98 protein-coding genes and 2 pseudogenes (2 of these 100 only partly in view) are annotated in these 114,046 nt (G+C 60.7%); 32 read left to right on the top strand and 68 right to left on the bottom strand.

Annotated elements, in window-relative coordinates; translation table 11 throughout:
- The 3 genes in view from R1A29_RS23075 to gmtY are tightly spaced (at most 52 nt apart) and all read right to left on the bottom strand, a layout consistent with a single transcriptional unit that may run on beyond the window.
- Positions 1 to 32 carry the 5' end (the start) of a hypothetical protein gene (locus R1A29_RS23075; RefSeq protein ID WP_438299687.1) on the bottom strand. 760 nt of this gene lie to the left of the window's left edge, so only the first 32 of its 792 coding nucleotides appear in the window; its start codon is at positions 30 to 32; the stop codon falls past the left edge of the window.
- A 52-nt stretch (positions 33 to 84) separates the two neighbouring features.
- Complete coding sequence (gene gmtZ / locus R1A29_RS23070; RefSeq protein WP_438299686.1) at positions 85 to 1,836, bottom strand: gamma-mobile-trio integrase GmtZ; 1,752 nt, start codon at positions 1,834 to 1,836, stop codon at positions 85 to 87.
- Between the two features lie 9 nt (positions 1,837 to 1,845).
- Positions 1,846 to 3,246 (bottom strand): gamma-mobile-trio recombinase GmtY, encoded by a 1,401-nt coding sequence (gene gmtY / locus R1A29_RS23065; RefSeq protein WP_438299685.1) that lies wholly within the window; start codon positions 3,244 to 3,246, stop codon positions 1,846 to 1,848.
- Between the two features lie 694 nt (positions 3,247 to 3,940).
- Between gmtY and R1A29_RS23060 the strand changes: the two genes are divergently transcribed.
- Positions 3,941 to 5,446 (top strand): glucosyltransferase domain-containing protein, encoded by a 1,506-nt coding sequence (locus R1A29_RS23060; RefSeq protein ID WP_438299684.1) that lies wholly within the window; start codon positions 3,941 to 3,943, stop codon positions 5,444 to 5,446.
- 9 nt (positions 5,447 to 5,455) lie between these two features.
- On the opposite strand, the gene R1A29_RS23055 is transcribed toward R1A29_RS23060, so the two are convergent.
- Positions 5,456 to 7,075, bottom strand: coding sequence for an FMN-binding glutamate synthase family protein (locus tag R1A29_RS23055; RefSeq protein ID WP_438299683.1), 1,620 nt, complete (start codon positions 7,073 to 7,075; stop codon positions 5,456 to 5,458).
- Positions 7,076 to 7,112: 37 nt separating this feature from the next.
- Positions 7,113 to 7,913 carry a response regulator transcription factor gene (locus R1A29_RS23050; protein WP_438299682.1) on the bottom strand — a complete coding sequence of 267 codons (801 nt, stop codon included), beginning with the start codon at positions 7,911 to 7,913 and terminating at the stop codon, positions 7,113 to 7,115.
- Positions 7,914 to 8,038: 125 nt separating this feature from the next.
- On the opposite strand from R1A29_RS23050, the gene R1A29_RS23045 reads away from it, so the two are divergent.
- Together R1A29_RS23045 and R1A29_RS23040 are read left to right on the top strand one after the other, a co-directional pair.
- Positions 8,039 to 8,860, top strand: a complete 822-nt coding sequence (locus R1A29_RS23045; protein ID WP_438299681.1) for a carbon-nitrogen hydrolase family protein — start codon at positions 8,039 to 8,041, stop codon at positions 8,858 to 8,860.
- A 281-nt stretch (positions 8,861 to 9,141) separates the two neighbouring features.
- The gene (locus tag R1A29_RS23040) at positions 9,142 to 10,467 is read left to right on the top strand and encodes an APC family permease (RefSeq protein WP_438299680.1); all 1,326 of its coding nucleotides are present in this window, start codon (positions 9,142 to 9,144) and stop codon (positions 10,465 to 10,467) included.
- 2 nt (positions 10,468 to 10,469) lie between these two features.
- On the opposite strand, the gene R1A29_RS23035 is transcribed toward R1A29_RS23040, so the two are convergent.
- The 5 genes from R1A29_RS23035 to R1A29_RS23015 are packed head-to-tail and all read right to left on the bottom strand — an operon-like array spanning position 10,470 to position 18,394.
- Positions 10,470 to 11,873 carry an ATP-binding protein gene (locus R1A29_RS23035; protein WP_438299679.1) on the bottom strand — a complete coding sequence of 468 codons (1,404 nt, stop codon included), beginning with the start codon at positions 11,871 to 11,873 and terminating at the stop codon, positions 10,470 to 10,472.
- Positions 11,870 to 13,684 (bottom strand): DAHL domain-containing protein, encoded by a 1,815-nt coding sequence (locus R1A29_RS23030; RefSeq protein WP_438302084.1) that lies wholly within the window; start codon positions 13,682 to 13,684, stop codon positions 11,870 to 11,872. Before R1A29_RS23030 ends, R1A29_RS23035 begins: the two co-directional genes overlap by 4 nt.
- On the bottom strand, positions 13,684 to 14,607 hold the full coding sequence (locus tag R1A29_RS23025; RefSeq protein ID WP_438302083.1) for a cytochrome-c peroxidase: 924 nt from the start codon (positions 14,605 to 14,607) through the stop codon (positions 13,684 to 13,686). Before R1A29_RS23025 ends, R1A29_RS23030 begins: the two co-directional genes overlap by 1 nt.
- 41 nt (positions 14,608 to 14,648) lie before the next feature.
- A complete protein-coding gene (locus R1A29_RS23020) occupies positions 14,649 to 16,523 on the bottom strand; it encodes a putative bifunctional diguanylate cyclase/phosphodiesterase (RefSeq protein ID WP_438299678.1) in 1,875 nt (624 codons plus the stop codon).
- Positions 16,520 to 18,394: a putative bifunctional diguanylate cyclase/phosphodiesterase gene (locus R1A29_RS23015; RefSeq protein WP_438299677.1), complete on the bottom strand. Its 1,875-nt coding sequence runs from the start codon at positions 18,392 to 18,394 to the stop codon at positions 16,520 to 16,522. The genes R1A29_RS23020 and R1A29_RS23015 overlap by 4 nt, the downstream gene beginning before the upstream one ends.
- 248 nt (positions 18,395 to 18,642) lie before the next feature.
- Between R1A29_RS23015 and R1A29_RS23010 the strand changes: the two genes are divergently transcribed.
- From R1A29_RS23010 to R1A29_RS22995, 4 genes are read left to right on the top strand one after another with little or no spacing between them, the layout of a single operon-like run.
- Complete coding sequence (locus R1A29_RS23010; RefSeq protein ID WP_438299676.1) at positions 18,643 to 19,998, top strand: HD domain-containing phosphohydrolase; 1,356 nt, start codon at positions 18,643 to 18,645, stop codon at positions 19,996 to 19,998.
- Between the two features lie 11 nt (positions 19,999 to 20,009).
- Complete coding sequence (locus R1A29_RS23005) at positions 20,010 to 20,504, top strand: NUDIX hydrolase (protein ID WP_438299675.1); 495 nt, start codon at positions 20,010 to 20,012, stop codon at positions 20,502 to 20,504.
- Positions 20,505 to 20,527: 23 nt separating this feature from the next.
- Positions 20,528 to 21,166 carry a LysE family translocator gene (locus R1A29_RS23000; protein ID WP_085709454.1) on the top strand — a complete coding sequence of 213 codons (639 nt, stop codon included), beginning with the start codon at positions 20,528 to 20,530 and terminating at the stop codon, positions 21,164 to 21,166.
- Between the two features lie 2 nt (positions 21,167 to 21,168).
- The gene (locus tag R1A29_RS22995) at positions 21,169 to 21,699 is read left to right on the top strand and encodes an N-acetyltransferase family protein (protein ID WP_438299674.1); all 531 of its coding nucleotides are present in this window, start codon (positions 21,169 to 21,171) and stop codon (positions 21,697 to 21,699) included.
- Here the strand turns inward: R1A29_RS22995 and metR are convergent.
- Complete coding sequence (metR, locus tag R1A29_RS22990; protein ID WP_085709456.1) at positions 21,683 to 22,600, bottom strand: transcriptional regulator MetR; 918 nt, start codon at positions 22,598 to 22,600, stop codon at positions 21,683 to 21,685. The genes R1A29_RS22995 and metR overlap by 17 nt on opposite strands.
- 111 nt (positions 22,601 to 22,711) lie before the next feature.
- Between metR and metE the strand changes: the two genes are divergently transcribed.
- On the top strand, positions 22,712 to 25,024 hold the full coding sequence (gene metE, locus R1A29_RS22985; RefSeq protein ID WP_438299673.1) for a 5-methyltetrahydropteroyltriglutamate--homocysteine S-methyltransferase: 2,313 nt from the start codon (positions 22,712 to 22,714) through the stop codon (positions 25,022 to 25,024).
- Between the two features lie 43 nt (positions 25,025 to 25,067).
- Here the strand turns inward: metE and R1A29_RS22980 are convergent, their stop codons facing one another.
- Together R1A29_RS22980 and R1A29_RS22975 are read right to left on the bottom strand one after the other, a co-directional pair.
- Positions 25,068 to 26,564 (bottom strand): hypothetical protein, encoded by a 1,497-nt coding sequence (locus tag R1A29_RS22980; RefSeq protein ID WP_438299672.1) that lies wholly within the window; start codon positions 26,562 to 26,564, stop codon positions 25,068 to 25,070.
- Entirely contained in the window at positions 26,519 to 30,610 is a 4,092-nt protein-coding gene (locus R1A29_RS22975; RefSeq protein WP_438299671.1) for a dermonecrotic toxin domain-containing protein, read from the bottom strand. Before R1A29_RS22975 ends, R1A29_RS22980 begins: the two co-directional genes overlap by 46 nt.
- A gap of 210 nt (positions 30,611 to 30,820) precedes the next feature.
- Here R1A29_RS22975 and R1A29_RS22970 point away from each other — a divergent pair, with 210 nt between their 5' ends.
- A complete protein-coding gene (locus tag R1A29_RS22970) occupies positions 30,821 to 31,855 on the top strand; it encodes an alpha/beta fold hydrolase (RefSeq protein WP_085709459.1) in 1,035 nt (344 codons plus the stop codon).
- A 50-nt stretch (positions 31,856 to 31,905) separates the two neighbouring features.
- The gene (locus R1A29_RS22965) at positions 31,906 to 32,571 is read left to right on the top strand and encodes a DsbA family oxidoreductase (RefSeq protein WP_438299670.1); all 666 of its coding nucleotides are present in this window, start codon (positions 31,906 to 31,908) and stop codon (positions 32,569 to 32,571) included.
- 37 nt (positions 32,572 to 32,608) lie between these two features.
- On the opposite strand, the gene R1A29_RS22960 is transcribed toward R1A29_RS22965, so the two are convergent.
- The 6 genes from R1A29_RS22960 to R1A29_RS22935 are packed head-to-tail and all read right to left on the bottom strand — an operon-like array spanning position 32,609 to position 39,917.
- Positions 32,609 to 33,997, bottom strand: coding sequence for a sigma-54-dependent transcriptional regulator (locus tag R1A29_RS22960; protein WP_119427767.1), 1,389 nt, complete (start codon positions 33,995 to 33,997; stop codon positions 32,609 to 32,611).
- Entirely contained in the window at positions 33,987 to 35,762 is a 1,776-nt protein-coding gene (locus R1A29_RS22955; protein WP_438299669.1) for an ATP-binding protein, read from the bottom strand. Before R1A29_RS22955 ends, R1A29_RS22960 begins: the two co-directional genes overlap by 11 nt.
- Positions 35,763 to 35,768: 6 nt before the next feature.
- The gene (locus tag R1A29_RS22950; protein ID WP_438299668.1) at positions 35,769 to 36,896 is read right to left on the bottom strand and encodes a GNAT family N-acetyltransferase; all 1,128 of its coding nucleotides are present in this window, start codon (positions 36,894 to 36,896) and stop codon (positions 35,769 to 35,771) included.
- A gap of 42 nt (positions 36,897 to 36,938) precedes the next feature.
- Complete coding sequence (locus R1A29_RS22945; protein WP_085709464.1) at positions 36,939 to 37,820, bottom strand: alpha/beta hydrolase; 882 nt, start codon at positions 37,818 to 37,820, stop codon at positions 36,939 to 36,941.
- On the bottom strand, positions 37,817 to 39,211 hold the full coding sequence (locus R1A29_RS22940) for an aspartate aminotransferase family protein (RefSeq protein ID WP_085709465.1): 1,395 nt from the start codon (positions 39,209 to 39,211) through the stop codon (positions 37,817 to 37,819). The genes R1A29_RS22945 and R1A29_RS22940 overlap by 4 nt, the downstream gene beginning before the upstream one ends.
- Positions 39,204 to 39,917 carry an HAD-IB family phosphatase gene (locus R1A29_RS22935; RefSeq protein WP_085709466.1) on the bottom strand — a complete coding sequence of 238 codons (714 nt, stop codon included), beginning with the start codon at positions 39,915 to 39,917 and terminating at the stop codon, positions 39,204 to 39,206. The genes R1A29_RS22940 and R1A29_RS22935 overlap by 8 nt, the downstream gene beginning before the upstream one ends.
- A 218-nt stretch (positions 39,918 to 40,135) precedes the next feature.
- Between R1A29_RS22935 and R1A29_RS22930 the strand changes: the two genes are divergently transcribed.
- Positions 40,136 to 40,897, top strand: a complete 762-nt coding sequence (locus R1A29_RS22930; RefSeq protein WP_119427771.1) for a MipA/OmpV family protein — start codon at positions 40,136 to 40,138, stop codon at positions 40,895 to 40,897.
- A gap of 67 nt (positions 40,898 to 40,964) precedes the next feature.
- On the top strand, positions 40,965 to 41,831 hold the full coding sequence (locus R1A29_RS22925; RefSeq protein WP_305833510.1) for a fatty acid desaturase: 867 nt from the start codon (positions 40,965 to 40,967) through the stop codon (positions 41,829 to 41,831).
- Positions 41,832 to 41,876: 45 nt separating this feature from the next.
- Here R1A29_RS22925 and R1A29_RS22920 read toward each other — a convergent pair whose 3' ends face one another.
- The 18 genes from R1A29_RS22920 to R1A29_RS22835 form a co-directional block, all read right to left on the bottom strand.
- The gene (locus R1A29_RS22920) at positions 41,877 to 42,260 is read right to left on the bottom strand and encodes an EamA family transporter (RefSeq protein ID WP_413038507.1); all 384 of its coding nucleotides are present in this window, start codon (positions 42,258 to 42,260) and stop codon (positions 41,877 to 41,879) included.
- A 31-nt stretch (positions 42,261 to 42,291) separates the two neighbouring features.
- Positions 42,292 to 42,666, bottom strand: a complete 375-nt coding sequence (locus R1A29_RS22915) for an EamA family transporter (protein ID WP_085709470.1) — start codon at positions 42,664 to 42,666, stop codon at positions 42,292 to 42,294.
- Positions 42,663 to 43,583 (bottom strand): arginase, encoded by a 921-nt coding sequence (locus tag R1A29_RS22910; RefSeq protein WP_438299667.1) that lies wholly within the window; start codon positions 43,581 to 43,583, stop codon positions 42,663 to 42,665. Before R1A29_RS22910 ends, R1A29_RS22915 begins: the two co-directional genes overlap by 4 nt.
- A gap of 121 nt (positions 43,584 to 43,704) precedes the next feature.
- Positions 43,705 to 44,034 carry a GlpM family protein gene (locus R1A29_RS22905; protein ID WP_167443801.1) on the bottom strand — a complete coding sequence of 110 codons (330 nt, stop codon included), beginning with the start codon at positions 44,032 to 44,034 and terminating at the stop codon, positions 43,705 to 43,707.
- Between the two features lie 20 nt (positions 44,035 to 44,054).
- A complete protein-coding gene (locus R1A29_RS22900; RefSeq protein WP_085709473.1) occupies positions 44,055 to 45,383 on the bottom strand; it encodes a sigma-54-dependent transcriptional regulator in 1,329 nt (442 codons plus the stop codon).
- Positions 45,380 to 47,293, bottom strand: a complete 1,914-nt coding sequence (locus R1A29_RS22895) for a sensor histidine kinase (RefSeq protein ID WP_085709474.1) — start codon at positions 47,291 to 47,293, stop codon at positions 45,380 to 45,382. Before R1A29_RS22895 ends, R1A29_RS22900 begins: the two co-directional genes overlap by 4 nt.
- Positions 47,294 to 47,358: 65 nt before the next feature.
- Complete coding sequence (locus tag R1A29_RS22890) at positions 47,359 to 48,093, bottom strand: amino acid ABC transporter ATP-binding protein (protein WP_085709475.1); 735 nt, start codon at positions 48,091 to 48,093, stop codon at positions 47,359 to 47,361.
- Positions 48,090 to 48,761, bottom strand: a complete 672-nt coding sequence (locus R1A29_RS22885) for an amino acid ABC transporter permease (RefSeq protein WP_114885245.1) — start codon at positions 48,759 to 48,761, stop codon at positions 48,090 to 48,092. Before R1A29_RS22885 ends, R1A29_RS22890 begins: the two co-directional genes overlap by 4 nt.
- Positions 48,761 to 49,507 (bottom strand): amino acid ABC transporter permease, encoded by a 747-nt coding sequence (locus R1A29_RS22880; RefSeq protein WP_085709477.1) that lies wholly within the window; start codon positions 49,505 to 49,507, stop codon positions 48,761 to 48,763. The genes R1A29_RS22885 and R1A29_RS22880 overlap by 1 nt, the downstream gene beginning before the upstream one ends.
- A 192-nt stretch (positions 49,508 to 49,699) precedes the next feature.
- Positions 49,700 to 50,626, bottom strand: a complete 927-nt coding sequence (locus tag R1A29_RS22875; protein WP_085709739.1) for a glutamate/aspartate ABC transporter substrate-binding protein — start codon at positions 50,624 to 50,626, stop codon at positions 49,700 to 49,702.
- Between the two features lie 264 nt (positions 50,627 to 50,890).
- A complete protein-coding gene (mtr, locus tag R1A29_RS22870; RefSeq protein ID WP_438299666.1) occupies positions 50,891 to 52,159 on the bottom strand; it encodes a tryptophan permease in 1,269 nt (422 codons plus the stop codon).
- A 69-nt stretch (positions 52,160 to 52,228) separates the two neighbouring features.
- Positions 52,229 to 53,566, bottom strand: coding sequence for an amidase family protein (locus R1A29_RS22865; protein ID WP_438299665.1), 1,338 nt, complete (start codon positions 53,564 to 53,566; stop codon positions 52,229 to 52,231).
- A gap of 31 nt (positions 53,567 to 53,597) precedes the next feature.
- Complete coding sequence (locus R1A29_RS22860; RefSeq protein ID WP_438299664.1) at positions 53,598 to 55,298, bottom strand: NAD(P)/FAD-dependent oxidoreductase; 1,701 nt, start codon at positions 55,296 to 55,298, stop codon at positions 53,598 to 53,600.
- 28 nt (positions 55,299 to 55,326) lie between these two features.
- Complete coding sequence (locus R1A29_RS22855; RefSeq protein WP_438299663.1) at positions 55,327 to 55,809, bottom strand: aromatic-ring-hydroxylating dioxygenase subunit beta; 483 nt, start codon at positions 55,807 to 55,809, stop codon at positions 55,327 to 55,329.
- On the bottom strand, positions 55,790 to 57,091 hold the full coding sequence (locus R1A29_RS22850; protein ID WP_438299662.1) for a Rieske 2Fe-2S domain-containing protein: 1,302 nt from the start codon (positions 57,089 to 57,091) through the stop codon (positions 55,790 to 55,792). The genes R1A29_RS22855 and R1A29_RS22850 overlap by 20 nt, the downstream gene beginning before the upstream one ends.
- 13 nt (positions 57,092 to 57,104) lie before the next feature.
- Positions 57,105 to 58,037, bottom strand: a complete 933-nt coding sequence (locus tag R1A29_RS22845) for a PDR/VanB family oxidoreductase (RefSeq protein WP_438299661.1) — start codon at positions 58,035 to 58,037, stop codon at positions 57,105 to 57,107.
- On the bottom strand, positions 58,034 to 58,450 hold the full coding sequence (locus R1A29_RS22840) for a DUF4440 domain-containing protein (RefSeq protein WP_114885232.1): 417 nt from the start codon (positions 58,448 to 58,450) through the stop codon (positions 58,034 to 58,036). Before R1A29_RS22840 ends, R1A29_RS22845 begins: the two co-directional genes overlap by 4 nt.
- Positions 58,431 to 59,798: an MFS transporter gene (locus tag R1A29_RS22835; RefSeq protein ID WP_438299660.1), complete on the bottom strand. Its 1,368-nt coding sequence runs from the start codon at positions 59,796 to 59,798 to the stop codon at positions 58,431 to 58,433. The genes R1A29_RS22840 and R1A29_RS22835 overlap by 20 nt, the downstream gene beginning before the upstream one ends.
- A 106-nt stretch (positions 59,799 to 59,904) precedes the next feature.
- Here R1A29_RS22835 and R1A29_RS22830 point away from each other — a divergent pair, with 106 nt between their 5' ends.
- A complete protein-coding gene (locus tag R1A29_RS22830; protein ID WP_438302082.1) occupies positions 59,905 to 60,792 on the top strand; it encodes a LysR family transcriptional regulator in 888 nt (295 codons plus the stop codon).
- Between the two features lie 56 nt (positions 60,793 to 60,848).
- Here the strand turns inward: R1A29_RS22830 and glpD are convergent, their stop codons facing one another.
- The 4 genes from glpD to R1A29_RS22810 form a co-directional block, all read right to left on the bottom strand.
- Positions 60,849 to 62,387, bottom strand: a complete 1,539-nt coding sequence (gene glpD / locus R1A29_RS22825; RefSeq protein ID WP_438299659.1) for a glycerol-3-phosphate dehydrogenase — start codon at positions 62,385 to 62,387, stop codon at positions 60,849 to 60,851.
- A 244-nt stretch (positions 62,388 to 62,631) separates the two neighbouring features.
- Positions 62,632 to 63,387 carry a DeoR family transcriptional regulator gene (locus R1A29_RS22820; RefSeq protein ID WP_085709487.1) on the bottom strand — a complete coding sequence of 252 codons (756 nt, stop codon included), beginning with the start codon at positions 63,385 to 63,387 and terminating at the stop codon, positions 62,632 to 62,634.
- 95 nt (positions 63,388 to 63,482) lie between these two features.
- The gene (glpK, locus tag R1A29_RS22815; RefSeq protein WP_438299658.1) at positions 63,483 to 64,985 is read right to left on the bottom strand and encodes a glycerol kinase GlpK; all 1,503 of its coding nucleotides are present in this window, start codon (positions 64,983 to 64,985) and stop codon (positions 63,483 to 63,485) included.
- 78 nt (positions 64,986 to 65,063) lie between these two features.
- Positions 65,064 to 65,915, bottom strand: coding sequence for an MIP/aquaporin family protein (locus R1A29_RS22810; protein WP_119427778.1), 852 nt, complete (start codon positions 65,913 to 65,915; stop codon positions 65,064 to 65,066).
- A gap of 361 nt (positions 65,916 to 66,276) precedes the next feature.
- Here R1A29_RS22810 and ybaK point away from each other — a divergent pair.
- Positions 66,277 to 66,746, top strand: a pseudogene (gene ybaK, locus R1A29_RS22805) (Cys-tRNA(Pro) deacylase).
- 89 nt (positions 66,747 to 66,835) lie between these two features.
- Entirely contained in the window at positions 66,836 to 67,618 is a 783-nt protein-coding gene (locus tag R1A29_RS22800; RefSeq protein WP_438299657.1) for a PhzF family phenazine biosynthesis protein, read from the top strand.
- 48 nt (positions 67,619 to 67,666) lie between these two features.
- Here the strand turns inward: R1A29_RS22800 and R1A29_RS22795 are convergent, their stop codons facing one another.
- Together R1A29_RS22795 and argF are read right to left on the bottom strand one after the other, a co-directional pair.
- A complete protein-coding gene (locus R1A29_RS22795; RefSeq protein ID WP_432217608.1) occupies positions 67,667 to 68,776 on the bottom strand; it encodes an ABC transporter ATP-binding protein in 1,110 nt (369 codons plus the stop codon).
- Positions 68,773 to 69,693: an ornithine carbamoyltransferase gene (gene argF / locus R1A29_RS22790; protein ID WP_134827958.1), complete on the bottom strand. Its 921-nt coding sequence runs from the start codon at positions 69,691 to 69,693 to the stop codon at positions 68,773 to 68,775. The genes R1A29_RS22795 and argF overlap by 4 nt, the downstream gene beginning before the upstream one ends.
- A 392-nt stretch (positions 69,694 to 70,085) precedes the next feature.
- On the opposite strand from argF, the gene R1A29_RS22785 reads away from it, so the two are divergent.
- From R1A29_RS22785 to grxD, 3 genes are all read left to right on the top strand, one after another.
- On the top strand, positions 70,086 to 70,376 hold the full coding sequence (locus tag R1A29_RS22785) for a hypothetical protein (RefSeq protein WP_065258633.1): 291 nt from the start codon (positions 70,086 to 70,088) through the stop codon (positions 70,374 to 70,376).
- 137 nt (positions 70,377 to 70,513) lie between these two features.
- Positions 70,514 to 72,619: a molybdopterin oxidoreductase family protein gene (locus tag R1A29_RS22780; RefSeq protein ID WP_438299656.1), complete on the top strand. Its 2,106-nt coding sequence runs from the start codon at positions 70,514 to 70,516 to the stop codon at positions 72,617 to 72,619.
- Between the two features lie 97 nt (positions 72,620 to 72,716).
- The gene (grxD, locus tag R1A29_RS22775) at positions 72,717 to 73,058 is read left to right on the top strand and encodes a Grx4 family monothiol glutaredoxin (protein ID WP_039765841.1); all 342 of its coding nucleotides are present in this window, start codon (positions 72,717 to 72,719) and stop codon (positions 73,056 to 73,058) included.
- 107 nt (positions 73,059 to 73,165) lie between these two features.
- Here the strand turns inward: grxD and bfr are convergent, their stop codons facing one another.
- Entirely contained in the window at positions 73,166 to 73,642 is a 477-nt protein-coding gene (gene bfr / locus R1A29_RS22770) for a bacterioferritin (protein ID WP_114885214.1), read from the bottom strand.
- A gap of 200 nt (positions 73,643 to 73,842) precedes the next feature.
- Positions 73,843 to 74,061 carry a bacterioferritin-associated ferredoxin gene (locus R1A29_RS22765; protein ID WP_003227725.1) on the bottom strand — a complete coding sequence of 73 codons (219 nt, stop codon included), beginning with the start codon at positions 74,059 to 74,061 and terminating at the stop codon, positions 73,843 to 73,845.
- A 291-nt stretch (positions 74,062 to 74,352) separates the two neighbouring features.
- Here R1A29_RS22765 and R1A29_RS22760 point away from each other — a divergent pair, with 291 nt between their 5' ends.
- On the top strand, positions 74,353 to 74,955 hold the full coding sequence (locus R1A29_RS22760; RefSeq protein ID WP_007963972.1) for a peroxiredoxin: 603 nt from the start codon (positions 74,353 to 74,355) through the stop codon (positions 74,953 to 74,955).
- 74 nt (positions 74,956 to 75,029) lie between these two features.
- Here R1A29_RS22760 and rnt read toward each other — a convergent pair whose 3' ends face one another.
- Positions 75,030 to 75,704, bottom strand: coding sequence for a ribonuclease T (gene rnt / locus R1A29_RS22755; protein WP_085709496.1), 675 nt, complete (start codon positions 75,702 to 75,704; stop codon positions 75,030 to 75,032).
- Positions 75,701 to 76,747, bottom strand: a complete 1,047-nt coding sequence (gene pyrC / locus R1A29_RS22750) for a dihydroorotase (RefSeq protein WP_438299655.1) — start codon at positions 76,745 to 76,747, stop codon at positions 75,701 to 75,703. Before pyrC ends, rnt begins: the two co-directional genes overlap by 4 nt.
- A 160-nt stretch (positions 76,748 to 76,907) precedes the next feature.
- Here pyrC and R1A29_RS22745 point away from each other — a divergent pair, with 160 nt between their 5' ends.
- Positions 76,908 to 77,816 carry a flagellar protein MotY gene (locus R1A29_RS22745; RefSeq protein WP_438299654.1) on the top strand — a complete coding sequence of 303 codons (909 nt, stop codon included), beginning with the start codon at positions 76,908 to 76,910 and terminating at the stop codon, positions 77,814 to 77,816.
- A gap of 129 nt (positions 77,817 to 77,945) precedes the next feature.
- On the top strand, positions 77,946 to 79,163 hold the full coding sequence (locus R1A29_RS22740) for an argininosuccinate synthase (protein ID WP_007963976.1): 1,218 nt from the start codon (positions 77,946 to 77,948) through the stop codon (positions 79,161 to 79,163).
- 412 nt (positions 79,164 to 79,575) lie between these two features.
- Here R1A29_RS22740 and R1A29_RS22735 read toward each other — a convergent pair whose 3' ends face one another.
- Positions 79,576 to 79,908, bottom strand: a complete 333-nt coding sequence (locus R1A29_RS22735) for a hypothetical protein (protein ID WP_438299653.1) — start codon at positions 79,906 to 79,908, stop codon at positions 79,576 to 79,578.
- A gap of 397 nt (positions 79,909 to 80,305) precedes the next feature.
- On the opposite strand from R1A29_RS22735, the gene R1A29_RS22730 reads away from it, so the two are divergent.
- A complete protein-coding gene (locus R1A29_RS22730) occupies positions 80,306 to 80,932 on the top strand; it encodes a response regulator (protein WP_438299652.1) in 627 nt (208 codons plus the stop codon).
- An 88-nt stretch (positions 80,933 to 81,020) separates the two neighbouring features.
- Here R1A29_RS22730 and R1A29_RS22725 read toward each other — a convergent pair whose 3' ends face one another.
- From R1A29_RS22725 to metG, 8 genes are all read right to left on the bottom strand, one after another.
- Positions 81,021 to 81,200: a PA3496 family putative envelope integrity protein gene (locus tag R1A29_RS22725; RefSeq protein ID WP_065258622.1), complete on the bottom strand. Its 180-nt coding sequence runs from the start codon at positions 81,198 to 81,200 to the stop codon at positions 81,021 to 81,023.
- A 107-nt stretch (positions 81,201 to 81,307) separates the two neighbouring features.
- Positions 81,308 to 81,946, bottom strand: coding sequence for an endonuclease III (gene nth / locus R1A29_RS22720; RefSeq protein WP_438299651.1), 639 nt, complete (start codon positions 81,944 to 81,946; stop codon positions 81,308 to 81,310).
- Positions 81,943 to 82,521 carry an Rnf-Nqr domain containing protein gene (locus tag R1A29_RS22715; protein WP_438299650.1) on the bottom strand — a complete coding sequence of 193 codons (579 nt, stop codon included), beginning with the start codon at positions 82,519 to 82,521 and terminating at the stop codon, positions 81,943 to 81,945. Before R1A29_RS22715 ends, nth begins: the two co-directional genes overlap by 4 nt.
- Positions 82,518 to 83,123, bottom strand: coding sequence for an RnfABCDGE type electron transport complex subunit G (locus tag R1A29_RS22710; protein ID WP_438299649.1), 606 nt, complete (start codon positions 83,121 to 83,123; stop codon positions 82,518 to 82,520). The genes R1A29_RS22715 and R1A29_RS22710 overlap by 4 nt, the downstream gene beginning before the upstream one ends.
- Positions 83,120 to 84,103 (bottom strand): RnfABCDGE type electron transport complex subunit D, encoded by a 984-nt coding sequence (locus tag R1A29_RS22705; protein WP_438299648.1) that lies wholly within the window; start codon positions 84,101 to 84,103, stop codon positions 83,120 to 83,122. Before R1A29_RS22705 ends, R1A29_RS22710 begins: the two co-directional genes overlap by 4 nt.
- Complete coding sequence (gene rsxB, locus R1A29_RS22700; protein WP_438299647.1) at positions 84,090 to 85,304, bottom strand: electron transport complex subunit RsxB; 1,215 nt, start codon at positions 85,302 to 85,304, stop codon at positions 84,090 to 84,092. The genes R1A29_RS22705 and rsxB overlap by 14 nt, the downstream gene beginning before the upstream one ends.
- Complete coding sequence (locus R1A29_RS22695; protein ID WP_438299646.1) at positions 85,301 to 85,870, bottom strand: electron transport complex protein RnfA; 570 nt, start codon at positions 85,868 to 85,870, stop codon at positions 85,301 to 85,303. The genes rsxB and R1A29_RS22695 overlap by 4 nt, the downstream gene beginning before the upstream one ends.
- A 131-nt stretch (positions 85,871 to 86,001) precedes the next feature.
- On the bottom strand, positions 86,002 to 88,053 hold the full coding sequence (gene metG / locus R1A29_RS22690) for a methionine--tRNA ligase (protein ID WP_438299645.1): 2,052 nt from the start codon (positions 88,051 to 88,053) through the stop codon (positions 86,002 to 86,004).
- Between the two features lie 155 nt (positions 88,054 to 88,208).
- Here metG and apbC point away from each other — a divergent pair, with 155 nt between their 5' ends.
- Complete coding sequence (apbC, locus tag R1A29_RS22685; RefSeq protein WP_438299644.1) at positions 88,209 to 89,303, top strand: iron-sulfur cluster carrier protein ApbC; 1,095 nt, start codon at positions 88,209 to 88,211, stop codon at positions 89,301 to 89,303.
- A 68-nt stretch (positions 89,304 to 89,371) separates the two neighbouring features.
- On the opposite strand, the gene R1A29_RS22680 is transcribed toward apbC, so the two are convergent.
- On the bottom strand, positions 89,372 to 90,130 hold the full coding sequence (locus tag R1A29_RS22680; protein ID WP_134827947.1) for an SDR family oxidoreductase: 759 nt from the start codon (positions 90,128 to 90,130) through the stop codon (positions 89,372 to 89,374).
- Between the two features lie 163 nt (positions 90,131 to 90,293).
- On the opposite strand from R1A29_RS22680, the gene R1A29_RS22675 reads away from it, so the two are divergent.
- The 4 genes and pseudogenes from R1A29_RS22675 to groL all read left to right on the top strand — a co-directional run bounded on the left by R1A29_RS22675 (position 90,294) and on the right by groL (position 93,819).
- Positions 90,294 to 91,025: a HugZ family protein gene (locus R1A29_RS22675; RefSeq protein WP_085709541.1), complete on the top strand. Its 732-nt coding sequence runs from the start codon at positions 90,294 to 90,296 to the stop codon at positions 91,023 to 91,025.
- A 65-nt stretch (positions 91,026 to 91,090) separates the two neighbouring features.
- Positions 91,091 to 91,567 carry an FxsA family protein gene (locus tag R1A29_RS22670; protein ID WP_085709542.1) on the top strand — a complete coding sequence of 159 codons (477 nt, stop codon included), beginning with the start codon at positions 91,091 to 91,093 and terminating at the stop codon, positions 91,565 to 91,567.
- A gap of 259 nt (positions 91,568 to 91,826) precedes the next feature.
- Positions 91,827 to 92,121: pseudogene (locus R1A29_RS22665) on the top strand (co-chaperone GroES).
- Positions 92,122 to 92,172: 51 nt separating this feature from the next.
- Positions 92,173 to 93,819, top strand: a complete 1,647-nt coding sequence (gene groL / locus R1A29_RS22660) for a chaperonin GroEL (RefSeq protein WP_085709543.1) — start codon at positions 92,173 to 92,175, stop codon at positions 93,817 to 93,819.
- Positions 93,820 to 93,895: 76 nt separating this feature from the next.
- Here groL and R1A29_RS22655 read toward each other — a convergent pair whose 3' ends face one another.
- Together R1A29_RS22655 and R1A29_RS22650 are read right to left on the bottom strand one after the other, a co-directional pair.
- Positions 93,896 to 94,639 (bottom strand): phosphatase PAP2 family protein, encoded by a 744-nt coding sequence (locus tag R1A29_RS22655; RefSeq protein ID WP_265813380.1) that lies wholly within the window; start codon positions 94,637 to 94,639, stop codon positions 93,896 to 93,898.
- Positions 94,640 to 94,691: 52 nt separating this feature from the next.
- Positions 94,692 to 96,641, bottom strand: a complete 1,950-nt coding sequence (locus R1A29_RS22650; RefSeq protein ID WP_438299643.1) for an LTA synthase family protein — start codon at positions 96,639 to 96,641, stop codon at positions 94,692 to 94,694.
- A 203-nt stretch (positions 96,642 to 96,844) separates the two neighbouring features.
- Here R1A29_RS22650 and colR point away from each other — a divergent pair, with 203 nt between their 5' ends.
- The 5 genes from colR to R1A29_RS22625 all read left to right on the top strand — a co-directional run bounded on the left by colR (position 96,845) and on the right by R1A29_RS22625 (position 100,569).
- On the top strand, positions 96,845 to 97,528 hold the full coding sequence (gene colR / locus R1A29_RS22645) for a two-component system response regulator ColR (RefSeq protein ID WP_085709546.1): 684 nt from the start codon (positions 96,845 to 96,847) through the stop codon (positions 97,526 to 97,528).
- A complete protein-coding gene (locus R1A29_RS22640; RefSeq protein WP_432217597.1) occupies positions 97,518 to 98,828 on the top strand; it encodes a sensor histidine kinase in 1,311 nt (436 codons plus the stop codon). The genes colR and R1A29_RS22640 overlap by 11 nt, the downstream gene beginning before the upstream one ends.
- A gap of 124 nt (positions 98,829 to 98,952) precedes the next feature.
- Positions 98,953 to 99,621 carry a class I SAM-dependent methyltransferase gene (locus R1A29_RS22635; RefSeq protein WP_085709742.1) on the top strand — a complete coding sequence of 223 codons (669 nt, stop codon included), beginning with the start codon at positions 98,953 to 98,955 and terminating at the stop codon, positions 99,619 to 99,621.
- A gap of 4 nt (positions 99,622 to 99,625) precedes the next feature.
- Positions 99,626 to 100,339 (top strand): lipopolysaccharide kinase InaA family protein, encoded by a 714-nt coding sequence (locus R1A29_RS22630; RefSeq protein ID WP_408985999.1) that lies wholly within the window; start codon positions 99,626 to 99,628, stop codon positions 100,337 to 100,339.
- A 2-nt stretch (positions 100,340 to 100,341) separates the two neighbouring features.
- A complete protein-coding gene (locus R1A29_RS22625; RefSeq protein WP_114885184.1) occupies positions 100,342 to 100,569 on the top strand; it encodes a hypothetical protein in 228 nt (75 codons plus the stop codon).
- A gap of 67 nt (positions 100,570 to 100,636) precedes the next feature.
- Here R1A29_RS22625 and R1A29_RS22620 read toward each other — a convergent pair whose 3' ends face one another.
- The 9 genes from R1A29_RS22620 to R1A29_RS22580 all read right to left on the bottom strand — a co-directional run.
- On the bottom strand, positions 100,637 to 103,672 hold the full coding sequence (locus tag R1A29_RS22620; protein WP_438299642.1) for a multidrug efflux RND transporter permease subunit: 3,036 nt from the start codon (positions 103,670 to 103,672) through the stop codon (positions 100,637 to 100,639).
- A gap of 13 nt (positions 103,673 to 103,685) precedes the next feature.
- Positions 103,686 to 104,834, bottom strand: coding sequence for an efflux RND transporter periplasmic adaptor subunit (locus tag R1A29_RS22615; protein ID WP_085730202.1), 1,149 nt, complete (start codon positions 104,832 to 104,834; stop codon positions 103,686 to 103,688).
- 145 nt (positions 104,835 to 104,979) lie between these two features.
- Positions 104,980 to 106,080 (bottom strand): DUF1513 domain-containing protein, encoded by a 1,101-nt coding sequence (locus tag R1A29_RS22610; RefSeq protein ID WP_085709552.1) that lies wholly within the window; start codon positions 106,078 to 106,080, stop codon positions 104,980 to 104,982.
- Between the two features lie 14 nt (positions 106,081 to 106,094).
- Positions 106,095 to 107,159: an imelysin family protein gene (locus R1A29_RS22605; protein ID WP_134827940.1), complete on the bottom strand. Its 1,065-nt coding sequence runs from the start codon at positions 107,157 to 107,159 to the stop codon at positions 106,095 to 106,097.
- 26 nt (positions 107,160 to 107,185) lie between these two features.
- The gene (locus R1A29_RS22600; RefSeq protein ID WP_438299641.1) at positions 107,186 to 108,613 is read right to left on the bottom strand and encodes a di-heme oxidoredictase family protein; all 1,428 of its coding nucleotides are present in this window, start codon (positions 108,611 to 108,613) and stop codon (positions 107,186 to 107,188) included.
- 154 nt (positions 108,614 to 108,767) lie between these two features.
- Positions 108,768 to 110,111: an imelysin family protein gene (locus tag R1A29_RS22595; protein ID WP_114885174.1), complete on the bottom strand. Its 1,344-nt coding sequence runs from the start codon at positions 110,109 to 110,111 to the stop codon at positions 108,768 to 108,770.
- A 192-nt stretch (positions 110,112 to 110,303) separates the two neighbouring features.
- The gene (locus R1A29_RS22590; protein WP_085709556.1) at positions 110,304 to 112,355 is read right to left on the bottom strand and encodes a putative bifunctional diguanylate cyclase/phosphodiesterase; all 2,052 of its coding nucleotides are present in this window, start codon (positions 112,353 to 112,355) and stop codon (positions 110,304 to 110,306) included.
- 354 nt (positions 112,356 to 112,709) lie between these two features.
- Positions 112,710 to 113,306, bottom strand: a complete 597-nt coding sequence (locus R1A29_RS22585) for a superoxide dismutase (RefSeq protein ID WP_016773431.1) — start codon at positions 113,304 to 113,306, stop codon at positions 112,710 to 112,712.
- Positions 113,307 to 113,482: 176 nt separating this feature from the next.
- Positions 113,483 to 114,046: the 3' portion of a LysE/ArgO family amino acid transporter gene (locus R1A29_RS22580; protein WP_085709557.1), read on the bottom strand. 39 nt of this gene lie beyond the right edge of the window; 564 of the gene's 603 nt are visible here — the last part of the coding sequence; the start codon falls outside the window, past its right edge; it ends in the stop codon at positions 113,483 to 113,485.

The raw sequence follows: 114,046 nt of genomic DNA, 5'->3' as shown, positions 1-114,046 counted from the left end.
CTACCGCCCGGCACGGGGCCATGTTTGTTCAAACAAGGTGATCCGATTTGAGGACCACCGTTGTAGCATCCGCCCACCGAGTTATTATCTTCGATTTCGCTGGTGTTGCCGCCTACTAAACACCCCGTGATGCATTGGCATCCAACCGACTGCGTTCCGTGAAGCCGGATGCTGGGGAATAGCTGCGGCAATACTGGACACGCTGTTGCAGATAGCCTTTTCTAAAAGTTCGCCATATTCGGTGTCCAGAAGAAAGTTTTGAATGCTCGCTTCTTTGTTCGCTTCCAATCGTCCTAATGCCTTAAGCAATACATCATTGATATACGTCGCACCAGGCTTGGTGTAGTACAACGTCATCAACAAACGACTGTGGCCCACAAGCTTTTGAAGGATGGGGAACGGCACTTGCCCCTCAAGAGCGAGCGCGGTTATAAGTGAGACCCGTAGGCTATGCAAAGGAAAAAGAGTTTTCTTCGAGGATATCTTCCGCTCTTCTAGAGGCGGGAGAAATCGTATTGGTTGTCCATTGCAATGTGTTTCACCTCGACTCTTCAGTCGAAACTCGAGTGCCTCAAGCAGGTTTAACCAAGGTTTATCTAATGAATCCTGGGTCAACGGAAGATGACGTTCGCTCGCCCGTGCCTCCGACAGACGGAATAGAAAGCAAGTATCAGAATAACCCGCCAATTGCAGGTTACTCTTTGCCTTGATATGACGGCCATCTAACTGAGTCCAAGATGTACGTTTTGAGATTGGGTTGTATTTTTCTTGCCAGTTGCGCAGTTTTTCAAGCCAATAGAACACGTCCTGATGTACTGGGCCGCCGAGGGACCATGGAAGCAAATAGCCTTTTTCAAGACCGTGTTTGGCGATATCGGCGGTCTTGTTGGTGTTGATATACAGCACGACAGGAACTCCTTCGCCATCAGCAAGAGGCCTGTCTCGTCGAAATACACCTTGTTGAAGTGGCCTGAGCTCACTGCCCCGGGCGAGCCGGCTGTCGTTCAGCCTCCAACTCTTCGACGCGTAGCGCCAAGTATCAGATTCGCCCGAGTCAAGCATGCGGATCTGTACGGTACGGAGCGGCAAGATTAGTTTGACCAACAGCGCCACCCAGCGAACCGGACTCCAAATTTCCAAACGCCTCTTGTTGTTTACCGAGCGCTCACGCCATACGCAATCCGGGTCGCTTCGATCAATTTGGCTCTCGGTCACTTCGAACCAGGCAGGCCCGCCGGGCCCGCACAAGCCGGCTACTTCGCCAAGTCCATTCTGGGCCCACTTCCAGTCACGGAAATTCGGCCCAGCGGCAAGTATTTGTCGCAGTTCCTCGATGTAACCGTATGGCAACGGTGAATGCACGCTTTCGTCGCGCTTAGGCAGGCCCGCGATCGTGAGACGGGGTACTGGATTGCGGAAAGCGCGTGAGACCACCGGCTGATCGTTGTTTCCTAGCTCACTGAAATCTCGGAGGAGAACGAAGTTCAGAAACGTGTGAATAATGTTGTTGTACTTAACACCTCTTACAGAGTCGGGGCACGCCACACGGTAAAAGTCAGGCAAAACCGAATCTCTCGATAGAATTATCGCTGGATCGAGTGGAAGATTCTGTTGGATAAGAAAACGCTCTAAGAAAACAGCCAATCCGTTCAGTTTGTCGCTGACGGCCGTTATCTCGCCCTTTAGCCAGTCCATAGCCAAGCTGCGCCAGACTATCAATTGCGGATAATCACGTTCAACCCAGCCAAGCGTGGCGTCCGTTTCGCGTGTAAGTCCTACTATTTTTGAGGTTGAAAAGGTGGCGGGACTGGGGACGGTTTCTTTCTTGTTAGTCATGGGAGTCCCTCAGTCGTTGAGTTCAATATCAGGCGACAACAAGTCAGATGCAGAGAATGTACCGGTGTGTTTGGCCCGCAGCAGCTGGGCTGCTGCTTCCAGTGCTGCAAGGGCCTCACGGGCGTTCGCCTGTGTGTACACATCCTGGCTTTCCAGGGAGGCGTGATGCATGAATCGTCGGATGAGCGATTTGTCTATACCGGCGTTACTCAATCGGCGTCCATAGGCGTGACGATGCCCGTGCGGCGTCGTGCCCAAAGCCTTGCCAACTGACAGGCCAATGCGCTCGCAGGCGGCGGCATGCGCCTTGTTGTATTGGGCGAGTGTGTACATTGCACCGACGGGCTCGCGCCCAAGGTTAATGAAGGCGAAGGGGTGGTCGCGTTCGACGCGCACCACTTGTTCTAGGTAGCAATGCCAAAGATTCAGGAACCACTCGCCATACTCAGGCAGGAACCAATATGCCTGCTTGTAGTAGGGACCATCGTGCGTGCCGCCTTTCCAGCCGGCGTGACGATGGTTCATTAGATCAGTGCGGGGAACGAGACTGAATTGGTGGGCAAGGTACTCCGCTCGATTACCTTTACGCGGCCGTCCCCGCTCATCGCGCCAATCTCCAGGTGCTGAACCATACGTTGGATGGTGGATGAGAACCTTCGCTTTGCTCCTATTGGCAGGCTCAGAGATCACGTCAGGAATATAGAGGTGGAAAGGCTCCGACTCACGAAAGCCGGCGCCATGCAGTAATAACGTTATAAGCATGCCGCGATAGTCATAGCGTCCGCCAACGCAGAATCCCTTGTCCAGTAGTTCCTCAAAGCGCTCATCCGGAAAAGCTGGCGGTTCAGATTTTTCCACTTTGAGCAGGCGTCTACCTCGCACGCGGTGCCCGGTCTCGACTGGGGATGCGTTTGCTGCCCAAGTGTGGCCAAGGAAAGCCTTACTGCGCCGGTACTGGTAAGCGGCCTCTTCAGTTTGTTGGTCGAACGTGCCCCCCGCATATCGAGGGTTTACTTTCGCAGCATCGGGGCGCATATCGCCGAGCCAGTCGAAGAGGTCGGTCAGGTGGGTGATAATGTGCGAAGCATCTTGAGGAGATCGCGGAGCCCAGCATAGTTCGCTTGGGTCGAGACCTGTCTCTCGGTCGAATGTCCCTGTGTATAGGCGCTGAGCGAAATTCTGAAAGAGCCTATAGCTGTCGCGTTCCTCGGGATTCGTTTGTAGGTATTCGAGGAACATTCGAACTGAGCGAGCCACCTTCGTCATCCAGGTCAGACTGCGATCATGACTGCGGTAAAGGTAATAATCGAGTAACGGCTCCAACACGCCGCTGGGCGTAAGCAGCGCAGGAAGCTCTGTGTAGACGCCGGTGGCGTCAGTGTAAACGCGAGATTTAACCGTCAAAAACATGAGGTCTGCTCTACCTTAGCAATCTCCAGATCAAAGCCCCCATTCTTGTCTCTCCCCGATGATCTGATGCGTCTCGCTGATCACAACGAGCGACTTTCCGCGATGAGCCAGGCAGAAGCTGGATTCGAGATCTGCGTCGAGAGCGGATATTGTCTCGGCCAGCGTGCCCGCTCAAACATAACGGTGGGTTTCGAGGCACGCCAAGTAGTAACCGGTAGGCATAACATTGCTCCAATCGATGGGTCGTGAGGCGCGAAACAATTTAATGCAAGCACTCGCAGCGTATGACACGGTCGGCAGGCCGAACAATACGAGCAACAAGGTTGATTCAAAGCTCGGCTAAAAACCTGCGCGTCGCGCTGACTAGACTCTGGTAGTCATCCACGTCCCCAACGGTTCGCATGCCTCCGCCGGATTGAACGTCGTCTACATACCATGCTAGATCACGGTATGGCTTTCACGTTCGCAGAGCAAAAAAATACCCCTCGGAGAGGGGTATTGATTTAGAAAAGCTGAAAATCCCCTAATTATGTATTTTGAGACGGGGGGAATAACGATTGGCCGGGGCTTTTTTATGGGCGGGAGATTGAGGCCGCTTGTCTGAAACCATCGTAAAAAACGACCTCTGGCTTCGTGCCATGTTCCAAGCTTTATAGACGCAGTTTCCCGCACTGCAGTGAACAGAGGCGCCGGTATGAGGATGAGCGATTTTCTCGTACGAGAACTCGGCCGCCGTCAGGTCGTGCTGTTCTTTCTGCTCGCCGCGATGCTGTACATCCTGCCGCTGCTCCTCGCCGACTTCCCCTACATCGACGACAACTGGCGCACCCTGGCCGCCGGCAATGTCTGGGCCGGGCAGGGGCGCCTGTTCATGGACTGGCTGTATAAAGCGCTGACGTTCACGGGCGCTGCGCCGAACATCTTTCCCTTGCCGCTGTTGCTCGCCACGCTGGCGATGTCATTGGCCCTGACCCGACTGACCTTTCACTATTTCCCCGAACCGACCCTGGCCTGTTGTCTGGTGCCTTTGCCGCTCTGGTACAACCCGTTCCTGTTGCAGAACCTGTCCTATCAATACGACGGGGCCGGCATGGCCCTGAGTCTGGTCGCGGTGATTTACGCGATCACGTTTGGCGGCACTTCCCGGATACAGCGATGGCTGATGCCTTCGGTGTTGCTGGCGCTGGCGATCGGGCTGTATCAGATCAGCCTCAATGTGTTTCTTGGACTGTGTTGTGTGGAGTTGCTCCGGCATGTTAACGCGCGAGTGCCATGGGATGAGCTCTGGCGCCAATCAGGCTGGCGGCTGGCGCAATTGGTGCTGGGCGTGTCGATCTACGCGGTCACGGCCTATCCGTTCACGGATTTCACGCGTACCGAATTGCTCGACTTCAGTGCTGATCCACTGTTGCAGATCAGCATCAATTCTGGCCGGGTCCTGGAGAAGGTGGCGCTGTTGTTTCACGGTGGCTACACGGCAGTGTTCGTCGTGTTGCTGATGTGTGCTTTATTCGGTGGTGTGCGAATGGGACGGCAAATTCGCCTTCGCCCGGAACCAGCCTCAAAGGGACTGCTCCTGAGTTTTGGCTGCCTGCTGGCTGTGCCGCTGATTGTGTTGCTGGTCCCCGGAATGACACTGTTTTTTCGCGACTTCAACGAAGGTGCGCGAACCCTGATGGGGTTCGGCGTGCTGCTGATGTTGCTGTTCTATCTGGCCTGTACCGGATTGACGTCGCTGCACGCGCGGTTGCCCCTGTTGCTGGCGATTCCGCTTCTGGCCACGCTGTCGCTGTCCTTCGCTTATGGGCGGGTGCTGACGATGGAAAAAACCTTCGCCAGCAGCGCTCTCTACAGCCTCAGTCATGACATTTCTTCCCATCGTGAATTGCGCGATGCCAAGCGGATATACATTTCGGTCACATACTCTGACCGCTGGCTGGCGAGTGCGACGGGCACGTTCAAACAGCTGCCGGTGCTGCGCTATCTGCTGAACATCGACTACTTCATGCTCGCGGAAAACCTGCCATCCGCCGGCATCACCAACGTGGTCGCCGAACGCGAGCGGCGTAACGCCACACGCGTCGGCTATCAGGGTTTTCCCGCGTTGGTGGACAGCCTCTATTACCGCATCTATCTGATCGGCGATTACGGTTTCATCGTCATGAAAGAGCCGCCCCATGGTCGGCTCTTGAGTTGGTGAGCGTTACCGCTAGGCAGCCGCGATGTCCTGCGGCTCAAAACTGTCCGCCCGCGCCATCTGCCACATCCGCGAATAAAACTCGCCGTTCACTTCCCCGGTGAGCAGTTCCCCCGGTTTCAGGAACACATGCAGCTGCGAGAACAGTTTGATCTCGGTGGCCGACATGCGCCGTACCAGGTGCTTGGCCGACAGTTGCGACGGATGATCGAGGCCGGCCGCGGCGAGCATTTCCGCCAGTGCCTTGAGCGTATTGCGGTGGAAGTTGTAGACCCGCTGGGCCTTGTCCGGCACCACCAGCGCACGCTGGCGCAGGTTGTCCTGGGTGGCGACGCCGGTCGGGCATTTGTTGGTGTGGCAGCTTTGCGACTGGATGCAGCCGATGGCGAACATGAAACCGCGCGCCGAGTTGGCCCAGTCGGCGCCGATGGCCAGCACGCTGGCGATGTCGAAGGCGCTGACGATCTTGCCGCTGGCGCCGAGCTTGATCTTGTCGCGCAGGTTCAGACCGACCAGCGTGTTGTGGACGAACAGCAGGCCCTCGCGCATCGGCACGCCAATGTGGTCGGTGAACTCCACGGGCGCGGCGCCGGTGCCGCCTTCCTTGCCGTCGACCACGATGAAGTCCGGGAGGATGCCGGTTTCCAGCATGGCCTTGGCGATGCCCATGAACTCCCACGGGTGGCCGAGGCAGAACTTGAAGCCCACCGGTTTGCCGCCGGACAGCTCACGCAGTTGCTGGATGAAATGCATCATTTCGATCGGCGTGGAGAAGGCGCTGTGGCGGGACGGCGAGATGCAGTCTTCGCCCATGGAAATGCCACGGGTATCGGCGATTTCCTGGGTGACCTTGTGCTTGGGCAGAATCCCGCCGTGGCCGGGTTTGGCGCCCTGGCTCATCTTGATTTCGATCATCCGCACTTGCGGGGTCTGCGCCTGGGCGGCGAAGCGTTCCGGGTCGAAACGGCCGTCGCTGGTGCGGCAGCCGAAGTAACCGCTGCCCAGCTCCCAGGTCAGGTCGCCGCCGTGTTCGCGGTGATAGGGGCTGATGCTGCCTTCGCCGGTGTCGTGGGCGAAGTTGCCGAGCTTCGCACCCTGGTTCAGCGCGCGGATCGCGTTGGCGCTGAGGGAGCCAAAACTCATGGCCGAGATGTTGAACACCGACGCCGAGTACGGCTGGGTGCATTGCGGGCCGCCAACGGTCACGCGAAAACTGTTCGGGTCGCTCAGCGGCGCCGGGCGCATCGAGTGGCCGATGAACTCGAAACCGGACTGATACACGTCGATCAGGGTGCCGAACGGTTTGTCGGCGCTTTCGTTCTTGGCCCGCGAATACACCAGCGAGCGCTGGGCGCGGGAGAAGGGCAGGGCGTCGCTGTCGGACTCCAGCAGGTACTGGCGGATTTCCGGGCGAATCCCCTCGACCAGATAGCGGATGTTGCCGAGGATCGGATAGTTGCGGCGCACCGCGTGGGGGCTCTGCATCAGGTCGAACAGACCGAGCAGGCTCAGCACCCCGGTGACGGCGGTGATCGGCCACAGCCAGTCGTGTTCGAGGAAGGGCAGGCTGGCGAGGGTGAAAATCACGCAGACGGCAAAGAAGGCGTAGCGGCTCAGGAGTGACAGGCTCATACGGTTTCCTTGGTTCGGACAGATTTTTTTGCGGCAGTCAGGCGTTCTGCGCCTGCAGGAAGATCGAAAACAGCTCCGACTGGGATTTGATCCCCAGCTTGCTGTACATGTGTTTCTTATGGACTTTCACGGTTTCAACAGAGATTTCCAGCTTACGGGCGATTTCTTTACTGGAGCAACCGCTGAGCATCAAACGCCCGACATCCAGTTCCCGGGCGGTCAGTTGGGCGCCCTTGAGTTGCTGCACCGACGCTTCGAGTTGCACCCGCCAGTCCGGTTGCGCCGGTGACGGGGCGAGGGCGACGATTTCATTGATTTCGTAGGGCAGGCGCTGGCGCAACAGGCCGAGCACCCACGGCTGGATCAGCGACAGCAAGGCAATCTGCTCGCCACTAAAACGCTGTTTGCTGCCCAGCGACAGGCACAGCGTGCGGTCGCCTTCGAGCTGGCAATTGAACTGGATTTCGTCGGCCACCACATTCAGACGAAAGTATCGCTGGTAATACTCGGTCAGCTCGAAATGCTCCGGCGCGACCTCCGACAGGCGGTACAACCCGGTGCGCGATTGCTCGCGGCAAGCGATGTAGAACGGGTCGAGCAGGTACAACCCGCGCAGATAATCCTGGAACAACTGGTCGGGACTGCCGTCTTCGCCCGGGCATTCGGCGAACACTTGCGGGTGACGGTCGGCGCTGAACAGCAGCGCCACCCAGCTATCGAACGACACGTACTGGTCGAGCAGGCGCACCAGTTGCGCCCAGAAATTCGGCTTGTCGAGGGCGTCGATCAACTGCCCGACGGCGCGGTGCCAGGTGATGTCGTCAAACGAAACAGTCATGCCTCTACCCCTATCGGGTTACCCCGGCCGCGTAATTCCCTGGCCGGTCGAATGCCGAGCATACTGGCCCACAGACAGCCGCCGGGCAATCTTTCGGCGCCCGGCGCTCATAACAAGGACTCCCCATGAAAGTCGAACTCGCCCAACTGGCGGGCCGTGACAAAGACACGGCGTACAACCTCGAACGCGCCCTGGCGGCGATTGCCGAGTGCCCGGCCGATACGCAACTGATCGTGTTCCCCGAGACCCACCTGATGGGCTTCCCGACCGCCGACACCGTGGCGCAGATCGCCGAAGCGGTAGACGGCCCGACCGTCAGCGCGGTGCAGGCCGCAGCCCGCGAGCGCAACGTCGCCGTGGTGATCGGCATGGCCGAGAACGACAACGGCCGCTTCTACAACACCACGCTGCTGATCACCCCCGAAGGCATCGCCCTGAAATACCGCAAGACCCACCTCTGGGCCTCGGATCGCGGTGTGTTCGAGGCCGGCGACCGCTATGCCACGTGCCTGTGGAACGGTGTGCGGGTCGGTTTGCTGATCTGCTACGACATCGAGTTCCCGGAGTCCGCCCGTGCCCTGGCGCAACTGGGCGCGGAACTGCTGATCGTCACCAACGGCAACATGGACCCGTACGGGCCGACTCACCGCACCGCAATCATGGCACGGGCCCAGGAAAACCAGGCGTTTGCGCTGATGGTCAACCGCGTGGAAGCCGGGGATGACGGGTTGATGTTCGCCGGCGGCAGTGCGCTGGTGGATCCGCTGGGCACGGTGCTGTTCGAGGCCGGGCGTGAGGAAGGGCGGTTCAGTGTCGAGCTGGATTTCGGTCAGCTGGCGCTGGCGCGCAAGGATTACCGGTATCTGGATGATCAGCGGTTGAAGTTGCCCGGGGAGGTGGTGGAGCGGGACTGTGACGTTCGGGAGTTGCTTATTCCACACCGTTGAACCGCTGCCCTCACCCTAACCCTCTCCCAGAGGGAGAGGGGACTGACCGAGGTGTTCATTCGAAGTACATCGACCTGAAATATCCAGTCGAACTCAGGATCTGAAAAACATGGAGATCTGCTCCCTTTCCCCCTCTCCCCCTTGGGGGCGGTCCGACGTTTCGGGAGGGTTGGGGGAGGGGGGTAAGGATCTCCAGTCGAACAAAAAAACAAGTAACACCCAAAACACTCGCCGAACTCGGCCTCTGCCATAAATCCAATAAAATCCGGAGTAAGTCGCCCATGGCTCGTTTGCAACGCACCCTTTCGCTGGGGTCGGTGGTGCTGTTCGGCATCGCCTACATGACGCCGATCATTGTCCTCGGCACGTTCGGCATCCTCGCCCAGTCCACCGCCGGCATGGTGCCCGCCGCGTATCTGGCGGCGCTGGTGGCGATGTTCTTCACCGCCATGAGTTATGGCCGCATGGCTGCTGCATTTCCGGTGGCCGGCTCGGCCTACAGCTATGTGCGCAAGGCCATCAGCCCGAAACTCGGTTTCATCGCCGGTTGGGCGGTGCTGCTCGATTATCTGTTTCTGCCGATGGCGATCTGGCTGATCGGCGCCGCGTACCTCGCTTCGGCCTTCCCGTCGATCCCGCAGTGGATCTGGGTGCTGGCGTTCATCGGCATCACCAGCGCGATCAACATCATCGGCCTGAGACTGGCCAACGGCATCAATGCCTTGCTGATGCTGGTGCAGTTCCTGGTGCTGGTCGCGTTCGTCGCTCTTTGCGTGCATTACATCGGCGGCGACGCCAGCACGCCGCTGTGGTCGATCAAACCGTTCTTCAACGGCGACATGCAGATGCCGTTGATCATGAGCGGCGCGGCCATCGCCTGCTACTCGTTCCTCGGTTTCGATGCGGTCAGCACCCTCACCGAAGAAACCCGCGATGCACGTCGCACCATCCCTCGGGCAATCATGTTGATCACCCTGATCGGCGGGTTGATTTTCGTCGGCGTGTCGTACTTCGTGCAAGTCGCTCATCCGTCGTTCCAGTTCGACAATGTCGACTCGGCGGCCTACGAGATTGCGCGCAACATCGGCGGCGATCTGTTCGTCTCGATCTTCCTCATCGGCCTGATCGTCGGTCAGTTCGCATCGGGTCTGTCCGCCCAGGCCAGCGGTTCGCGGCTGCTGTTTGCGATGGGCCGTGACGGCGTGTTGCCGAAGTCATTCTTCGGCACCTTGCACGAACGCTTCGGCACTCCGGTCAACAGCATCCTGCTCTGCGCCGTGGTGGCATTGCTGGCGCTGAAACTCGACGTGACCACCTCGACTTCGTTCATCAACTTCGGCGCGTTCCTGGCCTTCAGCCTGGTCAACCTGTCAGTGATTTTTCACTACTGGATCGGTGGCGAGAAAAAAGGCCCGCGCGAGCTGCTGCTGTTTCTGGTGTTCCCGTTCATCGGTCTGGTGGCGGACTTGTGGCTGATGGTCAGCCTCGATCACCTGGCGGTGTATCTGGGCCTGAGCTGGCTGGCGATTGGCGTGGTGTATCTGGCGGTGCTGACCGGCGGTTTCCGTCGCCAGCCACCGGAAATGGATTTCCAGGAAGCGACCTGACATCAGGCCGCAGGCCGGGTCTGGCGCAAGGGCAATTGCACGCGAAACGTTGTGCCGGCGCCCAACGTGCTGCTGACTGAAATATCCCCGCCGTGTTTCTTCACGATGCCATAGGACAGGGACAGACCCAGCCCTGTCCCCTGGCCTACGGGTTTGGTGGTGAAAAACGGGTCGAAGATTTTCTGCAGGGTCTCGGGCGCAATGCCCGAACCGGTGTCGGCCACTTCGATGATCGCCGACTCGCCCTGCACCGCAGTGCGCAGGGTGATGGTGCCGCGCTCGGCACCCATGGCCTGCGCCGCGTTGATCACCAGGTTCATGATGACCTGATTGATCTGCGAGGGCAGGCACTCGATCTCCGGAAGGTCCTGATATTCCTTGATCACATCGGCCTTGTACTTGAGTTCGCTGGCGACGATGTTCAGGGTCGACTCGATGCCCTGCTGCAGGTTCGCCCACTGCCATTGCTGCTGGGTGTCGACCCGGGAAAAGTCCTTGAGGTCCTTGACGATCTGCCCTACGCGGCCGATGCCTTCCTTGGATTCGCGGATCAGCACCGGAATGTCTTCCAGCAGAAAATCCACTTCGAGGTGCTCGCGCATTTGTTGCAACTGCGCAGCCGGCTCGGCAGCCAGGGTCTGCCCGGCGGCGTGATAGGCGCCGAGCATGGCCAGCAGTTGCTGGAAGTAACCGTCGAGGGTGCCGAGGTTGGAGGAAATGAAGCCGATCGGGTTATTGATTTCATGGGCGACCCCGGCGGCCAGTTGCCCCAGCGAGGCGAGTTTTTCCGACTGCACCAATTGGCCTTCCAGTTGCTTGCGTTCGTCGATCTCTCGCTGCAAGGCTTCGCTGGCCTGCTTGAACTGGGCGGTGCGCTGGTCGACCAGGTGTTCCAGGTGATGCATCTGCAATGAGGCGCGCTCGGTCATCTGCCATTTGGTCAGCAGGGTGTTGGCCATCTGCTGGACTTCGATGTTGTCGAAGGGTTTTTTCAGGATCAGCAACCGATCATGGGCGTGCAGGCGATCCAGCAGTTCATCCCAGGAATAGTCGGAATACGCGGTGCAGACCACCACCTGCAATTGCGGATCCTGCAGCCACAACTGCTCGATGGTTTTCGCTCCGTCCCAACCGTCGGGCATGCGCATGTCGACAAAGGCCAGAGCGTAGGGGCATTGCTCCTGCAGGGCCAGGTTGAGTTTGGCCAGGCCTTCCTCGCCGCCATAGGCCGAGTCCAGTTCGAACATCGTCCGTCGGGGCTTGGCGGGGGCGCCGAACAGGGCCGCTTCCATCTCGTCCAGTTCCGCCGACTGCGCCCGGTTCGGGGTGAGGATCTTGCGAAAGTCTTCGTGGATCGACGGCATGTCGTCGATCAGCAGGATGCGGCGGTTCGACAGTTCGCTCATGCGTTCTCCGTTACCGTGATCAGCGGGATCTGCAAAGTGAACAGGGCGCCCAGGCCAGGCCCGTCGCTGTGGGCGGTGAGATGGCCGTTCATCTCGATGGCCGCCAGGGCACAACTGTGCAGGCCGAAGCCGTGGCCATCCTTGCGGGTGGTGAAACCGTGGGCAAAGATCCGCGTCATGTTCTCCGGTGCGATGCCCTCGCCATCATCCCGGACGCTGATCTCCAGAAAACCTTCATCGACGATCTTCACCCCCAGGGTCATGGTCCGCGGGCGGTTGCTGAGGTCGGACATCGCGTATTTGGCGTTGCTGATCAGGTTGATCAGGATCAGCAGCAGACGGTGCTTGTCGCCCATCACCTGGGGCACGTCGCCGTAATCCTTGACCACCGTGACGTGATGCCGGGTCAGCGCGCCGGCGTTCATGCGCAGGGCGTCTTCGAGCAGTTCGTTGATGTACAGCGGCTCGGTCAGGCTGTTGGCGCCGGCATAGGATTGCTGGGTGGCGACGATGTCCTTGATGTGATCGACGCTCTTGTTCATCTGCGCCAGTTCCTCGGCCATTTCCTGCTGTTCCTGGGCGATGGCGCCCACCAGTTGGTTGAGGTAGCCGGGCAGCAGCTTGCCTTTGGCGTCCTCGGTCAGAAACGGCCCGAGGTCGTCCGGGTGTTCGTTGATCAGTTGCATCGCCTTGCCCAGCCCCAGGGCTTTGCTGCTGCGCAGTTTTCGCGAGATCAGGTCGGAGGAAATATTCACGCTGTTGAGCACGTTGCCGACGTTGTGCAACACGTTGGTGGCGATTTCCGCCATGCCGGCCTGGCGCGCGGCATCGAGCAATTCGCTCTGCACGTTCCTGAGTTCGCGAGTGCGCTCGTCGACCCGTTGCTCGAGCACGTCATTGGCGGTTTGCAGGGCCGCATTGACCCGGTTGATTTCGGCGAAGCTGCGGATCAGGCGGATGGCCAGCCACAGCAGTGACAACATCAGCAGGACGGAAAACAGCAGCAGGTAGAAATGGTATTTCTGGTCGGTGCGTTCGGCCTGCTGCTGATCCAGGTCGAGCATGTTGGTGATGGTGTCCAGGCGCTCGGCCACGGGGATCGACTCGATCTGATCGAGCAGGCGGTTGACGATCGGTTGCTCGCGCAGGATCAGGGCGATGTGATTGCTCAGGATCCTGATCGGAGTCTGAAAATCCGCCGGCAGGCGTTGCGCGTTCACCGCCAGTTTGTTCAGGCCCACCTCGATGTCGGAGGCTTTGTCGTCAGAGGCGACCTGGGCGAACTCCAGTGCGCTGAGCAACAGGTCATAGGTGTCGGTGACGATGTTCTGCAATTGAATCTTGTCGAGGTCGGACAGATTGGCCAGTTGTGCCTGAATGTCATCTTCGGCGCTGGGCAGAAACGCCAGGGAGTTGCGCAGCAACGCGTTGTGCGACTTGAATTGCTCCACCAGACGGGTCTTTTCCTGCATGGCGTCCAGGTAGCGTTCGTGGGCATGGTCCCATTGTGTGGATTCGCCGCGTCCATGCCCGGATTCCATGGATTCGAAACGTGCCCACAGGCGATTCATCTCGTTCATCGGCGAGACCAGCGGGTCGTAATTGTGGGTGATCGCCACCCGGGCCTTGAGAACTTCACTTTCCCACTGCGAATCCTGTTGCTTGATCTGACGGATCAGGTCCCGGGATTCGGTGTAGGTGGTGGTCTGCTCGGAACTGGACTTGAGGTACAGAAACACCAGGACCGAGGCCAGCAATACGGCCAGGAGGCTGAGCAACAGCAGGCTGAGCCGCCCCGAGACGGTTTTCATCATGACTGACCCTCCCAGTGTCCGGTCAGGGTCTTAAGAAACTCGATGATCAGCGCCTTGTCTTCTTCGCTCGGCATGCGCCCCAGCTGATACTGGAACATCACGTCCACCGCCCGTTCGAGGGTGGGCGCCGAGCCGTCGTGGAAGTACGGCGCGGTCAGTGCCACGTTGCGCAGGCTCGGCACCTTGAACACGGCCCGATCGTTTTCGTCACCGGTCACGTTGAACCGGCCCTGATCCGCCAGCGTCGGGTTGCCGCGATCGGCAATATAGTCACCGAACACCCCGAACTTCTGGTACATGTTGCCGCCGATGTTTACCCCCTGATGGCAGGCAATGCAGCCGTAGTCCTTGAAGCGCTGATAGCCGTATTTCTCATCGAGGGTCAGGATCTCGGTGTTGCCGAGCAGGTACTGATCGAAGCGTGAGCCGGGTGTCAGCAACGTGCGTTCGTAGCTCGTCAGGGCGTTCTGGATATTGGCTTGTGTCACGGCATCCGGGTAGGCGGCACTGAAAGACTGGCGATAGCCGGAATCGTCGGCAATCCGCTGCACGACAGTGTTCCAGTCGCTGCCCATTTCGTGGGGGCTGGTGATGACGCCGCTGGTCTGCTCTTCCAGCGTTTCCACGCGCCCGTCCCAGAACTGGCGGAAATTGAGGCTGGCGTTGAGCACGGTCGGGGTGTTGACCGCCACCGGCTGGCCATCGAAGCCCAGGGAAAGGGCCCGGCTGTCAGCGCCGTTCTTGTCCAGTTGATGGCAACTGGCGCAGGACAGGGTGTTGTTGAGCGATAACCGTGGATCAAGAAAAAGCCGGCGGCCCAGCTCGACGCGCTTCGGATCCTGTTTCGGAATGTCGGGCAGCGGTTTCAGCGGCTCGTCCAGCGGCGCGGCAACGATATCGACGCAGGGAGCGAAAAGCATCAGGAACAAAACACTGCGCGACAGGCCTGTCGTCGGCGTGTTCATGCAACGCTCCAGGGACCAGGCACCCCGGCCACCAGCAGACGGGCGAAGGCGTCTGCCGGCAGGGCTTTGCTGAAGTGGAAGCCCTGGCCTTCCTCGCAGTCGTGGGCCCTGAGAAAGGCCAGTTGTTGTGCGGTCTCCACGCCCTCGGCGATGACGTTCAGGTTGAGGCTCTTGCCCAGGCTGATGATCGCACCGACCAGCGCGGCATCGCTGCTGTCATGGCTCAGGCCGCGAATGAACGACTGATCGATCTTCAGCACATCGATGGGGAACCGCCGCAGGTAACTCAGGCTGGAATATCCGGTGCCGAAATCATCGATGGCCAGCCTGACACCCAGGGCCTTGAGCCGGTTCAACGCGCTCATGGTCGCATCGACGTTCTGCATCAATACGCCTTCGGTGATTTCCAGTTCCAGCAGGGCGGGATCCAGCCCGGTCTCTTTGAGCACCTGTTCGATGCCCTCGACAAACAGGCGCTGACGGAAGTCGATGGCCGAGGTGTTGACCGACATGCGGATCGGCGGCAACCCGGCTTGTTGCCAGTCCCGCGTCTGACGGCACGCCTCACCCAGCACCCATTTGCTCAGCGGCACGATCAGGCCGCTGTCTTCGGCCACGGGGATGAACTCCGATGGATACACCCAGCCATGCCCCGGTTTCTGCCAGCGTACCAGTGCCTCGGCGCCCACCACCCGGCCACTGCCCAGATCGATTTTCGGCTGGTAGTGCAGGACGAATTCGTGCCGTTGCAGGGCCAGGCGAATGCCCGACTCGATGCCGTGCTGTTCCCGGGCCCGCTGGTTCATGGCCTCGATGAAGAAACCGATCTCGTTCGGACCGCTTTCCTTGGCATTGCGCATGGCCGTCTCGGCTTTTTTGATCAGGTCGATGGCTTCCAGCCCGTCGTCCGGATAAAGGCTGATGCCCACGCTGGCGGTGACACTGACGTCGTGACCGACAATCGTCTGTGGCTCACGGATGGCCGCCAGCAGTTTTTCGGCGAGGCTGCGGGTCTGCTGCGGGTGATTGATGTCGCTGAGCATCACCACGAACTCGTCGGAGCCGTAGCGAAACACCGAGTCCGATTCGCGCACGCAGGCCAGCAGTTGCTGGCCGACCCGTTTGAGCATCTCGTCGCCCGCCGGATGGCCCAGGGCATTGTTGATGCGCTTGAAGCGATCCAGGCCGAGAAACATCACCACCAGTTGTTTGTCATGGCGCCGGCAAGCGGCCAGTGACTGCGTCAGACGGTCACCGAGCAAGGTGCTGTTGGGCAGCCCCGTGAGGCTGTCGTATTGCAACAGGCGCGAGACCTTGAGCAGCTCATGCACCCGGGCTTCGACGGTCTGCTCAAGGCTGAGCAACTTCAGCGCCGCGTCCTGGGCCAGTTGCCATTTCCAGGTCAGGGCGTTGGCCATCTGACGGATTTCCAGGGTGTCGAACGGCTTTTTCAGGATCAGCAACTGATCGCCGAATTCAAGCCGTTCGGCCATGGCTTCCCAGCTGTAGTCGGAGTAGGCGGTGCACAAGGCGATTTGCAGGTTCGGATCGACCTCCCACAGTTTTTCGATGGTCTCCAGGCCGTCCCAACCGGGCGGCATCCGCATGTCGGTGAAGGCGAGGGCATAGGGGCGACCTTCGTCCAGCGCGTGTTGCACCAGTTTCAACGCTTCCTGGCCCTGATAGGCGGAATCGAGCTGAAAGGTCAGGTGCGGCGACTGGCGGGTGCCGAACAGCGTCTGTTCAAGACCACTCAGATCCGCTTCAGCCGCCGTCTCGGGGGCGAGGATCTTGCGGAAATCGGCATGGATCGCCGGCGTATCGTCGACGATCAGAATGCGCCGGTTGGTCTGGGGAAAAGGCGTTTTCATCCTTCATCCTCCCTGGGCAGCGGGGCGGCTGCGCTGGCGTCCTTCAGCAGTCGGGCGGCCTGTTCGGGGCTGACCGCCGCGCTCAGGCAAAAGCCCTGCACGTTTTTCAACGGTGCGCCGGTCACGGGGGCGGCGCCCTGAGCGTCCGGCTGGATGCCCTCGGCGCTGATGTCGATGGCCAGGTCCCGGGCGAAATTGACGATCGCCCGCAGCCGGTTGGCGCCGTCTTCATCCCGGGCCGCATTGTCGATCAGGGACCGGGCGAGTTTGAGGTGATTGACCCGGTAGGTTTTCAGGTAATCGAACGATGAGTATTCGGTGCCGAAATCATCGATGGCGATGGTCACACCCAGCTCGCGCAAGCGCGGCAACGCATCGTTGTGGGTCCATTGGGTCTGGGCCAGGGTGGCTTCGGTGACATCGAAGCGCAGATCCCATGGCGCCAGCTCCCAGCGAGCCGTGGTGCGCAGCACGTCGTAGATGAGTTCGGGGCCGGACTTGAGCTGCGCCAGGGAAATCCTGATCGCCATCACCGGAGGCGCCACCCCGTCGTTTTGCCACCGGTGCATCTGCCAGCAGGCCTGATCCAGAATCCAGCGTCCGAGTGGAATGATTGCACCGGTCTTTTCCGCCGCCGGCACGAAGGCTGACGCCGGCAGCAGGCCAAGCCGGGGATGTTGCCAGCTCACCTGCGCGGCCATGCCGAGAATCCTGCCGCTGTGCAGGTCCACTTCCGGCATGTAATCGAGCTTCAGTCCTCCCTGGGTGAGGGCCGTGGTCAACTCCTCGGCAAGGACCATGCGCTCGGCCACCTCCCGAGTGATGTCCTCCGAGTGGAAGTGAAACTGATCGCGTCCGGACTCCTTGGCGCGGTACAGCGCCATGTCGGCTTGTCCCAACAGGCTGTCGGCATCGAAGCTGACGGGCGCATAGCTGCTGATGCCGATGCTGGCCGAAATGCGCACGGCGTTGCCGCCCAGTTGGAAGGGCGCCTGCAATGTTTCAAGGATTTTGCTGGCCATGGCGGCGGACTGTGTCGGTTCGCTGACGTCCAGTTGCAGGATCGCGAACTCATCGCCGCCCAGACGCGCCACCACGTCGTTCTCCCGGACCCCGGCCTTGATCCGTTGTGCCACTTGCTGCAGCAGTTGGTCGCCGACCGGATGACCGAGGGTGTCGTTGATCCGTTTGAAGTGATCCAGGTCCAGGTAAAACACCGAGAATGGCGCCGCTCCCCGGCGTGCGGCAGCGAAGGCCTGGTGCAGACGCTCGATCAGCGTGGCGCGGTTGGCCAGCCCGGTGAGGCCATCCGTGCGGGCCAGCAGGGTGACTTTTTGTTCCAGCTGATTCATTTTCAGCGCGGCGTCTTCGGTCATTTGCCATTTGACCGTCAGGGCGCTGGCCATCTGGCGGATTTCGATCGCATCGAAGGGTTTTTTCAGGATCAGCAGGCGATCATTCAGCGGCAACCGCTGATCGATCTCTTCCCAGGAATAATCGGAATAAGCGGTGCACAGGGCCACTTGCAACTTGGGATCGACCTGCCAGAGCCGCTCGATGGTTTCCAGGCCGTCCCAGCCCGGCGGCATTCGCATGTCGATGAAGGCCATGGCGTAAGGGCGACCGGCGGCCAGCGCGACTTCGACCATGTCCAGCGCTTCGCGCCCCTGGAAGGCCGAATCCAGCTCGAAATTTTCGTTCTGTGTGGCAGGCGCGCCGGGCGGGGTACCGAACAGCAGGCTTTCGGTTTCGCCCAGACGGTTGTCTTCAATCGCGGATGACTTGAGGATTTTCGCGAAATCGTCGTGGATCGACGCCGTATCGTCGACGATCAGCACACGGCGATTGATGGGACCAGGTGGCGCACTCATGGCGCCCTACCCGCAAGTTCACGCACGATCGTTATCGGGAGCATCCTTTTCCCCTCATCACAGGCCTGCGCGCAGGCTGATGGTGTCGTCCAGCGACTTGAGCATAGTTGCCCTGTGGGTACTTCGCCTTACCCGATGACTTGCGCGGTCCCGGCGCAAAAATCATCTAGCCTGTCACTCAGGCGCGGGCAAGGGAGGAGGTCTGTCGACACGCCTGCCACGTCCATCGTCATTCGCGAGGCCTCGCCATGGAAGAGCAATCCGCCCCGACTCCTGCCCATCGGCCTGCCGTGTTGCTGGTCGATGACGAAGAGTCGATCCTCAACAGCCTACGCCGCCTGCTGCGGGGCCAGCCCTATGAAGTGTTGCTCGCCAGCAGTGGTGCCCAGGCGCTGGAAGTGCTGGCGCAACGTCCGGTCGATCTGGTGATGAGTGACGCGCGGATGCCCAATATGGACGGCGCCACGCTGCTGGCCAGCGTTCGTCAGCTGTATCCGGCGACCACGCGGATCATGTTGACGGGCTATGCCGACCCTTCGGCGATCATCAAGGCCATCAACGAAGGCCAGATCGACCGCTACATCAGCAAACCCTGGAATGACGAGGAGATGCTGCTGATCCTGCGCCAGGCCCTGGAACATCAGCATCTGGCCCGTGAGCGCGAGCGTCTGGAGCAACTGACCCGGGTGCAGAACGATCAGTTGAAGCTGCTCAACAGCACCCTGGAAAAACATGTCAGCGCCCGTACCGCCGAGCTGCAGCAGACCGCCGACATGCTCGATCTGGCCTACGAAGAGCTCAAGCACAGCTATGTGACCGGCACCGAAGTGTTCTCGCTGCTGGCCAACCTGCGCCTGCCGCCGGCCAAGCAGACCAACCGGCAGATCATTGAACTGGTGCGCGGCTACTGCAAGGTGCACCGGCTGGACGAAGCCGCCAGCCGCGACCTGACCATGGCCGCCGCGTTGTACAACATCGGCAAGCTGAGCTGGACCGACAGCATGATGACCACCCCTTCGGACCTGTTGCACAGCACTGACCGCGACCGCTATCGGGGTTATCCGAAACAGAGCGAGTCACTGCTGATGACCCTGGACCCGATGAAGGACGCCGCGCGGCTGATCCTGCACCATCAGGAACACTGGGACGGCAGCGGGTTTCCCGACCGGCTCAAGGGCGAGGCCATTCCCCTGGGCTCGCGGCTGTTGAAACTGGCGGTGGATTTCGTCGAGTTGCAGCGCGGGTTGATTCTCGAACGGCAGATGAACAGCGACGAGGCGTTGCTGTACCTGCGCCAGTACGCCGGCAGGCTTTACGATCCCGAGCTGATCGAGGATTTCATCAAGGTCTGCGCGATGGTCAGCGATATCACCCTGACCGATCCGAGCGTCAAGGTGCTGGGCACCCGGGAGCTGGCGGCGGGGATGATCCTGGCGCGCAACCTCAATGCCGACAACGGCATGTTGCTGCTCAATGCCGGCAAGGTGCTGAGTGCGCTGCTGGTGGACAAACTGATCAGTTTCGAGGCCATGGAGGGGGCCAAATACAAGGTGTTCGTGAAAGTGCCGGAGGAGGGCGAAGCGGCGCTGCTGGCCGGTTCTTGAGGCCGCACGAGATGACGCTGGCGCCGCCGGCATGGGATCCTTGCGGTTTTTCCCAAGGCCGGTGGCTGACCCATGACCTCTGTATCCGCTGTTTCCCCCGCACCATTCGTATTGCCGCCGCGCTGCTGCTCAACCCCGAAGGCCAGACCCTGCTGGTGCGCAAGCGCGACACCACGGCGTTCATGCAACCGGGCGGCAAGATCGAGGCCCATGAACTGCCGGTGCATGCCCTGGCCCGCGAGCTGGAAGAAGAACTGGGGCTGGTGATCGATCCGGCGCAGGCGAGTTTTCTCGGTCAGTTCTCGGCACCGGCCGCCAACGAGCCGGGGTTTGTCGTGCAGGCCGAGATCTTTCAGCTGACCATCGACGCCGATGTCTCCCCGGCGGCCGAGATCGAAGAGGTGATCTGGATCGACCCGGCCACCGACGGCGATGTGGTTCTCGCCCCATTGACACGCGACCTGATCCTGCCGTTTTATCGAGCCTCGCTGACTGCGATCGCCTGATCATTCGTGCAAAGGACTTCGTCATGATCCCGCTTCAAGACCTGCTGATTTTTGCCGCTGCCGCGTTGTTGATGGTACTGACGCCGGGGCCGAACATGATCTACCTGATCTCGCGCTCGATCTGTCAGGGGCGCAAGGCCGGGGTCACGTCGCTGCTCGGCGTGGTGGCCGGGTTCTTCGTGCATATGTTCGCGGCGGCAGCCGGTCTGACGGCGGTGTTTCTTGCGGTGCCGATGGCCTATGAAGTGTTGAAGTGGGCCGGCGCGCTGTACCTGCTGTGGCTGGCCTGGCAAGCGGTGAAACCCGGTGCCCGCTCACCGTTCGAAGTGCAGGCATTGCCGGCGGACTCGTCGCGCAGGCTCATCACCATGGGCTTTCTCACCAGCGCCCTGAACCCGAAGATCGCGGTGTTCTACCTCTCGGTGTTTCCGCAGTTCATCACACCGGAACACGGCTCGGTGTTCAGCCAGAGCATCATCCTCGGTCTGACCCAGATCAGCGTCAGTTTCAGCGTCAACCTGTTGATTGCCCTGTCGGCGGCGGGCATTGCCTCGTGGTTCGCCAGCAACCCGACGTGGCTGGCGGCGCAGCGTTATTTCATGGGCTTCGTGCTCGGTGGCCTGGCGGTACGTCTGATGCTTGAGCAGCGCAAGGCAGCTTGAGCATGTGGATCGAACGGCTGGACGCCAGTCATGCGCTGGCCTATCGGGAACTGATGCTGGAAGCGTATGACCGCCATCCGCAGGCCTTCACCTCCAGCGTGCGCGAGCGCGCGGCGATGCCGCTGAGCTGGTGGGAGTCGCGCCTGACCAGCAAGCTCGACGCGGTGTTTGGCGCGTTCGAAGCAGGCCGCCTGGCGGGCATCGTTGGCCTGGCATTCGAGCCTCGGGAAAAGGCCCGGCACAAGGCAACGGTATTCGGGATGTATGTGTCGGCTGAATTTCGTCAGCGCGGGCTGGGCCTGAAATTGATGGAGGCGGTGCTGGTGGAAGCGCAGCAGCATCCGGCGCTGAAAGTCATTCAACTGACCGTCACCGCCGGCAATGAAGCCGCGTTCAAGCTGTACCAGCGCTGCGGCTTTATCCAGTTCGGTCTGGAACCGATGGCGGTGCGGGTCGGCGAGGACTACTTCGACAAGATCCACATGTGGTGCGCGCCTTTGGTGCCATCCGCCAGCCTCAACGAACCGCGCTGACCCCATCCAGGGTCGAGAACGACGTGTCCTTGGCCGTCAGCAGGAAATCGCGCATGTACGGCGCGTCGAGCATGTCGGCGCGGATTGCCGCGTACAGCGTCGCGAACAGACCTTTTTCCCCCAGCCGCTTGGCCTTCACATAACCCCGCGAGCTGTATTCATGCAGCGCCCAGTGCGGCATGCCGCACACGCCACGGCCGCTGGCCACCAGTTGCATCATCATCACCGTCAGTTCCGAGGTGCGTACTTGCGCAGGTTCGATGTCGGCGGGTTCGAGGAAGCGGGTGAAGATGTCGAGGCGGTCGCGTTCCACCGGATAAGTGATCAGGGTTTCCGTCAGCAAGTCTTCGGGGACGATGTACGGTTTGCTCGCCAATGCATGCTGGTTGGCGACTGCGAGCATGGCTTCGTAGGTGAACAGCGGCACGTAGGTGATGCCGGCGATTTCCAGCGGGTCGGAGGTCACCACCAGATCCAGATCGCCCCGGGCCAGCGCCGGCAGCGGGGCGAAGGAGAAGCCCGAGGCCAAGTCGAGTTCGACTTCCGGCCAGGCATCGCGGAACTGGTCGATGGTCGGCATCAGCCACTGGAAGCAACTGTGGCATTCGATGGCCATGTGCAGACGCCCGGCGGTGCCCCCGGCCAGGCGCCCGATGTCCCGTTCGGCAGCACGCAGCAGTGGCAGGGTCGCGTCGGCCAGTTGCAGCAAGCGCAGGCCGGCGCTGGTGAAGCGCACCGGTTTGGTCTTGCGCACGAACAACGGCATGCCCATGCGTTCTTCCAGTTCCTTGAACTGGTGGGACAGCGCCGACTGGGTCAGGTGCAGGCGGTCGGCCGCATCCACCAGGCTGTCGGCTTCGCGCAGGGCATGCAGGGTTTTCAGGTGACGGATCTCAAGCACCGCAGGCTCCATGAGGAAAATTTGTGATCAACACGAAAAGGTTGAGTTTGTCTCATGTTGCCCCGGCTGTCGACAATGGCGCCATCTTTTACGCAATGGAGAACACTCGACATGGCCGTGGCCCACACCCTTGGTTTCCCGCGCATCGGCGCCGACCGCGAACTGAAAAAAGCCCTCGAAGCCTACTGGAAAGGCGATCTCGATCAGGCGTCCCTGAATCAGGTCGGCCGCGAGTTGCGCGCAAAGCATTGGCAACTGCAGAAAGACGCCGGCATCGACCTGTTGCCGGTCGGCGACTTTGCCTGGTACGACCAGGTGCTGACCCACTCGCTGACCTTCGGTGTGATCCCCGAGCGCTTCGACGGTGTGCGCGACGAGCGTGGCCTGCCGACCCTCGACACCCTGTTCGCCATGGCCCGTGGCGCCACGGCGTCCTGCTGCGGCGCTGAACACGGCAAGACCCAATACGCACAAGAACTGACCAAGTGGTTCGACACTAACTATCACTACCTGGTCCCGGAATTCACTGCAGACCAACAATTCAAGCTGAGCTGGGAACAGCTGTTCGATGAGGTCGAAGAAGCCAAGGCCCTGGGTCACAACGTCAAACCGGTGATCATCGGCCCGCTGACTTACCTGTGGCTGGGCAAGGCGAAAGGCAACAATTTCGACAAGCTCGACCTGCTCGAGCGCCTGCTGCCGGTCTACAACGAAATCCTCGGGCGGCTTGCCGCACAGGGTGTGGAGTGGGTGCAGATCGACGAACCGATCCTCACTCTTGACCTGCCACAGGCGTGGAAAAGCGCCTTCGAACGTGCCTATCACATCCTCCAGTACTCGCCGCTGAAGAAACTGGTGGCGACCTATTTCAGTGGTCTGCAAGACAACCTCGGCCTCGCCGTGGGCCTGCCGGTGCAAGGCTTGCACATCGACGCCGTGCGTGCGCCGGATCAGCTCGGTCAGGTGCTGGATCGTCTACCGACTTACAAGATTCTTTCGGTGGGTCTGGTCAACGGCCGCAACGTCTGGCGCTGCGAGCTGGAGCAGGCACTGGCGCAGTTGCAACCGGCGCAGGAGCGCTTTGGCGACAATCTGTGGGTCAGCAGTTCCTGCTCGTTGCTGCACAGTCCGGTGGATGTCGAGCGCGAAGACAAGCTCGATCCGGAACTGAAAAGCTGGCTGGCCTTCGCCGTGCAGAAGTGCGCCGAAATTTCTGTGCTGCGTGATGCGCTGAACGATCCTCAAGCGCCAAAGGTGCAAAGCGCACTGGCCGAAAGCCGCGCCATTCAAGAGAGCCGTGCCCGCTCGCCGCGCATTCACAAGGCCGATGTGCAGGCGCGGATCGAAGCGATCAATGTCCGCGACAGCCAGCGTCATTCGCCGTTCGCCAAGCGCATCGCCGCGCAACAGGCGCGTTTGAAATTGCCGGCGTTCCCGACCACCACCATCGGCTCGTTCCCGCAGACCGGTTCGATCCGTCTGGCCCGTCAGGCGTTCAAGCAGGGCAAGCTGTCGGCCAACGATTACCACGATGCCATGCGCAGTGAAATCCGCCATGCGGTGCAAGTCCAGGAGCGCCTGGGGCTGGATGTGCTGGTGCACGGTGAAGCCGAACGCAACGACATGGTCGAGTACTTCGCCGAGCAGCTCGACGGTTATCTGTTCACCCGTTTCGGCTGGGTCCAGAGCTACGGTTCCCGCTGCGTGAAACCGGCGGTGATCTACGGCGATCTGAGCCGTCCGAGCGCAATGACCGTGGACTGGATCACTTACGCCCAGAGCCTGACCGACAAGGTCATGAAAGGCATGCTGACCGGCCCGGTGACCATGCTGATGTGGTCGTTCCCCCGCGAAGACGTGTCGCGCAAGGTTCAGGCGCAGCAACTCGCCCTGGCCCTGCGTGACGAAGTGGTGGATCTGGAAAACGCCGGGATCAAAATCGTGCAGATCGACGAAGCCGCGTTCCGCGAGGGCTTGCCGCTGCGCCGTGCGCAATGGCAGGAATACCTCGACTGGGCAGTGGAAGCATTCCGCCTGACCGCCTCGGGCGTGAAGGACGAAACCCAGATCCACACTCACATGTGCTACAGCGAATTCAATGACGTGATCAAGGCCATCGCCGACATGGACGCCGACGTGATCACCATCGAAACCTCGCGCTCGGACATGGAATTGCTCGACGCCTTCGAAGCGTTCGACTACCCGAACGACATCGGCCCGGGTGTCTATGACATCCACTCTCCGCGAGTGCCGGACACGGCGGAAATGGTCAAGCTGATGAGCAAGGCCGTGAAACGGATTCCGGCAGCGCGGTTGTGGGTTAATCCCGATTGCGGGCTGAAAACCCGAGCCTGGCCGGAGACGGAAGCGGCGCTGGTGAACATGGTCGCGGCAGCGCGGCAACTGCGCAGTCAGTTGGCTTGACGCACAGCAAAACGGGGAGCGGCCAACCGCTCCCCGTTTTGTTTTACAACGCTTCGAACCAGGGCAGGACCGGCGAGCGTTTGCCGATGTCGGCATACGGCAGCGCCGCATTGTCGGCGTGAGTCAGGTAGCGGTGCTCCGGCAGTTTCAGATGCGCTTTCTCGAACTCAGCGAATGACGGCCTGGGTCTGTTGTAGTGGAAATGCGCATACCACAGCAGACGCGGCGGTCGGGCACTCAGGTCGTGGATTTCGTATTCCTGCAGATGGTCGGGACGACCGTCGGCGCGATTGCGCAGCTGTTTCATCAGGGCCACCTTACGCACTTCCACGGCGTTCTGTCGCAGCAGATCATCGAGCATGCCGTCGGTGGGTTTACGACTCTTCAGGGTTTGTCGGGTGCGCAACTGCCGCCCGGTGAGGCGCAATTCGTCGGCCTTCGATCTCAGTTCGCCGATGATCGGGTTCTCTGCCGACATCGCTTCAATGTCGCTGGCCCGACGGCTCAGGTCATCGGCTTCGCTGAGCATCATGTGTTCCAGATCCACCGGGAGCATGTCGCGCTCGGCGTGTCCCTGCACCTTGGTCAGGTAAGCCGGTTGTCCGTCCAGGCGCTTGCGGGCGTCGGCCAGCAGCGATGCGAGGTTGCGCAAAGGCGCGGGCTGCGGTGCGTTCACCTTCAGCAGGCGGAACTTGCCGTTGTCAGCCTGCTCCCAGACTTCCCGGCCCGCCTTGCCGTGGTTCAGCACGAACTGCCGCTTGCGGGTTCTTGGCTCCCAGTTTTCCACCCCGATCAGCCATTGCTGGTCTTCGGTCTGGAAAATCTTCTTCTCGCTTTGTCCCGTCGTACGAGGCGGTGCGGGATGATCGATGGCCTTTCTGGCGCGTTCGGCCATGGCTTCGATGCCGGCCATCAGCGGTTCGAATTCCTCCATGTGAAAGTACTGCGGATAGCTGGCCGTCCACTGGTTCATTTCCCGGCAGTACCGGGCGTAGGTCTCGAGGCAGTTGCTCAGGATCTGCATGCGTTGCGCCCGGCTGGCGCTGACTTCGGACAGGCTGAACTGAGTGTAGAGGGCCCGGTCCATGTCCACGCGCAGTTGAAAGGCCCGTTGTTGCAGGTAGAGCCAGGAAACATCACCGGTGTCTTCGAAGTTCTTGATGGACTCCAGGCGATTGGCGGTTTTCAGGTAACCCAGATTGAAGTCGTTCATGCGCCCGTTCAAATAGGTGACGGCCTCGGTCAGTCTGGCCTTGTCCGCACGAACCCCGATCAGTGCGTACCAGCGGTTCAGTTCGCCCATCAGCGCTTCGAGCTCTTCAATGGCGGTGGTCACATCGACGAGCAATCTGCGCATTTCCAGCAGCAGAGCCAGGCGTTCGGCAATCGAGTTGTCCGGCAGGGCATCGAGGGTCGCGTGCCGGGTGTCGATCTCGTCGAGCCATTTGTAGATCCGATGGTTGGCCAAATAGACACGGTGCTTGAGCCGGTCGGTCACCCGGGCTGCATCCTGGCTCTGTATTTCCAGCAGGGCACGCAACTTGTTGCCATGGGTGAGGGACGCAGCTCGGCGGCCGTCTGGTATTGCCGGGTGAGCAGGGCAATGTCGTCCTCGCAGGCTTTCTGCGCGACGCGTCTCAACTGGGCGTCATCGGGGGCCAGGTTGTAAGCGTTGATCGCTCTGTCGCTTCGTTCGATCTGGAGATCGATGCGGTAACTCAGGTCATCACATTCAAGCGTCAGTTGATGCTGGCGGCGATAGGTCCGGTCGACCAGCCAGCGCGGAAGGCGCTGACGGATTGCCTGTGGCCAGACCGGCTCGAGCACATCGGCCATGTGCCCGAGCACGCCACCTCCACCGGCTCCTCCGCCTTCGAAAGTGGTGCCATGGATTCTGTACCAGGTGTCCCACTCTCCTGCTTCGTTCAGGGCCACGGGCTGCCTATAGGTTTTTTGCGAAGTGCCGCTCAGGCGCCAGTTGCGTGAGTCGCGGCTCCATTCGACTTGATAGATCCGGCCCTGGCGGACAATGAAATCGCCGTCGGCATGTCGGTAGATGTTACGCCAGACGCCTCCTTCGGCCGGTCGCAGCCCCGCCAGCGAGACGGGTTTCTCATATTCGTAACCGGCAAATTGTTCGACGATTCGCCGGGCCTGCTGTGTATCGGGAGCGGTCAGTGTGCCGACGTCCGAGGCCAGCTTTCGCAACAGGCGGGCCCGGGTCGCGGATCGAGCCTTCAGGGCTGCGCCGGCACCGGGCACGATGTCGATCAAGGCGTCGATCAGGCACAGCAACACCGATTCGATCTCGGCCAGACCGTCGCCGACCCTGCCCCGCAGAAGCGCCGCGACAGCCTGGTTGGCCGCGTTCCAGGCATCGTACAAGGCGATGGCGCTGCCAACGAACGGCAACATGCCGAGGGCCATTTTCAGGTAGTCGAACACTCGTGTGCCCTGCAGGGCATAACGTTCCCGATACAAGGCGTCGTTGGAGCGCGAGGTGCCGCGATGAACCTCGATCAGGCGCCCCATATGCGCATCGAGCAAGTGAGTGGCCAGCGAAGTGCTTGTCGGCCAGCGCGGGCCGACGCCGATCATGGCGTCGAAGCGCCTGGTCACTGCCTGCGCCATGCGGCGTTCATGGGCTTGCACGCTGCCTTGCAGGGCCTGACGGGCCAGATAGCCGATCATTGCGTCCTGGCTGCAACGATTGAACAGGCCCAAGCGTGCGGCTTCAAGGCTGTCGTACCGACGCAGAACGCTGCCATCGGGGGCGTTCGGCAGATACAGCAGTGTCGTGCCGCTGACCTGTTCTTCGATGAAGGTTACTCCGGACAATGTCGTAGGGCCTTCATTCGGCGTGTCGGTGCCGCCGGCGGCAAGGTAGGCAGGAAACAGCGCAATGCGCCGGCCTGCGGTCTTCCAGGCGTCGGCCGTGTTGGCGTCGATGGCGACGTCGAACAGGCTCAGGTCATCGACACCGATCTGGTTTTGCAGCCAGGCACATCGGCCCTGCAGCCGGAGCATCAAATGCCAGGGCTCGAGCAGGCATTCCTGACGGTGCTCGCGCCGGAACGCGGGCTCATCGGCTGCGCCCTTGAACGTGTCGTAAATCCTTTGCTCGTAGGCTTTGGGCAGATCCAGTTCCGGCAGGATTCTGCGCAGGTAAGGCAGGGTGATCCCGGTACTCAGAGCCGAGCGTTCACGTTCATCGCTGGCACTGACCTCAACCTGCATGAAGCGCAGGCGCATCAGCAGCGGTTCCAGATTCATCGACGGCGTATTGTCGATGTTGAGCTGGGCCAGGGTTTCCAGCGACAGGCGGCTGCGGGATGCGCTGGGAACCGCCACCAGTTTCTGCGGTGTGCCTGGTGCCCCGGGGGCACTGAATGCCTGTTTCTGCAGGATCACGGAATCGGGCAGGTCCAGTTCCACCGAAAAATGTCCCTTGAGGGAAAAGTCCTGGCGCAGCCGGGTGAGCAGATGCTGGCGAGTGAAGTCTTCCCGGGGCGGTAACGTGACGGTCAACAAATCGTGACTGCGGTGCATGGCGGCAATCCACGCCTGTATCAAATCCCTGAGCGTATTGCGCTCGCCATCGCTCAGGCGGGTCAGCCAGTCCGGCAACTGTGCGGCGAGGCTGGCGCTGCGCTGCTCTTGCATTCGATGGTTCAGCGCCAGGTGTCGAGCGGCATTGTCCGGCACCTGCAGCAGGGGAAGAGTCTGGCGGCGCAAGTGTTCCAGTTCTTCGGCGCGTTGCTGTGTCTGCGAGGGGACGCTGTAGCGCTGGCGGATTGTCGCTGCCCGGGTTTCAAACTCGCCGGTCAGCTGATTGAAGGCATGACGCAACGGGTCGCCGGTGAGGGTGTTCAATTGCAGCGTCAGCCGGGTGTCACTGGCCTGCAGCTTGAACAGGTGTCGTTCAAGTTCCGGACGATCGGCAAATCGCAGGAGTCCGCCACCGCTGCCGGGCCAGTAGAGCAGCAGGCCGGCTGTCGGGCCTGGCCCGGCCGCTGTGGCATCCGGCATCAGCAGGAACGGGCCGCTGAGTTCATGGCGCCTGACAGTGGTCGTATCTCCCGCAGGTTCGCTCAGTGACAGTGTCAGGCTCTTCACCCTTTGATCGGCATCGTTGCTGTCGGGGGTATCCAGCAGCGCGACGAGCCGGTCATGTTCTTCGACACTCAGCTGGTTCAGCGCCCGCTGTATCCCGGCTTCGGCCCGCAGGCCCTGTTTGTGCGCGTCGTGCAGTGCGGCGAACTGGCGATTGAACGTGACCATGTCCAGCGTCCTTTCGCGATAGAGCAGCGCGTGTGCGGCCTCGTCCGCTTTCTGTCGGGCATTTTCCAGCGTCGCTTGCAGCGTCTTGAGCGATTGCAACGTGTCGTCATCGGCCAGTGGTTCCAGTGCATCGTATGCCCGGGTGACGCTGGCCTGACGCAGCGTCCCGGGAATATCGGCATGCAGGCTGCCAAACAGCGACACCTCATTCTCGTCCGCTGGCGAGGCGCCGGAGGGTTCGTTGTCCTGGCCGGGCGGTGCGCAGAAAACTGCAACGCCACGCTGCCGGTCGACCCTGTCGGCGACATCCAGAGCGTGGGGCCCCTGTCCGGCCAGATCGGGCCTGGCGTCCGGGCCGTTGCGCAAGGCAGCGACTTGCGCCGTCTGTTGCTGCAACAGCCATTCATTGACCGCCAGGGTCAGCGACTGGCCGGCCGAGGCGTATTCGACCTGAAGGTCGTCGAGCGGCAGACCGACCGGGACCAGAGGGCGGCGCGCCAGCCAGGTGTCCAGTTCGCTGCGCCGGGAAAAAGCCTGAATGGCATCCGGCAGGCCGGGCACGTACAGCAACTGTCCGCTGTCGTCATTGCGGCTGATGACCCAGGCAGCCGGTGGCTTGACCCGAACACCGCTACTCAGGCGCAGGGTTGGCAGCTCGACCCGCAAGGCATTGCCGGCCACAGGTTGCACAGCGGGTTCCCCCAGCAGTGACCACAGGGGCCGCAGCTGTTCTGCCGTCACCGTGCGACGGGCAAAAGCCATTTGTGCGGCTGCCTCGATATGCCCGCGATACAGGTGATCGACCTGGTCTCGTCGCGACAGTGGCGTGCCGGGCGCCCGGGAACGCCAGTAATGGTGCCAGCGCTCGTCAAGGGCCAGCGCCGGTTCGAGACGCTGGATCCGGGCAAGCAACTGTGACGGAAGGAGCCCGGACAAGGCATGAGAGTCGCTCACGCCGGTCACCCGGCACTGACTGTCGAGCCACTCTTGCGGTTGAGGGTGCCGGACGATGTAGGCACAGGCTGCCAGGAGGCTGACCTGGCGTTCGGGATAGCCGCCGACGGAATTGAACGCGAGGCCTGCCTGTGTTCCGTCCAGGCCCAGTTCCTGACTGAGCAATCGGCTGAGCGTTGCGCGTACCGACGGTACGCCGGCACACAGCTGTCGCAGTCCTTCGCTGCACATTTGTCGGCGGGTGGCCGCACGTTGCAGCAGGCCTTCGTCGACAGACGCAGGCAGGGCGGAAAAAACCGGCAGGGAAATTGAATCGGGAGAGGCGCTCAGTAAAAAGGATCTTTCGACCATTGCAACGGCACTCGGAGAAGGGCGCGGGGAATCCGCTCCGTAGACGCGCCATTCAAGGGGCAACGCCGGGCTCGCCGGTGTTACATAGTTATCCGCCCTTCGCCGACCGCTCGGCACTCTTCATCAAACTGTCATCGAACTGTGGCAGCGCGCTTGAACAAACTTCATCAGACTCGCGCTCTACTGGGGTTCTGCGTTTCGGTGTTTTTCATGTTCAAGGGAATTTTTGCAATCGCGGCGTTGTTGGCCGCGGTTTTTTTCGTGCCGGCGTCTTCTGCGGCGTCGCGTTGTGATGTCAATGTTCCGACCGAACGGGTCGATCTGGCGCAGGTGAGCCTGGCGTACCAGAGCATCGGTCGTGCGTCGGATCCGGCACTGTTGCTGGTGATGGGCCTGGGCGGGCAGTTGATCCACTGGCCGGACGAAGTGGTGGTCGCCCTGTGTCAGCAGGGTTTCCGGGTGATCCGCTATGACAACCGCGATGTCGGTCTGTCGACTTGGCGCCAGGCACCGGCGGAGGCCAACCTGACGTTTGAAGTCTTGCGCTACAAACTCGGTCTGCCGGTGGCGGCGCCTTACAGCCTGACCGACATGGCCGACGATGCGCTGGGCCTGATGGATGCATTGCACGTCGAGCAATTCCACGTGCTCGGCGCGAGCATGGGCGGGATGATCGCCCAGCACCTGGCGGCCATGGCGCCGCAGCGGGTCGAGAGCCTGACGCTGATCATGACCAGCTCCGGCGCCGAAGGCCTGCCGGCGCCGAGCGCGGCACTGGTGCAATTGCTGTCGCGGCGCGGCGCACCCAACCGTGAAGTGGCGCTGGAGCAGCAAGCGGATCTGCTGGCAGCGCTGGGCAGCCCGATGGTCACCGATGATCGTCAGATGCTGTTGCATCAGGCAGCGGTGGCCTATGACCGGGCGTTCAACCCCGAAGGCGTGAAGCGCCAGATCATGGCAATCCTCGCCGAGCCGAGCCGGGTGGCGCTGCTCAATCAGTTGCGGGTGCCGACCCTGGTGGTGCACGGCACCGCCGATCCGTTGCTGCCGGTGATGCACGGCGTACATCTGGCGGCGCACATTCGCGGCAGCCAGTTGAAGCTGATTCCGGGGCTGGCCCATCGTTTCCAGGAGGCGTTCAAGGCGCCGTTGCTGGCGGCGGTGTTGCCGTATTTGCAGCAGCACCGTGAAGACACCTCGCACTGGGCGCAGATCGAACCGGTGGGCGAGCGCAACCTGCTCTAGCGGGTGTATCGTGCAGGTCTTTGACCCCGATTGAACGCGCGAGGTGTGTCATGAGTTCAGCCCTGAAAATCGATTTTGTCAGCGACGTGTCCTGCCCGTGGTGCGTCGTCGGTCTGTACGGTTTGCTGCGGGCGCTGGAGATTCTGCGCGACGAGGTGCAGGCCGAAATCCGTTTCCAGCCGTTCGAGCTGAACCCGAAGATGGGCGCCGAAGGGCAGAACATCGGCGAGCATATCCAGGAAAAATACGGCTCGACCCCGGAGCAGTCACAGAAGAACCGTGAAGTGATCCGCGCCCGTGGCGACGATGTCGGTTTCGCCTTCCGCACCGATTCCAACAGCCGCATCTACAACACCTTCGATGCGCATCGGCTGTTGCATTGGGCGGGTGAGGAGGGCTTGCAGTTGCCGTTGAAAGAGGCGCTGTTCAAGGCGTATTTCACCGATGGCGGCAACCCGTCCGATCATTCGCAACTGGCGCAGATCGCCGAAAGAGTGGGTCTGGACCGCCAGCGTGCCGAGGCGATTCTGGCGTCCGACGAGTTCGCCAGCGACGTGCGCAAGGAAGAACAACTGTGGCTGTCGCGGGGTGTGAGTTCGGTGCCGACCGTGGTGTTCAACGGCCAGTACGCTGTGACTGGCGGGCAGCCGGTGGACACCTTTGTCGGGACGATCCGGCAGATCATGAGCGAGGCGAAGGGCGGCACGGTGAATTGAAGCCGCGAGGTTCCCGGGCAAGGCCCGGGAACCCGGATCAGCGGACGATCTTGTCGACGTGAATCCCCAGTTTCTTCAGGCGATACCAGAAGCTGCGCTCGGAAATCCCGATCAGTTGCGCCGCCGCAGCCTGCACACCGTTGCTCTGGGCCAGCGCGGCGAGGATGTAGGCTTTTTCCACCTCTGCCAGCGCTGCTTCCAGGTCCGCCGGCACGCTGCCTTCGGCGACCAGCGCTCCCGGCTGGGTCGGTTGTGAGGCAAACAGATAGGCCGGCAGGTCCTGCTCTTCAATCTCCGCACCGGACGCGACGATGGTCGCGCGCTCGACGCAGTTCTGCAGTTCACGAATGTTGCCCGGCCACGAATAGCGGGCCATCGCCTGCAACGCCTCGGCACTGAAACCGCTGAAGCGTTTGCCCGCCGCAGCGCCCAGGGTGTGGGCGAAATGCCGGGCCAGCGGCGCAATGTCTTCGACCCGCTCACGCAAGGCCGGCAACGGAATCGGGAACACGTTGAGGCGGTAATACAGGTCTTCGCGAAATTCCTTGTTGGCCACGGCGTCCAGCAGGTTCTTGTTGGTCGCGGCGATGACCCGCACATCGACCTTGCGCTCACGCGGATCGCCTACCGGTTCGATGATGCGCTCCTGCAAGGCGCGGAGGATTTTCGCCTGCAGCGCCAAAGGCATCTCGCCGATCTCGTCAAGAAACAGCGTGCCCTTGTCCGCCTGCTGAAAACGCCCGACCCGGTCTGCCACTGCACCGGTGAATGCGCCTTTGCGGTGGCCGAACATTTCACTTTCCAGCAGCCCTTCCGGGATCGCCGCGCAGTTGACCGCGACAAACGGCTTGTCGGCGCGGTTGCCGTGCTTGTGGATGGCCCGGGCAACCATTTCCTTGCCGGTGCCGCTTTCGCCGGTCAGCAGGATGGTGGCGTTGCTTTCGCGCACCGAATCGATTGCACTCAGGACCCGGCGAAAGCTCGGGCTGTCGCCCACCAGACTGTCGATCTGCTGGTGTTCGTCGAGTTCGGCGCGCATGCGCAGGTTGTCTTTGAGGATGTCGCGAAACTGCAGGGCCTTGCTGACGGTGATGTCCAGCTCATCGATGTCGAAGGGCTTGGCGATGTAGTCGAAGGCGCCGTTGCGCATCGACTGCACGGCATTCTTCACCGTGCTATAGGCGGTCATCACGATCACCGGCAACTGCGGGTAGCGGTTCTTGATTTCCGCCAGCAGTTGCGGGCCGTCCATGCCGGGCATGCGCCAGTCGCTGATCACCAGATCGATGTCTTCGGACTCCAGCACCTTGAGCGCGTGCAGGCCGTTGCCGGCGGTGAACACCGCAATATCGTTCTGACTCAAGGCCGATGCCAGCAGGTCGCAGAGCTTGGGCTCGTCGTCCACCACCAGTACGTTATGCGTCATCGCTGTCCTCGTCGAAATCTTCACCGTTGGCCGGAATGTACAGGCTGAAGGTGGCACCGGCATCTTTTTCGCTGACGCATTCGATGCGTCCGTCATGGTTTTCCATGATCGAGAAGACTTTGGCCAGACCGAGTCCGGTGCCGGACGCCTTGGTGGTGACGAACGGCGTGAAAATCCGCTCGAGCATGTCCGCTTCGATGCCCTGACCCGTGTCGCTGATGCTGATGACCGTGTTGTGTTGATCGCTGTGGATGCCCAGGGTCAGGCGGCCGCCGTCGGGCATGGCGTCGATGGCGTTAACGATCAGGTTCAGGCCCGCCTGCTTGAGTTGCCGGGCATCGGCGTACAGGGTGGCACCCGGCGCGCGGTCTTCGATTTGCACATCGATGTTGTGGCTGGCCAGTTCCGGGGCACAGAAGCCCACCAGTTCATCCACCAATGGCCGTGCCAGTTGGGTCGAACGCAGTGGCGCACTGGGCTTGGCGAAGTCGAGAAATTCGGTGATCAGGTCGTTGATGCGGCTGACTTCACTGACCACGTATTCCAGATGACGCTTGTCGGTTTCCGGCAGGTCCGCGCGTCGGTGCAGCAATTGCGTGGCGGTCTTGATGATGCCCAGCGGGTTGCGGATTTCATGGGCCAGGCCCATTGCCACTTCGCCCAGCGCATGCAGGCGGTCGCGGCGCCGCAGTTGCGACTCCAGATGCTGCAACTCGCCGAGGCGTTCGCTCATGTGGTTGAAGATGCTGCTCAGTTCCGCCAGTTCATCGCCGCCGGTGACCGGCAGGCGCTGGCGGTAATCCCCGGCAATCACCGCTTGTACGCCTTTGGCCAGACCGCGCAGCGGCTTGGTCATGCGCTCCGACACCAGCCAGCCCACCGCCAGCGAAGCCGCCGAGCTGAGGATGAAAATCAGGATGAACAGGTTGCTCTGGTTCACCAGACCGACCAGCGTGGTATGGCGCAGCAGACCGCTGAACACCACGCCTTGCAGTTCGCCGTTTTCGTTGAGAATCGGTCGGTAGATGCCGCTGTAGCGTTTGGTCGACTGCTCGATCGGCAGCTTGGTGCTGCGCAGTTGCTGTTCGATGCTTTCCGGAACGATTGCCGGGTGATCTTCAAAGCGCTGGGTGGAAAAGATCTCGGAGAAATCGGCGTCTCTGGCCAGGTACAGGCGCAGGTCCAGAGAGTGCACGTCGGCGACGCTGGTGAGGAAACTGTTGTCGAGGTAGGTCACCACGATCAGTTTGTAGTCGGTGCCGTCCTGCTCGCTCTCGAAGGTCGACACCACGGCGCCGGTTGCCACGCCGCCGACCTGCAGGGTTTGCAGCACGGCTTTGGGCGCGGTGCTGATCTGCCGCACGATGTCATCGGCGGCGGTGCTGAACACCACTTTGTGATCGCTGTTGCGCACCAGTGCGACCACATCGATGCCCATGGAGTCGGCGATGTCGGAAGTCAGCTTGTCGCGCCGGGCCGACTGGCGGTCCGTGGGCGGACGGGTGTAGCGCAGGAACAACTGCGCGGCACGGGCATTGTCGCGCACGATTTCGCGGATCTCGTCCTCGACGATCTTGGTCGATTCCTGCAGCCAGATCCGCACGTTGCTGTCGAAAATCTGCGACAGGGTGGTGGCCGCCAGTTCCGCGGCGATCATGGTCGGAATCACGCTGACCAGCCAGAACGCCAGCACCAGTTTGCGTTGCAGGCTCCAGCCGGAGAGGGCGAAGGGTCGGGCGGTGGCGCGTCGGTCTTTGCTCATCATGCTCGCTTATTGTTGTTCGCTTATCGCAGTCGCCATGGCCGGATCGGTGCGGTCCGGGCGGATGAAAATCTTCACCAGCCGCAGCAGGTGATTGAGTACGGGGTGGCGATGGCGGAAAAACACCGTATTGCCGATGAACGAACAGCCCAGGCGCAGCTTACTGGCATAACCGGCCTGGCCGCACGCGTAGATCGGAATCCGGTGCTCAATACAGTAGCCGACATTCGCCAGCCAGCTACGCATGTACAGCTTGTGCTCGCGGGTGCGGGCCAGATCGTGGGCGAAGAACTTGTCCACCAGCCGCTGTTCGTCCAGCAGCACCAGATTGAACGCCACCAGCTCGTCGTCCACCCAGTACAAAACGCAGGCGGCACGTTCGTCGAGGTGTTCCAGCACCTGGCGGAAATACGCAGCCGGCAGGCATTCGAAGGTCAGGTCGCTGCGTGCCAGGGTCGCTTCGTAAAGTCGCATCATGGTCGGCAGCAGATCGTCCACCGAACGTCGCCATTCGATTCGCGGGCCGGAACCGCGCAGGGTCCGGCGCAGGTCCTTGCGGGTGGATTTGCCCAGGGTGCCGAGGTAAGCGTCGACCGAGGCGAACTTGATCGGCAGCTCGGCACCGGGCAACCCCGGCATGCTTTGCAAACCGGCCTCGCGACAGGCCTGGAGCCATTGCGGGTTGCGGTGGGAAGCGTCCTTGACCGCCAGCAGGCCGACCCCGGCCTGATCCGCATCCTCTCGGGCCAGTTGCAGCAGGCGTGCGAACAGTGACGGCAAACGTGCCGGATCGAGCGACGGGTGCGTGCCGACATGGCACTGCTCCGCCACCGGCGAACCGAGGGCATACAGACGAATGTCGAACAGCCCCGGCCAGCAACTGCGCAGCCACTGGCTCAAGCGCTTGCCGGTGCCCTGCAGGGTGGTGTCGAGCGAATAGGCCGTGGAGAAGGCGACGACGGCCGCAATCAGCCGGTCGTCTTCAAACAGCGCCAGGTAGCGCCAGTGAAAGCCGTCGATGCCGGCCTGTTCCACGGCGCGATAGTAGGCCCAGTCTTCGAGCTCCTCGGGAAAGCAGGCATTCCACGCGTCGCGATCAATCGCTTCGATGGTTGAAAAGGCTTGGGCCGTGATCACGTCGTTTCCTTAACCGGCATGGCATGTCGTTGTGCAGGCGCTTCACGCTCGCTGCCGGTATTCCTCGGTTGGCAGGGAATGAGCGGAGGGCGCAAGGTCGGTGCGATGGTTGTTGATGAACTGCACGCTCAGTTCCACGACGCGTCGGTACTGCAGGTCGACGGTGATCATGTGATAACAGTCGTCCAGCAGAATCTTCACCACTTCGCCGCCGAGTTTGCGTTCCACGTAGTCGGCATTCCAGCGGCTGGTGATGTCGTCCTCGATGGAATGCAGCACCAGCGCCGGCACGGTGATCGAAGGCATGCGCTTGCGCACCACGGCGTTCATCCGGTGCAGTTCGCGCACGGTCACGCCTTCCATGGTCAACAGGCCGGCCTCACTGCTGTGGCCCTCCTTCATCTGCCGTTCGACGATGGCCCGCAGGCGCTCGTTCTTGATGCCGTAGGGCGGTTTCTCTTCGAACTTGCAGATGTGCACGCCGAACGGGATTTTCATCAGCAACGGCGTGAGGAACGCCAGTTTGTTGATGCTCCAGCCGTCGTACTTGAGCGTGGTGGAGTACATCAGCAACCCGGCCACCTGGCCCGGATGCTCGGACGCCACGTACATTGACATCACCGCACCCATCGACAGGCCGCCGACAAACACTTTGCTGTGCTGGCGACGGATGCCGACGAAGGTCTTGCGCACGCCTTCGTACCAGTCGCGCCAGCCGGTGGCCTGCAGGTCGGCATTGCCGCCGCAGTGCCCGGCCAGGGTTGGCACGTACACCGTGCAACCGGCCTTGGCCAGTCCCACGGCGACCCGACGCAACTCCGTCGGGGTGCCGGTGAGGCCGTGGATCAACAACACCGCGACCTCCCCTGTGCCGAGAACGAAACCGGCGTCGCCTTCGCCCAGATCGATCCCGGCCGCGTTCATCGTTTCATCGCCCGGGCCAGCAGACGGTCGAGCAGGGCGATGCCCAGGTCGATTTCCGGGTAGCTGATTTCCAGCGACGGCGCGAGGGTGATCACGTTCTTGTAGTAACCGCCCACGTCGAGGATCAGGCCCAGTTTGCGGCCGTCGATCTCGATGTCGCCTTTCATGCCTTCCTCGACCATGAAGTCCAGGGTGGCCTTGTCCGGGGTGAAACCGTCCGGGGCGCAGATTTCGCAGCGCAGGGCCAGGCCCAGGCCATCGACGTCGCCGATGATCGGGTAGCGTTTCTGCAGGTCCTGCAGGCCTTCGAGGAAGTATTTGCCCTTGGCCATGACCATCGCGCCGTAGTCGACTTCGCTGGTCATCTTGAACATTTCCAGGCCCACGGCGGTGCCCAGCGGGTTGGAGGCGAAGGTGGAGTGGGTCGAGCCTGGCGGGAAGACTTTCGGGTTGATCAGTTCTTCCTTGGCCCAGATGCCGCCCAGCGGGTTGAGGCCGTTGGTCAGTGCCTTGCCGAAGACGATCACGTCCGGTTTGACGTCGAAGTGTTCGATCGACCAAAGCTTGCCGGTGCGATAGAAGCCCATCTGGATTTCGTCGACCACCATCAGGATGCCGTGCTGGTCCAGCACATGCTTGAGTTCGCTATAGAAGTTCATCGGCGGAATCACGTAGCCGCCGGTGCCCTGGATCGGCTCGACGTAGAACGCGGCGTATTCACTGGCGCCGACCTTCGGATCCCAGACACCGTTGTATTCGGTCTCGAACAGACGGGCGAACTGCTGCACGCAGTGGCTGCCGTATTCTTCCTTGGTCATGCCTTTCGGGCCGCGGAAGTGGTACGGGAACGGGATGAAATTGGCGCGCTCGCCGAAGTGGCCGTAGCGGCGGCGATAGCGGTAGCTGGAAGTGATCGACGAGGCGCCGAGGGTGCGACCGTGGTAACCGCCCTCGAAGGCGAACATCAGGCTCTTGCCGTTGCTGGCGTTACGCACGACTTTCAGCGAGTCCTCGATGGACTGCGAACCGCCGACGTTGAAGTGCACGCGACCGTCGAGGCCGAACTTCTTCTTGGCGTCCACGGCGATCATTTCCGACAGCTCGATCTTGCCTTTGTGCAGGTATTGGCTGGCGATCTGCGGCAGGGTGTCGATCTGCTGTTTCAGCGCATTGTTCAGGCGCGGGTTGGCGTAACCGAAGTTGACCGCCGAGTACCACATTTGCAGGTCGAGGTAGGCCTGGTCTTCGGTGTCCCAGACATAGGAACCTTCGCAGCGGCTGAAGATGCGCGGCGGTTCGATGTAGTGAACGGTGTCGCCGTAGGAGCAGTACTTGGCTTCTTTTTCCAGAAGGATCTGGTCTTCCTGGGTAGCGATTCGAATATCAGACATGGTGGAAGAGTTCCTGGGTTTCGGTATTGAAGGTGTCGGAGTTGAAAGCGGTGGCGTTGGCGGCGCTGGCCTTTGGCAGCAGGGCCAGCAGCGCCGGGAGTTCGGCGAAGCTGTCGAAGCGGGCGTAAGGGATTGCGTTGCGCTCGCAGTACTCGGCGAGGCGGCCCTTGGCGAAGACGAAGTCGGCGGTGGACGACACGCACATGTCGGACTGGCCGTCACCGATCACCAGCACGCGCTTGTTGCCCGGCGTGGATTTGCATTTGCAGTTGCCGGAGGCCGCGCGGCAGGCGTCGCTGGAATGCGGGAAGTCGATGCGCCAGCTTTCGTGGTCGAGCTGTCGCAGGCGGTTGGCGAGGATCGGCAGCAGGGTCACGTAGTTGCGCGACAGAATCCGCGCGATGCCTTGCTCGATGCCGTCGCTGACCACTTCGAACGAAGCGCCCAGGCCGATGGCGTGGTCGACGAAGTCGGGGAAGTCCGGATCGATCTCGATGCTGTCGAAGAACTCCAGCAATTGGCCGGGCGTGGCCTTGACCAGCGAGAGCTGGCGGCTGAGGCATTCACGGGAACCGATTTCACCGGCCAGCCACTGGTTTTCGATCGTTTCCCAACTCGGGTCGGCGAAGCGTTCGAGGATGCTGTCGATCACGTCGGTGCGGGTGATGGTCCCGTCGAAATCACACACGATATGCCAGTCAATCATCTGCATTACCTATTGGTCAGAGCGCGTTGTGTGCGCTTGCCGAGGGGTAGAGCAGGGACTGTGCCAAGTGCCATCAGCCCCTTGCCGGCGGGGCCGATGAGGTGCTTTGGCAATTCGAAGCTACAATTTTTGTAGCTTGCTACAAACAACATGAGTGCTTGCGCGGTGGGTGGCATCCGGGGATTGATGCGCGCATGTTCAATTAAAGGAATGGCCTCATGATGAGGAAGACACTGTTTTTATTCGCAGCGCTGGGCGCTTTCTCAGCCAGCGCCATGGCGGACGGCATCACCGGGGAGGCGGGTGTGGGCCTGGGTTATCAGCCCCATGACCCGAGCGGCAGCCGTTATGAAACACGGCCGATACCGTATCTGGATCTGGACTGGGGTGACGTCAGCCTCAGTACCGACGACGGCCTGACCTGGAGCGCCTTGAAGACCAATGGCTTCAGCGCCGGCCCTTATGTGAATTACCTGCCGGGCCGCACGTCCAACGGCGAATTGCGCGGCTTGCGCGATGTGCCCGACATGGCCGAGGCCGGTGGTTTCGTGCAGTACGCGCCGGCCGACTTCTGGCGGGTGTTCGCCTCCGTTGGCCAGGCCATCGGCGGTAATGGCGGGCAGGGCGGCGTGCTCGGTCGGGTCGGTGGCGAGATTGGTTATCCACTGGGCGGCGGCGTGATCGGCAGCAGCAATCTGACCGCGCATTTCGCCAACGCCCGGCAGAACAACACCTTCTTCGGTGTCAGCGACAAGGAAGCCCTGGCGTCCGGCATCCGTGCCTACAACGCCGGTGGCGGCCTGCAGAACATCGCGCTGACCCAGAGTTTCGAGTTCCCGCTTGGCCCGCAATGGTCGCTGGTGACCAGCGCGAGCTGGATTCACCTGACCGGTTCGGCGGCCGACAGCAGCATCGTCAAGAGCGTCGGCGATACCAATCAGGGCGAGGTGCAGATGGCGATCGCCTATAAATTCAAGTAAACCCGACGGGAACTGGTCTGGCCTTTGCAGACAGCCGTGACGAACCCATTGTTTCAGGATGTTCTTCATGGCTCGCCCTGCTTACCGTTTGCTGGCCCATTCGTTGTGGGACCTGATTCCCGTGGCCCTCGGACTGGCCCATTTCGCCTTCGTGGTGTGGCTGGTCCTGGCCTTTCATGCGTTGTCCTGGTGGGCACTGCTGCCGCTGGCGCTGGTGTATGCGGTGAGCCTGTCATGGAGTATCAACAGCATTTCCCACAACCAGATCCACAACGCCTACTTCACCCCGGCGTGGCTCAATCGGGCCTTTGACCTGCTGCTGTCGGTGACCATCGGTTTCTCCCAGACCCTCTATCGCGATATCCACAACCGCCATCACCGCGGCAATTCGGACCGGCCGGGGGCGGATGGCAAGACCATCGATCCGTTGTCGATCTATCAGCGCGGCAAGGATGGTCAGCCCGAGAATCCCTGGGCCTACACCTTTCTGAGTTTTTTTCGCGACGACCCCAAGCCGATCTACGACGAGATGCAGCGCAAACGTCCCGCCGATGCACGTTGGGTCAAGGTGGAGATCGGTGTGACAGTGGCGTTCTATCTGGGACTGGCGATCTGTGACTGGCGGGCGGTGCTGGTGTTGCTGCCGTTCTGGTATCTGGGCCAGGCGCTGTCGTCGCTCAACGGTTACTACGAGCATTTTGGCGGCAACCCGGATTCGCCTATCGCCTGGGGCGTCAGTGCCTACAGCCCGCTCTATAACCTGTTGTGGATGAACAACGGCTACCACGCCGAGCATCACTACCGGCCGAAAATGCACTGGACCCGGGTCAAGGCGTTTCACCGGGAAATTGCCGGGCAGCAGCGAGAGGCGGGGGTGAAGGATATTCCGGTGGCCCATGGCCTCGGATTTCTGGTGGCGCATCGCAAGGATTGAACCGTAAGAAATGTGGGAGCCCGCAGGCTCCCACGACCGTTCACCTCAGTTTTCCTCGCCCTCGGCCAGCAGCGCAATGCCGCCCATGATCACGGCCACGCCCACCCAGTGCAGCAGGCTGATCTGTTCACCAAGGCCCAGCCAAGATCCCAGCAACACCCCGACGAACACCAGCGAACTGAGCGGAAATGCCAGCGACAGGCTGCTGCGCCGCAGAATCAGCATCCAGACAAAGAACGCGCCGATGTAGCAGGCAATCGCCACCAGCACCCCCGGTGCCTGGGCGACGCTGAGCAGCCATTGCAGGGTGAAATCCATCTGCCCCAGTTGATCGCCGCCGACCTTGGTCGCGATCTGCCCGCCGCTTTCCAGAATGATCAGCAACGCCCAGAGCACCACGGTGCCGAGGCGGCCGTGCAGCCAATCCATCGAGCCATTCCTTTTGAGTATCAGTTGAGAATCAGGCATGGCCGACACACACGAGCATCACGCCCGCCGTAATCACCAGGGTGCCCATCCAGCGCCGTCGGCTGACGGTCTCGCCAAGGAACACCTTGCCGGCCAGCACCACGCCGCAATAGGCCAGCGCGGCGGCAGGGAACAACAGGCTCAGCGGCGCCCGGGACAGGGCTTCGAGCCAGACGAAAAACTCGATCACGTAGGCGCCGATCCCGCACCACAGCAGCGGTGCGTTGAACACCTGGCCCCAGAACGCACCGAGCCGAAAACCGCCTTCCAGTTCCGGCAAACGGTCCAGGCCAAGCTTGAAACAGAGCTGGCCGATCACGTCGAGCACGATGGAAAACGCCACCAACAGAATCACGGTCAAGGTCATGGGAACAGCTCCTCGAACAACTCGATCAGCGCCTGATTGGTCGCCGAGTTGCGCAGCAGATCGGCCTCGCTCCAGCGCTCGGCCGGTGGCTGATCGGACTTGGCTTCCCAGCGTTTGAACGCGTTGCTGAAGGCCGGGCGGGCGAACTCGCCGCAGATGTCGATGCCGATCACGCGCTTGCTGGCGGCGAGGCTGCGGATGGCCTGGAGCAAATGGCTCAGGCGCATCTGGCCCTGATCCCAATTGGTCGCGGCGTCTTCGCTGGCCAGCACGTCCTTGTCGATAGTTATCCACACGGCTTTAGTCGGAAGGCTGGCGATCATCCGGTCGAGAAACGCCGTCCAGTCCTGATCCGCCAGGTTGTTCCAGTGCAGCAGGTTTTCCTGTTGCTGATGGCCGGCGCCGTCACCCACCCGACCCCAGACCTTCGACGGCGGATGCTGCCAGGGGAACAGCTGCAACACCCCGCGTTTCAGGGCCCCGAGATTGCCGCCCTTGATCTGTGGATTTTGCAGATCGTCACTGCACGGCCCGAGGGTGACAATGCGTTCGATGTTCGGCAGTTTCAGCGCCTGATTGACCCACGAACCGCAATGCCGGCGGGGCGCGAAGTGCACCCAGTCGGGATGGTTGTCGAAGTGGATCAGGCTTACCGGCTCCGGCAGGTCAGTCAGGAAGGCCGGGGTCAGATGGTGATAATCGCCGGAGCCAACGAAAAAGATTTCCGGCGTGGGGCCGCTGTGCCGGGGCCGCTCGCGCAAGCGTTCGGCAAACCGGCGGAAGGTGCGTTCGCTGGACCAGAGCCGCAGTTTCGGGCCCAGGTCGAGCAGGTCCAGGCGCCGGGCGCGGCCGCTGTCGAGCAGCCGCGCGATGGACGCCTGAGCGGTCAGGCTGTGGTCGAGATCTAAAATATTCAAGGTCGCAATTCACCCTTGGCAGACCCTCCCAGACACCGGCCTCATCGAACATGAGCGCCGGCCGGGCGGGCTTTCGGGGGTAAATGCAAGGGACGGGCCAGCCGCTCTCCCGCACGGCAGCTCAGGCGTGCAGACGGACCCAGACGCTGACCAGCACCGTCGCTGCCATCAGCCATGCGACAGCCGCCACGGCCAGCGAGGCTTCGAGGCGCATCCGGTCGACCATCACGTACAGCGTCGCCAGATAAACGAAGTAGGGAATGATCGACCACATGCCAAACACGATGGTGGTCTTCAGGTCATCGACCGAACGGCCCTTGCCGACGATGTAGTGGGCGATCAGGGCGAAAGTCGGAAACAGCGGCACCAGACCGGCGATGTAATAGTTTTTGGTCTTGGCCAGCATGGCGAGGATCACTACCACCGCCGCACCCAGAAAGGCTTTGAAAATCAGATCCACGTCGTTCTCGCTTAATGGCTCAGGCCGTACTTTTTCACTTTGTCGAACAGTGTGGTCTTGGCCATGCCCAGCTCCAGGCTGGCCTGGGTCAGGTTGCCGCCGCTGCGCTGCAGGGCATCGCTGAGCAGGTTGCGTTCGAAGGCTTCCACCGCTTCAGCGAACGCCAGGCCCTGGCCGCCGCTGCCGGCGCCGGACTTTTTGAACGCCGGCAAACCGAGGGCGAAGCGCTCGGCGACGTTGCGCAACTCGCGCACGTTGCCCGGCCAGTCGTGGCTCATCAGGCTGGACAGGGTCTGGTTGTCCAGCTCCGGCAGTGCGCGGTCGAAGCGCAGGGCCGATTGCTGGGTGAAGTGTTCGAACAGTTGCAGGATGTCTTCGCGGCGCTCACGCAGGGGCGGCAGCTCAAGCGTCACCACGTTGAGGCGGTAGTACAGGTCGCTTCGAAACTCGCCGGCCTTGCTCGATTCGTCGAGGTCGGATTTGGTCGCCGCGATCACCCGGCAATCCACCGCGACGCTCTGGTTCGAACCGAGGCGTTCGAGGGTACGTTCCTGCAACACCCGCAGCAGTTTGATCTGCAACGGCAGCGGCATGCTTTCCACTTCATCGAGAAACAGCGTGCCGCCGTCGGCGTGTTCGATCTTGCCGATCCGCCGCTTGCCGGCGCCGGTGAAGGCGTTGGCCTCATGGCCGAAAATTTCGCTTTCGAACAGGTTTTCCGGCAGGCCGCCGCAGTTCAGCGCGACGAACTGTTTGGTGTGGCGGCGGCTGAAGTCATGCAGGCAACGGGCAACCAGTTCCTTGCCGGTCCCGGTTTCGCCTTCGATCAACACGTTGGCCGAGGTGTCGGCGACGTTGGCGATCAGTTCGCGCAGGTTCTGCATGGCCGGCGAGCGACCGATGATCCGTCCTTCAAGGGAATCGCGCTCAGCCAGTTGCCGGCGCAGGGACGAGACCTCACGCGCCAGGCTGCGTTGCTCCAGCGCACGCCTGGCCACATCCACCAGCCGTTCCGGGGAGAACGGTTTTTCCATGAAGTCGTAGGCGCCTTTCTGCATCGCGCCGACCGCCATGGAGATGTCGCCGTGACCGGTAATCAAGACCACCGGCAGGCTGCGATCACGCTGCTTGAGGCGGGTCAGCAGTTCCAGACCGTCGATGCCGGGCAGGCGAATGTCACTGATGACGATGCCGGCGAAATTGTCGCCGACCCGCTCCAGCGCTTCTTCGGCACTGCCGACGCCGATGCAGGGAATGTCTTCCAGAGTCAGTGCCTGCTGGCAGCCGAGCAGCACATGGGGATCGTCTTCGACGATCAGCACACTAAGGTCGTTGTTCATATTGGCTCGGCAGGAGTAGGGCTTACCAACGGTAAACTGAGGACGAAGGTGGTACCACCGCTGGCTGGGTGCTCGACACCCAGATGTCCGCCGGTGGCGGCGGCCAGGCTGGCGGAAAGGGTCAGGCCGAGGCCCAGACCCTGTTCGCCGGGTTTGGTGGTGAAGAACGGTTCGAACAGATGCTTGCGCGCTTCGGCGTCGATACCGTGGCCGTTGTCGCGCACCCGCAGGCGGTACTTGCCGTCGAATTCTTCGCCTTCCAGCCACAGTTCCGGCAGCGGTTGGGCCTGCATGGCGTCGAGGGCGTTGCCGATCAGGTTGACCAGAATCTGCTCCAGTCGCGTCTGGTCGATCTGCACTTGCTCATCAATGAACTGACGATGCACTTGCAGCGCGGCTTTTTCGACACGGGCGCCGAGCACTTGCAGTGCCGCGTCCACCGCTTTGCCGAGGCTCGCGCGGCCCTTGTCGTCACCGCGCCGGGCGAACGAGCGCAGGCTGGCGGTGATCCGGCCCATGCGGTCGATCAGGTCGTTGATGGTCTTGAGGTTGGTGCTGGCGACATCCAGCTGGCCGCGCTCCAGAAAACGCACGGTATTGCCCGACAGCGTGCGCATCGCCGCCAGCGGCTGGTTCAGTTCGTGGGCGATGCTGGTGGACATCTGGCCGATGGCCGCAAGTTTGCCGGCCTGCACCAGTTCGTCCTGGGCCCGGCGCAAGGTTTCTTCGGCCTGACGGCGTTCGCGGATCTGACTCTTGAGCCGTTCGTTGCTGGCACGCAGGTCGGCGGTGCGTTCGGTAATCCGACGCTCCAGCTGATTGTTGGCTTCCTGCAAGGCTTCCCGGGCGGCGAGGCGGGTGGCGATGACCTTGCGCCGCTCGTTCCAGGCAATCAGCAGGAACGCCACCAGCGCAAAGGCCACGGCCACCAGAATCCCCTGATTGATCGCCTCGCGCCGCAGGTCCTGCAGCGGCGTGAGCAGGGTGAAATTCCACGGCGTGTCGCTCAATGGCCGGGTCTGCGCGAGGTAGCTGATGTTCTCTTCGTCGCGGTCCTGTTGCGGCAGGACTTCGCTGTTGGCCGGGAAGGTGAGTTTTTCCACGCCTTCGGCCAGGGTTTCCCGGGCCAGCGGTTGCAGTTCGTTGAGCGGAAACCAGTAGTACTGCAGGCTGCGGGCGAGTTTTTCCTTGGTCTCGTCGCTCAGCGGCACCACGGATTTCAAACGTCGGGCCGGGTCGCTGGAGAGAATGATGATGCCGTTCTCGTCACTGACGAAGGCTTCCAGGCGCGCCCGTTGCCAGCGCTCTTCCATGGCTTCCATGCGCACTTTGACCACTGCGACGCCGATGATCTTGCCGTGTTCTTCCAGGCCGTGGGCCAGGTAATAGCCGGGCTCGCCATTGGTGCTGCCGATCCCGTAGAAACGTCCGGGTTCGCCACGCACGGCTTTCTGGAAGTAGGCGCGGAAGGACAGGTCTTCGCCGAGGTAACTGTCGACGTCGCGCCAGTTGCTGGTAGCCATGACCCGGCCGGTGGTGTCCATGACATAGATGGCCCGACTGCGGCTGCGCCGGTTCAGGCCTTCAAGGTAATCGTTGACCGTTTGCCGGTGTTCCGGGGTCGGGTCGCCAAGCAACTGCGAAACGCTCGATTCGAGTTCCAGCAGGCTGGGCAGGTAGGTGTATTTGCTGATTTCGCTTTCGACGGCGCGGGCGTTCAGTTCGAGCTGGCGCTGGCCGTTTTCGCTGAGGCTGCGAATGCCGAAGCGCTCACTGATCCAGAAGCCGGCGTAACCCAGTCCGACCATCAGGATGATGATCAGCGGCGGCAGGAACAAATGGCGGATCAGACGGGGTTTCACGGCAAGTGATGGCGTGGTTGCGCGATAGAGATTGGGGTCGCATTTCATCACAGATGCCTTGGGTCAACCACCCGGATTCCCCGACAGTTGCTGTCGGGGAGTCCGGCAGTTTTTTAGTGCTGCAGGATTTTCTCGAGGAAATGCTGCGCGCGTTCCGAGCGCTGGCTGATGTCGCCGAAGAACTCTTCCTTCTTGCAGTCTTCGATGATCTTGCCGGCATCCATGAAGATCACCCGGTCGGCCACTTTGCGGGCGAAGCCCATTTCGTGGGTCACGCACATCATGGTCATGCCTTCGTGGGCCAGTTGCACCATCACGTCGAGCACTTCGTTGACCATTTCCGGGTCCAGCGCCGAGGTCGGTTCGTCGAACAGCATGACGATCGGGTCCATCGCCAGCGCACGGGCAATCGCCACGCGCTGTTGCTGACCGCCCGACAGTTGGCCCGGGTGCTTGTGGGCGTGAGCCGACAGGCCGACGCGATCAAGCAGTTGCAGACCTTTCTTGGTCGCTTCTTCCTTGCTGCGGCCCAATACCTTGATCTGCGCGATGGTCAGGTTTTCGGTGATGGTCAGGTGCGGGAACAGTTCGAAATGCTGGAACACCATGCCGACGCGCGAGCGCAGTTTCGGCAGGTTGGTCTTTGGGTCGGCAATCGACGTGCCGTCGACCACGATGTCGCCTTTCTGGAACGGCTCCAGCGCGTTGACGCACTTGATCAGGGTCGACTTGCCCGAACCGGACGGACCGCAGACCACGATCACTTCACCCTTTTTGACCTCGGTGCTGCAATCGGTCAGCACCTGGAAGTCCCCATACCACTTGTTGATGTTCTTGATAGAGATCATACGGCGAACCTTTTTTGCAGACGCTTGACCAGCTGCGAGGCGGCAAAGCTGATGATGAAGTAGACGACACCGGCGAAGATCAGGAACTCATTGGAGCGTCCGATGATGTCGCCGCTGGAGCGGGCGGAGTTGAGGAAGTCCACCAGGCCCACGGTGTAGACCAGCGAGGTGTCCTGGAACAGGATGATGCTCTGCTGCAGCAGCAGCGGGGTCATCTTGCGGAACGCCTGGGGCAGGATGATCAGGCGCATCATCTGGCCGTAGGTCATGCCCAGTGCCTGGGCGGCGCCCATCTGGCCCTTGGGAATCGACTGCACGCCGGCCCGGACGATTTCGCAGAAGTACGCCGCTTCGAACATCATGAAGGCCACGATGCACGAGGTGAACGCGCCGATCGGGGTGTCTTCGCCGGTGATCCAGCGCAGCACGAACGGCACCGCCAGGTAGAACCAGGTGATCACCAGCAGCAGCGGGATCGAACGGAAATAGTTGACGTAGGCGCCGGCAAGGTTCGACAGCAGTTTGCTGTGGGACAGACGGCACAGCGCAAGAATGGTACCGAGAATGATCCCGCCGACCACGCCCAGCGCCATCAGCTTGAGGGTCATCAGCATGCCGTTCCACAGGCCGGGAATGGCCGGGACGATGCCACTGAAATCGAATTCCATCATTTACCCCCCACGGAGATCAGGCCGGGCACGGAGACTTTCTTCTCGACCATGCGCATCAGCAGCATCAGGCTCATGTTCAGGGTGAAATAGATCAGGGTCGCCAGGGTGAAGGCTTCAAACAGGTTGGCCGAGAACTCGGCGGTCTGTTTGGTTTGCGCCAGCAGTTCCATCAGACCGATCAGCGAGGCCACGGAGGAGTTCTTGAACACGTTCAAAAATTCCGAGGTGAGCGGCGGAATGATGATCCGGTAGGCCTGGGGCAGCAGCACGTTCCAGTAGATCTGCGGCAGCTTGAAACCCATGGCGCGGGCGGCGGATTCCTGGCCACGCGGCAGCGCCTGGATACCGGTGCGAACCTGTTCGCAGACCCGGGCGGCGGTGAACAGGCCCAGGCACACGACAACGCTCAGGTAGGCCGAGGTGGTCGGGTTCAGGTCCTGTTTGTACCAGTCCTGCAGGTTCTGCGGCAGCATGTCGGGTACCAGGAAGTACCAGATGAACAGCTGAACCAGCAGCGGCACGTTGCGGAACAGTTCGACGTAGCAGGTCGCGATGCCCGCCACGATGCGGTTCGGCACGGTGCGCATGATGCCCAGCAGCGAGCCCAGCAACAGGGCGATGATCCAGGCCACGACGGCGATGGCGATGGTCCAGCCCAGGCCGGAGATGAACCAGTCGAGATAGGTCTCGCTGCCCACGCCGGTGGACTTGAAGAACACGCCCCAGTCCCAGTTGTAATTCATTAGGGTCTCCCCTCGATTCGATCGATGTACAAGTGCCCGCCTGGGGAAAATCCTTTCCCGTCTGACGTTGAACGTCAGGCACACGCGATCGGCTCGAAAACCACCAGGTCGAGTGTTCCAGTTGAAACCAGCAGGTATTAACTGTCGCCCGAGGGAGGGTTGGCTCCCTCAGGTGACAAGGTTAGATCAGTGTCAGATTTTTACGTCTGGCGCAGGCTTGTCGCTCGGATTGGCGATCAGCTCTTTAACCTTTTCGCTCATCGGGAAGTTCAGGTTCAGACCCTTCGGCGGGATCGGGCTCTCGAACCACTTGCTGTAGATCTTGTTGATCTCGCCGGACTTGTAGAGCGCGACGATGGCGTCGTCTACAGCCTTCTTGAAGGCCGGGTCGTCTTTACGAACCATGCAGGCGTAGGCTTCGAAGGACTGTGGCGTACCGGTGATGACCCAGTCGTCCGGCTTCTTGGCCTTGGCTTCTTCGCCGGCCAGCAGGGCGTCGTCCATCATGAAGGCGACGGCGCGGCCGCTTTCCAGCATCTGGAAGGACTCACCGTGGTCCTTGGCGGAGATGACGTTCATGCCCATCTGCTTGTCAGCGTTCATCGCCTTGATGATGCGCTCGGAGGTGGTGCCGGCGGTGGTCACGACGTTCTTGCCTTTCAGGTCGGCAAAGTCAGCGTAGGACGGCTTGCCTTCCTTGTCTTTCTTGACCAGCAGACGGGTGCCGATTTCGAAGATGTTGACGGTGAAGTCGACTTGCTGGGCGCGTTCGGCGTTGTTGGTGGTGGAGCCGCACTCGATGTCCACGGTGCCGTTCTGCACCAGCGGAATACGGGTTTGCGAGGTGACCAGGTTGTACTTGGCGTTCAGGTCAGGCTTGTTCAGGTCTTTTTTCAGGGCTTCGACGATAGCGACCTGAATGTCGTGGGAGTAGCCCACAGGTTTGCCCGAAGCATCGGCGATGTAGGAGAAAGGAATGGAGCTGTCACGATGCCCGAGGGTGATGGTGCCCGAGTCGTTGATCTTCTTAAGGGTGCCGGTGAGCTCGGCAGCGAAAACTGGTGTGCTGATCAGAGCGGCAGCAATGGCTGCGCCCAGGATATGGGGAACGATGCGCATCAAATTTTCCTCGACATTGTTTTTTTTATGGAGCCGGTTGAGCGGGCCCTTTTGTGCTTCGAATGCCTGACGGCTCCTGTTGTGCTGGCGCAACAGGCATTCGTCGAAGGAGTGTAGAGCATGAGTCGTGCCAGACCAGTTGCAACAAGTTAACTGGTTGATTTTGCTGGTGATTAAAGTTTTGTGATGGTGTTTTTCAGCGTTTCTGATCCGGTTATCCGAACCGACCGACAGGTCGCGTTCGGAAAACCGAATGCCGGCGATTCAGCGCCAGACCGGCAGCAGGTCCAGGGTGAACAGCAGGTGCGAGACCGCGCAGATCACGCCGAAAAACAGCACCAGACCGATCATTGGCGTGCCGCCCCAGACCCGATAGAGCGGGCTGCCAAAGCGTTTGCGCGAGGCCCGGGCCAGCAGTGCCGGGGTGATGACGGCCCAGAGCGTGGCGGCCAGCCCGGCGAAACCGATGGCGTGAATGAAGCCTTCCGGCCAGAGAAACCCGCAGAGCATCGGTGGCAGGAACGTCGCGGCAGCGGTTCGCAGACGGCCCATGGGCCTATCGTCGAAACCGAGCACGTCAGCCAGATAGTCGAACAGGCCCAGGGTCACGCCGAGAAACGAGCAGGCCACGGCGAAGTTGGAGAAGAAAGTCAGCAGCAGGTCGACATTGGCGCTGTCCAGGCGTGAGCCCAGAGCGCTGATCAGCACGTCGATGTTGCCGCCGCGCTGGGCGATGCCCTTGAAGGCTTCGCGCTCAATGTTGCCCATGCTGCACAGCATCCACACCAGATACAGGCCCAGTGCGATCAGCGTGCCGCCCAGCAGGCAGGCACGGATTCGCTTCGGGTCCTTGCCGAAATGCTTCATCAGGCTCGGCACGTTGCCGTGGAAACCGAACGAAGTCAGGCAGAAGGGCAGGGTTACCAACAGATAGGGCCAGTAGTTTGTGGTGCCATTGTTCAGGTCGAACAGCGTGGCCGGTTGTACATGGCCGAGCAGGCCGCCGAAGGTCAGAAAGAATGCCAGGATCTTCGCGCCGAACACCACGGTGGTCATCCGGCTCACCGCCGAGGTGCTGAGCCAGACGATGAACGCCACCAGCACGGTGAAACCCAGCCCGCCGGCACGCGGTGACAGCGAGACGTCCATGGACTGCAGGGTGTGATGGATCACTGAACCGCTGGCGGAAATGTAGGCGTAGGTCAGGGTATAGAGCACGAAGACGATGCTCAGACCGTTGATCCGGTTCCAGGTACGCCCCAACAGATCACGGGTGATGGTCGAGAAGCTCGCGCCTTCGTGGTAGTTGAGGTTGGCCTCCAGAATCATCAGGCCCGAATGCAAGGTGCAGAACCAGGCAAACACCAACACGGCGACCGACCCGTAAAACCATAGCCCGGACATGACCACCGGCAGGGAAAACATTCCGGCGCCGACGATGGTTCCGCCGATGATCATGGCGCCGCCCAGGACCGAGGGCGAGCGTTCGAGTGCGGCGGGGGAAGGGGATGAAGCAAGTGACGTGGCACGCATGGCTGGGCCTGCATTGATTTTGTTATGGAAGGTTCGATCCGGCTCGCCCCTTGTCGGGGCGAGCCGTACTCATCGGATGTTCAGCAGGGGGGACAACCGGCTCACTGCCTGCAACAGAAATCCGTCCTGCCCCGGCAATGCGTCGAACGACAGGCCCACCGGCAGCGAATCCTTCGCCGCCACCGGCACGGTCATGCTCGGCGCTGCCAGGTTGCTGGCCGGATCGGTGTTGCGCACGAACCGCTCGAAATGGCTTTCATCCGCGCAATCAGCCAGCAACGGCGCACTGCAACTGACCGTCGGGTAGGCCATCAGATCCAGCTGGTGGTGGCTGAACAGTTGCCGGTATTCCTGCTCCAGCCGGACCTTGCCCATCAAGGCCTGCACATAGTCGGTATAGGAGATCGCCGGGCTTTCCAGCTGTGCAGTGAGGATTTTCTTGATCCCGGGATCGCCGATCCGCACCAGGATGTCGAGGAACTCTCCGCCGCGCCCTTCCTTCATCAGGAACCGTGGAAAGTCGATGAAGAATTCGTAGATCGGCAGCGGGAATTGGATGCACTCGTTGATCTCGCCGATCACCGTATCGTCGACCGCAACGATTTCCATGCCGGCGCTGGCGAGCGCGTCGATGGCGGCGCGGCAGTCACGGCTGACGTTGTTGTCCAGATCGGCCCAGAGGAAGCGTTCGGGAATTCCGATGCGCAGCGCACGATCGTCGGGCAGTGCCGGCAGGTGCCGGCCGGTCAGGTGGCCGTGGACGAACCGGCAGTCTTCCACCGTGCGCGTCAGCAGGCCCGGTGTGTCCTTGGTCTGCGAGACCGGGACGATGCCGTCGGTAGGGTATTCGCCGGTCGTCGGACGCAGGCCGACGACGCCGCAGAACGCCGCCGGGATGCGCACCGAGCCGCCGGTATCGGTGCCTACCGCGCAAGGCACCAGCCCGGCGGCGACAGCGGCGGCACAGCCACCACTGCTGCCACCGGCGCCATGCAGCTCGTTGGCCGGGTTGATGACCGCGCCATAGGTGTGGTTGGCCGACGTCACGCCGAACGACAGTTCGTGCATGTTGTTCTTGCCTACCACCCGAGCGCCCAGTTGCTTGAAGCGCGCCACGATACCGGCATCGTGCTGCGGCCGGTAATCGGCCAGGCCGGGGGTGCCGGCGGTGGTCGGCATGCCGCTGACATTGATGTTGTCCTTGAAGGACACCGGCAGCCCGTACAGCGGCGCCAGGCGATCCGCGTCCGGCGTGTAGGCGAACGTCGCGGGGTCGAACGTGATGAAACTGTGCAGATGCTGCGCCCGCTCATGGCGCTCGCGCAGGGCTTGCTGCCAGGTGTCGAGGCAGAGCTCGCCCCGGCGAAATCCGTTGACGAGCTGTTCGATGGAAAACTGTCTGTACATGGAAAGTCTCGGCGAAATGAAAGGGACGCAATCAGCAGTAGCGGTACTGCGGAACCAGCCCGTCGAGCGGATTGCCGTCGATCAGGTCGCCACCCAGGCTGCTGATGACCGAGCAGGCGGCGTTCAGGGCCGTCTGGATCGAACCTTCGGCCCAGCCGCCGGTGAACGAAGCGCCGCAGCCCGCCAGGTAAAGACCGGTGTCCTGACGCGGATCGAGAGCGGTGCGGAACTGATAGAACAGGCGCTCGGAATAGATGTCGTCGCCGGGGAAATTCAGCTTGAAGGCGCCGAGGGCATGCTTGTCGGTCAGCCAGTCGTATTCGAGCACGTAGCGCTGGTAGTCACCGTTGAGCGGGACCAGGTGGCGGGCGAATTCCGGCGCGCTCATCGCCAGCTCGTCCACCAGGCGCAGGCAGCGCTGCACCTTGTCGGTCATGGAAACCATCTTGTGCGAGTCGTCTTCCCAGGTGTAACTGATCAGCACCACGCCCCAGGAGTCCGGGTCCTGTGGCGCGTAATCCAGGCAGTACACGCCCTTGACCAGGGTGTCGGTCTGGATGTTCTGCGCCAGGCCGTGTTTGAGCCAGAACTTGTCCCTGGTCAGGATGAACAGCTTGGAGGACCCGACCATGTGGGTTTCGTTGATGGCCCGGGCCACGTCGCGATTCACGAACGCCTGGTTCTGGGTGAGCTTGAGGTTGACCTGCAAGGCGCGGGTCGTGGTGGTGGTGATCACCCGGTCGCAGGCGTAGGTTTCACCGTTGCTGCCGGCCAGCAGGATTTGTCCGTCGGGGCCCCTGTTGATCGATTCGATGCGGGTACGGCAGATCATGTCGCGCAATTGCATACCGTTGAACCGGGTGTCGGCGATCAGCTCTGCCAGCGAGGAGATGCCGTTCGGCACCAGCCGCTGATTGACCTCCAGCGCGTTGACTACCAGCCGCAGAATCTCGGTGAACGAGGCGCGATAGACCGACTGGAAACCACCGGAACCGATGCCCAGCGAGCCGAACAGGTGGAAGTCTTCCGGTTTGCGCCAGACCTTGCCGCCCGGCGGGTTCTTGCTGGTGAAGATACGCACCATCGCCGAATAGAAAGAGCTGTCACCGAAGCAGTCCAGATAGCGTTGCCATTCCGGCTGCACTTCGCAGTAATTGTGCTGCTTGAGCAGTTCGGTCAGCAGCAGCGGCGGGGCAAGGCTGGTGCCGTCGTCCAGTACCGCACCTTCGCGCAGAAAGGCATTCCAGCCCTGATGCACGGTGCTGAACAGTGCCGGCGGCGGTTGCATCGCGGCCCAGTGATGGGCCTCGCCACGATAATGCAGTTCGGTATCGACCACTCCCGGGTCGGGAAAGGCTTCAGTGGTCTGGATGCCGAACTTGTTGAGGTAATGGAACAGCCCGACCTCGCTCGGCGGAAAGCGCATGGCGCCCATTTCCGCGATGAACTGTGGTTGTTCTTCATCGAAGCATTGAGTCAACAGGCGACCGCCGATATGACTTTCTTCGGCCTCGAACAGGGTCACGCGACGGGCACCGGCACGCAGCAGTTCATAGGCCGCCACCAGCCCGGTCAGGCCGGCGCCGACGATGCCGATGTGTTTTTGTGCCGTGAGTGCCGGCAGGTTTCCGATGGCCTGGTCGGCGTTGCGCAGGAACTGACCGTAATCGTAGAGCAGGTCGACATAGGGGAAAGACAGGCACGCGGTATCCTGGCTGGCAGGATTGTTCATGGAGTTCACAGGGGTAATTCTCGGTCGGTCAGATGATGAGCTGCAGGCTTTCGAGGGCGCGGTCGGGGTTGAGCAACAGGATCTTCTTGCCCTGGATTCTCCACTCGCCGTCGAGGTTGATCAGGCGATGTTCGACGGTGGCGGGGTAATGCCATTCGCGCTCGCCACGGGCTTCGCAATACAGCAGATTGCTGCTGGCGACGGCGCTGCAGGACGGCTCTTCAATCGTGATCCGGGGGCGCTGGGCAATGTGCAGGCAACGGCTTTTCGGCTGTTGGGAAAAGTTGCGGGCATTGGCCAGGCGGTTGATGCGCAGGGTGGTCAGGAAGCGGTCTTCATACACCAGCGAGGATTCGTGCAGCGGGCTGCGCTGTTCGCGAGTCATCGGAATCCAGTAGGTGTAGTCATCGCTCAGCAATTGTTGCCAGGCGTCGAAGTCCTGTTGATCGAGCAGGTGCATTTCGGTCTCGAGCAAACGCTCGATCGCCCGTTCAGTTTGATCGTGGTGCATGGTCGTCCCGCATCAGGTTTTGCCAGTTGTCGTAGAAGTTGCGCATCGCCAGTTCACTGGTGCCGGACACCACGCGGGTCTGGTCGTAGGTCTCGCCCGGTTCGAACAGGCGGGCAACGTTGACCCATTCGTTGGCGTCGCTGTGCAGGCCTTCCATGGCGCGCTCGTACATCTCCACGTCGTCGTGGGCAACCATCGAGCACGGCGAGTTGATCAGGTTGTTGTACTGCACGGTGCGCTCCAGCAACTGCACCGGGGCGCCCTGCAGTTCGAAGATCCACGACTCGACGATGGTTTCCTGCGCACTCACCGGGCGAATCACCCGCAGTGTCTGGATCGGGCCCTTGACCATCAGGTTGGGGAAATACACGGTGTTGTGCCGGGTGTCGTCGAGAATGGCCCGGGCCTGGTCCTCGCCGTAGCTTTCGACCATCAGCTCCCAGTAACCGGGAATGCCCGTGTAGGCCTTGTGGATCGAGTTGCTGACCCCGGTGTGTCCGTGGCCTTTGGGCCAGACGCGGATGCCCATGCCGGCGAAGAATTCGTACGAGGCCATGAACGGCGAGAACAGTTCCACGGCCATCGGTGCAGGCTGGCTCTGGTCACCGGTTTCCTTCCACAGGCGAATGGCTTCGCCGGCCGAGGATTCGTGGGCGATCATCGGGTGGCAGGTATCGGTCTGGTTGTCGACGACCATCTTCCAGTTGCAGCGATGCTTGTGCAGCAGCGGCTGACCGACCACACGCAGTTTGCCTTGCGGGGAGCGCATGACCATGTTGTCCAGGGTTGACAGCGACTCGCCGAAAAACTCGTCGAACCCCATGCCGGTCTCACTCAGGCGCACGAACACGAAGCCGCGATAATTGCGCACCGCCGCGACCGGCTGCATGCCTTTGTGGGCCGAGCAACTGCTCAGGTCGCAGTCGTCGTATTCCTTTTTCACCGGGATGCTCAGCAGCTCGCCGTCGGTCTTGAACGTCCAGGCGTGATAGGGGCAACGCATGAAGCGGCCCACGTTGCCACGCGCTTCGGCCAGCACTTTCACGCCCTTGTGCGGGCAACGGTTGTGCAGCACCACGATGTCGCCGTTCTTCTGGCGCACCATCGCCAGCGGCTGGGCGGCGAGGGTGGCGGTGAAGTAATCGCCGGTTTCGGGGATCAGACTGTCGTGGCCCAGGTAGCACCAGCTTGCGGCAAACACGCGTTGCTGTTCCTGTTCGAACAGTTGTTGATCAAGGAACAGAGACTTGTGCACTTCTCTGCCATTGAAATAGTTGTCCAACGGGGTGTCCTCTTCAGATCGCCAGCTTCAGGCGTGGGCTTTTCGCCCGGGAAACGCAGGGATAGATCCGTGCGCTGCAGGCCGCTTCTTGTTCGCTCATGATGAAATCCCGGTGCTCGACGTCGCCTTCCAGCACGTCCAGCGCGCAGACGCCGCACTCGCCGCGACGGCAGTCAGAGATCGGGTCCAGGCCCGCGGCCTCCAGGGCTTCGAGCAAGGTCTGGTCGGGACCGACCTCGATGCTCACGGCGGAATCTGCCGCCTCGACCGTGAAACCCCGGGCGCCTTCATCCCGGGCGACGTTGAACACCTCCAGATGAATGCGATCGCGGGGCAGCCCGACGGATTCGACGTGGCTGAGGATGTCGCTGAGCATCGCCGCCGGACCGCAGACGTAGAGCCGGTCTTCGGCGCACAGGTCAGCGAGTACCTGGTGAATCGCCGGGCGCTGGCCGGACAGGTGCAGGTGCATGCGGTCTTGCAGCAGTGAACGCAGATCTTCGGCGTAGGCCGCATCGTCGACGCTGCGGGCGAAGTAATGCAGGTGCGCCGAACGCTCCAGCGCTGTCAGATGCCGCAGGATGCCGGTCAGCGGAGTGATGCCGATGCCGCCGGCAATCGCGATGTCGCGACCGGTCCGGGTGTCGAGCGGGTAGTTGAAAGTGTTGAACGGGCCTTCGAGCTGCACCTGATCGCCGGCCGCCAGCGAGCGCAGGTACTGGCTGCTGGGGGAGTCGTCACTGAGACGAATGGCGAAGGTGAAGTGACCTTCGGCGCTGTCGCCCAGCTCCACGGTGGAGTAATGACGCCATTCGCCCGAGGGCGCTATCAGCCATTTGAAGTGCGCACCGGCATGGGCCGATTGCGGGGCGACGGGAGCGCCGGTGACGGTGATTTCCTTGATCGATGCCGACAGCATCCGGCAATGGGTAACGGTGTAATTCATGCCGGGTTTTCCTGGGCCAGCGGTGTTTCGTGCAGGTACAGCCAGCGGGTGCTGTGCTGATGTACGCGCAGGATCGCCACGGAAATGCGCGAAGTCTCGCGCTGGTTCTGGCGATGGGTTTCCTTGTAGCGCAGGGCGACGGTCGGGCCTTCGTGCCAGATCGTGTGCAGGTCGCTGATGTCGATCTCCAGGCCCGGACGGGCACCGACCGCACCTTTGAACAGTTGCTCGACCTGGGCCCGCCCGACCACGGCAGCCGAGGTGGTGACCATGCTGAAGTCTTCGCTGAAGACATCCATCAGTGGCGCGATGGCGGCTTCGCCGGCGCCGTCGGCATTGGTGAAGACACGATGAATCAGTTCATGTACGTGGTGGATGCTGTGGCGGGCTAGTTCAACCGGGTTGTTGTTCATGGCATTCCTTTGGAGGGTTCAGTTGGCTCATTTGAAACAGTGGCAACAGTCCGACCAGCGCAGCAATCGCGAACGTGGCGTGATAGGCCGGGGTCGAGTCGAACTGTTTGAGCAGCAGGTTGTAGATCATCAGGAACAGGGCCGCGCCGACGCTGAACGACATCTGCCGGTTGATGTTCCAGATCACACTGGCCTTGTGGGTTTCGCTGCCCTTGAAGTCCATCAGCGAGGTGGTTTGCGCGGTGTTGGCGCCGATCCCGCCGCCGATGCCCATCAGGCTGTAGGCGATCACGATCACCCCGATATCGGTCGGCGCATCCACCAGCATCAGGGTGGCGATGCCGGCGCTGTGGATCAGCATGCCGAGGGTGAACAGGCGCCGGGCGCCGATTTTGTTGTAGACCCGGCCGCAGGTGAGCATCGCGATGAATGCGCCGGTGGCGTAGAGGATCATGAACATGCCGGTGAGGCGGGCGCTGAAGTGCAGGGTGTTCTGCAGAAAGAAGATGCTCATCAGGTTGACCCCGGTGAACACGCCGGGAATCGCGTAATAGATGAAGATCGAGGTGCTGAGCTTTTTGCTTTTGAGCAGGCTCAGGTCAATGATCGCGTCGCTCTTGCGACGGTAATGCAGCAGGTACAGCGCCACGAACATCAGGCCCGCCGCGACACAGGCAATGGCCTCGATGGCAGGATAGTCGCCGCCGTACAGCGACATGCCCATCAGCAGGCTGCCCAGCGCGGCACTGACCAGCAGCAGGCCGAGGATGTCCGGGCGCGCCAGGCTGGTCGGTCGGCTTTCGCGAATCCAGAACCAGGATAATCCGGCGGCGATCAGCGAAAACGGAATGTTGCTGTAGAACACCCAGCGCCACGAACTGCTGTCGACGATGATGCCGCCGACGGTCGGCGAAATGGCCGGGGCGATCAGGGCCACGGCCATCACCAGTGTGGAGATTTTCGCCCGTTGCTCGCCCTGGAACAGGTTGAAGGTCAACGCCTGACCCACCGGAATCAACAACCCGCCACCGATGCCCTGGACGAAGCGCCAGATCACCAGCTCATGGAAACTGTCGGCCAGGCCGCACATCCATACGGAGCCGGTGAATACCAGCATCGAAGCAGTGAGAATCTCGCGGCTGCCGAAACGCCCGGCGAGCCAGGTGCTGACAGGAATGATCAGGGTCAGGCCGAGGATGTAGGCATTCGCCACCCAGGCCACCGAAGAACTGCTTACTTGCAATGTCGCCGATATGCTGGGTAATGCCACGGCGGACATGAATATGTTTATGCAGTCAATAAAAAAGCCGATCAGAAAGATCAGCGCGATCTTGTAGCGATAGTTCATTGTTGTTTCCTCTTTGTCGCAAAGCATAGGGGCGATGGACTTGGAGTGTCGATACGACTATCCTTGAAACAATGTTTGAAAGGATTAAACAGTGAACGCTACCGCCATGCATTCTCATCTGAATCGGGTTCAGACATTTCTCGCCGTGGTCGACTTCGGCTCTTACACCAAGGCCGCGAACTACCTGAGTATCAGCAAAGCCATGGCCAGCCTGCATGTCAAGGCGCTGGAAGAAGTTCTTTCGGCGACGTTGCTGATCCGCAATACCCGGAATATATCGCTGACTGAAATTGGCCAAGACTTTTATGAAGAGTTCAAGGGGATTGTCGCGGACATTGATAATGCCTTTGATAATGTTCTGAAGGGTAATAACCGGGTTTCTGGAAAGTTACGAATTAGTTCAACCAGTGAATACGGCGAGAAGTTCATACTTCCGTTGATTCCATTGTTCAGCGAGCGTTATCCGGAAATTCGCCTGTGCTACAACTTCAATTCATCACTGAATGATCTGGTGGCGGAAAAACTGGATCTGGTGGTGCGTCTGGGCAACCTGGCGGATTCGGCCTTCAAGAGTCGCAAGCTGGCGGATTATCAAATCGTGCTGGTGGCGACTCCGGCGTTTGTCGAGCGTCACCCGGTGGCACAGCCGCAGGACCTGAACGGTGTGCCATGGATTGCCAACAGCAATTTGCAGGCACCCACGCAATGGGTACTGCGTGATGATCGGGGGACTACGGTGGAGGTCAATGGCACCAGCCATTTCGAATCCAACTCCTCCACGGCGATTCGCTCGATGACCTTGTCGTCGCTCGGCGTCTCGGTGTTGCCGGGCTGGGTGGTCGAGGACGATATCGCCAGCGGACGGCTGGTTCGCCTGTTGCCAGCGTATACGTTGCCTTCTCAGTCGATCAACGTCGTATTTCCCAATACCGCGCATCTGCCGCACAAGTCACGGGCGTTTATCGATTTCCTCCTGCTGCACCTGGCGCAGTAACGCAAAAAGCCCCTGAATCTCGCGATTCAGGGGCTTTCGTCAACGCGGCTTGAAGATCAGGCCGCTTCGATCTTGCTGCGGTTCTGCTCGACCTGGTTCAGGTAGGTCGCCAGTTTTTCCTGTTCGGCCGGGGTGGTGAACAGCCCCAGTTTGCTGCGACGCCACAGGATGTCGTGAGCGGTGGTCGCCCATTCTTCGGCGCACAGATAATCGACTTCACGGGTGTAGAGGCCGCCGCCGATGTGTTCACCCATGTCGGCCAGACTGTCTACGCCTTCGAGCATGCGCCAGGTGCGGCTGCCGTAGGTGGTGGCCCAGCGGCGGGCGATTTCGCTCGGGACGAAGTCGAATTTGTCGCGAATCAGCGCGCTCAAGGCCTGCGGCGTGGTCATGTCTTCGCCGCCCGGCAGCGTGGCGCTGGCGGTCCAGCTCGGACGCATCTGGGTGAAGAACGGCATCAGTTGCGCCATCGCCGACTCGGCGAGTTTGCGGTAGGTGGTCAGCTTGCCGCCGAACACCGACAGCAACGGGGCTTCTTCGCTGCTGCCGGACAGCGCCAGGGTGTAGTCGCGGGTCACGGCCGAAGGATTGTCGGATTCGTCGTTGCACAGCGGACGGACGCCCGAGTAGGTGTGCAGGATGTCGTCACGGCTGATCTGCTTCTTGAAGTGGGCGTTGACCACTTTCAGCAGGTAATCGGTTTCGCCGTCGGTGATTGCCACTTTCGCCGGGTCGCCGGTGTACTCGCGGTCGGTGGTGCCGATCAGGGTCAGGTTGTTCAGGTACGGAATGGTGAAAACGATGCGCTGATCTTCGTTTTGCAGAATGTGCGCGTGATCGCCTTCGTACAGTTTCGGCACGATGATGTGGCTGCCCTGGATCAGGCGGATGCCGTACGGCGATTCCATCTTCAAGTCGTCACGGATGAACTTGGCGACCCACGGGCCGGCGGCGTTCACCAGCGCCTTGGCGGTGATCGAGAACAGGCTGCCATCGGCGCGTTCCAGGTTCAGGTGCCACAGGCCCTTGGCGCGGCGGGCGCTGACGCAACGGGTTTGAGTGTGAATGTGTGCGCCTTTCTCACGGGCAGCCATGGCATTCAATACGACGAGGCGGGCGTCATCGACCCAGCAGTCGGAGTATTCGAAACCTTTGGTGATTTCGCTTTTCAGCGCGCTGTCGGCGCCGAACTTCAGGCTCTTGGAGCCTGCGAGTTTTTCGCGTTTGCCGAGGTTGTCATAGAGGAACAGGCCGGCACGGATCATCCACGCCGGACGCAGGTGCGGGCGGTGCGGCAGTACGAAACGCATCGGCTTGACGATGTGCGGGGCCTTGGCCAGCAGCACTTCGCGTTCGGCCAGGGCTTCGCGCACCAGACGGAATTCATAATGTTCGAGGTAGCGCAGACCACCGTGGATCAGCTTGCTGCTGGCCGACGAGGTGTGGCTGGCCAGGTCGTCCTTTTCGCAAAGGAACACCGAGAGACCGCGACCGGCGGCATCCGCTGCGATCCCCACGCCATTGATTCCGCCGCCAATGACGGCGATATCGTAGATCTCGGAGATAGGGGGCGTACGCAAGGTAGAGGTGGACATCGGCTGGCCTCGGGCTCTTTTGATTTTCTGTCTTGGAAATCGAACATGAATGTTCATTTGCGAAAATGGTAGCCCATAAAGACGCGCACAGCCAGCTGACTTCGATTGAAAAAACTCATCGAAGGGCGGTTAAAAGAAAATATTCGAACATCAGATGCGCATAAGGCGCCGTTGCAGGAGTGATCGTTCCCACGCAGAGCGTGGGAACGAGAATTCACCGGGAGGGAGTTGTGCGTGAGGAGGGTTAAACGACTTCCAGACGAATCTTGTTCTGGCTCAGCAGTTGCGCCAGGGCCGGCACCGGCTGCTGGTCGGTGACCAGGCAATCGATCAGGCTGATCGGACCGAGGCGAATCATCGCGTTACGGCCGAACTTGCTGGAGTCCGCCGCCAGGATCACCTGCCGGGCATTGGCGATGATCGCCTGGGACACCCGCACTTCCTGGTAGTCGAAATCGAGCAGGCTGCCGTCTTCGTCGATGCCGCTGATGCCCACCAGCGCAAAGTCGACCTTGAACTGATTGATGAAGTCCACGCTCGCCTGACCCACCACGCCGCCGTCGCGACGGACATTGCCGCCAGTCAGCAGCACATCGAAATCATCCTTGGCACTGAGCATCGAGGCGACGTGCAGGTTGTTGGTGATAATTTTCAGATGACTGTGGTTGAGCAGGGCGCGGGCGATGGATTCGGTGGTGGTGCCGATGTTGATGAACAGCGAGGCGTGATCGGGGATCTGTGCGGCGATGGCTTCACCGATGCGTTGTTTTTCATCGCGCATCTGGTCGGCGCGCATCGCATAGGCGGTGTTTTCGACGCTGGAATCATAGGCGGCGCCGCCGTGGTAGCGACGCAGCAGATTGGCTTCCGCCAGTTGATTGATATCGCGGCGGATGGTTTGCGGGGTAACAACGAACAGCGTGGCCATTTCCTCGATGCTCACATAGCCGCGTTCGCGGACCAGCTCGAGGATTTGCTGCTGACGGGGAGGCAGATTCATGGGGCTTCCTTTGGGCTGCCGTGCAAAATTTGCCCATGATGCCGCAGGAATCTCCTCCCTACCAGTTACATACGGATACGAGTCCGGTTCGTGGCTTATTCGGCGTCTTCGCGTTCCCAGTCACGGGTACGGCTGACGGCTTTTTTCCAGCCTTTATACAGCTTCTCTTTTGCCGCTTCGTCCAGGCTCGGTTCGAATTCGCGTTCGATCACTGCCTTGCCGCGCAGTTCTTCCAGGCTGCCCCAGAAACCGCACGCCAGGCCGGCCAGGTACGCCGCACCCAGTGCAGTGGTTTCGCGCATTTGCGGACGCTCGACCTGAGTGCCGAGGATGTCGGCCTGGAACTGCATGAGGAAGTTGTTCGCCACCGCACCGCCGTCCACGCGCAGTGCCTTGAGGCGTTCGCCGGAGTCCTGTTGCATGGCGTCGAGTACGTCGCGGGTCTGGTAGGCGATCGATTCCAGCGCGGCGCGGATGATGTGATCCACACGTACGCCGCGAGTCAGGCCGAACAGCGCGCCACGGGCATACGGGTCCCAGTAGGGCGCGCCAAGGCCGGTAAAGGCTGGCACCAGATAGACGCCGTTGCTGTCCTTCACTTTATTGGCGAAGTATTCGGTGTCGTGGGCGTCGTTGATGATTTTCAGTTCATCGCGCAGCCACTGCACGGTCGAACCGCCGTTGAACACCGCGCCTTCCAGTGCGTAGGCCACTTCGCCGCGCGGGCCGCAGGCGATGGTGGTGAGCATGCCGTGTTGCGATTTCACCGCTTTGTCGCCGGTGTTCATCAGCAGGAAGCAACCGGTGCCGTAGGTGTTTTTCGCCTGGCCCGGCTCGACGCACATCTGGCCGAACAGTGCAGCTTGCTGGTCCCCGGCGATACCGCCGATGGCGATGCCGCTCTTGGTGCGACCGTAGATTTCCGAGGAGGCTTTGACTTCCGGCAGCATCTCGCGCGGGATGTCGAGGATCTCCAGCATCTTCGAATCCCACTCCAGCGAGTGGATGTTGAAGAGCATGGTGCGCGAGGCGTTGGTGTAGTCGGTGACGTGCACCTTGCCGCCGGTGAATTTCCAGATCAGCCAGCTGTCGACGGTGCCGAACAGCAGCTCGCCGTTGCGTGCACGTTCGCGGCTGCCTTCGACGTTGTCGAGGATCCACTTCAGTTTGGTGCCGGAGAAGTACGGGTCGGTGACCAGGCCGGTGTTCTCACGGATGTAGTGTTCATGACCGTCGCGCTTGAGCTGCTGGCAGATTTCGGTGCTGCGGCGGCATTGCCAGACGATCGCGTTGTAGACCGGGCGGCCGGTGGTCTTGTCCCAGACCACGGTGGTTTCACGCTGGTTGGTGATGCCGATGGCGGCCACCTGATCGTGATGCAGACCGGCCTGGGCCAGCGCCTCGACCATTACAGCGCTCTGGGTGGCGAAGATTTCCATCGGGTCATGTTCGACCCAACCGGCTTGCGGGTAATGCTGGGCGAATTCGCGCTGCGCGGTGCAGACCACGTTCGCATCGCGGTCGAAAATGATCGCGCGGGAGCTGGTCGTACCCTGATCGAGGGCAATGATGTAGTTCTTATTCTGAATGTCGGTCATGTCGATTGCCTTGGACGAAATAAGGGTGAGTGGGCCGTGGCGCGGGCTCGAAATGGGCAGGAACCCGCGCCGACTGTTTCAAGAAGTTCTTGGTTTGCCGTCAATGGCCGGTTCTGCGTCCTTTGTAGCAGGTGTGGCGCCGGTCAGGTGACGGGCAATCAGCCCGCGATACCCGGCAGCGCCGAGGCAGGCACCGACAATCGGTGCAAAAATCGGAATCAGGAAGTACGGGATTTCACGGGCGCCGGTGAAGGAAATTTCACCCCAGCCCGCGAAGAAAGTCATCAGTTTCGGACCGAAGTCACGGGCCGGGTTCATCGCGAAACCGGTCAGCGGGCCCATCGAACTGCCGATCACGGCAATCAGCAGACCGATCAGCAGCGGCGCCAGCGGGCCTTTCGGCAGACCGTTATTGTCGTCGGTCAGAGACATGATCACGCCCATCAGGATCGCGGTGATGATCACCTCGACCAGGAACGCCTGAGCGGTCGACAGCGCAGGGTTCGGGAAGGTGGAGAACACCGAGGCCAGCTCCAGGCTGGCGGCCGAGCCGCGAACCATGTGGTGAGCCTGTTCGAAATCGAAGAACAGGTTGCTGTACAGCGTGTAAACCAACAGTGCGCCGCAGAAGGCGCCGGCGACCTGGGAAAGAATGTAGAACGGCAGTTTGCGCTTTTCGAAGTCGGCGAAAATGCTCAGGGCGATACTGACGGCAGGGTTCAGGTGCGCACCGGACACCCCGGCGGTGAGGTAGATCGCCATGCTCACGCCGACACCCCAGATGATGCTGATTTCCCACAGACCGAAGCTTGCGCCCGCGACCTTGAGTGCGGCGACGCAGCCCGTACCGAAAAAGATCAGCAGTGCAGTACCCAGAAACTCGGCCAGGCATTGGCTCGAGAGCGATGGTTGCTGTAACGCAGTTGTCATTGAAAACCTCGGTTTTTGTTGTTGTCTGGCGCGGTTGCCGACAGGGCAAGGCGCGATTTTCGCCGGGGCAGGATCCCCATCCTGTTCCCGGTTTACTGCTGGGTGCTGCGGTGACGATAATTCTTACATTATTCAGATTCGAAAAAATATAGACAAGAAACAAAGCTGTCAAAGGTCGAAAGTGAACCGTCAGTCACAAATAAACTATCAGTCAGGTGAATGATCCTGCGGGGCACTCGCCGGGCAATCGTGCTGTCGGCCTGCAAGCCCCGGGAAACGTGGCGCGCAGTAGAGCCTTTTACGTGGCGATGGCCTAGAATCCGGCGCAGGATTTTTTGCCACTGCCGAGCCTGGAGCTGCCATGACCCCTGCGTTGGACTTGTTGAAAAAGTTCGTGCCGAACATCGCGTGCACAGTTACGAACATGACCCCAAGGCCGCTTCCTACGGCCTGGAGGCCGCGGAAAAGCTGGGGCTGGAGCCGGCACAGGTGTTCAAGACGCTGCTGGCTGCCAGTGAAAAAGGCGAATTGCTGGTGGCGGTGGTGCCGGTCGTCGGAAGTCTCGACCTCAAAGGGCTGGCCCACGCCGCCGGAGTGAAGAAAGTGGAAATGGCCGACCCGGCCGCCGCGCAGCGTTCCACCGGTTACCTGTTGGGCGGAATCAGCCCGTTGGGGCAGAAAAAACGTCTGCGCACCTTCATTGATAATTCCGCCCAGGGTTTTGCGACCATTTATGTCAGTGCCGGTCGACGTGGCCTGGAAGTCGAACTGGCGCCCGCTGTCCTTGCCGAGCACACCCAGGCGAAGTTCGCCGATATTGGTCGTGCCTGAGTTCTGTATGAGAAAAATTGACCGGTTCTGTCACTGGCGATGAACAAGCCGTAGCGGCATGCTCTTTCGACTGACACAGGGAGAAGGTTATGCAGCTCGAGTTTCATCAGGTCGACGCATTCAGTGATCGGCCCTTCAGTGGCAACCCGGCGATGGTCTATCGGCTCGACGCCTGGCTCGCGGACGACTTGATGCAGAAGATCGCCGCCGAACACAACTTGGCGGAAACCGCATTTCTGGTGCGCGAAGGCCAGGCCTGGCATATCCGCTGGTTCACGCCGACCACCGAAGTGCCGTTGTGCGGTCACGCGACGCTGGCCAGTGCCTATGTGCTGTTCGAGATCTATAAGGAAAACGCCGAGCGTCTGGACTTCATCTGCAAGTCCGGGCCGTTGAGTGTCAGCCGCGAAGGTGGCCGGTTGTGGCTGGATTTTCCGGCCATTGAAGCGGTGGAGAAAGGCGTCACCGTGGAGATCGAGCGTGCGCTGAATGTCCAGGCCGTGGATGTTCTGAGTTCCAACGAGCTGTTCGTGGTGCTGGAATCGGAGCAGGCGGTGCTCGATTGCACGCCGGACATGGTCGCCCTGGCCAAGCTGCCTTGGCTCGGCGCCATCGTCACGGCCCGGGGCAATCAGCATGATTTCGTCTCGCGCTATTTTGCGCCGGCCATCGGCATCAATGAAGACCCGGTCACGGGGTCGACCCATTGCAGCCTGATTCCGTACTGGTCAAAACGTCTGGGCAAATCGAGCCTGACCGCGTGCCAGCGTTCGGCGCGAGGCGGGGAGCTGTTCTGTCGGCTGGAAGGCGAGCGGGTGAAGATTGGCGGGAATGCGACGCTCGTTGCGAGCGGCACATTGATGCTGGGCTGAAGCCAAAAATAAGGGAGCCATCGGGCTCCCTTATTGTTTTTGTACAGATCAGTGCGCGGTGCTGTACCGGCGAACACCGTTTTCCACGGCCGGAATCTGCGCGGCTGTGCTGCCGGACGCCTGGAACAACACCAGGTGTTCCGCCGCCACACGAATCCCGACATCCGCACCAACCTGATGGTCAGCGTGGCTCGGGAAGATCGATTCCAGTTGCGCGCCGGTCGGCAGTTGCAGGCGATACAGGGTCGAAGCCCCGAGGAAGGTCTTGCCGACGATCCGTGCTTTCAAGCCGCTGTCCGGCGCATAAACGATGTCATCCGGACGCAGCAGCACATCCACCGCGCCGCCGGTCGGCCAGGTGTAGGCGCGATTGCCGCGCAGTTCGCCGAGTTCGGTGTGCACCGATTCCGGGCTGCCGAGCTGACCGCGGATGAAGTAGCCCTGACCGATAAAGCTCGCCACAAACGGCGTCGCCGGTTCGTGGTAGAGGTTGTACGGCGTATCCCACTGCTCCAGCCGGCCTTCCTTGAACACGCCGACGTGATCGCTGACCGCGAAGGCTTCTTCCTGATCGTGAGTCACCAGAATCGCGCTGGTGCCGCGGGCCTTGAGAATGTCACGCACTTCATGGCTGAGCTTACGTCGCAGTTCTCCGTCGAGGTTGGAGAACGGTTCGTCGAGCAGCAGCAGTTGCGGCTCCGGTGCCAGCGCGCGGGCGAGGGCGACACGTTGCTGCTGGCCACCGGACAATTCATGCGGAAAGCGCTTGCCGAGGTTCTTCAGGTTGACCAGTTCCAGCAACTCTTCGACGACGCGCTCCTTGTTCGGGTGCTTGCGAATGCCGAAGGCGATGTTGTCCGCGACGCTCAGGTGCGGGAACAGCGCGTAGTCCTGGAACACCATGCCGATCCGGCGTTTTTCCGGGGCGAGGGTGAAACCGGCGCTGGAGATAATTTCACCGCCGAGCTGGATTTCCCCTTCATGTACCGGTTCGAAACCGGCGATGGCGCGCAGGGTGGTGGTCTTGCCGCAGCCGGAGGAGCCGAGCAGGCAACCGATGTCACCGGCGTTGAGGTGCAGATTGAGGTTCTGCACCACACGTTGATCTTGATAGCCGCAAGCGAGGTTGCGCAGGTTCAGCAGTAATTCATGACTCATGCGTGGTGATATGCCGGTTCGACGAGGAACTCGAGCAGGGCCTTCTGTGCGTGGAGACGGTTTTCTGCCTGATCCCAGGCGACGGAGCGCGGGTCATCGAGCAGGTCGAGGCTGATTTCCTCCCCGCGGTGGGCGGGCAGGCAGTGCATGAATAGCACGTCCTCGGCGGCCAGGTCGAGCAGGGCACGGTTGACCTGGAACGGCGCGAACAGCTTCAGGCGCTTGGCGGTTTCCTCTTCCTGGCCCATGGAGGTCCAGACGTCGGTGCTCACCAGATGCGCGCCGCGCACGGCGTCCTTCGGGTCGCGGACGATGGTCACGCGGTCACCGGCCCTTGCGACGAATTCAGGGTTTGGCTCGTAGCCTTCCGGGCAAGCCACGCGCAACTGGAAGTCGAACTGGATCGCCGCTTCTATATAGCTGTTGCACATGTTGTTGCCGTCGCCGATCCAGGCCACGGTCTTGCCCTGGATCGAGCCACGGTGTTCGAGGAAGGTCTGCATGTCGGCCAGCAACTGGCACGGGTGCAGGTCATCGGACAGGCCGTTGATCACCGGCACGCGGGAGTTGGCGGCAAATTCGGTCAGGGTGCTGTGGGCAAAGGTACGGATCATCACCGCATCGAGCATGCTCGACATGACGATGGCGCAGTCGCCGATGGGCTCGCCACGGCCCAGCTGGGTGTCGCGCGGCGAAAGGAAGATCGCCTGGCCACCGAGCTGGATCATGCCGGCCTCGAAGGAGATCCGGGTACGGGTCGAGGATTTCTCGAAGATCATCCCCAGGACGCGGTTTTTCAGAGGCTCGAACAGTACGCCGCGGTTACGCAGGTCCTTGAGCTCAACGCCTCGACGGATCACGCTGACCAGCTCTTCGGGCGTGCAATCCATCAGGGAGAGAAAGTGCCTTGCGCTCATCATTGACTACCTTTTTGCTACAAACCGCAGATGCTCAAAGCCTTGTTTACAGGAACAACGGGCGAGACCTGCGGCGTAAGCCGCACGGGGCGACGAAATAGGGGGAGGCGCGATATTGACACTAAATGTCGCGTTTTTCCAATAGGCTACGATTTTTGCGGATTGTGCGGGGGTGACGCGGTCACTCGAAGCGCCGGTTTGGAGCCGGAATCCAGACCTTTGTACACTGGCGCCGCCGGGCTTGGCAATCAGGCAGGGCGGGGATGGAGCAGGTCTGGTCGGTTTGCGACCGGTCGGCCATGGAATCGCTGGTCGGATGTCAGGCCTGAAACATTTGCTAAAGCAAAGTGCTGGGTTATAAATAACTCACGAGCGACGCAGGAAGCCTCCGCATGGAATCGAAAGAAAAACTGTTAATGGAATTGCTGGGCCACACGGCACGCTCACTGACGCATCTGACCGCATCGGTCACCTCCTTGTCCTTCGAACTGCTGCGCAGTGAAGACGAAGTGGTCAAGACCGCCGGCCGCCACATGATCGATCGCATGGCGACCATCAGCACCGGGCTCGACGAGCACTGGCGCCTGATCGGCGAACTCACTGGCGTGCACGTCGCCCATGAGCAGATCGAAACCATTCAGGAAATCCAGCTGGCCGCACCGCCCCAGTTGCCTTCCAACTGATCGCGATGAAGGGCTATCGGCTCGCCTGATGGTCGTCGATTCACAAGACGAACGTCGCTGGCGCCACGCCCGGCCACGCGCCATAGTTTTGTTCCCGCAGGCGTTGTTGCCTGCCCAGAACAAGACAGAGACTGGCCATGACCAAGACTCTCCATCACCGTGCGTGCCACCTGTGCGAAGCCATTTGTGGCCTGAGCATCGAAACCACCGAAACCGACGGCCAGGTGCAGATCACCTCGATCAAGGGTGACGCACTGGATACCTTCAGTCGCGGGCACATCTGCCCCAAGGCCGTGGCGCTGCAAGACATTCAGAACGATCCGGATCGCCTGCGCCAGCCCATGCGTCGGGTCGGCAGTGACTGGTTGCCGATCGGGTGGGAAGAAGCTTTTGAGCTGGTGGCTGAAAAGCTCTCGGCGATTCAGGCGCAACACGGGCAGAACTCGGTTGCCGTTTATCAAGGTAACCCCAGCGTGCACAACTATGGGCTGATGACTCATAGCAATTACTTTCTCGGCCTGTTGAAAACCCGTAATCGTTACTCGGCCACTTCTGTCGACCAATTGCCCCATCACCTGACCAGCTACTTGATGTACGGCCACGGCTTGCTACTGCCGATCCCGGACATCGATCACACCGACTTCATGCTGATTCTGGGCGGCAACCCGCTGGCGTCCAACGGCAGCATCATGACCGTGCCGGATGTGGAAAAGCGTCTGAAGGCGATTCAGGCCCGGGGTGGCAAAGTGGTGGTGGTCGATCCGCGGCGCAGCGAGACGGCGGCGATGGCCGATCAGCATCTGTTCGTGCGTCCCGGTGGCGATGCGGCGTTACTGTTTGGTGTGCTCAACACGCTGTTCAGCGAAGGGCTGACCTCGGACAGCCATCTGCCGGTAGACGGTCTCGACGACGTGCGCGCAGCGGTGGCGGCGTTCACGGCCGAAGCCATGAGCCCGTTGTGTGCCGTTCCTGCGGAGCAGATCCGCCAATTGGCCCGGGACTTCGCCGCTGCGCCAAGCGCCGTGTGCTACGGCCGGATGGGGGTTTCCACCCAGGCCTTCGGCACGCTCTGCCATTGGGTCGTGCAACTGATCAACCTGGTGACCGGCAATCTCGACCGGGTGGGCGGCGCTCTGTGCACCGAGCCGGCGGTAGATCTGGTGGCGTCCACCTCGGGCGGCCATTTCAACAAATGGCAAAGCCGTGTCTCGGGGCGCCCGGAGTACGGCGGCGAGCTGCCGGTCTCGGCGCTGGCCGAAGAGATGCTCACCGAAGGCGAGGGGCAGATTCGCGCGTTGATCACCGTCGCCGGCAACCCGGTGCTGTCCACGCCCAACGGCCGGCAACTGGAGCAGGCGCTGGACGGGCTGGAGTTCATGGTCAGCGTCGATCTGTACATCAACGAAACCACCCGTTATGCCGACCTGATCCTGCCGTCGACTTCGGCGCTGGAGAACGATCACTACGACACCACGTTCAACCTGTTCGCGGTGCGCAACGTCACCCGTTTCAACCGGGCGATCCTCGCCAAGCCCGAAGGCGCGTTGCATGACTGGGAAATCTTCGTCGGCCTGGCCAAGGCCTTTGCGGCGAAGACCGACAAGGAACTGAAGCCGACCATGCCGCCGGCGAAGATGATCGACATGGGACTGCGCATGGGTTTGTACGGCGACGCGTCCGAGCACAAATTGTCGCTGGCGACGCTGTTCGATCATCCCCACGGTGTTGATCTGGGGGCGCTGAAGCCGAATCTGGCACCGCGCTTGAAGACCGCCAACCAACGAGTCCAGGCAGCGCCGCCGGAAATTCTGGCCGACCTGGCGCGTTTTTCTGCCTTGCAGGCGCCGGCCGCCGGTGAACTGTTGATGATCGGTCGCCGTCACGTGCGCAGCAACAACTCTTGGATGCACAACTATCATCGACTGGTGAAGGGCAAGCCGCGTCATCAGTTGCTGATGAACCCGGAGGATCTTGCCAGTCGCGGGCTCACTGATGGTCAGCTTGTGCGCGTCAGCTCACGGGTCGGGCAGATCGAGGTCGAGGTGCTCGGCAGTGCGGACATGATGCCGGGCGTGGTCAGCCTGCCCCACGGCTGGGGCCATGCCCGACCGGGTGTGCAGATGGCGATTGCCAGCGGCCAGCCGGGCTCCAGCGCCAACGATCTGACCGATGAATGCCAGCTCGACGAGTTGTCGGGCAATGCGGCGCTCAACGGCGTGCCGGTGACGGTAGCGGCGGCTTGAGCATGTCTGTCGGGGAGACCGAGCAGCGCGCTCGGGATTCCGTTACAATGCGCCACCGTGCCGACCCATGAGTCGGAAAGTTCAGCCGAGGTGCTCCATGGATATCATCGAAACGATTAAAGAGCAGATTGCCAACAACACCATTCTGCTTTACATGAAAGGCTCGCCGAATGCCCCGCAGTGTGGCTTCTCCGCGAAAGCTGCACAGGCCGTCATGGGCTGTGGCGAGAAGTTCGCCTACGTCGACATCCTGCAGAACCCGGAAATCCGTGCCAACCTGCCGAAGTACGCCAACTGGCCGACTTTCCCGCAGCTGTGGGTAGCCGGTGAGCTGGTCGGCGGCAGCGACATCATGGCTGAAATGTTCGCCAACGGTGAGCTGCAGACTCTGGTCAAGGAAGCATCCGCCAAGGCTGCTGCGGCCAAGTCCGAAGCCTGACCGGTTTCAGCCCGGATTTCGGCGAGTCTGAAGTCCGGGCAATAAAAAGCCCCGCCTCTCGAAAGAGGGCGGGGCTTTTTTAATGTCTCGCGTTCAGCGCTTGCTGATTACTCGTCGTCGCCCATCTGCGATTGCAGATAGTTCTCGAGACCGACTTTATCGATCAGGCCCAGTTGGGTTTCCAGCCAGTCGATGTGTTCTTCTTCGGATTCGAGAATGTCTTCAAGCAGTTCGCGACTGCCGAAGTCGCCAACGGATTCGCAGTGAGCGATGGCGGCCTTCAGATCGGCGTGGCCGGTCTTCTCGATACGCAGATCGCACTCCAGCATTTCCTTGGTGTGCTCGCCGATGTGCAGCTTGCCCAGGTCCTGCACGTTCGGCAGGCCTTCAAGGAACAGGATGCGCTTGATCAGCTTGTCCGCGTGCTTCATCTCGTCGATGGATTCGTGGTACTCGTGCTTGCCCAGCTTGTTCAGGCCCCAATCTTCATACATGCGCGCATGCAGGAAGTACTGATTGATCGCGACCAGCTCATTGGCAAGGATCTTGTTGAGATGCTGGATGACTGTTACGTCGCCTTTCATGATGGGAGTCCTGCCCTAAGTAGCGGTATATACGGCAGAGTTTGAGCTTGGTATTTATAAGTGTCAAACCTAAGTTATTGAATAATATATGAAAATTAATCGGAATAAGAATGTTTGTGTTCCGCGTCTAGTCGCTAAGCAATTGATTTGCAGGCATAAAAAAACCGGATATTAGTCCGGTTCTTCGAAAGAGGGTGCAATTACGCGGCAGTAAATTCTACAGGGTAGGGGATCGCAGCCTGGGCGGTTTGCAGCTTGGTCAGGGTTTCGCGTACCACTTCCTTCGCGAGGCAGGCACATTTGCCGCATTGGCTGGCTACGCCGGTGGCCTGACGGACTTCTTTATAGCTGCAGCAACCTTCATAGATCGCTTCGCGGATCTGTCCGTCGGTGACGCCAGTGCAGAGGCAAACATACATAAGTGAGAACCGTCGCTGGTTGTGGCTCAATTGCGATGGATCTTAATGTTAACGAGAATGATTGTCAAAGTGCTTTCCCAACGGTTTTCATCGCCAACGGCTGTGACTGACGAACGGTGGTGCATGGCTGAATGCCAGCCGGGATTTCGCGAAAAACCTTTGAGGACAGTCGAAAAACGCAGTGTATGATGGTCGGCCCTTGCGAAGGGGGTTCGTGTCACAGGGCTGTCGCCTGAGGGTGACAGGCTGGCGCGGACCCTGAACTTCAAGTTTCTACACCAGGAGATATCAATGAGCGTACTCGTAGGCAAACAAGCCCCTGACTTCACCGTCCCGGCCGTACTCGGCAATGGCGAGATCGTTGACAGCTTCACCCTGTCCTCGGCCATCAAAGGCAAATACGGCCTGGTGTTCTTCTACCCGCTGGACTTCACCTTCGTCTGCCCGTCCGAGCTGATCGCTCTGGACAACCGCATGGCTGACTTCAAGGCGCGCAACGTAGAAGTGGTCGCTGTGTCGATCGACTCGCACTTCACCCACAACGCCTGGCGCAACACCCCGGTCAACAATGGCGGCATCGGCCAGGTGAAATACACCATGGCTGCCGACATGAAGCACGAAATCGCCAAGGCCTACGACGTTGAATCCGAAGGCGGCGTGGCTTTCCGTGGCGCGTTCCTGATCGACGACAAGGGCGTTGTCCGCTCGCAGATCATCAACGACCTGCCGCTGGGCCGTAACATGGAAGAGCTGATCCGTCTGGTCGACGCTCTGCAATTCCACGAAGAGCACGGCGAAGTCTGCCCTGCCAACTGGAAAAAAGGCGACAAAGGCATGAACGCTTCGCCGGAAGGCGTTGCGGCTTACCTGACCGAGAACGCTGCTGCCCTGTAAGGCGCAACGTCGAGGTACAAAAAAACCGGCCCACGTGGCCGGTTTTTTCATGCTCGGAAAAAACTCGACAAGGATCAGTCGTCGAAGTCTTCCCAGCCGCCCATCTGCTTCCAGCGGTTGACGATGCCGCAGAACAGCTCGGCGGTCTTTTCGGTGTCGTAACGCGCGGAGTGCGCTTCACGGCCATCGAAATCGATGTCGGCTGCCTGACAGGCCTTGGCCAGTACGGTCTGACCGTACGCCAGGCCGGCGAGGGTCGCGGTGTCGAAGCTGGAGAACGGGTGGAACGGGTTGCGCTTCATGTCCAGCCGCGCGACGGCAGCGTTGAGGAAGCCCAGGTCAAAGCTGCTGTTATGGCCGACCAGGATCGCACGCTTGCAACCGTTGGCTTTCAAGGCCTTGCGCACGCCACGGAAGATATCGGTCAGGGCCGTTTCTTCACTGACCGCCATGCGCAACGGGTGATCGAGCTTGATCCCGGTGAACTCCAGCGCGGCCGCTTCGATGTTGGCGCCTTCGAACGGCTCGACACGGAAGAAATAGGTGTGATCCGGGTAGACGAAACCCTTTTCATCCATGGCGATGGTGGTCGCGGCAATCTCCAGCAACGCGTCGGTGGCCGAGTTGAAGCCGCCGGTCTCTACGTCGACGACAACCGGCAGGTAGCCGCGAAAGCGTGCTGCCATCGGATGGCGCGAACCGCCGCCACCTTGACCGTCCAGTTCGTCGTCGAAATGGTCTTCACTCACGCGTGTTCCTCCAGCAGGCGCCAGCGCAGTTTTTCACCGGCGCGCAGCGGGATAACGTTCAGCTCGCCGAAGGGCAGGCTGGTCGGGGCGGTCCATTCTTCACGAACCAGGGTGATACGGTCGGTGTTGGCCGGCAGACCATAGAAGCGCGGGCCATTGAGGCTGGCGAACGCTTCGAGCTTGTCCAGCGCATTGCGCTGTTCGAAGGCTTCGGCATACAACTCGATGGCAGCGTACGCGGTGTAGCAGCCGGCGCAGCCGCAGGCGGCTTCCTTGGCGTGCTGGGCGTGCGGCGCCGAGTCGGTGCCGAGGAAGAACTTCGCGCTGCCACTGGTGGCCGCGTCGAGCAGAGCTTCCTGATGCGTATTACGCTTGAGGATCGGCAGGCAGTAGAAATGCGGCCGGATCCCGCCCACCAGCATGTGGTTGCGGTTGTACAGCAGGTGATGCGCGGTGATGGTCGCGCCGACGTTGACCGAAGCCTCGTTGACGAACTGCACGGCATCGCCGGTGGTGATGTGTTCGAACACGACCTTGAGCGTCGGGAAACGCTCGACCACGCGGCGCATGTGCTCGTCGATGAAGATTTTTTCGCGGTCGAACACGTCGACATCGCCACGGGTGACTTCACCGTGAATCAACAGCGGCATGCCGACTTCGGCCATGGCTTCCAGCGCCGGGAAGATCTTGTCGATGCTGGTGACCCCGGAATCGGAGTTGGTGGTGGCGCCAGCCGGGTACAACTTGGCCGCGTGGACAAAACCGCTGGCCTTGGCTTCACGAATTTCTTCGGGCTGGGTACGGTCGGTGAGGTACAGCACCATCAACGGCTCGAAACGACTGCCGGCCGGGCGGGCAGCGAGAATCCGCTGGCGATAGCCGTCGGCTTCAGCGGCGTTGCGCACCGGAGGTACCAGGTTAGGCATGATGATGGCGCGACCAAAGGTGCGCGCAACATCTGCAACGGTATTGGTCAACACGGCACCATCGCGAAGATGAATGTGCCAGTCGTCGGGACGCAGCAGGGTCAGGCGGTCGGACATGAGGGGATTCCAGGCGGGTCAAACTGAGGCGAATGCTACCGGAAAAGACTCTTGCAGGCACTCGCTATCAAGTTTTGCGACGAGCGTCCGATATCCCGTAGGTATGCCGTAAACATGTATGTATCGGTCTTTTTTGTTGTAGAAGCCAATGGAGCCTCCCGTGCGCCAGCGTTATTTAGCCTTGCTCAGTGTGTTTGCCAGTCTTCCCGCGATGGCACTGACCTACCAGACCCGTCTGGAGAACATTGAGTGGACGGTCGAAGGCGACAAGTTCGAATGCCGCCTGACGCAGCCGATCACCGATTTCGGCTCGGGCCAGTTCGTGCGCAAGGCCGGCGAGCAGGCGATCTTTCGCCTGAACGCCTACAACGCGATGCTGGGCGGTGGTTCGGCAACCTTGCTTGCGGCGGCAGCGCCCTGGCAGCCGGGACGCAATGACATCAATCTGGGCAGCGTCAGGATCGGCACCGGCAACGTGCTGTTCAACAGTTCACAATCGCAGGCCGGCGGGTTGATCAGCGGTTTGCTGGAAGGTCGCAGCCCGGTGGTGCGGCGTGCCTCCGGCGATGGACGGGTCTCCGAAGTGCGTCTGCTGCCGGTCAAGTTCAGCAAGGCGTTCAACGACTATCAGACCTGCGTGGCGAAACTGCTCCCGCAGAATTTCGATCAGGTCAAAAACTCGCAGGTCGGTTTTCCGGGCGAAGGTACCGATCTGGACGCCGCCGCGAAAGCCAAACTGCAGGTGATGCTCGAGTTCATGAAGGCCGATCCGACGGTCAATCACATTGAGCTCGATGGTTATTCCGACAACAGCGGCAATCGCCTGACCAATCGTGAGCTGTCGCGCCGTCGTGCGCTGGCGGTGGTCGATTTCTTCAAGGCCAACGGCATCGCCGAATCGCAGATCACCGTGCGTTTCCACGGCGAGCAATACCCGCTGGTACCGAACACCAACGCCGCCAACCGGGCGAAAAACCGGCGAGTCAGCGTGAAGTTGGCCCGGGTGGCACCGGTTACCGCTCCAGCGCCTCAAGCCAGTACGCCGCCCAACGCCGCGGCGACTTCCTGACCTGTCGGTCATCGTCGCGCTCTCGACAGATTCTGTCGCTTTGTCGTCTTAAGCTGTCGCGCCTCTGTAAATTATCGCGTTTGAGCGGTAGACTCCTCGGCTTTCCGTAGAACCCCGTGGAGTGATGGCATGGCGGACGTAAACAAGGTCGTTCTGGCGTATTCCGGCGGCCTGGACACTTCGGTGATCCTCAAGTGGCTGCAGGATACTTATAACTGTGAAGTCGTGACCTTCACCGCTGACCTGGGTCAGGGCGAAGAGGTCGAGCCGGCTCGCGCCAAGGCGCAGGCCATGGGCGTCAAAGAAATCTACATCGACGACCTGCGCGAAGAATTCGTGCGTGACTTCGTGTTCCCGATGTTCCGCGCCAACACCGTTTACGAAGGCGAGTACCTGCTGGGTACTTCCATCGCGCGTCCGCTGATCGCCAAGCGTCTGATCGAAATCGCCAACGAAACCGGCGCCGACGCCATTTCCCACGGCGCGACCGGCAAGGGCAACGACCAGGTACGTTTCGAGCTGGGTGCCTACGCGCTCAAGCCAGGCGTGAAAGTGATCGCCCCTTGGCGCGAGTGGGACCTGCTGTCCCGCGAGAAGCTGATGGATTACGCCGAGAAGCACGCGATCCCGATCGAGCGTCACGGCAAGAAGAAATCCCCGTACTCGATGGACGCCAACCTGCTGCACATCTCCTATGAAGGCGGCGTGCTGGAAGACACCTGGACCGAGCACGAAGAAGACATGTGGCGCTGGACCGTCTCCCCGGAGAAGGCTCCCGACACCCCGCAATACCTGGAACTGACCTACCGCAACGGCGATATCGTCGCGCTGGACGGCGTCGAAATGACCCCGGCCACCGTACTGGCGACCCTGAACAAGATCGGTGGTCAACACGGTATCGGCCGTCTCGACATCGTTGAAAACCGTTACGTCGGCATGAAGTCCCGTGGCTGCTACGAAACCCCGGGCGGCACCATCATGTTGCGTGCTCACCGCGCCATTGAATCGATCACCCTGGACCGCGAAGTCGCTCACCTGAAAGACGAGCTGATGCCGAAGTATGCCAGCCTGATCTACACCGGCTACTGGTGGAGCCCTGAGCGTCTGATGCTGCAACAGATGATCGACGCCTCTCAGGTCAACGTGAACGGCGTCGTGCGCCTGAAACTGTACAAGGGCAACGTGATCGTGACCGGCCGCAAGTCCGACGACTCGCTGTTCGACGCCAACATCGCGACCTTCGAAGAAGACGGCGGCGCCTATAACCAGGCCGACGCGGCGGGCTTCATCAAGCTCAACGCGCTGCGCATGCGTATTGCTGCCAACAAGGGCCGCAAGCTGTTCTGAGCCCCTCGGGCCTGATGTGAAATAGCGGCCTTGTCGTTGTGACAAGGCCGCTATGTTGTAAAACCCTTCTGTTTACCTGATCGTTGCCGATCAGCGTTCCTGCATTTCTCCTTTGTATTTCGCACATCGCGTGAAAATACTTGGTGTATCCATACCTCAATTCAGATCTTTCCCAATACGGTGATGTTCAGTGAGTGAGCATCGTAAATAATACAGTACGTTATTCCTGTTGGTTTCTTTCCTTGCTTAAGCGATTTTATGATGTTTTCTTCAGGTAAAACTTCTGACGCACCGTTGGTCAAGATGAGAAGTATTCTGAAGGAGTACTTTAATGGGTGTGGGATATTTTTCAGTAGCGTGTCCGCTTTTGATTCGGTGTTAACTCCTCGGGTATCGATAATGCATAGTGTGTTTAGTGGTTTTGGTAGTTTTGCAATATGTACTTCCTTGTTTTCTTGGTTTGATGAGCTCTCTGGTGAATGCGGGGGGGATCTTCAAATGCCTTCAAGAAGTTCTTGTCGGCATGAAAGTCAGAAGGTGCGTAAAGGGACCGGTAGTTGAAGTTCAGGGTGATGAAAAAGAGGAACAGCAAATAGAACGGGAAACTGATCAGAAACCAGACATAAATTTCTCGCTCGTCATTGTCAAGGAATGGCAGGGTCACAGCCGCAGACGTTTCGGAGATGAAGGCGAACACGGCAATAACGCTGATAGGGTTGGTGATGTTCTTTCTGATCTTTAACATGTTCTTCGCTCATAAATATGGTTTTTCTCGTTAGTTGGTTGTCAGGGATGCGGTGAGAGAATGAGTGATGTGATTTTTATTCTCGGTATCTGGTATTTATATTAAAAAGAAACAGATGAACATCGGTATGTTGTTTCGGATTTTTTTGTCGTTTTGAACATTTCCATTGCGGATGTCACGGTTCAGTGATTTTGAGGGTGGGTCAATTGCTTTCAGACGTTTGTTTTTATTGGTCCGCCGTTTCAGTACTTAAAGGCGTTTTCTGTAGGATAAATCTTTATTGCCGGTAGGAATTGTCTCTCGCTATCGGTGTAAGGGAACTTAGCCATGTCAAGGGTGAAATGACTACGTTATTGTGCCGGCTCTAAAAATTCGAACAGCGAAACTGGACTTGCCCATGAATAAAGTGCTGATCGTGGATGATCATCCCGTCATTCGTCTTGCTGTGCGTATGCTGATGGAGCGGCATGGCTACGAAGTCATTGCAGAAACGGATAACGGAGTGGATGCGTTACAACTGGCTCGCGACCAGATGCCCGATATTGTCATTCTGGATATCGGCATCCCGAAACTTGATGGACTGGAAGTCATCGCACGCCTGACGACAAGCGCCATGCCCATGAAGGTGCTGGTATTGACGTCTCAGGCTCCGGGCCATTTTTCCATGCGCTGCATGCAGTCAGGGGCAGCGGGATATGTCTGTAAACAACAGGATTTGACCGAGCTGCTCAGCGCCATAAAGGCTGTATTGTCCGGATACAGCTATTTCCCTAATCAGGCTTTGCACACTGTTCGAACCAGTCTGGGCAACGCCAGTGAAGCCGATATGGTTGATCGCTTGTCCGGGCGCGAGATGATGGTGTTGCAACAGTTGGCACGGGGCAGGACCAACAAGGAAATTGCCGATGGCATGTTTCTCAGCAACAAGACTGTGAGTACCTACAAGACTCGCTTGCTTTTGAAACTCAATGCACGCTCGCTGGTGGATCTGATCGAGCTGGCACAGCGTAATGGTCTGGTTTGATCGTTTCAGCCGACAACGGATCATGGGCGGATCGGTATCGGCTCGCAGCAGAAAGTAAAAAGCCTCCTTTGCGGGAGGCTTTTACATGTCATAGATCAAAATCGTAATCGGCCAATTGCTTTTGCAGTCGGCGCTCCTCGAGCAGGTTATCGATGGTGCGGCGCTTGCTCAGGTTGGTCTTGGCGACTTCGACCACTGGCTCGGCATCGTCAGTATCAGCAGCGGCGAAATCGTCATCTACGTCCAGTTGTTCTTTGCTGTCAGTCATAAGGTTAACTCCAGGCTAAGGCTGCCTTTGGCGCTCCTTATATCGATATTCCTGCTACGGGTAAAAAAGATTTTTTCAATCGACAAATCAATTAATGCAATAGCCAATCAATCGTCGGAGGTTTTGTGTTTGTACTCGCACAAATCCTCGATCCGGCAGCTGCCACAGCGCGGCTTGCGTGCCAGGCAAACATAGCGCCCGTGCAGAATCAGCCAGTGGTGAGAGTCCAGCAGGTAGTCTTTTGGCACAAACTTCATCAGCTTCTTTTCGACCTCGACAACATTTTTGCCAGGGGCAATACCGGTACGGTTGCTGACCCGGAAAATGTGTGTGTCCACCGCCATTGTCAGTTGACGAAAAGCAGTGTTAAGCACGACGTTGGCGGTTTTGCGGCCAACGCCGGGCAGGGCTTCGAGTGCTTCGCGTGTCTGCGGGACCTGGCTGTCATGCAGTTCCACCAGCAGGCGGCAGGTCTCGATCACGTTTTTTGCCTTGCTGTTATAGAGGCCGATCGTCTTGATGTACTCGGACAAGCCTTCCACGCCCAGGGCATGAATGGCCGCAGGGGTATTGGCTACCGGAAACAGCTTGGCCGTGGCCTTGTTTACCCCGACGTCAGTGGACTGTGCGGACAGGATCACTGCAATCAAAAGTTCGAAGGGCGAGGAATAGGCCAGTTCGGTCTTGGGCTCGGGATTGTCCTCGTGAAACCTGCGGAAGATCTCCAGACGTTTGGCGGCATTCATGAGTGATGCTTTTCCTCGGGTGGAGCGGGGCGGGTCCAGGCCTGGCGGGCCGCGAGCAATAACCCCAGCAGAATAAAGGCGCCGGGTGCCAACGTCGCGAAATGCAGGCCGTCGGCAAACAGGATCAAACCTTGCCAGCGCTCAGAAAGGTGATGGCCGATGCTGCCCTGACCGATCAGTTCGCGCAACACGGCCAGCATTGTCATCAGCACGGCAAACAGCCCGCACAGTCTCAGTTTTCCATTGATCGGCAGGCGAAAAAATCCATTGTGTTCCAGTACAACGCATTGCAGGCCGATCAACCCCGAGTAAAGGCTGATCAATTGATGCCATTGCACAGAGCCGCGTTGCAGGAGAATCTCGGTGCAGCCGGCCAGGGTCGCGGCCAGCACCAGGCTGACGGGCAACAGGCTCTCGCCGCTCAAGCGCGAACGCAGTGCTGTCATACACAAGCCGTACGCGCCCACCACGACAGTGAACAGCAACAGAGTCGCCAGCGTGCCGGCCACGGAGTCGGTGGTGCCGACCAACAGCACCAGCATCATTGAGTTCGACAGTGTCGCTGACGTGTTCATGGCGCGCTCCCCAGCAGAGTCGTCCGGTGCTCGTCGAAATAACGCAGGGCATCGTGGATGGTGTTGATGGCTGCGCGGGACGTGATGGTTGCACCAGCGATCTGGTCGAATTGCCCCTGATCCTTTTTCAAGGCCCATCCGGCGGCCGTTGGCTGGTTGCTCGATTTGCCGGTAAACGCCTGAAGCCAGGCATTTGGCCACTCGCCGATATGCCCGCCAAGTGCCGGTGTTTCAGTTTGTTCAAGGGTTTTCACACCGAGCAATCGGCCATTGGCATCGATGGCGATCAGCAACTCGATGCGCCCCGCATAACCCTCGGTCTGGCTGCGCAGCAGTACCGCCACGGTTTGACCGGCCTTGGTCGCTCGATAGCCGCCCAACAGCAGGCTGTGGCTCAAGCCGATGTCGGTCAGCGCCAGAGGTTGTTCCAGAGGTTGGTTGTCATACGCATCGACTGAAAGCACGTCCAGCAATTTGCGACTTTCGAGCTGGCGCTGTTCGGCCGCGATGTGCGGTGCGTTGCTGCGTTGCACAACACAGGTCACACCGACGCCTGTCGTTGCCAGCAACGCCAGGGTGATCAGGCTGTTCGCACGGTTCATGGTTTCACCTGTGACTGACGAGCGACTGCAATGCGCTCCAGCGCCGGCACGCACAGATTCATCAGTAATACAGCGAACGCCACGCCGTCCGGATAGCCGCCCCAGTTGCGAATCAGATAGGTCAGCAGACCGACGCCCGCGCCGAACAACAAGCGGGCGAATGGGCTTTTGGCACCGGAAACCGGCTCGGTGACGATAAAGAACGCGCCAAGCATGGTGGCGCCGCTCAGCAGATGAAACAGCGGTGAACCATGGGAGTCAGACCCTGAGCCATTCCAGCACAGCAGGCTGATGACGAACAGGCTGGCGAGCATGCCGACCGGCGCCTGCCAGCCGATCACCCGCCGCTGCAGCAGGAACAGCCCGCCGGCGAGAAACGCCAGATTCACCCACTCCACACCATGACCGCCAAAACGGCCGAACGCCGGATTGTTGGCAAACAACTCATCGATGGTCAGGCTTTTGTTGATGCGCAGACTGTCCAGTGCGGTGGCCTGAACCCAGGCGTCCGGCTGCGCGCCCAGGTTGAACACCTGGTCAAAAGCCGCCGTCAGATCCATGCCATGGGCCGGCCAATGAGTCATCGGTTGCGGGAACATCACCATTGCCAGGGCAAAACCGAGCATGGCCGGGTTGAAAGGGTTTCGGCCTACGCCGCCGTACAAATGTTTGCCCAGCAGCAGGCCCGAGCCGATCGCTGTGACCGTCAGCCACCACGGGCAGTAAGGCGGCAGGGCGATTGCCAGCAGCGTGGCGCTGACCACCGCGCTGCCATCGGTCAGGGTCGCTTGCAGCGGCTGCCGGCGCAGAGAGGTCACGGCGGCTTCGACGCTCAAGGCTGTGGCGACGGACAGGATCAGGTTGATCAACACGCCCCAGCCGTAAAACCAGAACAACGCCAGCAACCCCGGCAATGTCGCCAGCAGAACCAGCTTCATCGCCTGTTGCAGACGCTCATCCCTGGTTTCAATGAATGACATGGGCTTCAACCTGCCGCTCCGCCTCTTGCAGGCGGGTGCGGGCCTTGTCGAGGACCTCGGCTGGCGTGCCGTCACGTCGTTGCAGTTTGTTCAGGTCGGCGCGCGCATAGGCCAGTTCGGTTTTCAGCTGACGAAGCTGGTTGTCGATCGGACGTTTCTCCACACGCACCAGATCGGGAGCCGGTTGCTCGCTGGCCGCTTCTGCGTCGTGCAACGCTTGTTCGGCGTCACGCAGGGCTTGTTCGAGCGCAGCAATCTGCTCCTGCGGAGCCTCTGCGGTCTGCGCCTTTTTCAGCTCGGCACGGCGCATCGCCAGCTGGATTTTCGCTCGTTTCAGATCGGCGTCTTTCGCCGAGGCTGTCACGACCGGCGCAGGTGCGGCGCTGCTCTCCAGTTTCGCCAGGGCTTGTTCGGCGACTTCGAACTGCTGTTGCAACACGATCAATTGCGACTGCTGTTCGAAGGTCGGCGGATGGCCGAAGGCTTTCAGCGATTTGTGCAACTGGGCGCGGCTCATGGCTACGTCGATCTTGGCCTTTTTCAGCGCGGCGTCGGCGGTCGCGGCTTTCTGCGCTCGCACCCGTTCCAGCGCTGCCTGCACCGGATCGAGCGTGGTCGCTGCAACCTCAACCTGCGCTGCACGCTGCGCCCGGGCCTCGCGTTCGGCCTGCTTCTGCTGTTCTTCTTTTTGCAGCCGGGCATTACGCCGTTCGAAACGTTGCCGGGCGTGATCGCGCTTGGCGGTGCGCGCCCTTTGTTCTTCGAGGCTGTTGGCCAGGCCACCCACCACTGGCAGCGTTCCGATCGGCAGCGGGTGCATCTCGATGCAATCCACCGGGCACGGCGCTACGCACAGGTCGCAACCGGTGCACTCGTCGATGATCACCGTGTGCATCAGTTTCGCCGCGCCGACGATGGCATCGATCGGGCAGGCCTGAATGCACTTGGTGCAGCCAATGCATTCGGCTTCACGGATGAACGCCACTTGCGGCGGCGCGCTGCCACGGCTGATGTCCAGTTCCAGCACCGGAATTTTCAGCAGTTCGGCCAGTGCCGCGATGGTTTCGTCGCCACCCGGCGGGCATTTGTTGATCGGCTCGCCGGCGGCGATGCCTTCCGCGTAGGGTTTGCATCCGGGATGGCCGCACTTGCCGCATTGGGTCTGCGGCAACAAGGCATCGATGCGTTGAATCAGACTCATGTTTTGATCAGTCCACTGAATCCGAGAAAAGCCACCGCCATCAGTCCGGCGCCGATCAACTGGATCGGCAGGCCACGAAAGGGCAGGGGAATATCGTTGTCGGCCGTGCGTTCGCGCAAATCGCTGAACAGGCTCAGCACCAGCCAGAAACCCAGGCCGGTGCCGAGACTCAGCGCCGTTGCATGAAACAGGCCCTTATCCGCTTGCGCATTGATCAGCGTCAGCCCCAATACACCGGCATTGCCCAGCAGCAGCGGCCACAAACCGTCGAATGGCATATCGGGTCGCCAACGCGCCAGCCACTTCAGCAGCGGCGCGATCAGCAGCACGCTCAGCGGCAGGAATACGAACAGGCGCAGGAACTCCACTTGCAACGGCACCAGCAGCCAATGCCAGATCGCGTAACCCGCCACACCGACAATCAGCATCAGGCACAACGTTGCCAGCCCCAGCGCATGCACCTGACGGCGTTCGCCAGCCAACAGCGGATCGACGCCCAGCGGCCAGTGCAACACGAAGTTGTTGATCAGCGCAGCACTGAAGAGCGTAAGCACGAGTTCGGTCATGGTTCTGCCGGTGAGAGCGGGCGGGTGTCACTTAAGATTAGGCATTATCCGGCCGCCATGACGGGTGGGCCAGATATGAAAAATCCCACAGGCGCACGGGGTACGCCTGTGGGATCGGTCAGTGCAGAACCTTACTTGATGCGCTGACCCGGCTTGGCGCCGCTGTCCGGGCTCAGCAGGTAAATTTCTTCACCGCCAGGGCCGGCCGCCATCACCATGCCTTCGGAGATGCCGAACTTCATTTTCCGTGGCTTGAGGTTGGCAATCATCATGGTCAGACGACCGTCGAGCTTGGACGGATCCGGGTACGCGCTCTTGATCCCGGAGAATACGTTGCGTTGCTCGTCACCGATGTCCAGGGTCAGGCGCAGCAGCTTGTCCGCGCCTTCAACGTGTTCGGCCTTGACGATCAGCGCCACGCGCAGGTCGACAGCGGCGAAGGTGTCGAAGTCGATTTCCGGCGACAGCGGATCCTTGGCCAGTTCGCCGTTGCCGGCAGGCGCGGCGGCGCCAGTGTCGGTCTGGCTGGCGGTCAGGTCTTCTTTCGAGGCGTCGGTCATGGCTTGCACTTTTACCGGATCGATGCGGGTCATCAACGGTTTGAATTCGTTCAACTGGTGGTTGGCCAGCAGGGTGGTGTGGTCGTTCCAGGTCAGCGGGGCGACGTTGAGGAATGCCTCGGCATCGGCGGCCAGCACTGGCAGCACCGGCTTGAGGAAGATCACCAACTGGCGGAACAGGTTGATCGCCGTGGCGCAGATCGCCTGGACTTCATCCTGCTTGCCTTCCTGCTTGTTCAGCGACCATGGCGCCTTGTCGGCGATCCAGGCGTTGGCGCGGTCCGCCAGGGCCATGGTTTCGCGCATGGCACGGGCGAAATCGCGGGCTTCATAAGCGTCGGCGATGCTTGGCGCAGCAGCCAGGAACGCTTCAGTCAGTTCCGGCGCGGCGTTGTTGTCCACCAGCAGGCCGGCGTTGCCCTTCTGGATGAAACCGGCGCAACGGCTGGCGATGTTGACCACTTTGCCGACCAGGTCGGAGTTGACCTTCTGCACGAAGTCTTCGAGGTTCAGGTCGAGGTCGTCCACGCCACGGCCCAGTTTGGCCGCGTAGTAGTAACGCAGGTATTCCGGCGACAGGTGATCCAGGTAGGTCCGGGCCTTGATGAAGGTGCCGCGGGACTTGGACATCTTCTGACCGTTGACGGTCAGGTAGCCGTGCACGTTGATCCCGGTCGGCTTGCGGAAACCCGCGCCTTCGAGCATCGCCGGCCAGAACAGGGCGTGGAAGTTGACGATGTCCTTGCCGATGAAGTGGTACAGCTCGGCGGTGGAGTCCTTGCCCCAGAACGCGTCGAAGTCCAGCTCCGGCGTGCGGTTGCACAGATTCTTGAAGCTGGCCATGTAGCCGATCGGCGCGTCCAGCCACACGTAGAAGTACTTGCCCGGCTCGCCCGGGATCTCGAAACCGAAGTACGGCGCATCGCGGGAGATGTCCCACTGTTGCAGGCCGGCGTCCAGCCATTCGGCGATCTTGTTGGCCACGGCGTCCTGCAGGGTGCCGCTGCGGGTCCAGGTCTGCAGCATCTGCTGGAAGTCAGGCAGCTTGAAGAAGAAGTGCTGGGAGTCCTTGAGCACCGGGGTGGCGCCGGAGATCGCCGACTTCGGATCCTTCAGGTCGGTCGGCGCGTAGGTCGCACCGCATTTTTCGCAGTTGTCGCCGTACTGATCTTCGGTGCCGCATTTCGGGCAGGTGCCCTTGATGAAGCGGTCGGCCAGGAACATTTTCTTTTCCGGGTCGAAATACTGGGTGATCGAACGTTGGGCGATGTGCCCGGCGTCACGCAGCTTCAGGTAGATCTGGCTCGACAGCTCACGGTTTTCTTCGGCGTGAGTGGAGTGGAAGTTGTCGAAGTCCACCAGGAACTCGGCAAAGTCGGCGCTGTGTTCGGCCTGGACGTTGGCGATCAGTTGTTCCGGGGTGATGCCTTCCTTTTCCGCGCGCAGCATGATCGCCGAACCGTGGGCGTCGTCGGCGCAGACATAAATGCACTGATTGCCGCGATGCTTCTGGAAGCGCACCCACATATCGGTCTGGATGTACTCCAGCATATGGCCAAGGTGGATCGAACCGTTGGCATAGGGCAGGGCGCTGGTGACGAGAATCTTGCGTGGTTCGGACATGTGGGGCTTCGCTACTTGATGAAACGGAGGTCGGCCACTATAAAGCGCCGGGAAAGATATTTCACCCCTGCAAATGGTTGCCGGACATGCCGTCCGGACGACAGAAGGGGTAGGATACCCGCCATCTTTTCCCAGTCTTGTTATCGGAGTTGCCCATGAGCGCCGTCACTCGCGCAGCGGTGGAAGCCGTCCTCAGCCAATACACCGACCCTTACCTGAACATGGACCCGGTCAGCGCCGGTTGCGTGCGCAACATCGAAATCGCCGGCGACCGCGTCAATGTGCAGCTGGAAATCGGCTATGCCGCCGGTCTGTTCAAGAGCGGCTGGGCGCAAATGCTGCAGCTGGCCATCGAAAACCTAGATGGCGTAGTGTCGGCAAAGGTCGAGGTCAACAGCGTGATCGCCGCGCACAAGGCTCAGGCGCAGGTTCCGGGCCTGGCCAACGTCAAGAACGTGGTCGCCGTGGCGTCCGGCAAGGGCGGTGTGGGCAAATCCACCACCGCCGCCAACCTGGCGCTGGCACTGGCCCGTGAAGGCGCGAAGGTCGGGATCCTCGACGCCGATATCTACGGTCCGAGCCAGGGCATCATGTTCGGCATTCCCGAGCGCACTCGTCCGCAGATCAAGGACCAGAAGTGGTTCGTGCCACTGCAGGCCCATGGCGTGGAAGTGATGTCGATGGCCTTCCTGACCGACGACAACACGCCGATGGTCTGGCGTGGGCCGATGGTCTCCGGCGCGTTGCTGCAACTGGTCACACAAACCGCCTGGGGCGACCTGGATTATCTGGTCATCGACATGCCGCCAGGCACTGGCGACATCCAGTTGACCCTGGCGCAGAAAGTCCCGGTGGCCGGCGCCGTGATCGTCACCACCCCGCAGGATCTGGCGCTGCTCGATGCGCGCAAAGGCGTGGAGATGTTCCGCAAGGTCAACATTCCGGTGCTGGGCGTGGTGGAGAACATGGCCGTGCACATCTGCTCGAACTGCGGACACGCCGAGCATCTGTTCGGTGAGGGCGGTGGCGAGAAGCTGGCGACCCAGTTCGGCGTCGAACTGCTGGCGTCGCTGCCGCTGTCGATGCTGATCCGCGAACAGGCCGATGGCGGCAAACCGACAGTGATTGCCGAGCCGGACAGCCAGATCGCCATGGTTTATCAGGAACTGGCCCGCCACGTTGGTGCGCGGATCGTGTTGCAGGAAGCGGCGTCGCCGGCGATGCCGAACATCACCATCAGCGACGATTGAAGCCTGTGTTTTAAACAAAAACGCCCCGGTGCCAGTGCACCGGGGCGTTTTTCATTGTGCGACAGACGTCAGATGCGCAACCCGCCATCCATCTCCAGGATCCGGCCGGTGTAGTAATCGTTCTCGAAGATGTAGGCCGCCGAATGGGCGATCTCTTCCGGCTTGCCCATGCGCTTGAGCGGAATGCCCGAGGTCATTTTCTCCAGCGCTTCCGGCTTCATGCCCAGGGTCATCTCGGTTTCGATGAAGCCCGGTGCGATGCCCGCCACGCGAATGCCGTAACGCGCCAGTTCCTTGGCCCAGGTCACGGTCGCTGCCGCCACACCGGCCTTGGCGGCGGAATAGTTGGTCTGGCCGACGTTGCCCGCGCGGGAGATCGACGAGATGTTGATGATCGCGCCGCTGTTCTTCAGCTCGACCATTTTTGCCGCCACTTCACGGGTGCAGAGGAACACGCCGGTCAGGTTGACGTCGATCACCGCCTGCCACTGGGCCAGGCTCATTTTGGTCATTTCGCCGTCCTTGACCTTGAGCAGCAGGCCGTCGCGCAGGATCCCGGCGTTGTTGATCAGGCCGTGAATCGCGCCGAAGTCTTCGGCGACCTGGGCGACCATGTGCGTCACCTGCTCTTCATTGGCGACGTTGCACAGGTAGCTGCGAGCCTCGACGCCCTTGGCCTTGCAGGCCGCGACCGCGTCATCGAGTTTTTCCTGGTTCAGGTCGACCAGTGCCAGCTTCGCGCCCTTGCCGGCTAAATACTCGGCCATCGAGCGGCCCAAGCCTTGGCAACCGCCAGTGATAATGATTACTTTGTCGTTGAGTTGCATTCGCATGTCCCCGAGAGCAGGTCAGAGTGGTGTCCTTTAGAGAGCCTCTCGATCTGCGCCCGACATGGCCCGGCTGCACATGAGAACTGCCCCGATGGCGACCGGGACGTAATCCAGGTTGCCCGTCCGTTTTTTCGACGGATTCTATTTAAGGAGTCATAAATTGAGCGTTGAAGCGGCTAAGAATGCCCGAGAATTGCTTCTCAAGGAATACCGTGGCGTGCTGTCGACCCACTCCAAATCAATGCCCGGTTTTCCGTTTGGCTCCGTGGTTCCTTACTGCCTGGACGAGCAGGGCCGGCCGCTGATCCTGATCAGCCGCATCGCCCAGCACACCCACAACCTGCAGAAAGATCCGAAATGTTCGCTGCTGGTGGGGGAGCGCGAGGCTGACGATGTGCAAGCCGTTGGTCGCCTGACTTATCTGGCCGAAGCGGAAAAGCTTGAAGACGCTGCCGCCATCGAAGCCGCCGCCGAGCGTTACTACCGCTATTTCCCCGATTCGCAGAATTACCACAAGGCCCACGATTTCGATTTCTGGGTGCTCAAGCCCGTGCGTCATCGCTACATCGGCGGTTTCGGCGCGATCCACTGGGTCGATCACCTGACCCTGGCCAACCCGTTCGCCGGCAAGGCCGAAATCAGCATGGTCGAGCACATGAACAGCGACCACGCCAAGGCCATTGCGCATTACGTCGACCTCGCCGGGCTACCGAAAACCGTACCGGCACAAATGGCCGGGATCGACACCGAAGGCATGCACCTGCGCATCGGTCAGGCGCTGTACTGGCTGCCGTTTCAAGCGCCTTGTCATACGCCGATACAAGTGCGCGAAGCCTTGGTTTCTCTGGCTCACGCCGAGGTCTGGCCAAAAAATGCGGTGGCCGACGCTTGAATTCACGAAAGGGCGACGTCATCTAAGGCTTACTGCAAGGCATTTCTTGCGTTGAGGAAACTTTGATGCGCCCTTTTTTGTTGCTCTTTCTGCTGTTCCCGGTGTTGGAGCTGTTCGTATTCGTCAAAGTGGCAGGTTCGATCGGATTTTTCCCGGCCCTGCTGCTGATCATTCTCGGCTCGATGTTCGGCGTATTCGTGCTGCGTATCGCCGGACTGGCCACCGCCCTGCGTGCCCGTGAAAGCCTGAACCGCGGCGAACTGCCTGCGCAGACCATGCTCGAAGGCCTGATGCTGGCCCTGGCCGGCGGCCTGCTGATCCTGCCGGGTTTCATCAGCGACGTGGCCGGTCTGATCCTGCTGTTGCCGTTCAGCCGTCGCCTGTTCGCCAACAAGATGCGCCAACGCGCCGAAGAACAGGCCATGCGTCAGCGTGCGTTCGCCGACGACCTGCAACCTCGCGGCGGTCCTGCACCGCGCCAGCCCCTGGGCCGCGAAGGCGATGTGATCGAAGGCGAGTTCGAACACCGCGACACCAAGTAACTTCTGCACTCACACGGCACCTTCGGGTGCCGTGTTCGTTTACGGCCGCGTACATGACGAGCCGCGATGAAAAAATTTTAGGCCTGCCCTTGTAATAAGCTTATGCGCCCTTATGTATCGGTCACCGAAAGGTTTCCGGTATTTGAACCGGACAGACTTCCGCGGTTCGCTCGACGAGCCGCAACCGGCGCAGGCCGGATTCGTTAAACCCGCCGGGACTACACCGGCCGATGAAAACCACAATTAGGAGAGATCGACAATGAAGCTTCGTCCTCTGCATGACCGCGTCGTCATCCGTCGCAGCGAAGAAGAAAAAGAAAACCGCTGGCGGTATCGTCCTGCCAGGTTCGGCTGCTGAAAAAGCCAACCACGGTGAGATTCTGGCTGTAGGCCCGGGCAAGGCACTGGAAAGCGGTGAAGTGCGCGCACTGTCCGTGAAAGTGGGCGACAAGGTTGTGTTCGGTCCGTACTCCGGCAGCAACACCGTGAAAGTCGACGGCGAAGACCTGCTGGTAATGAGCGAGAACGAAATCCTCGCCGTTATCGAAGGCTGATTACCCCCGTTCATTTTCCCGCTACTACAAAGTATTTAAGGAATATCGATCATGGCTGCTAAAGAAGTTAAATTCGGCGATTCCGCCCGCAAGAAAATGCTGGTTGGCGTAAACGTCCTGGCTGACGCGGTAAAAGCGACCCTGGGTCCGAAAGGCCGTAACGTGATCCTCGAGAAGAGCTTCGGCGCTCCGACCATCACCAAGGATGGCGTTTCCGTTGCCAAGGAAATCGAGCTGGAAGACCGTTTCGAAAACATGGGCGCGCAGCTGGTCAAAGACGTTGCCTCCCGTGCCAACGATGACGCTGGTGACGGTACTACCACCGCTACCGTTCTGGCTCAGTCGATCGTCAACGAAGGCCTGAAAGCCGTCGCTGCCGGCATGAACCCGATGGACCTGAAGCGCGGTATCGACAAAGCGACCATCGCTGTCGTTGCCGAGCTGAAAAAGCTGTCCGCGCCATGCACCGACACCAAAGCGATCGCTCAGGTTGGCACCATCTCCGCCAACTCCGACAACTCCATCGGCGACATCATTGCCGAAGCCATGGAAAAAGTCGGTAAAGAAGGCGTGATCACCGTTGAAGAAGGCTCGGGCCTGGAAAACGAACTGTCGGTCGTAGAAGGCATGCAGTTCGACCGTGGCTACCTGTCCCCGTACTTCGTCAACAAGCCGGAAACCATGGTTGCCGAGCTGGAAGGCGCGCTGATCCTGCTGGTCGACAAGAAGATCTCGAACATCCGCGAAATGCTGCCAGTGCTGGAAGCCGTTGCCAAAGCCGGCCGTCCACTGCTGATCGTTGCCGAAGACGTTGAAGGCGAAGCCCTGGCGACTCTGGTTGTGAACAACATGCGTGGCATCGTCAAAGTCGCAGCCGTCAAGGCTCCAGGTTTCGGCGACCGTCGCAAGGCCATGCTGCAGGACATCGCCGTTCTGACCGGCGGTACCGTTATCTCCGAAGAGATCGGCCTGAGCCTGGAAAGCACCACTCTGGAACACCTGGGCAGCGCCAAGCGCGTGACCCTGTCCAAGGAAAACACCATCATCGTTGACGGTGCTGGCGTTGAAGGCGACATCCAGGCGCGTATCGCTCAGATCCGTGCCCAGGTTGCCGAGACTTCCTCGGACTACGACCGTGAAAAACTGCAAGAGCGTCTGGCCAAGCTGTCCGGCGGCGTTGCGGTGATCAAGGTTGGCGCCGGTTCCGAAGTTGAAATGAAAGAGAAGAAAGCCCGCGTTGAAGACGCCCTGCACGCAACCCGCGCAGCCGTTGAAGAAGGCGTGGTACCTGGCGGTGGCGTTGCGCTGATCCGCGCTCTGAACGCGATCATCAACCTGAAAGGCGACAACGCCGACCAGGACGTAGGTATCGCTGTTCTGCGTCGTGCCGTTGAAGCACCGCTGCGTCAGATCGCTGCCAACAGCGGCGACGAGCCAAGCGTTGTGGTCAACGAAGTCAAGAACGGCAAAGGTAACTTCGGTTACAACGCTGCGACTGGCGAATACGGCGACATGATCGAAATGGGCATCCTGGACCCAACCAAGGTAACCCGTTCCGCTCTGCAAGCTGCATCGTCGATCGGCGGTCTGATCCTGACCACCGAAGCCGCTGTTGCTGACGCACCGAAGAAAGAAGGTGCAGTAGGCGGTGGTATGCCGGACATGGGCGGCATGGGTGGCATGGGCGGCATGATGTAAGCCAGCCTTACCCCGAAACGAAAAACCCCGCCTGCGATGAGCAGGCGGGGTTTTTTAATGCCCGCAGTTTGAGTAATCAGGCGTTAACCGGTTGTGCCTTCATGACCGCTTCGGCTTTCACGGTCGGGCGATACAGCACCCAGTAATACGACCCCAGGCAGATCAGCCAGCAGAAAATCGCCGTCCACACGTTGTGCGAAAAGAAGTGTGCGCCCTGCATCATCCGGCTGATCGAGAACACCGAGCCCAGCGCAAAGGCAAAGATGAACGCCTGCCGCGCCAGTCGTGGGCGACGATCCCGCAGCACGAAGAACAGCGCAAACAAGGTGAACCCCGTAGCCGCATGACCACCGGGCCAGCAGCGGCCGGGCTTGTCGGTCGGCGGGCGATGATCCAGCAGTTTGCTGTAGGTTTCATGGCCGCCGAACTGCTCAAGACTCCACGGGCACTGCACGGCGGTGACGGCTTTCATCGGTGTCACGAAAGAGGTCGCCAGGCCCAGGGACAGCACCAGACAGCCCAGTTCACGCTTGTACGGTTTGATCCGGTCGATGAAAAACGCGCCGATGAAACCGATGACGGAAAACACCGAAAACGCGATCACCACCTGCTTGGCGCGATCGTGAAGGATGTTTTCCAGGAAGTAACTGTGGCGCCCGATGAAGTCGCCGGCGGCGGGGTCGTAGAACATCCGCGCCAGGTTCATGTCCAGGTCGGTGAGTTCCAGCAGGATCAGAAGGGCAGCCGCGACAGCGGGAATCCCCAGGCACAGCCAGAAGTTCAGCGGGCGAGGGGCAGGGCGTACAACGCTTGATGACATGACGGGTCCAGAACGGGAAAACGCCCCGGAGCATCAGTCCGGGGCGCTTCGATTAACGATCGCTGACTTGCGCGGCACCCTCCTTGGGTGCTTTCCAGCCAAGCAGCTGTTGCTTGAAGCCATAACTGGCGGTTTGGTAATACGTGATGGCGCGGCTCACCAGCGGGTCGTCGCTGTTGACCCGGGACTCGCGGCTTTCGCTCAGTGCATCGTCATGCCGGCGCAGGCCCTGGCGTGGGCTGAGGATCGCCAGATCCTTGCCGTCGAACAGCCCCAGATGCTGATAGTTGCCCACCACGACCCGAGGTGGCAGCGGGTTGTCCGCCAGCAGGTTGCGACCGAAGAAGGTCGATTGGTAGTCCAGGTTCAGCAGCCCCAGCAGCGTCGGCGCGAGGTCGATCTGGCTGGCCAGTTGCGCGTTTTCCCGTGCTTCGATCAGCTTCGGTGCATAGATGAACAGCGGGATCTGGTAGTTGGTGATCGGCAGGTCTTCCTTGCCCGCACTGCCGGCGGTGTGGTCGGCGACGAAGATGAAGATTGTGTTGTCGAACCAAGGTTTCTGCCGCGCCTGCTCCAGGAACTGGCCGATGGCGTAGTCGGTGTACTTCACCGCACCATCGCGACCGTTGCCGGATTTGATGTCGATGCGGTTTTCCGGGTAAGTGTACGGACGATGGTTGGAGGTGGTCATCAACTGCAACAGGAAAGGCTGCTGCTTGGCGTAGTCGGCGTCCGCCAGTTTCAGCGTCTGCTTGTACAGATCCTCGTCGGCCATGCCCCAGGCATTCTTGAAGTGGATTTCCGACTCATCGACGCTGCTCTGGTCGACAACGCGATAGCCGTTGCCGCTGAAGAACGCGTTCATGTTGTCGAAGTAGCCACGGCCACCGTAGACGAACACGCTGTCATAGCCGACCGCGCTCAGTTGCTGGCCGAGGCTGGCGAAACCGCTCTCGCGACCGATGCGCTTGACGATCGAACGGCCCGGCGTCGGCGGAATGGCCAAAGTGATGGCTTCCAGACCCCGGTCGGTGCGAGTGCCGGTGGCGTAGAAATTGTTGAAGTACAGGCTCTGCTTGCGCAGCGCGTCGAGGTTCGGCGTCAGGTTGCGGCCATCACCATTGCTGCCCAGGTATTTGGCGCTGAGACTTTCGATGGTCACCAGCACGATGTTCGGCTTGCGGGTGACGCCCGGGTTGTCGATATCGCGACGGATGTCCTGCGGATCCTTGCCGACGAAGCGGGCATTGGGCTCGTTCAGTTCGGCACGCATCTGTCCGGCGACTTGGTCCGCAGGCAGGCTCTTGTAGAACTGGCTGTAGTCCAGCTCGTTGTTACGGAACGCGGCGAAGAACTGATACGGGCCGTTGCTCGCCAGTTCGTTCTGATAGGCGTTGCCGCCCTGGGCGCGCGGCGCATCCTGGCTGATCAGTTGCAGGCTCAGACCCGCGACCACCAGCAGAGCCAGTGCATTCAGAAGGCGCCCGCGCAATGGCGGCAGCGGGGCATCCAGCGCCGCGTTGAACGGTTTGCGCAGTGCGAAACTCAACGCGATGGCCAGCACCGCCAGGATGCTCAGCAACTTGCCGATCGGGTAGGACTCCAGCACGTTGTTCAGTACTTCGTCGGAATACACCAGATAATCGACGGCGATGAAGTTGAAGCGAACCCCGAACTCATCCCAGAACAGCCACTCGGCCACCGCCGTGAACAGCATGGCGTACAGGCTGACCGTCAGCAGTCCCTGCAGGAACCAGCGGTGACCGCGCCGCCGCCACAGGCCCGGCGGGCATAGCAGCAGGTACAGGCCCATCGGCAGGGCCGCGTAGGCGAGAAAGCCCAGGTCGTAGACCAGACCGACGCCGAACACGGACAGCGCACCGCCACCGGCCTCATCCAGATGAGTCAGCAGCAGTACGGTGCGGGTGAGGAGAAACACGACCAGCCAGGCGCCGGTGACTAACAACAGATAGCGCATAGGCGCTGTCTTGAAGAAACCCATTGTTTTCTTTTCCTTTTATCAATGGCGCGAGAGTTTCGCGGCGCCACTGTAGTCAGGTTGTGAATCGATAGTGAAAACTTTGTTAAAGATTTATTTCGTCCGGGCAATTTCATCTGCCGGGTCACCAGCGCTGGCCCTGAGCCGAAACAGGCCTTAAGCTGCGCGGGCCATGACGGCCGTTACTGTGTACGGAAGAGGTGCCCATGCGAATTCTATTGGTCGAAGACAACCGCGATATCCTGGCCAACCTGGCCGATTACCTGGGCCTGAAGGGCTACACCGTCGATTGCGCCCAGGACGGTCTGTCGGGCCTGCATCTGGCAGCCACCGAGCACTATGACCTGATCGTGCTCGACATCATGTTGCCGGGCATCGACGGCTACACCCTGTGCAAACGTCTGCGTGAAGACGCCCGCCGCGACACGCCGGTGATCATGCTCACCGCCCGCGATCAGCTCGATGATCGTTTGCAGGGCTTCAAGTCCGGGGCTGACGATTACCTGGTCAAGCCTTTCGCGCTGTCGGAACTGGCTGCACGAATCGAAGCCGTGATGCGCCGCACCCAGGGCGGTGGCCGCCGCTCCTTGCAGGTTGGCGACTTGAGCTACGACCTCGACACACTGGAAGTGACCCGCGAAGGCAAGCTGCTCAAGCTCAACCCGGTCGGCCTGAAACTGCTCGCGGTGCTGATGCAGAAGAGCCCGCACGTCCTGCGTCGGGAAATTCTCGAAGAAGCCCTATGGGGCGACGATTGCCCGGACAGCGACAGTCTGCGCAGCCACGTCCACCAATTGCGTCAGGTGATCGACAAACCGTTCGCCAAACCACTGCTGCACACCGTGCACGGCGTGGGTTATCGCTTGGCCGAGGGCCGCGATGGAGTTTAAGCAGAGCCTTGCCCAGCGGATCATCATCGCCTTTGCGCTGATGAGCGCACTGGTGGCGGGGGCCTTCGCCATGGGCATTGTCGCGACCGTGCACCTGGTGGAAGAAAAACTGATTTCTGCCGGACTGGGCGGCGACCTGCAGCGTCTGTTGCTGATGGACAACGTTTCGGACTGGAGCCATCGGCCAGAGCCGGACCAGTTGTTTTATTTCAGCGGCGGCCCGGGGGACTTCGAGTTGCCCAAGGATCTGCGGCACCTGGATTCGGGGTTCCACGAAGTCTTCCGCGAACAGCTGTCCTATCACGCGATGGTCGAAATCGTCGACGGTCGGCGTTACGTGTTGCTGCAGGATCAAAGCGATTTCGAAGAGCGCGAGCGCGTGCTGTTTGCCGTGGTGCTGGTGGGCTTCGTGCTCAGCCTGGCGCTGGCGGTTTTCCTCGGCTGGGTGCTGGCGCGCAAGGTGATGGCACCGGTGGTCCGGCTGGCGCGTCAGGTGCGTCATCGCGATCAGTTGCTGGGGCTGGCACCGCCGCTGGCGCCGGACTACGCCGCTGACGAAGTGGGTGAACTGGCGGTGGCCTTCGATGCGACGCTCGGGCGTTTGCGTCAGGCGTTGACCCGAGAGCGGCTGTTCACCAGTGACGTCAGCCACGAATTGCGCACACCGCTGATGGTTCTGGCCACTTCGTGTGAACTGCTGCTGGAAAACCCGGGCATCGATCAGCGCGGTCGTGCCCAGGTCGAACGGATTGCCCGTGCCAGCGAAGAAATGCGCGAACTGGTGCAGACCTTCCTGATGCTGGCCCGTGCCCAGCGCGAAGATGCGGGTGCGGCGCCCCGGCACAGTCTCGGCCAGGTGGCGGACAATCTGCTGGGCGTGTGGCGCGAGCCGATCGAATCCAAGGGGCTGAAGCTGATTTTCGAGCCGGGCAATCCGCCGGACACCCTTTACAACGCCACACTGCTCAATGCGGTGATGGGTAACCTGCTGCGTAATGCCCTGCACTACACCGAGCAGGGTTTCATTCGACTGACGCTCAACGATAACGGCTTCGTGGTCGAGGACTCGGGTGTAGGCATTCCCGAGGAAAAGCGCGAGGAAATGTTCAAACCGTTCGTGCGCGGCAGCGAAAAACGCGGAGAAGGCCTTGGACTGGGGTTGTCACTGGTGCAGCGCATCTGTGAAAACCAGGGCTGGAGCGTCACTTTGAGTACGATGGAGCCCAATGGCTGTCGTTTCGAGGTAGATCTGGGCAAACAGGAATCCCTCCCAAATGGCACAAAAAAGCTGCCAACCTGAACGAAACCTGTATAACCTTGAAATAGTTCGTGGGTTTACGCGACGTTTTTTTCACAAAGGGATGACCTGACGCTGACACGCCCCTGCATAAGGTGGGGATATCAGCAATTCAGGAGTCCCGATGATGGCCGGCCCGATCAAACTCGATTTTTCCGAGAAGTACGACGACAACCATGCGCAGAAATATCTGCGCAAGCACCAGGATGGCCTGGGGCGTCGCCTGTCCAACTGGCGTGATCAGCAGTTGGCCCGCAAGGCGCTGACGCTGGTTGGCGAGCCGGGACTGGTGCTGGATCTGCCGTGCGGTGCCGGACGTTTCTGGCCGTTGCTGGCAGAAAAGCCCAATCGGGTAATCATCGGGGCAGACAATTCCGAGTCGATGATCAAGACGGCGATGCAGGCCCAGCCGGCGGATGTGGTGAAGCGGGTACAACCCTTGCACACCTCGGCGTTCGATATCGCGTTGCCTGACAACTCCGTGGACAGCATTTTCTGCATGCGTCTGCTGCACCATATCGGCGAAGCCGAGCATCGGCGGACGATCTTGCGGGAGTTTGAACGCGTTACCCGGGACAGTGTGATCGTTTCGTTGTGGGTAGATGGCAATTTCAAGGCCTGGAAACGCAAGCGCGCGGAGAAACGCCGCGGCCAGGAAGGTTATCAGAACCGGTTTGTGCTACCGGCCGCTACGGTTGAAAAGGAATTTGAAGAGGCAGGATTCAGGATCCAGGAACAACTGGACTTCATTCCGCTCTATGCCATGTGGCGAGTTTACGTACTACGCAAGAGGTAAGAGGATGGCAGTGCAATTTGCAGCAGAAACGGAAGTTGCTCCCCAGGATCGCTTTGACTATTACTGGAACCAGCGCGGTGAGTGGGTGGAAGAACCCAACGTGCGTCGTGGTGGCGAAAGTGGCGTGCAGCGGGTGGTGGGGCGCGATGGTCAACTGCTGTATGCCAAACGCCAGACAGGACATATCTATCGCAGCTGGTTGCATCCCTTCGGTCGGCCGACCGTATTGCGTGAACTGGATGCGCTGACCGGCGTAACCAGACTTGGCGTCCGGGTGCCGGAAATCGTTTTTTGCGGGGCCCAGCCTGATCCGCAGCACAAGTGGCGGGCGTTGCTGGTCACCAAGTCGCTGGACGGTTTCCAGGAACTTGAACAGTGGGAAGCGGCAGGTGGTCGCGAGCAGTACGGTGAAGCCGTGTATGAACGCGTGCTCAAGGACCTCGCCGAAAACCTGGCCCGCATGCACAAGGGCCGCTGGCAGCACAGCTGCATTTACATCAAGCACGTCTTTGTCCGCGTCACCGGCGAAGGCGACTCGGCCAAGGTCGAAGTGGCCCTGATCGATCTGGAAAAATGCCGTCAGCGCCTGACCGCTTACCGTGCGGCCTCCCATGACATGAAACAATTGCGCCGCCACTCGTCGTTCAGCCCTACGGACTGGAAAAAACTCGTCTATTTTTATGAGACGGCGTTTGGCAGCGCTATCAAGGGTTTATAGCGATGAAACTAGAAATTGCGCGAGGTTTGTTTCTGGTAGGAGCCTTGGCAGTTGCATCTTTGGCGGTGGCGGCCTGGGAACAGCCACGCATGCAAGTGATCGGGGCATCGAGCAGCGATGCCCATTGTCCGATGCCGCGGGTGGCGAAAGCCTCCGTGGCAACCAAACCCGATCATGATTTGTTGCTGTTCATGTTCGGGCTTTCTCAAGGGATGAGGCCGCAGAGTTGAATCGATTGAAAAGTGCCAAAGGCCTCGCAGATGCGAGGCCTTTTTTGTGCCCGTGTGAAAACGGCGGTTACGGGGCGGGTGCGGGATCGGGTCTGGCCAGCACGGTATAAACACAGGGCAGGACGAACAGCGTAAACAAGGTCCCGATCGACATCCCGGTGGCAATCACCGTGCCGATATCGAAACGGCTCACCGCGCCCGCGCCACTGGCGATGATCAGTGGCACCATGCCGAACACCATGGCGGCGGTGGTCATCAGCACCGGCCGCAAGCGAATCGCCGCCGCCTCTTCAACCGCCTCGCGGGCCGTCAGGCCTTTTTCCTTGCGCAACTGGTTGGCGAATTCGACGATCAGGATCCCGTGCTTGCTGATCAGACCAATCAGCGTCACCAGTCCGACCTGGGTGTAGATGTTCATGCTCGACCAGCCGAGGAACAGCGGAATCAGCGCCCCGCAAATCGACAGCGGTACGGTCACCAGTATCACCAACGGGTCGCGGAAGCTCTCGAACTGCGCTGCCAGCACCAGAAAGATGATCGCCAGCGCCAGTGCGAAGGTCACCCACAGCGCACTGCCTTCCTGGACGAATTGCCGTGAGGCACCGCCGTAGTCGAAGGCAAAACCGGCAGGTGCTTCTTCCCGGGCGATCTGCACGACGCTGTCGATGGCTTCGCCCATGCTGACCAGCGGGAACCCGGACAGCTTCGCCGCGTTGAGTTGCTGGAACTGGTTGAGCTGTCGTGGGCGTGCTCGGTCAGTCACGGTGATCAGGGTCGACAGCGGCAGCAACTCGCCCTGGGTGTTTTTCACGTAGTAGTTGTTCAGCCAGTCCGGGTTGTCGCGATAGGCCCGTTCAACCTGGGCGATCACCTTGTAACTGCGACCCTCGATGGTGAACCGGTTGATCTCCGCCTCGCCGAGCAAGGTGGCGAGCGTGCCGCCCAGATCCTGCATCGACACGCCCATCTGCGCCGCTTTCGCGCGGTCGATATCGACTACCACCTCCGGTTTGTCGAAGGCCAGGTCGAGGTCGACGAAGGCGAATTTGCCCGACTCCATCGCACGCTTCTTGATCCGGTCAGCCACCTGCAGCAACAGCTCGTAGTCGTTGGCCGTGTTGATCACGAATTCGAACGGCAGGCCCTCGCCGGTGCCGGGCAGGGAGGGCAGGTTGAAGCCGAAGATCTGCAAACCCGGAATGCTGCCGAGCTTGCCCTGCACCTCGGGAAGAATCTGCATCTGGGTGCGGCTGCGTTCGTTCCATGGCTTGAGCAGGAATCCGCCGATGCCGCTCTGCACACCGTTGTAGCCGTTGATCTGGAACGAGGAGTAGTACTCCGGGAATTCCTTGAAGATCTTCACGAATTCTTCGGTGTAGGTGTTCAGGTAATCGAGGTTGGTCGGTTGCGGCGCGTTGGCCATCATGAAAATGATGCCCTGGTCTTCGTCCGGCGCCAGTTCCGATTTGGTGAACTTGAGCAGCACCGGAATCAGGCACAGCACGATCACTGCGAACACCAGCACCACCGGCCGGGTGTTGAGCGTGCCGTGGAGCATGCTCTGGTAGCGTCGCTTGAGGTTTTCGAAGATCCGGTCGAGTCGATGGGCCAGCCCGGTGGGGTTTTCCTCGTGACGCAGCAACAAGGCGCACATCATCGGCGACAGGGTCAGGGCGACGATGCCGGAAATCACCACGGCCCCGGCAAGGGTCAGAGCGAACTCCTTGAACAGGGCACCGGTCAGCCCGGTGAGAAAACCGATCGGCGCATACACCGCCGCCAGGGTGATGGTCATCGACACCACCGGCATCGCGATTTCCCGGGCGCCTTCGAGGGCGGCCTCCAGCGGGGTCTTGCCTTCCTCGATATGCCGGTGGATGTTTTCCACCACGACGATGGCATCGTCCACCACCAGACCGATGGCCAGCACCATTGCCAGCAGGGTCAGCAGGTTGATCGAGTAACCCATCATCTGCATGAAGAACATCACGCCGATCATCGACAGCGGAATGGTCACCACCGGGATCACCACCGAACGCAGGGCGCCGAGAAACAGGAACACCACCACGATCACGATCAGCACCGCTTCGAACAGGGTTTTCACCACTTCGTCGATGGAGGCCTGGATGAACAGCGTGGCGTCGTAGGCGATCTCGCTCTTGAGGTTGGGCGGCAACTGGGCTTCCAGCTCCGGCATGATCTTGCGCACTTCCTTGATCACGTCCAGCGGGTTGGCGCCGGGGGTGGCCTTGATCCCGATGTACACCGAGGGAGTGCCACCGAAGGAACTGATGGAGTTGTAGTTCTCCGCACCCATTTCCACCCGCGCCACATCGCTGAGCAATACACGGCTGTCGCCACTGACCTTGAGCGGAATCTTGCCGAAGGCCTCGGCGGACTTCAGTTCGGTGTTGGCGTTGATACTGGTGACCACGTATTCGCCTTTCACCTCACCGGCGGCGGAGAGGAAGTTGTACTGGCGCACGGCATTGGTCACGTCGCTGGCGCTGAGGCCGAAACCGGCGAGTTTCACCGGGTCGATCCACAGGCGCATGGCGAACACCTGGTTACCCAGAATCTCGGCTTCGGCCATGCCTGGCAGCGTCGCCAGTTTTGGCTGGATCACCCGCGACAGGTAGTCGGTGATCTGCGGGTTGCTCAATTCCTTGCTGAAGAAACTGATGTACATCAGCGCCGAGGCATCGGCGGATTCCTTGCTCAGCACCGGGTCTTCGGCATCCTGCGGCAGTTTGTTCTTCACCTCGTTGGCCTTGGCCAGCAGTTCGGTGAACAAGCGGTCGCTGTTGGAACCGATGCGTGCGTAGATCGAAATCACCGAGAAGTTCTGGCGACTGACCGAGGTCATGTAGTCGATGCCCTCGGCGCTCGCCAGGCTCTGTTGCATCGGCTGGGTGATGTAGCCCTGGATGGTTTCGGCGTTGGCCCCGGGATAGGCGGTAGTCACCGTGATCAGGGCGTTTTCCATCTGCGGATACTGGCGCAACGGCAGCTTGCTCCAGGCCTGGAAGCCCAGCAGCACAATCAGCAGGCTGACCACGGTGGCGAGCACCGGGCGGCGAATGAACGGATCGGTAAAGGCCATGAGGATTCCTTGATCAGTCGGCGCGGCGCGGACTGTTCTGCTCGCCGAGGGTCTTGTCTTCGCTGATGGCGATGTGGGCGCCGTTGTCCAGTTTGATCTGGCCGGCCGTCACCACTTGCTCGCCGCTCTGCACGCCCTTGTTGATCATCACCAGGCCCTCGCGGCGCTCACCGGTTTCAATGAACCGACGCTCGGCGATCAGCACCGGTTGGCCCTTGTCGTCTTTCTCGACGCTGCCGTCCTCGGCCTTTTTCTGCCCGACCACGTAAATCGAGTTGCCGTAGAGGGTGTAGGTGATCGCGCTTTCCGGTACGACGATGTGTTTCTGCGGATCCGGCAGCAGCACTTCAAGGCTGGCGAACATGCCCGGCAGCAACTTGCCATCGGGGTTGGCCAGCGTCGCGCGAACCAGAATGTTGCGGGTGGTGCTTTCGACAATCGGGTTGATTGCGCTGATGGCGCCGGGAAAATTCTGCCCGGGATACGCAGCTACCGAAATCTGCACCGGTTGGCCGATCGCCAGTTTCGGCACTGATTGTTCGGGCACATAGAAGTCGGCGTAGAGGCTGCTCAGATCCTGCAGGGTGGCGATTTTCGTACCGCTGGCGAGGTAGTCGCCGACGTCGACCTGACGGATGCCGATGGTGCCGCTGAACGGTGCGACGATGCGTTTTTTCGCCAGCGACGCATTGAGCTGATTGACTGTGGCGCGATTCTTTTGCAGCACCGCCGAGAGTCGGTCGAATTCACCTTTGGAGATGGCGCTGCTGCCCACCAGTTGACTGCCGCGACCGAAGTCCAGTTGCGCCAGGCCGAGGTCGGCCTTGGCGGTTTCCAGCAAGGCGGATTCGACGGCGCTGTCGAGTTGCAGCAACGGTTGCCCGGCCTTGACCTTCTGGCCTGATTCGAATTTCAGCTCGGTGACGGTGCCGGCGACTTCCAGGCTCAGCTCGACACCTTGCAGCGCCTTGAGCGTGCCGACGGTAGGCAGGCGCATCTGCCACGGGCGCTCGGCGGCTGTGGCCACGGCGACACTGATCGGCGGTTTCGGTTTGGCAAAGCCCTGGATCATGGTGTAGATCGAGAAGGCCTTGTAACCGGCGAGAAGCAGAACGATCAGCAGTACAACACCCAACATGATCAGCATGCGGCGACGCAGCATATTCCAGTTCCTTGGAGAAAATCAGGCGAGACAGGCGGGCACATTACCCCGACTCCGGCAGGGATTCCAACTGCCAGTTTTTACAGGTGTGAGGGGATGAGGTGGAGGAGGGGAGCACCGCCGACCGAACGGCCTGCGGCGATTTTCAGGCCATCAGGTGCAGATGGTTGTCCCAGAGCCCTGCGGGCAGATCCAGCGGTTTGGCCAGCAGTTCATCCTGGCGACAATCGTAGTAGCGGCAACGTCCTTGTCCCGACGTCACAACGAAGCCGTCCTTCACCGCACCGACACCGGCGCAGTCGGGCAACGGTGCGTCGAGGCGCACTTCGCCGCTGTCCAGATCCCAGATGAAGAAGCGGTTGCCACGCGGTGCGGTCAGTGCCACCAGACGCAGTTCGCTGTGCACGGCGACGCTGGCGGTGTAGTGCCCCATCGACTGCAACTGATGCTCCGGCACCGGGAACGCCACGAACGGCTGGCCCGGACGCTTGATCGCCAGCAACTCGGAACGCTCCTGGGAAGGCCCCATGAATTGCTGGCCGGCGACGATGGTGCCATCGCTGGCGATGCCCAGGTGCCGCACGCTGTTCATCTGCTGGGCGAGGGTTTCCTTGCTCAACAGGGTGCCGTCGCGCTGCATCAGCACCAGGCTTGGTTCCATGGCGTCGAGGTTCATGTCGACCCGGCTTTCGGCCTCGGTGCGAATCCCGCCGTTGGCCACCACCAAAGTTTCACCGTCGGGCATCCACGACACTTGATGCGGGCCGAGACCGTGGGTGGAAATCTCGCCGCTGTGTACCAGCCGTTCACCCTCGAACTTGTAGACCCCGAGCAAACCACGGCCTGGATCGGTGGTGTCGTTTTCGGTGGCGTACAGGTAATCGCCGCTGTGGTGGATCACCGCGTGGCCGTAGAAATGCCGGTTCGGCTGCGAGGTCACGGTCTGCAGCAATGCACCGTCGCGCAGGTCGATCAGGTAGCTCTCGGTACCCGGACGCCGGGCGACGAACAGCGCGATCGGCAGCGTCGGGTGATTGATGATGTCGTGGCAGCGCTGGCCGACTTCGGTGGCGAACACTCGCGTACCGTCCAACCGATAACCGACGGCGTAGTGCTTGCCGTCGGTGTCGTCGCGCGCCGACAGCAACAGCGGGCTCTGATCCTTGCGCTTGAACAGCGTCCAGCCGCCCAGTGTCACTGCTCCCAGCAGCAAACTACCTAAAGTCAGAGCCTGGCGTCGCAGCATGGCACTTGCCCTCATCAGTCACCGTCGTTGGCATTGAAGCCCAGTTGAATGCCCAGCGCCTTGGCCAGTTCGCCTTCGTGCAGGCGATGGACGACGTTGAGGCTGTCGTAGATGTCGTTGAGCTGCTGGCGACCGGCGTCGTCTTCGAGCATTTCGGTCAGCGAGCGCTGGGTGCTGCCAAACAGTTTGAGCGAGGCTGCGTACGCCGCATCGATCTTGTCCGCCAGCGGTTTCTGTTCGGCCGGCAGCAGGCCGCGCAAGCCTTTGTTGTCGACGCCTTCCCACACGGTCTTGGCGGCGGCGAGGCTGGCTTCCATCGCCGTCAGCGACGACTGGCTGCGCCATGCATCGGCCTGGAACGGTTGCGGCACGCCTTTGCTCTGACGGCCCATCGGGGTGCCGAGTTTTTTCTTCAGGGTGTCGAGGGCGGTGACCTGTACCCGCAGCAGGTCGGCGATCGCTTCGTGGGAGTCGGCGTAGCGCTGGTTGGGGAACTTGCTCATCTGCGCGAGCATGCCGTCGGTGTTGTTCCAGTTGCTCAGAATCTCTTCGGCCAGTTGTTTCTGGCGTTCGCCGATGGCTACCAGCAACGGGCAGTATTTGGCTTTCTGTTCGTCGTTGGCCACGTCAGGCTTGGCGTCGAACAGGATGTATTCGTAGGCCGACAGGCCTTGCACCACAACGCTGGACTTGGCCAGGGCGGCGGCATCGATCTGCGGCTGGGCGGTGACCAGTTGCTCGACCTGACGGCCGACGAGGTTTTTCTTGTCCGGCCAGAACTGCACCTGCCACGAGCGGTTGCCTTCGGACAGCGGGCCGATCAGCAGCGGTTGCAGTTCGGCCCAGGCTTTCTGCGCGTGGAGGAAGTCGGCGCGGGCGGTCTCCAGGTTTTCCTTGCCCTGGCAGTAGGCGAGGGCGCTGACGGCCAGTTGCCGGTCAGCCTCGACCCAGCGGGTGTAGGTCGGCAGGATCACCGATTTGGCGATGGCGGCCGAGGTGACGGCTTGCGGATCCTGCGGCGAGCAGGCGCCGAGGGCCAGTGCGGCAAGGCTGGTGAACAACAGCTTGGGACGGAACATGTCGGGCTCCCGATTCTTTTAAGTGTTTAAAGTGAATTCAAGAACGCCAGCAGCGCGGCACGCTGCTGGGCATTGAAAGACAAAACCTGTTGCTGCGCCGCCCGGGCTTCGCCGCCATGCCAGAGCACGGCTTCGAGCAGGTTGCGGGCGCGGCCGTCGTGCAGGAACTGGGTGTGACCGCTGACTGCCTGCGTCAGACCGATGCCCCACAACGGCGGCGTGCGCCAGTCGCGGCCACTGGCCTGGAACTCGGTGCGGTTGTCGGCCAGGCCTTCGCCCATGTCATGCAGCAGCAGATCGCTGTACGGGCGAATCACTTGATTGGCCAGTTCAGGTTCGGCCGCGTTGGCGGCGGTGGTGTATTTCGGCGTGTGACAGGACTGGCACCCCGCCTGGAAAAACAGATTCTTGCCGGCCAGCACCTGAGCATCGTTGACGCCCCGGCGAGCGGGAACGGCGAGGTTGCGGGTGTAGAACAGCACCAGGCGCAGGATGTTGTCGCTGACTTCAGGTTCGCCGTCCGGGCCATTGCCATTGGGCGCCTGTTTGCAGGCGATTTGCGCGTCGGTGCAGTCATCAAACGGTCTCAGGCTCGTGGTGAGGCCCATATCACCAGAAAACGCGTGAACATTTTGTTGATTGAGGTTCGGTTGCCCGGCTTTCCAGCCAAATCGGCCCATCACGGTCTTTTGCTGTGCGTCATCCCAGACCCGGTTGGGCCGGCCGTTGATGCCGTTTTTCTCTTTGGCCTGCGCGGCGGCGTTGGCGAGGATGGCTTCTTCGGGGATCGCTTCGAGCAGACCCAGGCCGATCATCGGCGGTGCAACCCGTGCGGAAAAACGCGTGTCGGGGTGCATCGGACCGTAGCCGAGCTGAGAGAACTGCAACACCGGTTTGCGCAGCTCGACTTCGGTGCCGTCCTTGAAGCGCACCGGCACTGGCGTGTAATCGACCCGCACTTTGCCTTCCGGCGCGACGCCAGGCACGGCCATGTCCTGGAACTGTCCGCCGTAGACCGGCTCCGGCACCACGCCGACTTGCTCGATCAATCTGGCGTACTGCGGCGCATCGGGAATCGACAGACGCACCAGCATCGATACGGCGTTTGGCGCATCCGGAGGCGGCGGATGGCCGCGACCGTCCTTGATGTGGCAACCCTGGCAGGCGTTGGTGTTGAACAACGGGCCGAGGCCATCGCGGGCGGTGGTGGTCGACGGCGCGATCACCCAGGGGCTGCGAAAGAAACTGTTGCCGACGCTGAAGTCCACCCGACGCGAAGGTGGCAGGTTGGCCGAGGGCAGGGAAAATGAATTCTGATCGGTCTTGCGCACGGTCGCGGCACCGCCGGAGCGGGCTTCGCCGGGTTCGGCCTTGGTGAAACGCGGGGCGTCATCGCAGGCACTCAGGCCAAGGGCCAGAAACAGTGCGGACAAGCGAAGAGGCAACGACGGCATCAGACTTCCTGCGGACGGGCAAAAATAAAGGCGCAAAGTCTAACAGGGCGAGGGGGTTTGAATAAGAGGAATTATCGTTTGCTTGATACAAGTCAGGCCGGCGGAAACGAACAAGGCGACCCGAAGGTCGCCTTGTTCAGTCAGCCAGCGTCGATCAGAACTCGTGATCGGCGTTGTCCGGGTTCAGGTCGCTGATGCCCAGTTTGCCGGCAGCCGCTTCGATCGAACCGGTCTGCTTGACCAGGGAGGCGATGGCGTCACGGACGATCTGGTTACCGGCGGTGTTGCCGGCGGCGATCAACTGGTCGTAGTGCTCACCCTTGTTGGCGTGATCGACCATGACCTGGATCTTGGCTTCGGTAGCGGCCAGATCGTTTTTCAGCGCGGTGTCGGCAGCCGGGTCAACCTTGGCCACCAGCGACGACAGGCTGGCGCCGGTCATCTTGGTGCCGTCGACGCGGGTGTACTCGCCCAGATAGACGTTACGAATGCCTTTGGCATCGTAGAAGTGCGAGTTGTGGGTGTTGTCGCTGAAGCAATCCTGTTCGTCTTCCGGGGAGTTTGCTTCCAGGGACACTTTCATGCGCTCGCCGGCCAGCTCGCCCAGGGACAGGCTGCCCATGCCGAACAGCATTTTGCGCAGGCCGCTTTCAGCCGGTTCGGCTTCCAGGGTGGCGCGATAGTTGTCGGCCACGTTCGGCTTCCAGTTGCCGACCATTTCTTCCAGGTCGCTGACCAGCAGTTGGGTCACAGCTTTCAGGTAGGCACGGCGACGATCGTTGTGACCGCCGGTAGCGCCGGCGCCTTCCAGGTAGTCCGACGCCGGCCGGTTGCCGGCGCCAGGGCCGGTGCCGTTCAGGTCCTGGCCCCAGAGCAGGAATTCGATGGCGTGGTAGCCAGTGGCGACGTTGGCTTCGGAGCCGCCCAGCTCGTTCAGGCTGGCGAGTTTTTCCGGCGTGATGTCCTTGACGTCGACCTTGTCTTCGCCGACCTGTACTTCAGTGTTGGCGATGATGTTGGCGGTGGCGCCCGGGTTGCCCAGCGCGTGTTCGTAGGATTTGTCGACGTAGTCGATCAGGCCTTCGTCCAGCGGCCAGGAGTTAACCTGACCTTCCCAGTCGTCGATGATGGTGTTGCCGAAGCGGAACACTTCGCTCTGCAGGTAAGGAACGCGGGCGGCGATCCAGGCTTCACGGGCGGCTTTCAGGGTGTCGGCGTTTGGCTTGGCCAGGAAAGCATCGATCGTGGTTTGCAGGGTTTTCGCGGTGGATTCGGCATCGCTGTAGACGGCGAAGACCATGTCGGCGTAGTGCGCGACCACAGCCTTGGCAGCGGCTTCGTCGACTTTACCGGCAGCGGCAGGCGTCGCCGGTGCGGCGGTGCTGGCGGCTGGCGTCGGCGCAGCTGGAGCGGCGGCCTTGTCTTTACCTTCGCCGCAACCGGCGAGGGAAATGGCGATGGCCAGCAGACTGGCGGTAGCCAGAGGCATACGAATCATGGCGAACATCCTGCTTCGGTAATTGAGTGGACAGGCGCGGGGGTGCGCAAAAGCTGCGACATAATGCAAATCTTTCGCATTATGTGTAAAGGGTTGTAGCTGGAAATATTTCCTGTTTGCGCAGGGGTTGCGCTGGATCAACGGCGTGGGTTCTTCCCGATATCGGTGGCGGGGAGTCCTGTGCCGGAGGTTTCAGAGAATGGCGGCGTTGCTGCGTTGCGCCTGCTTGAGATAGACACTCAACTCACGCGCCGGCAGCGGCTTGCTGTAGTGATAGCCCTGACCTTCGTGGCAGCCTTCGGAGATGATGTAGGTCTCCTGTTCGGCGGTTTCCACGCCTTCGGCGATCACCTGCATGCCCAGGCTCTTGCCCAGTTGAATGATGGCGCGAACGATGGTCGCGTCATCGTCGTCATCCAGTAGGTCCTGGACGAAGCTCTTGTCGATCTTGATCTTGTCCAGCGGCAGGCTCTTGAGATAACTCAGCGAGGAATAGCCGGTTCCGAAGTCGTCGATGGCGATCAGTGCGCCGGAGCGGCGCAGGCTCAGCAAGTGCTGGGCGGCGGTGCTGATGTCTTCCATCAGGCCGGTTTCGGTGACTTCCAGTTCCAGGCTGCGCGGTGGCAGGCGATACATCTGCAACAGGTTGTTGACCACTCTCGGCAGCTCGGCGTGGTGCAGTTGCACGGTGGACAGGTTGACTGCCATGCGCAGGTCGACGAAACCCTGATCGTGCCATTCGCGCAGTTGCTTGCAGGCCTGATCCAGCACCCACTCACCGATGGCGATGATCGTGCCGTTCTGTTCGGCCAGCGGAATGAACAGGTCCGGCGGCACCAGTCCGTGCTCCGGGTGCTGCCAGCGGATCAGCGCCTCGACGCCGACCACGCGGTGATCGCGGTAGCTGATCTGTGGTTGATAGACGAGGTAGAACTGATCCCGCAGCAGGGCATCGCGCAGGTCTTTTTCCAGCTCGCGACGGCGGCGCATCTCGCTGTCGACGCTGGCGATATAAAACTGATAGCGGTTGCGCGAGCGGGTCTTGGCCAGGGTCATGGTCTGCTCGGCTTTCTGCAACAGCTTCTCGGTGCTGTCGCCATCCTCCGGAAACAGCGTGATGCCGATGGTCGCGCGCAGGCGAATTTCCTGATGATCGAGGGCGAACGGGGCTTCCAGGTCGTCGAGGATGCTTTGCGCCAGTTCTGCCGCTTCGTAAGGCTGTTCGATGTCGGCCTGCACCAGGGCGAACTGGTCGCCACCCAGTCGGGCGAGGGCGCCGAGGCGGCCGCTGTGGGCGCGCAGTCGATCCGCCAGGGCCAGCAGCAGCTGGTCGCCGGTCTGGTAGCTGAATTGTTCGTTGATGCCTTTGAAATCATCCAGCCCGACGCACAACACCGCGACCCGACGCTGCAGCTTGCCGGCGTCCACCAGGATCTTGTCCAATTGCTGCTGCAACTGCTGGCGGTTCGGCAGACCGGTGAGGAAATCGTACTGGGCCATGCGCAGCAGGCTGTTTTCCGCTTCGTGGCGCAGATGGGTGTTGCGTTCGATGGATTCGAGCAACTGGTTGGCGGTGTTGATCCAGATCCCGAGCTCGTTTTTCTCGTGACCCTTGAGCTGCGGAATCTTGTGTTCGCTGGGGCGGTCCGGGTTGATTTCGGTGAGGTGCTCGATGATCCGCGACAGCGGCTTGGTCAGCAGCCAGTGATAGACCAGATACAACACAAGGCCCATGGCCAGGGCGCGCAACACGCCGGAAATGAAGATGATCACCGAGCTGACGATGAAACCCTGGCCGTAGGTGGCGGTGTCGAGGGTGATGCTCAGGTCGCCGTAATATTCGCTGTAGGGACCGCGCCCCACCAGTTGGGTGGTGAAGGTTCGTTCCTGGCCGAGGATCAGGTCGGTCAGCCAGCGACTGCTGGATTGCTGCAATTCACGGGATTTCTGCGCGAGCATCGCTTCGTTGGGATGCCCGATGGAGGCCTGGCGCACGGCGTCGTCCTGGAACAGGCCTTCGATCACCTGCATGCCCATTTCCCGGTCCAGGCTGTAGACCGCCTGGGTCGAGGGATCGCGGAACATGTCGAGGATGCGTTCGGCATCGCCGGCGACGGCCTGACGGGTTTTATAGGCATCGAAGACAATCTGCGCGCAGCTCAAGACCACGCCGACGATCAATGCCGACAGGAGCACGACCCGGAGCAACTTCACCGACAAGCTGTTCTTGAGTTCCAGCTTCAAAGGGTTATTCCTTGTTCCGTGCGGGTAGCGTCAAGTTGCCATGAGTATTGGCAATCCCGTGTTGGCAGTCAAAGGGACAATCGAACCGCGGAAAGTTTGTCCGTGGCCTTGGCCGAAATGCGGCTGCCTGGAGTATTGGCCCTGATTGTACTGTGTCGGTAGTTTTGGCCTCCAACTTGAGGGGCGTCAGACAATTTTTCCTCTGTTTGATGTTAGTCCGCTGTGGCTTGGGAGCAAGGGGGCAAGGGCTGCTTTGCGTGTGGGAAATGGCCTTGTTTGTGACGGGATTCGCCGACCTGATTGCGCAGGCATAAAAAAACCCGGCCATAGCCGGGTTTTTGTCTGGCGTGCAGCTTAAGCGGTGAAGGTCTTGCCTTCGAACTGCTCGGCCACGAACTTCCAGTTGACCAGGTTCCAGAACGCCTCGACGTACTTAGGACGCAGGTTACGGTAGTCGATGTAGTAAGCGTGTTCCCAGACGTCGCAGGTCAGCAGCGGGGTGTCGCCGCTGGTCAGCGGGTTGCCGGCGCCGATGGTGCTGGCCAGGGCCAGGGAACCGTCAGCCTTTTTCACCAGCCAGCCCCAGCCGGAACCGAAGGTGCCGATCGAGGTTTTGCTGAACTCTTCCTTGAACTTGTCGAACGAACCGAACGCCGCGTTGATGGCATCAGCCAGTGCGCCGGTTGGTTGACCGCCGGCGTTTGGCGCCAGGCAGTTCCAGTAGAAGGTGTGGTTCCAGACCTGAGCGGCGTTGTTGAAGATGCCGCCCGAGGAAGTCTTGACGATCTCTTCCAGGGTCTTGCCTTCGAACTCGGTGCCTGGCACCAGGTTGTTCAGGTTCACGACGTAGGTGTTGTGGTGCTTGTCGTGGTGGAATTCCAGGGTTTCCTTGGAAATGTGCGGCTGCAGGGCATCGTGTGCGTAAGGCAGCGGCGGCAATTCGAAAGCCATGATGATTCTCCTAATCAGGTCTGTTGCGGTGAGCGCAAGGCCGATCACGGGCGGCCAGAAATGCACCGGCGAGTTTTTACTCTTTGCGGCGCAGGGTTCGGATCATAGCACCGGGGGTGCGGCATAACCACGCAACAACTGTGTGGGATAGAGGTTCCAGAGCCTTTTGGAATAAATCACGAAGCCAATATCAATTGACCGGCTACCGTGAACATCATCACCGCCACCAACAGATCGAGAATTCGCCAGGTCCCCGGCCGCGCCAGCCACGGTGCCAGCCACGCCGCGCCGAACGCCAGGGTGAAAAACCATAGCAGCGAAGCACTTGCCGCGCCCACTACATAGGCGCCTGGCACCGACTGTTGTGCACCGAGGGAGCCGATCAAAAGCACGGTGTCCAGATAGACGTGCGGGTTGAGCAGGGTCACCGCCAGTGCGCTGAGCATCACCGCCCGCAGTGAGCGCACGGTCTGGTTCTCACCCTGTTGCAGACTCTGTTTCGAGAACGCCCGGCGCAACGCCTGGCTGCCGTACCAGATCAGGAACACCGCACCGCCCCAGCGTGCAACCGCCAGCAACGTCGGATTTTGCGCCAGCACCGTGGCCAGGCCGAATACGCCTGCCGCTACCAGCAATGCATCACAGGCGACGCACAGCGCGGCGACCGGTAGATGATGCTCGCGACGCAGACTCTGGGCCAGGACAAAGGCATTCTGGGTGCCGATCGCCATGATCAGCCC

The organism is Pseudomonas sp. NMS19W (assembly GCF_051554255.1).
Taxonomy (GTDB): domain Bacteria; phylum Pseudomonadota; class Gammaproteobacteria; order Pseudomonadales; family Pseudomonadaceae; genus Aquipseudomonas; species Aquipseudomonas kribbensis.
The sequence above is the reverse complement of the archived record's forward strand: the minus strand, read 5'-3'. Positions and strand labels throughout refer to the sequence as shown.

What these genes read in the sequence shown, in the direction of transcription:
- gmtZ (WP_438299686.1), bottom strand. Translation starts at nt 1,836, where the DNA reads ATGACTAACAAGAAAGAAACCGTCCCCAGTCCCGCCACCTTTTCAACC.
- gmtY (WP_438299685.1), bottom strand. Translation starts at nt 3,246, where the DNA reads ATGTTTTTGACGGTTAAATCTCGCGTTTACACTGACGCCACCGGCGTC.
- R1A29_RS23060 (WP_438299684.1), top strand. Translation starts at nt 3,941, where the DNA reads ATGAGGATGAGCGATTTTCTCGTACGAGAACTCGGCCGCCGTCAGGTC.
- R1A29_RS23055 (WP_438299683.1), bottom strand. Translation starts at nt 7,075, where the DNA reads ATGAGCCTGTCACTCCTGAGCCGCTACGCCTTCTTTGCCGTCTGCGTG.
- R1A29_RS23050 (WP_438299682.1), bottom strand. Translation starts at nt 7,913, where the DNA reads ATGACTGTTTCGTTTGACGACATCACCTGGCACCGCGCCGTCGGGCAG.
- R1A29_RS23045 (WP_438299681.1), top strand. Translation starts at nt 8,039, where the DNA reads ATGAAAGTCGAACTCGCCCAACTGGCGGGCCGTGACAAAGACACGGCG.
- R1A29_RS23040 (WP_438299680.1), top strand. Translation starts at nt 9,142, where the DNA reads ATGGCTCGTTTGCAACGCACCCTTTCGCTGGGGTCGGTGGTGCTGTTC.
- R1A29_RS23035 (WP_438299679.1), bottom strand. Translation starts at nt 11,873, where the DNA reads ATGAGCGAACTGTCGAACCGCCGCATCCTGCTGATCGACGACATGCCG.
- R1A29_RS23030 (WP_438302084.1), bottom strand. Translation starts at nt 13,684, where the DNA reads ATGAAAACCGTCTCGGGGCGGCTCAGCCTGCTGTTGCTCAGCCTCCTG.
- R1A29_RS23025 (WP_438302083.1), bottom strand. Translation starts at nt 14,607, where the DNA reads ATGCTTTTCGCTCCCTGCGTCGATATCGTTGCCGCGCCGCTGGACGAG.
- R1A29_RS23020 (WP_438299678.1), bottom strand. Translation starts at nt 16,523, where the DNA reads ATGAAAACGCCTTTTCCCCAGACCAACCGGCGCATTCTGATCGTCGAC.
- R1A29_RS23015 (WP_438299677.1), bottom strand. Translation starts at nt 18,394, where the DNA reads ATGAGTGCGCCACCTGGTCCCATCAATCGCCGTGTGCTGATCGTCGAC.
- R1A29_RS23010 (WP_438299676.1), top strand. Translation starts at nt 18,643, where the DNA reads ATGGAAGAGCAATCCGCCCCGACTCCTGCCCATCGGCCTGCCGTGTTG.
- R1A29_RS23005 (WP_438299675.1), top strand. Translation starts at nt 20,010, where the DNA reads ATGACGCTGGCGCCGCCGGCATGGGATCCTTGCGGTTTTTCCCAAGGC.
- R1A29_RS23000 (WP_085709454.1), top strand. Translation starts at nt 20,528, where the DNA reads ATGATCCCGCTTCAAGACCTGCTGATTTTTGCCGCTGCCGCGTTGTTG.
- R1A29_RS22995 (WP_438299674.1), top strand. Translation starts at nt 21,169, where the DNA reads ATGTGGATCGAACGGCTGGACGCCAGTCATGCGCTGGCCTATCGGGAA.
- metE (WP_438299673.1), top strand. Translation starts at nt 22,712, where the DNA reads ATGGCCGTGGCCCACACCCTTGGTTTCCCGCGCATCGGCGCCGACCGC.
- R1A29_RS22975 (WP_438299671.1), bottom strand. Translation starts at nt 30,610, where the DNA reads ATGGTCGAAAGATCCTTTTTACTGAGCGCCTCTCCCGATTCAATTTCC.
- R1A29_RS22970 (WP_085709459.1), top strand. Translation starts at nt 30,821, where the DNA reads ATGTTCAAGGGAATTTTTGCAATCGCGGCGTTGTTGGCCGCGGTTTTT.
- R1A29_RS22965 (WP_438299670.1), top strand. Translation starts at nt 31,906, where the DNA reads ATGAGTTCAGCCCTGAAAATCGATTTTGTCAGCGACGTGTCCTGCCCG.
- R1A29_RS22960 (WP_119427767.1), bottom strand. Translation starts at nt 33,997, where the DNA reads ATGACGCATAACGTACTGGTGGTGGACGACGAGCCCAAGCTCTGCGAC.
- R1A29_RS22955 (WP_438299669.1), bottom strand. Translation starts at nt 35,762, where the DNA reads ATGATGAGCAAAGACCGACGCGCCACCGCCCGACCCTTCGCCCTCTCC.
- R1A29_RS22945 (WP_085709464.1), bottom strand. Translation starts at nt 37,820, where the DNA reads ATGAACGCGGCCGGGATCGATCTGGGCGAAGGCGACGCCGGTTTCGTT.
- R1A29_RS22940 (WP_085709465.1), bottom strand. Translation starts at nt 39,211, where the DNA reads ATGTCTGATATTCGAATCGCTACCCAGGAAGACCAGATCCTTCTGGAA.
- R1A29_RS22935 (WP_085709466.1), bottom strand. Translation starts at nt 39,917, where the DNA reads ATGATTGACTGGCATATCGTGTGTGATTTCGACGGGACCATCACCCGC.
- R1A29_RS22930 (WP_119427771.1), top strand. Translation starts at nt 40,136, where the DNA reads ATGATGAGGAAGACACTGTTTTTATTCGCAGCGCTGGGCGCTTTCTCA.
- R1A29_RS22925 (WP_305833510.1), top strand. Translation starts at nt 40,965, where the DNA reads ATGGCTCGCCCTGCTTACCGTTTGCTGGCCCATTCGTTGTGGGACCTG.
- R1A29_RS22920 (WP_413038507.1), bottom strand. Translation starts at nt 42,260, where the DNA reads ATGGATTGGCTGCACGGCCGCCTCGGCACCGTGGTGCTCTGGGCGTTG.
- R1A29_RS22915 (WP_085709470.1), bottom strand. Translation starts at nt 42,666, where the DNA reads ATGACCTTGACCGTGATTCTGTTGGTGGCGTTTTCCATCGTGCTCGAC.
- R1A29_RS22900 (WP_085709473.1), bottom strand. Translation starts at nt 45,383, where the DNA reads ATGAACAACGACCTTAGTGTGCTGATCGTCGAAGACGATCCCCATGTG.
- R1A29_RS22895 (WP_085709474.1), bottom strand. Translation starts at nt 47,293, where the DNA reads ATGAAATGCGACCCCAATCTCTATCGCGCAACCACGCCATCACTTGCC.
- R1A29_RS22890 (WP_085709475.1), bottom strand. Translation starts at nt 48,093, where the DNA reads ATGATCTCTATCAAGAACATCAACAAGTGGTATGGGGACTTCCAGGTG.
- R1A29_RS22885 (WP_114885245.1), bottom strand. Translation starts at nt 48,761, where the DNA reads ATGGAATTCGATTTCAGTGGCATCGTCCCGGCCATTCCCGGCCTGTGG.
- R1A29_RS22880 (WP_085709477.1), bottom strand. Translation starts at nt 49,507, where the DNA reads ATGAATTACAACTGGGACTGGGGCGTGTTCTTCAAGTCCACCGGCGTG.
- R1A29_RS22875 (WP_085709739.1), bottom strand. Translation starts at nt 50,626, where the DNA reads ATGCGCATCGTTCCCCATATCCTGGGCGCAGCCATTGCTGCCGCTCTG.
- mtr (WP_438299666.1), bottom strand. Translation starts at nt 52,159, where the DNA reads ATGCGTGCCACGTCACTTGCTTCATCCCCTTCCCCCGCCGCACTCGAA.
- R1A29_RS22865 (WP_438299665.1), bottom strand. Translation starts at nt 53,566, where the DNA reads ATGTACAGACAGTTTTCCATCGAACAGCTCGTCAACGGATTTCGCCGG.
- R1A29_RS22860 (WP_438299664.1), bottom strand. Translation starts at nt 55,298, where the DNA reads ATGAACAATCCTGCCAGCCAGGATACCGCGTGCCTGTCTTTCCCCTAT.
- R1A29_RS22855 (WP_438299663.1), bottom strand. Translation starts at nt 55,809, where the DNA reads ATGCACCACGATCAAACTGAACGGGCGATCGAGCGTTTGCTCGAGACC.
- R1A29_RS22845 (WP_438299661.1), bottom strand. Translation starts at nt 58,037, where the DNA reads ATGAATTACACCGTTACCCATTGCCGGATGCTGTCGGCATCGATCAAG.
- R1A29_RS22840 (WP_114885232.1), bottom strand. Translation starts at nt 58,450, where the DNA reads ATGAACAACAACCCGGTTGAACTAGCCCGCCACAGCATCCACCACGTA.
- R1A29_RS22835 (WP_438299660.1), bottom strand. Translation starts at nt 59,798, where the DNA reads ATGAACTATCGCTACAAGATCGCGCTGATCTTTCTGATCGGCTTTTTT.
- R1A29_RS22830 (WP_438302082.1), top strand. Translation starts at nt 59,905, where the DNA reads ATGCATTCTCATCTGAATCGGGTTCAGACATTTCTCGCCGTGGTCGAC.
- glpD (WP_438299659.1), bottom strand. Translation starts at nt 62,387, where the DNA reads ATGTCCACCTCTACCTTGCGTACGCCCCCTATCTCCGAGATCTACGAT.
- R1A29_RS22820 (WP_085709487.1), bottom strand. Translation starts at nt 63,387, where the DNA reads ATGAATCTGCCTCCCCGTCAGCAGCAAATCCTCGAGCTGGTCCGCGAA.
- glpK (WP_438299658.1), bottom strand. Translation starts at nt 64,985, where the DNA reads ATGACCGACATTCAGAATAAGAACTACATCATTGCCCTCGATCAGGGT.
- R1A29_RS22810 (WP_119427778.1), bottom strand. Translation starts at nt 65,915, where the DNA reads ATGACAACTGCGTTACAGCAACCATCGCTCTCGAGCCAATGCCTGGCC.
- R1A29_RS22800 (WP_438299657.1), top strand. Translation starts at nt 66,836, where the DNA reads ATGCAGCTCGAGTTTCATCAGGTCGACGCATTCAGTGATCGGCCCTTC.
- R1A29_RS22795 (WP_432217608.1), bottom strand. Translation starts at nt 68,776, where the DNA reads ATGAGTCATGAATTACTGCTGAACCTGCGCAACCTCGCTTGCGGCTAT.
- argF (WP_134827958.1), bottom strand. Translation starts at nt 69,693, where the DNA reads ATGAGCGCAAGGCACTTTCTCTCCCTGATGGATTGCACGCCCGAAGAG.
- R1A29_RS22785 (WP_065258633.1), top strand. Translation starts at nt 70,086, where the DNA reads ATGGAATCGAAAGAAAAACTGTTAATGGAATTGCTGGGCCACACGGCA.
- R1A29_RS22780 (WP_438299656.1), top strand. Translation starts at nt 70,514, where the DNA reads ATGACCAAGACTCTCCATCACCGTGCGTGCCACCTGTGCGAAGCCATT.
- grxD (WP_039765841.1), top strand. Translation starts at nt 72,717, where the DNA reads ATGGATATCATCGAAACGATTAAAGAGCAGATTGCCAACAACACCATT.
- bfr (WP_114885214.1), bottom strand. Translation starts at nt 73,642, where the DNA reads ATGAAAGGCGACGTAACAGTCATCCAGCATCTCAACAAGATCCTTGCC.
- R1A29_RS22765 (WP_003227725.1), bottom strand. Translation starts at nt 74,061, where the DNA reads ATGTATGTTTGCCTCTGCACTGGCGTCACCGACGGACAGATCCGCGAA.
- R1A29_RS22760 (WP_007963972.1), top strand. Translation starts at nt 74,353, where the DNA reads ATGAGCGTACTCGTAGGCAAACAAGCCCCTGACTTCACCGTCCCGGCC.
- pyrC (WP_438299655.1), bottom strand. Translation starts at nt 76,747, where the DNA reads ATGTCCGACCGCCTGACCCTGCTGCGTCCCGACGACTGGCACATTCAT.
- R1A29_RS22740 (WP_007963976.1), top strand. Translation starts at nt 77,946, where the DNA reads ATGGCGGACGTAAACAAGGTCGTTCTGGCGTATTCCGGCGGCCTGGAC.
- R1A29_RS22735 (WP_438299653.1), bottom strand. Translation starts at nt 79,908, where the DNA reads ATGTTAAAGATCAGAAAGAACATCACCAACCCTATCAGCGTTATTGCC.
- R1A29_RS22730 (WP_438299652.1), top strand. Translation starts at nt 80,306, where the DNA reads ATGAATAAAGTGCTGATCGTGGATGATCATCCCGTCATTCGTCTTGCT.
- R1A29_RS22725 (WP_065258622.1), bottom strand. Translation starts at nt 81,200, where the DNA reads ATGACTGACAGCAAAGAACAACTGGACGTAGATGACGATTTCGCCGCT.
- nth (WP_438299651.1), bottom strand. Translation starts at nt 81,946, where the DNA reads ATGAATGCCGCCAAACGTCTGGAGATCTTCCGCAGGTTTCACGAGGAC.
- R1A29_RS22715 (WP_438299650.1), bottom strand. Translation starts at nt 82,521, where the DNA reads ATGAACACGTCAGCGACACTGTCGAACTCAATGATGCTGGTGCTGTTG.
- R1A29_RS22710 (WP_438299649.1), bottom strand. Translation starts at nt 83,123, where the DNA reads ATGAACCGTGCGAACAGCCTGATCACCCTGGCGTTGCTGGCAACGACA.
- R1A29_RS22705 (WP_438299648.1), bottom strand. Translation starts at nt 84,103, where the DNA reads ATGTCATTCATTGAAACCAGGGATGAGCGTCTGCAACAGGCGATGAAG.
- rsxB (WP_438299647.1), bottom strand. Translation starts at nt 85,304, where the DNA reads ATGAGTCTGATTCAACGCATCGATGCCTTGTTGCCGCAGACCCAATGC.
- R1A29_RS22695 (WP_438299646.1), bottom strand. Translation starts at nt 85,870, where the DNA reads ATGACCGAACTCGTGCTTACGCTCTTCAGTGCTGCGCTGATCAACAAC.
- metG (WP_438299645.1), bottom strand. Translation starts at nt 88,053, where the DNA reads ATGTCCGAACCACGCAAGATTCTCGTCACCAGCGCCCTGCCCTATGCC.
- apbC (WP_438299644.1), top strand. Translation starts at nt 88,209, where the DNA reads ATGAGCGCCGTCACTCGCGCAGCGGTGGAAGCCGTCCTCAGCCAATAC.
- R1A29_RS22680 (WP_134827947.1), bottom strand. Translation starts at nt 90,130, where the DNA reads ATGCAACTCAACGACAAAGTAATCATTATCACTGGCGGTTGCCAAGGC.
- R1A29_RS22670 (WP_085709542.1), top strand. Translation starts at nt 91,091, where the DNA reads ATGCGCCCTTTTTTGTTGCTCTTTCTGCTGTTCCCGGTGTTGGAGCTG.
- groL (WP_085709543.1), top strand. Translation starts at nt 92,173, where the DNA reads ATGGCTGCTAAAGAAGTTAAATTCGGCGATTCCGCCCGCAAGAAAATG.
- R1A29_RS22655 (WP_265813380.1), bottom strand. Translation starts at nt 94,639, where the DNA reads ATGTCATCAAGCGTTGTACGCCCTGCCCCTCGCCCGCTGAACTTCTGG.
- R1A29_RS22650 (WP_438299643.1), bottom strand. Translation starts at nt 96,641, where the DNA reads ATGGGTTTCTTCAAGACAGCGCCTATGCGCTATCTGTTGTTAGTCACC.
- colR (WP_085709546.1), top strand. Translation starts at nt 96,845, where the DNA reads ATGCGAATTCTATTGGTCGAAGACAACCGCGATATCCTGGCCAACCTG.
- R1A29_RS22640 (WP_432217597.1), top strand. Translation starts at nt 97,518, where the DNA reads ATGGAGTTTAAGCAGAGCCTTGCCCAGCGGATCATCATCGCCTTTGCG.
- R1A29_RS22635 (WP_085709742.1), top strand. Translation starts at nt 98,953, where the DNA reads ATGGCCGGCCCGATCAAACTCGATTTTTCCGAGAAGTACGACGACAAC.
- R1A29_RS22630 (WP_408985999.1), top strand. Translation starts at nt 99,626, where the DNA reads ATGGCAGTGCAATTTGCAGCAGAAACGGAAGTTGCTCCCCAGGATCGC.
- R1A29_RS22625 (WP_114885184.1), top strand. Translation starts at nt 100,342, where the DNA reads ATGAAACTAGAAATTGCGCGAGGTTTGTTTCTGGTAGGAGCCTTGGCA.
- R1A29_RS22620 (WP_438299642.1), bottom strand. Translation starts at nt 103,672, where the DNA reads ATGGCCTTTACCGATCCGTTCATTCGCCGCCCGGTGCTCGCCACCGTG.
- R1A29_RS22615 (WP_085730202.1), bottom strand. Translation starts at nt 104,834, where the DNA reads ATGCTGCGTCGCCGCATGCTGATCATGTTGGGTGTTGTACTGCTGATC.
- R1A29_RS22610 (WP_085709552.1), bottom strand. Translation starts at nt 106,080, where the DNA reads ATGCTGCGACGCCAGGCTCTGACTTTAGGTAGTTTGCTGCTGGGAGCA.
- R1A29_RS22605 (WP_134827940.1), bottom strand. Translation starts at nt 107,159, where the DNA reads ATGTTCCGTCCCAAGCTGTTGTTCACCAGCCTTGCCGCACTGGCCCTC.
- R1A29_RS22600 (WP_438299641.1), bottom strand. Translation starts at nt 108,613, where the DNA reads ATGCCGTCGTTGCCTCTTCGCTTGTCCGCACTGTTTCTGGCCCTTGGC.
- R1A29_RS22595 (WP_114885174.1), bottom strand. Translation starts at nt 110,111, where the DNA reads ATGATTCGTATGCCTCTGGCTACCGCCAGTCTGCTGGCCATCGCCATT.
- R1A29_RS22585 (WP_016773431.1), bottom strand. Translation starts at nt 113,306, where the DNA reads ATGGCTTTCGAATTGCCGCCGCTGCCTTACGCACACGATGCCCTGCAG.